The sequence below is a fragment of the Pseudomonas sp. OV226 genome, assembly GCF_003148705.1.
Lineage (GTDB): Bacteria > Pseudomonadota > Gammaproteobacteria > Pseudomonadales > Pseudomonadaceae > Aquipseudomonas.
Genome location: NZ_QGGS01000005.1, coordinates 1 through 108,495, shown reverse-complemented (window position 1 = coordinate 108,495; position 108,495 = coordinate 1). Strand labels below are relative to the sequence as shown.

Genomic DNA, 108,495 nt, shown 5'->3' with positions numbered 1-108,495 from the left:
CGTGTTCCATCAGCGTCACATGCAGCGCCTGGTCGGCCACATGGGCATTGGCCATGTGCGTTACCCGACCGCGGGCAGCTCGACGTCGGCCGAAGCTCAGCCGTTCTACGTCAACTCGCCTTACGGCATCACGTTGGCGCACAACGGCAACCTGACCAACGTTGAACAGCTGGCCAAGGAGATTTACGAATCTGACTTGCGCCACGTCAACACCAACTCCGATTCGGAAGTGCTGCTGAACGTGTTCGCTCACGAACTGGCCCAGCGCGGCAAGTTGCAGCCAACCGAAGAGGACGTGTTCGCCGCCGTCACCGACGTGCACAACCGTTGTGTGGGTGGTTACGCGGTCGTGGCGATGGTGACCGGTTACGGCATCGTCGGTTTCCGTGACCCGCACGGCATCCGCCCGATTGTCTTCGGTCAGCGTCATACCGACGAAGGCGTCGAGTACATGATCGCCTCCGAAAGCGTCTCCCTGGACGTACTCGGTTTCACCCTGATTCGCGACCTTGCACCAGGCGAAGCGGTCTACATCACTGAAGACGGCAAGCTGCACACCCGTCAGTGCGCGACCAACCCGTCCCTGACTCCGTGCATCTTCGAACACGTCTACCTGGCGCGTCCGGATTCGATCATTGACGGCGTTTCTGTCTACAAGGCTCGTCTGCGCATGGGCGAGAAGCTCGCCGAGAAGATCCTGCGCGAGCGTCCTGAGCACGACATCGACGTGGTCATCCCGATCCCGGACACCAGCCGTACCGCGGCCCTGGAGCTGGCGAACCACTTGGGCGTCAAGTTCCGCGAAGGCTTCGTGAAGAACCGCTACATCGGCCGGACCTTCATCATGCCGGGCCAGGCCGCACGGAAAAAGTCCGTACGCCAGAAGCTCAATGCCATTGAATTGGAATTCCGCGGCAAGAACGTCATGTTGGTGGACGACTCGATCGTTCGCGGCACGACCTGCAAGCAGATCATCCAGATGGCTCGCGAAGCCGGCGCCAAAAACGTCTACTTCTGCTCCGCCGCACCGGCCGTTCGCTACCCGAACGTCTACGGCATCGACATGCCGAGCGCCCACGAGTTGATCGCCCACAACCGTTCGACTCAGGACGTTGCCGACCTGATCGGCGCTGACTGGCTGATCTATCAGGATTTGCCTGACTTGATCGAAGCCGTCGGTGGCGGCAAGATCAAGATCGACAAGTTCGATTGCGCGGTGTTCGATGGCCAATACGTCACCGGCGACGTCGACGAGGCTTACCTGAACAAGATTGAGCAGGCACGTAACGATGCCTCCAAGGTCAAGACGCAGGCAGTCAGTGCGATCATCGATCTGTACAACAACTGAGTTTCTACCGGCCCTGAGGGGCCGGTTTTGTATCTACTAAAGACTCTCTATATCAAGCAGCAAGGCAAGGAGTGTGAGCATGAGTCAGGATTGGGATGCCGGTCGGCTGGACAGCGACCTCGAAGGCGTAGCGTTCGATACCCTGGCCGTTCGTGCCGGTCAGCACCGTACGCCGGAAGGCGAACACGGCGATCCGATGTTCTTCACTTCAAGCTACGTATTCCGTACCGCTGCCGACGCGGCTGCGCGGTTTGCCGGTGAAGTGCCGGGCAACGTTTATTCGCGTTACACCAACCCGACGGTGCGTGCGTTCGAAGAGCGCATTGCTGCGCTGGAAAGCGCCGAGCAAGCTGTGGCCACGGCCACCGGCATGGCTGCGATCATGGCGGTGGTGATGAGCCTGTGCAGTGCGGGTGATCATGTGATCGTTTCGCGCAGTGTGTTCGGTTCGACCATCAGCCTGTTTGAAAAGTACTTCAAGCGCTTCGGCATCGAAGTCGATTACGTGCCTCTGGCGGACTTGTCCGGTTGGGATGCGGCAATCAAATCCAACACAAAGTTGCTCTTTGTCGAGTCCCCATCCAACCCGTTGGCCGAGCTGGTGGACATCGCCGCGCTGGCGCAAATCGCACACGCCAAAGGCGCGATGCTGGTGGTCGACAACTGCTTCTGCACCCCGGCGTTGCAGCAGCCGCTGAAGATGGGCGCGGACATCGTCGTGCACTCGGCAACCAAGTTCATCGACGGTCAGGGCCGTTGCATGGGCGGTGTGGTGGCCGGTCGTAGCGAGCAGATGAAAGAAGTGGTCGGTTTCCTGCGTACTGCCGGGCCAACCCTGAGCCCGTTCAACGCCTGGATTTTCCTCAAGGGCCTGGAAACCCTGAACCTGCGGATGAAGGCGCATTGCGCCAACGCCCAGCAACTGGCCGAGTGGCTGGAGCAGCAGGACGGTATCGAGAAAGTCCATTACGCCGGCCTCAAGAGCCACCCGCAGCACGAGTTGGCGTTGCGTCAGCAGAAGGGTTTCGGTGCGGTGGTCAGTTTCGAGGTCAAGGGCGGCAAAGACGGCGCTTGGCGCTTTATCGATGCGACCCGTCTGATTTCGATCACTGCCAACCTCGGTGATACCAAGACCACGATTACCCATCCAAGCACTACCTCTCATGGTCGTCTGGCGCCGCAAGAGCGTGAAGCGGCGGGCATTCGTGACAGCCTGATCCGTATTGCGGTCGGTCTCGAAGACGTGGCTGATCTGCAAGCCGATCTGGCACGCGGGTTGGCAGCCTTGTGATCGAGTTGTCCACGCCGACCTCCGGGTCCAATGGCCGAGTGGCCTTGGTCACCGGTGCCGCGCGCGGTATCGGTCTGGGAATCTCGGCATGGCTGATCAGCGAAGGCTGGCAGGTGGTGCTGAGCGATCTTGATCGGGTGCGTGGTTCGAAAGTGGCGAAAGTGCTCGGCGACAATGCCTGGTTTATCGCCATGGACGTCTCGAACGAAGGGCAGGTGGCACTGGGTGTTGCTGAAGTGCTGGGGCAGTTCGGGCGACTGGATGCGCTGGTCTGCAACGCGGCAGTGGCCGAGCCGCACAACATTACGCTGGAAAGCCTCGATCTGGCTTACTGGAATCGTGTGCTGGCGGTGAACCTCAGTGGGCCGATGTTGTTGGCCAAACACTGTGCGCCGTACCTGCGCGCTCACAGCGGCGCGATCGTCAACCTCGCCTCGACCCGTGCCGGGCAGTCGGAACCGGATACAGAGGCTTATGCAGCGAGCAAGGGCGGTTTATTGGCCCTGACTCACGCATTGGCGATCAGTCTTGGGCCGGAGATCCGCGTCAATGCGGTCAGCCCTGGCTGGATCGACACGCGCGACCCTTCGGTGCGACGTGCCGAGCCGCTGACGGATGCCGATCATGCCCAGCATCCGGCGGGCAGGGTAGGGACGGTCGAAGATGTCGCGGCGATGGTGGCCTGGCTGTTGTCGAAGAATGCCGGCTTTGTCACGGGCCAGGAGTTTGTGGTCGATGGCGGCATGACCAAGAAGATGATTTACAGCGAGTAGTTCCAGCGGACCCATGACAGACAGGGCTTGAGGTTGAAGGCGCTGGTTGTCAGTGCCGCAGGAATTGACACGATTTTGTCTTTTTCAGAAAAACTTCAATCCTGCTATTGACTTAGGTTCGGTACCTGCGTAAATTTCGCGGCCTCGGAGATGCAAACGGGTGATTAGCTCAGCTGGGAGAGCGTCTGCCTTACAAGCAGAATGTCGGCGGTTCGATCCCGTCATCACCCACCACTTCCGAGAGTCTTGCGAAAGCAAGATGGAAGCTGTAAAAAGCCTCCACCGACGCGCAGCGGTAGTTCAGTCGGTTAGAATACCGGCCTGTCACGCCGGGGGTCGCGGGTTCGAGTCCCGTCCGCTGCGCCATATTTTCCGAGTCAGATTTATCTGGTTCGAGATTGAAAAGCTACTGAGTTTTCAATCAGAGGAGTTACTTGGGCGAAAGTCCAAAGCGATACGCAGCGGTAGTTCAGTCGGTTAGAATACCGGCCTGTCACGCCGGGGGTCGCGGGTTCGAGTCCCGTCCGCTGCGCCATATCTGCTTCAAGGCCCACTGAACGCCTTGAAGCTACGAAGAAAGATGCTGGTAAAGCCAGTGACTGCTTCGAGTCGATAGCAAAGACCCTGGTCGAAAGACCGGGGTTTTTTGTGTCTGCGATTTGGCTTTGTCTCCTTCCCGTCATCCTCATGGATCCGCATCTGCCGGCCAAGCGCGAGCGCTCAGTGAGCTCCGATCCCTCTCGAAAATCTCTCCCCCCCTTTTTTTAATCCGCCGCCCCAATGAATCGGCACCTGCGCGGCCGAATTACCTCTCCGTCACTAAACAATTCAAGCATTTACTCGATGCAATTTGCACAAAGGACTTGGTGTGACGCCTCAACACAAATTAGAATTAATCTCATTTAGAATATTTCTTCGCGCAGGGTTTCTTTAGATGAGTGATGTAGCTACGCCGCCGGAGCAAACCTTCCACGACCTGTACCGCGACCACCGTGGCTGGCTCGAAGGCTGGTTGAGACGACGCATGAGTAACGGCAGCGATGCGGCAGATCTGAGTCAGGATACCTTCGTGCGGTTGCTTGCCAGCTCCCAACGCATCGCCGATCTGCAAGAACCTCGCGCCTACCTGGCGACCGTCGGCAAGCGGCTGCTGACCAACTTCTACAAGCGTCGCAGCCTGGAGCAAGCCTATTTGTCTGCTTTGGCATTACTCCCTGAGGACTGCGTGCCGTCCCCTGAGCAGCGCTGGATGCTGTTGGAAACCCTGCAAGCCCTGGATGAATTGCTCGATGGATTGCCGCGGCCGGTAAGGCGGGCGTTTCTCTGGAGCCAGTTGGAAGGCCTGGGTTATCAAGAAATTGCCGAGCGATTGCAAGTCTCGGAGCGCACGATCAAGCGCTACATGGCTCAAGCCTACGAACATTGCCTGTTGGTGGAGCTGTGAACGGTTCGGCACCTTCGGCTCAAGCCCGACAAGTCGTGCGGGCCGCCGCGCAATGGCTGGCCCTTATGGAATCCGGCTGCGCCAATGAGCGGGACCGGGCACAGCTGCAGAGCTGGCGCGACAGCCATTCCAGTCACGAACAGGCCTGGCAGAAAGCGCAACTCTTGCGCCAACGCTTTGCAGAACTGCCATCGGCCCTCGCCATGGCCAGTCTGGACCGGCCGCAAACCAGTCGACGTACAGTGCTCAAGCGCGCCGTCGGGGCGGTAGCTTTGGTGCCGGCCGCGTGGCTGATCAGTCAGCAATTGCCCCTGGATGTCTGGAGTGCCGACCTGCGGACCGTCACTGGGGAAAGCAAAAAAGTTCAGTTGGCTGATGGCAGCTCTCTGCAGTTGAATACCGCCAGCGCCGTCGATATCGACCTGAAGAACCGGCGTCTGAAACTGGTGGAAGGCGAAATCGCACTGAATGTACCCGGGACTTCGCCGCTGACGATCCTCACGCGCTTCGGGCAAGTGGTCGTCGGTCAGAGCGAAGTGTGCGTTCGTCAGGGGCAGGCGGGCTACAAGGTGTCAGTACTTAAAGGCACCGTGCAGTTACAGCCCCTGCGCGGGCCGGTCTTTTCATTGCGCGGCGGCCAGCAAGTCAGCCTTCAAGCGGCGGGTGCCGGCGCTGTGGAGCCATTCGACGTGCTGGCCCCAGGCTGGCGTGACGGTGTGCTGATGGCGCAGAACCAACCCTTGGGGGATTTTTTGCGCGAACTCAGTACCTATCGTCCAGGCGTATTGCGTTGGGAGCCAGAACTGGAATCGCTGCGCATCACTGGCAGTTTTCGCCTGGAAGACACCGATCGCATCCTCGCGCTGCTAGCGGCCAGCCTGCCGCTGGAGGTGCATTCGCGTACGCGTTACTGGGTAACGCTGGTGGCGCGCAAAAATAATGTTTAAAGCGTGTCCCCTTTTTTCGCGCCGCTTGTCATTCAAGGCAAGTGAAACTAAATCAGAGAGATTCTCAATGCCTGTAGTGATGCCTTGTAGTACGCGTCTGGCTCCGTCCCGGTTGCGCCCCTTGTTGCACTTGAGTCTGTTGTTGAGTCTGAGTGCCTGTCCATTGTTTATCACTGCCGGTTGGGCCGAAGACGCGCCGCGCCGCAGCTATCAGGTGCCGGCCGGTAGCCTCGGCGCGGCGTTGACCCGTTTCGCGGGGCTGGCCGGGGTCAATCTGTCGGTGGACCCGGCACTGGTGAGGGGGCGCACCAGCCCTGGTCTTTCCGGCGACTTCGCGGTGGAGGAGGGCTTCACCCAGTTGCTACAGGGTTCCGGTCTGCAACTGCAGCCGGTGGGTGAACAGGCGTACATGCTGACCCCGGCGCCAACGGGCAGCGGCCTGCAACTGGGCGCTACCTCTATTTTCGCTGCTGCGGACACGGCGCACGGTGATCCGTATGCTGGCGGGCAGGTCGCGCGCCTTGGGTCGCAAGGCTTGCTGGGCTCCAAAGACTTCATGGAAACGCCGTTCAGCGAGACCACCTACACCAGTGAAACGGTCAAAAACCTGCAGGCTCGTACCTTGGGTGACCTTATCGCCAGCGATCCCTCGGTTCGCGCCACCAACCCGGCGGGTGGGCGGTATGAGCAGTTCACCATTCGCGGGCTTAGCCTGTTCAATAGTGATGTCTCCTACAACGGTCTCTACGGCGTCTTGCCGACTTACACGATCGATATGGAAATGGCCGACCGCGTCGACATCCTCAAAGGTCCGAGCCAGCTCATCAACGGCATCTCGCCGCGGGGTAGCGTGGGTGGTGGGATCAACGTGGTGCCCAAACGCGCCACCGATGCACCCATTACGTCGTTCACCACCAACTATGCCTCCAACAACCAGGTCGGCGGGGCTGTGGATGTCGGCCGGCGCTTTGGTGAAGGTGACATGTTCGGCGTTCGCTTCAACGGCGTGAAGCAGTCCGGCGACACCGAGTGGGATCATCAGAGTGTCGACCGTGACATGGCCGTGCTGGGCCTGGATTTTCGCGGTGAACGCCTGCGACTTGCGACGGACGTCGGGCATACCGAGCGTGATACCGACGCCCCGCAGGAGCGTGTGCAGGTGGGCGCCAAGGCGCAGGTTCCGCATGCAAGCGAGGTTCGCAGCAACTACGCGCAGCCATGGAGCAAGGCGCGTACCAGGGATACCTTCGGGACGGTGACCGGCGAATTCGATGTCAGCGACTCCGTCATGCTGTATGGCGGTGTGGGCGCGCGCAGGAGTGATCATGATTTTCTCCGACACGCCGTATCGGTCACCAACAACGCAGGTGATTTCAGCGTTCTGCCACGTGACTTCACCCGTGACGAAAATGTCCGGACGGCCAATGCCGGGGTGCGCAACTGGTTCCATACCGGCCCGGTGAGCCATGAAGTGAATCTGGCTGCCAGCTATTTCTACATGGACTTTGAAAATGGCGGCGCCCGTTATGCCGCTGCCCCCAGCAATATCTACAACCCCGTGCAAACACGGACGCCGATCACCCCCACGCGATTCGATCCGAAGGTGTATACCGAGAACCGCTTTAGCAGCATGGCGTTATCCGACACGTTGGGTTTCTTCGATGATCGAGTGCTACTGACCCTCGGCGCCCGCTGGCAGCGAGTGCAGGTTGACGACTGGTCGGATGATGTCAAAGGCGACACGGCCTATGATGAAGAAAAGGTTTCTCCGTCGGGCGGCATCCTGTTCAAGGCAACCGATAAACTGTCGCTGTATGCCAACTACATGGAAGGCTTGAGCCAAGGCAAGATTGCGCCGTCGACCTCGGTCAACGAGGACGAGATCTTCCCGCCGTTCATCAGTCGGCAGGTCGAGGTCGGTGCCAAGTACGACGCGGGTGCGTTCGCTATCACCACTGCAGTGTTCCGGATCAAGCAGCCGGCCTATGAGACCAACGCCATAACGCGAGTGTTCGGCCCGAACGGCAAACGCGAAAACAACGGTGTGGAAGTCAGTGTGTTCGGTGAGCCGCTCAAAGGTTTCCGCCTGCTCGGTGGCGTCATGTACATCGACAGCGAATTGACCAATACCGCCAACGGCACCTTTGACGGCAACCGCGCTCCTGCCACGCCGGAATACAACGTCAGCCTGGGCGCCGAGTGGGATGTACCGAGCGTGCAAGGCCTGACCCTGACCAGCCGCAGTATCTATTCCAGTTCGCAGTATCTGGACCAGTCCAATGACAAGGAAATCGATGCCTGGACGCGCATCGACGTCGGCGCGCGCTACGCCTTCAAGGTCGAAGAAAAGAACATCACCCTGCGTGCCAATGTCGAGAACGTGGCCGACAAGCGCTACTGGAGTTCTGCCGGGGCCTCGGATGACAGCGAGCCGGGATTGACGCTCGCGACCCCACGTACCTACCTCCTTTCAGCGACCGTCGACTTCTGAGTCGATCAACCGCGCGCTGCGCCACAGGGAAGGGCGCCGCCGGGTTGTGTTCATGAATTGATTCCTGCAGAGAAAGAAATGCTCGCCCATCTGATGTGAATGACCCATTGCGATACTTTTCTACAAGTTAGCGCCTGTTGCAGGGTATTAAAAAGTTGTCATTTTTATAATAAAAGCATGGCCGGATAATGGCACTAATGATCGTTTCTCAGGTTTTTATAACTTGGGATTTTGTGTGCGCGAGCGATTTTAATAGCTGACTGGCAAGCTATGTAAGTTTTCAAAAAATGGCGAGCAAGTAGTTGCGTTAATTTGCAAATGAGAATAATTTGCATATCGAAACTTATCGAGGATAAACCGATGTTGAATGATGGCGTATTGCACTCTAACCCTTTGCAAAAAACCAATGCCGACTATCTGGCTCGACAAAGCAAGTTTGAATCCAATGTGCGCAGTTACCCGCGCAAGTTGCCGCTGGCAATTGCCAAGGCGCATGGAGTCTGGGTGACTGACGTCGAGGGTAAAACGTACCTCGACTGCCTGGCCGGCGCCGGCACTTTGGCTTTGGGGCACAATCACCCGGCCGTCATGGCCAGCCTCGACAGCTTCCTTGCCTCGGGCCTGCCGATGCATACCCTGGACCTGACCACGGTAGTCAAGGACGCCTTTTGCGAAACCCTGCTCAGCCTGTTGCCAAACCAGGGCCGCGATTACTGCCTGCAATTTTGCGGGCCGTCCGGGGCGGACGCGGTGGAGGCCGCACTGAAACTGGCCAAGACCCACACCGGGCGCAATAACATCATCAGTTTCTCGGGGGCCTACCATGGCATGACCCATGGCGCCCTGGCCCTGACCGGCAATACCGCACCGAAAAATGCCATTGCCAGCCTGATGCCCGGGGTGCAGTTCATGCCGTACCCTCACGAATACCGTTGCCCGTTGGGCATTGGCGGTGAGCCCGGGGTAGAGGCCTTGACCCACTATTTCACCCAGTTCATCGAAGACGTCGAAAGTGGCGTGTCGTTGCCGGCGGCAGTCATTCTTGAAGCGGTGCAGGGGGAAGGTGGGGTCAACTGTGCTCCAGTGAACTGGCTGCGGGCGATCCGCGAGGTGACGCGCAAGCACGGCATCCTGCTGATCCTCGACGAAGTGCAGACCGGTTTCGCCCGCACCGGCAAGATGTTTGCCTTCGAGCACGCCGAGATCGAGCCGGACCTGATCGTCATGTCCAAAGCGCTCGGTGGCGGTTTGCCTATGGCGGTGCTGGGCATTCGTCGTGAGTTCGACGCCTGGGAGCCAGGTAATCACGCTGGCACCTTCCGCGGCAATCAGATGGCCATGGCTGCCGGGCTGGCCACGTTGCAGGTGTTGCAGCAGCAACACGTCGCCGCTCAGGCCGAGCGCCGTGGCCAGTGGCTCAAGGATCGGCTGATCGAGTTGCAAACGCACTATCCGGCCCTTGGCCAGGTGCGCGGTCGTGGCCTGATGCTGGGCATCGAGATCGTCGACGAGCGCGAGCCGGCTGATCGCCACGGGCATTTCCCGACGGACCCGGCGCTGGCCGTGGCCATCCAGCAGCAGTGCTTCAAGCAAGGTCTGTTACTGGAGCGCGGTGGGCGCAAGGGCAATGTCATCCGCTTGTTGCCGCCATTGATTATCGACGATGAACAATGCCAACAAGTGATACAGCGTTTTGATAACGCTGTGGCCGCTGCGTTATTGCAGTTGCGCCCTTGAATGAATCAATCGACGCTGAATGGTTAATTCCTCGAGTTGCAGTTTGATGATGTTGGCGTAAGTCACTTTTATCGTCATCCAGTTTTTTAAAAGGCTTAGCGAAGTGAAGTCGCTGTGTGGGGATTCGTCGACTTTTAATTAAGTCGATCAGTCACTAATTTTTCGCGACATAACGTATTCAGTGACCTCGCGGGCTACTGTGGAGCACCCATGAATCATCCAAATCGCAATGTGTTACCGAATATGGTCAGTGAGTTGGCGACAACGTGCGCGCTGCTTAACTGTTTGATCAAAGAGTTCGCCTTGCCGGAAAACTGCGTCAGTTATAGCTGGCCGACGCAGATGCAGGGCATCGCCCCGGGCAGTTACCTTGAGGGCCTGAAATGGAAGGGCATTCCCCTGACCATCAAGCTGCCCAATCAGCAGCAGTTTTTTGTGATGGTGGACCGCCGTGATGGGCTGGGCAGCCACCGTTACCTGTCGGACGTTTATGCCCGGCGCGATGAGGGCGAATGGTCGTGCCTTGGATTCGGCGAGTTCGTCGAGCAGTTGCTCGCGGCGTGCGAACACATGACCCGCGCCAGCAACGACGAGTTGCTGGATCAGGTGTTGCAAAGCCAGTTGCTGACCGCGGCCATTGTTGGCCACAACACACCCAAGGACTCGGACCCGCTCAGCAGCTACCTGGCCAGCGAGCAAGGATTGTGGTTTGGTCATCCGAACCACCCGGCACCGAAAGCGCGGCTGTGGCCCGCTCATCTGGCCCAGGAAACCTACGCCCCTGAGTTCCAGGCCCGCACGCCGTTGCACCTGTTCGAGGTGCCGCTGGAAGGGTTGAGTGTCGGGGCCAACGGCTTGAGCAAAGCCCAGGTACTGGCGGGTTTTGCCGATCAGGCGCAAGCACGGCCGGGGTATGCAGTGATGAGCATGCACCCGGTACAGGCGCAGTTGTTCATGCAGGACGGCCGGGTGCAGCGCTTGCTGAAATCCGCGGCCATCGTCGATCTGGGCGCCACTGGCCTGATGGCCAATCCCACTGCATCGATCCGCACTTGGTACATCGAGGGGCATGAGTTCTTTATCAAGGGTTCGCTGAATGTGCGCATCACCAATTGCGTCAGGAAAAACGCCTGGTATGAGCTGGAAAGCGCGCTGATGATCGACCGTGTCTTCCGCAACCTGCAACTGACCCAGCCCGAGACGCTCGGCGGGTTGTCGGTGGTGGGCGAACCGGGCCTGTTGAGCTGGGCACCGCAGCAGTCCAGCGAAGCTGATACACACTGGTTCCGCGAGCAGACCGGCGCGATCCTGCGGGAGAATTTCTGCCTCGACACCGGCACTGACTGCAGCATCATGGCCGGCACACTGTTCGCCCGGGGCCTGCATTTGCGGCCGTTGGTGCATGAGTTCCTGAGTCGCTTCAAGGGTAACGACATCGATGACCAGCAGCTGTTGAGCTGGTTTGACGACTATCAGGCGCTGCTGCTGAGGCCGGTGCTGTCGCTGTTCTTCAACCATGGCATCGTCATGGAGCCGCATTTGCAGAACAGCGTGCTGGTGCATGACAACGGTCGCCCGCAGCGCCTGCTGCTGCGGGATTTTGAAGGGGTGAAACTGACTGAGGAACTGGGTGCTTCCCGGATCGATGCCGACATTCATCCTCGGGTGCGTGAGTCGCTGCTGTATTCCCGCCAGCAGGGTTGGAATCGCATCGTCTACTGCCTGTTCGTCAACAACTTGTCCGAGGCGGTGCTGGCCCTGAGTTGGGAGCGTGCGCACCTGGCGCCGCTGATGTGGCAGCGGGTGGAGCAGCAATTGATCAGTATCCGCGCCGAATTGTCCCGCGCTGCGCCGGAGCTGGATGCGCTGATCGCCGGTCAGCCGATTGCTTGCAAAACCAACTTGAAAGTCCGTCTGGCGGCCAAGGCGGATCGTCAGGCCAGCTACGTCAGTCTGGTGTGCCCGTGGGGTAAGGAGGCCACTCATGGGTAAGCTGCCAGCCGCGGTTTTGGCCGCCATCGGCGAAGCCCGCACGCGACACGAAGACCCGTTGGCGCTGTTCATCTATGACCTGGACGCACTGAAACAGCACGTGACCCAGGTGATGGCGGCACTGCCTGAAGGTGTGGAGCTTTACTACGCGATCAAGGCCAACAGCGACCCGCAAATTCTCACCGCCGTAGCGCCGCTGGTGCACGGTTTCGAAATTTCGTCTGGCGGCGAGATCGATCGACTCCAGGCTTGCCCGGCCATCAAGCCGTTTATCTTTTCCGGCCCCGGCAAACTGGATTCCGATCTGCGTTTGGCCCTGCAACATCAGGTCGAAGCAGTTCACATCGAAAGCCTGAATGAAATCGTCCGCCTGCAACGGCTGGCACGGGAAGCGGGGCGAGTGCAGGACGTGTTGCTGCGCATCAACCCGCAACTGCCGTCACCCCTGTCGAGCAAACTGGCGATGGCTGGCACGGCTACGCCGTTCGGGATTGACGAGTCGGCATTGGCCCAGGCCGTTAGCTGGGTCGACAGCGCCAGCCATCTGCGGCTCAAGGGTTTCCATGTCCATGCGATGTCCCATCAGTCGCAAGTGGAGCGTCACGAACAACTGCTCGACCTGTACCTGGAACGCTGGCCGCAATGGAAGGCGCTGTCCGCCGACCCGGCGACGATTACCCATCTGAATGTGGGCGGTGGCATCGGGGTCAATTACCTCGGCCCGCAGCAGTTCGACTGGCAGCGTTTGTGCGCGCATCTGGGCCGGTCCCTGGCGACGTGTGTCGATGCGCCGATCGTGCGCTTTGAACCCGGCCGTTTCATCAGTGCTTTCTGCGGTTACTACGCCATTGAAGTGCTGGACACCAAAACCAGTCATGGCAAGCACTTCCTGGTTTGTCGCGGCGGCACACATCAGTTTCGCTTGCCAGTGGCACAGGGGCACGATCACCCGGTCATTCATCTGCCCAGGCACCCGGCAACATCGGGTGCGTTGGCGCAGGCGTGGACCGTGGTCGGGCAACTCTGTACGCCCAAGGATGTGCTGAGTCGCGAATGCCCGCTGACCGGCGTCGAAGTCGGCGACATGCTGGTGCTGCCGTTGGCCGGGGCTTACGGCTACAACATTTCCCATGCGGACTTCCTCTGCCATCCGCGACCGCCGCAAGTGTTTGTGCAAGCGGCAGGAGTCGCACCTTGGGATTGACGTTTGCAGTGCCGCGCTGGCTGGTAGTGGTCAATGTGCTGTTGGGCACCTTGACCGTCAGCCTGAACAACAGCTCGCTCAACCCGGCGTTGCCGGCCTTCATGAGTGCCTTCGATATCGGACCGCTGTTGGCCACCTGGATCGTGGCCGCGTTCATGGTGAGCATGGGCATGACCATGCCGCTCACCAGTTTTCTCAGCCAGCGGGTGGGGCGCAAGCGTCTCTACCTGTGGGGTGTGGCGTTATTTGTCTGCGGTTCGCTGATGGGCGCGCTGGCCGACTCCATCGCATTGGTGATCACGGCTCGCGTGGTGCAAGGCATTGCCAGCGGGCTGATGATCCCGTTGTCGTTGGCGATCATTTTCTCGGTGTACGCCAAAGGCGAGCGGGGTCGGGTCACTGGTTTGTGGGGCGCGGCGGTCATGCTGGCGCCGGCGTTGGGGCCGCTATGCGGCAGCCTGATGCTGGAGTGGTTCAGTTGGCGTTCGCTGTTCCTGATGAACGTGCCGATCGGTTTGGTGGCGCTGATCCTCGGCGTGGCGGTGCTGCCGGCTTCTGAACCGTCCGAGCGCCAACCGTTCGACCTCGCGGGTTATCTGCTGATTGCGGCGGGCATTGGCTTGCTGATGATTGCGGTGGGTCGTCTACGTCACGCCGAAGCCCTGACTGACCCGCTCAACCTCGGCATGTTGCTGGTGGCGATCGTGTGCCTGGTCGCGTTCGTACGGCTGGAACTGAACCGGACTTCACCCCTGTTGAACCTGCGCATCTTCGCGCTGCGCGGTTATCGCTTGAGCGTGATTATCGCGGTGGTGCAATCGGTCGGGATGTTCGAGTGCCTCGTATTGCTGCCGCTGCTGGTGCAAGTGGTGATGGGCTACAGCCCGATCTGGACTGGCCTGTCGCTGTTGTGCACAGCGTTGTTTGCCAGCCTGTTCGGGCATATCGGAGGTCGCTGGCTGGATCGGCATGGGCCGCGGGGCGTGGTGTTCTGGGGGTTGCTGCTGACCGGTGCGTCGACGCTGGGCCTGGGCATGCTCGGCGCTGGCGCCTCCATCGGTGTGGTGTTTTTCCTGATGATGGTTCGCGGCGCCGGGATCGGTCTGTCCTACATCCCCGTTACCACCGCCGGGCTCAACGCGTTGCCTGAACCGATGGTGACCCAGGGCGCGGCGATGAACAACATTTCCCGTCGACTGGTGTCGTCATTGGCCATCGTCATCGCGTCGCTCTGGCTGGAGTTTCGTCTGGCCGCCGAGACCGGGGCCGGGATTCAACAGGCGAGCACCTCTGGGGCGGTCAGCGAAGTGTTCATGGCCACCGGCATCCTGGTTCTGTTGGCGCTGCCCTGCGCCTGGCGTTTTCCCGTTCACGCATCCGACGAGCCGGTCGAGGCACTGCCCTCGGCCCTCGAACAACGTTAATTATCTAATCGACAAGGTATGACAATGGCGACCTCTTCTCAGGCAACCCATCAGGCTCAAGATCACGCGCCAGGCGTCTGGCTGGCGAGCGCTGACACACGGCACTACCAACAAGTGGAACAGCGGGTGGTCGGTCAATTGCTGCAAACCCTGCTGTATGAAAACGTGCTGCCTTACCGCCATTCTCCATTGAACGGCAGCCAATGCCGGTTTGTCGTCAGCGGCCTCGATGCACAGCAACAACCGGTGGAATACCACTGCACAGGCTTGCTGAGCGCCAGCTTCGAACTGATCCGCCTTGATTACGCCACCCTTGAACGCGTCAATGCTTCGGGCGAACACAGCCGTGTGCGCCTGCATCAAGCGCTGGCCGAATTGCTGGTCGATCTTCAGGACAGCCCGCACCTGCCACGCTTCACCCATGAACTGGAACAGACGCTGCTCAAGGACCTGCAATCGCGCAGTCAGGGTTATCAGGCGGCCCAGCCATCCCATCAACTGGATGTCGATGCGCTGGAACAGCACTTCATGGACGCCCATAGCTATCACCCTTGCTACAAATCGCGCATCGGTTTCTCGCTCAAGGACAACGCCAGCTATGGGCCGGAATTTGCCGCGCCCGTCGCGATTGTCTGGCTGGCGGTGGCCAAATCCTGTGGGGCGATGAACGTCTCGCGGCACTTGGATTTCGACGAATTCATCCAGCAGGAATTTGGCCTGCAACGCTGGCAGCAACTCGCCGAAAACCTCATCGATCAAGGCAAGTCGCTGGGCGATTACTGGCTGATGCCGGTGCACCCGTGGCAGTGGGAAAACGTCATTGTCCCGGTGTTTTACCCAGAGCTGGTCAGCGGAGAGGTGATCTATCTGGGCACCACCGATGATCGCTACCAGGCTCAGCAGTCGATCCGCACCTTGGCCAATGTCACTGAAAAACAGCGGCCTTACGTCAAGCTCGCGTTGAGCATGACCAACACGTCCAGCACGCGCATTCTGGCCCGGCACACCGTGATGAACGGCCCGATCATCACTGACTGGCTGCACCAGTTGATCCGCAGTGACAGCACGGCGCGCGACCTGGGTTTTGTGATTCTCGGCGAGGTGGTCGGCGTCAGTTTTGACTACGAGCACCTGCCGGCCACGCGCATGTCCCAGGCCTACGGCACGATGGGCACTCTGTGGCGCGAAAGCATCCATCAATACCTGCAGGAAGATGAGCAAGCGGTGCCGTTCAATGGCCTGAGTTCTGTGGACAACCGCTACGGCAGCGGTGAACAGATCCCGTTCATCGATGCCTGGATCACACAATACGGGCTGCATGCCTGGACCCGCCAACTGTTGCAGGTCGCGGTGTCGCCGATCATTCACATGCTCTACGCCGAAGGCATCGGCATGGAGTCCCACGGTCAGAATATCGTCCTGATCGTCAAGCAGGGCTGGCCGCAGCGTATTGCCCTGAAAGATTTCCACGACGGTGTGCGCTATTCACCCGAGCATCTCGGGCGCCCCGAGCTGTGCCCGACCCTGGTACCGCTGCCAGCCAGCCACGCCAAGCTCAACCGCAACTCGTTCATCCTCACCGATGACGTGGATGCGGTACGGGATTTCTCCTGTGATTCGTTCTTCTTCATCTGCCTGGCCGAGATGGCGATCTTCCTGCATCAGCACTATCAACTGGAGGAAGCCCTGTTCTGGCAGATGACCGCCGAAGTGATCTCGGCTTACCAGGCCGAACACCCGCAACACCGTGTGCGTTATGAAACGTTTGATGTGTTCGCGCCGTTCTATGAAGTCGAAGAACTGACCAAGCGTCGCTTGCTGGGCGATGGCGAACGTCGTTTCAAATCAGTGCCGAATCCGCTGCATGCCTTCCGGCCGCAATCATGCTGAGGACCAACCTGCTCAAGCAGAAACTCACGGCGGGTGCGCCGGTGTATGGGTTGATCAGTTCGATTCCGGCACCGGCGGCCATCGAGTTGATTGCCGAAGCCGGTTTCGATTTCGTGATCATCGATATGGAACACGTGCTGATCAATCCCGAAACCGTGGAGAACATGATTCGCACCGCCGAGAGCTACGCGATCACGCCGTTGGTGCGGGTCGCGGACCTCAACCCGAAAACCCTGCTGCGCCTGCTCGATGGGGGTGCCCAGGGCATCGTGTTGCCGATGATCGAAGCCCCCGAGCCTTTGGCCCAGAGCATCCGCGCCTGCAAATACCACCCGCAGGGCACTCGCAGCCTAAATGCCGGGCGCCCCGGCGCGTTTGGTAAACACAGCCTGGCGAACTACATCGAGCTGGCCAACGAGCAAATCATGATCGTGGCGATGATCGAAAGCGCCGAAGGTGTGCGGCGCGCCGCAGAGATTGCCGCCGTTCCCGGCCTCGACATGATTCTCGAAGGCGCTGCCGATTTATCGCAATCGATGGGCCTGCCCTGGCAGATCGACCGGCCCGAGGTGCAGCAAGCGTTGCTCGCCGTTTGGCAAGCAACTCGTGCCGTGGGCGTGCCGTATTGCGCGATTCCACGCCAACCGGGCGACCACGAACGGTGGTTGAGCCGGGGCGTAAAAAGTTTTGTTTTGGGTGACGAGCGTGGCATCGCTTTTCGTGCCCTTCAGGCCAGATTGGCCGCCACTTCAGCAGAAGGAAAATAATCCGATGAACTTCACCACGATGGCCGCCGACAGGGTGATGCAAGATCTGGTCGATTGCTTGCTGGCCGAACATTTTTTCGGGACCGAACCGCTGAACCTGATGGCGCCCTCGTCATCGGTCGATCAGCCGTTCAGCGGATTGAGCGCCGAGCAGCGCATCTGGGAATGGCACAGTGCGCCGCAGGCCTCGATCGTCGTGGCACTGCGCCCCGGCATTACTCAGCAATGGGAAAAAGTGCCGGGTACGCCGGTATTGGCTCGACAGGATGGGCAACTGACAGAACTGTCGCCTGAAGCGTTCATGACCCAAGTGTTGGCCGGGATGACCGATCGCTACGAGGACAATGAAAAGGGCTTTGCGCTGTTCCTTGATGTGTTGCGCACCAGCGTTCGCCAAACTGAAATGTCATTGGCCCATCGGGTCGACAGCCAGCGCTTGCTGGAAAAAAGTAACGCGGATTTTTTCCTGACCATGGAACAGTGGGCTTCGCTGCGTGATCGTCCTTACCATCCACTGGCCAAAGCCAAGCAAGGTTTGGATGACGCGGAATATCAGCAGTATCAAGCGGAGTTCGCCCAGCCAGTGGCGCTGAACTGGGTCGCGATCGACCGCGCGCTGCTGCAATGCGGCGACGGTGTGGTGGACCTGGAGCAGAGCTATCCCGCCCGCTACCTGTTGCCGCCGGCGTTGCAGGCCGACCTGCAAAAAGAACTGCTACAACGGGGTATCGCCCAGAGCCACATCGCACTGCCGGTGCACCCATGGCAGTTCGACCATGTACTGGAGGCGCAACTCGGCGATGCTTTCGCCAAGGGCGACTGCCAGCGACTGAAATTCACCGACGGCGATTTCTTCGCCACCTCATCGTTGCGTTCGATGACCCCCTGCTTCAACAGCGCTGATTACCTGAAGTTACCGATGGCGATCTATTCGCTGGGTGCCTCGCGTTACCTGCCTGCGGTGAAAATGATCAACGGCGGTTTGAGTGAAGCGCTGTTGCGCCGGGCACTGGGCAAGGATCAGACGCTGCAACAGTCCCTGCACCTGTGCGATGAAACCAAGTGGTGGGCGTTCATGCCGCCGCACGCGACACTGTTCGACGAAGCGCCGCGTCATCTGGCGGCCATGGTTCGCAGTTATCCTTCGGCGCTGCTCGAAGAGGCGGACACCCGACTGGTGCCCATGGCGGCCCTCGGCACGCCATTGCCCGGCAACAACCAGCACTTTTTCGATGACTGGATGGGCTACCGTCAACTGCCGGCCAACACCGCGTCGGTGATGACGCTGTTCCGCGAGTTGTGCCACAGCTTCTTCGAGATCAACCTGCGGATGTTCCGCATCGGCATGCTCGGTGAAGTTCACGGGCAGAACGCGGTGCTGGTCTGGAAGGCCGGCTACGCCCAAGGGCTGTTGCTGCGCGATCACGATTCGTTGCGCATTTACGTGCCGTGGCTGGAACGCAATGGCCTGGCCGATCCGGCGTACCGGCTCAAGAAAGGGCACGCCAACACGCTGTATCACGAGCGTCCCGAAGACCTGTTGTTCTGGTTGCAGACACTGGGGATCCAGGTCAACTTCCGGGCGATCATCGATACGCTGGCGCAGGTTTACTCGCTGCCGGCCAGTACCTTGTGGACGGCGATGGGCGAAGTGCTGAACGAGTTGATTGACACTATCGAGTTCGACACTGAAGCCCGGGCGATGATCAAGCAGCAATTGTTCGAAGCCCCTCACTGGCCACAGAAACTGCTGCTCACGCCAATGATCGAGCGGGCGGGCGGTCCCGGCAGCATGCCGTTCGGTAAAGGCCAGGTGGTGAACCCTTTCCACCGGTTGCATCGTGAAGCCTGACCTTCATTGCCATCCCTCCAGGCGCACGCTGCTGCGCCTGTCGTTGGGCGTGCTTGCACTCAGGTTTACCCCATCGGCGTGGGCCCAGGCCGACGCCGCGCCGCTGCGGGTGATCACCCTTTTTCAGGGCGCCACCGACAGCGCCGTGGCGTTGGGCATCACACCGTGCGGCATCGTCGATTCCTGGAGCGAAAAGCCGACCTATCGCTATCTGCGTTCGACGCTGGAGCCGGCGCCCCATGTCGGGCTGGAAACCCAGCCCAGTCTTGAGGACATCGCGCTGCTGAAGCCGGACGTGATCTTCGCCTCGCGCTTTCGCCATGAACGCATCGCACCGTTGCTCAAGCAGATCGCCCCGGTAGTGATGGTGGAGGAAGTGTTCGAGTTCAAAAAGACCCTGGCATTGATGGGCGTCGCCTTGCACCGCCAGCAGCAGGCCGACGAAGTGTTGGCCCGCTGGCAGCTGCGCACGGCACAACTGCGCCAACAACTGCAGAAGAAGTTTGCCGGGCGCTGGCCGCCCACGGTGTCGATTCTGGATGTCCGTGAAGACCATATCCGCAGTTATTTGCCGGCCAGCTTTCCAGGTTCGGTGATCACCGAGCTAGGTTTCGACTGGAGTGAGGCCAGTCGGGCAGCGAGTGGGACATCTATCAAACTCACCAGCAAGGAGAGCCTGGCGGTGGTGAATGCCGACATTTTCTTTGTCTTCATGCGCGCGGAGAAGCCGGCAGTGCAGCGAAACTATGAACACCTGGTGCAGCATCCGCTGTGGCAGCAAATGCGTGCGCCACAACAGGGGCAAGTGTGGCGGGTCGACGGGGTGACCTGGAACCTGTCCGGGGGGATTTTGGGGGCGAACCTGATGCTCGATGACGTTGCGCGGCTGGTCACGGCGGACGCGGCCTCATGAGCAATGGTTTGAAGTTGTGGATTGCCGGTGTCGTGTTGCTGATGAGTGGCGTGCTGAGCCTGGCGGTCGGCGCGACCTGGATTCCGTTGTCGCAGATTGTGGCGGCGTTTGCGCATCCCGATCCGCTGAGCGTCAGTCATGTGCTGGTGACCACTACGCGCCTGTCGCGCACCTTGATGGCAGTGGCCGTGGGCGCGAGCCTGGCAGTGGCGGGGGCCTTGATGCAGGCGTTGACGCGCAATCCGCTGGCGTCTCCCGGGTTGTTCGGGATCAATGCCGGCGCGACGTTTTTTATCATTCTGGGTTCCTCGCTGTTTTCCCTGTCGTCCCCGGATGCCTGGCTGTGGTGCGCGTTCATGGGCGCGGCCGTGGCCGGTTGTCTGGTGTGGCTGATCGGCAACATGGGCCAGGGCAGTCTCAGCCCGCTGCGCATTGTGCTGGCGGGTGCGGCGATGGCGGCTTTGTTCTCTGCCTTCAGCCAGGCGTTGCTGGTGGTCAATCAGGATGGGCTGGACACCGTGCTGTTCTGGCTGGCGGGATCGTTGACGGAGCGCAGCCTGTCGGTCGCCGCGCCATTGCTGCTGTGTGGCGTACTCGGACTGTTCGGCGCGATGTTGCTGGCGGGGCAGGTCAACGTGCTCAACGCAGGCGAGGAGATTGCCACCGGCCTGGGCCAGCGAACCGGTTTGATCCGGCTATTGATGAGCGTGCTGGTGGTCTGCCTGGCGGGCAGTGCCGTGGCATTGGCGGGCAGCATCGGGTTTATCGGTTTGCTGGTGCCGCACATGGTGCGCAAGGGGTTGTCCATCGATCATCGCTGGTTGCTGCCGGGGTGTGCGCTGCTCGGCGCGATTGTTCTATTGCTGGCGGACACCTTGTCGCGGGTGTTGATCCTGCCTCAGGAAGTGCCGGTGGGCGTGATGACGGCGTTGTTCGGCGCACCGTTTTTTATTCTGTTGGCCCGACGTGGAGGTCGTTATGGATAAGGTCCTGACCTGGCGGCGCAGCGGGTTTTCCCGGCGGATCAACGTCATCACGTTGTGGCGGTTACTGGCGGCGTTGATGGTGACGGTGCTGATCATGCTCGGTTCGCTGTCACTGGGCAAAGTCATGCTGTCGCCGCTGGAGGTGCTGCGAATTTTGCTGTCGAGCCAGGACGCCAGCCTGACGTTCATCGTCGAGCAACTGCGCTTTCCACGCATGCTGTTGGCAGCGTTGGTGGGGGCGGCGCTGTCGGTGTCGGGGCTGATTCTGCAGAGCATCATCCGCAACCCGCTGGCGTCCCCTGACCTGCTGGGTATCACCAGTGGCGCCAGTGCGGCGGCGGTGCTGTATTTGTCGTTTTTCTCCGTGGCGCTGGGCCAACAATATCTGCCGCTGGCGGCGATGCTCGGCGCGGGGCTGGCGGCATTGGCGATCTATCTATTGGCCTGGAAACAGGGCGCTTCACCGCTGCGACTGGTGTTGATTGGCGTCGGCGTCTGCGCGATGTTGACGGCGGCGACCACCTTCATTCTGGTCTTCAGCCCGCTGACCACGACCCTGTCGGCTTATGTCTGGCTGACCGGCAGCGTGTACGGCGCCAGTTGGCCGGAACCGCTGGCGCTGGGTCGCTGGTTGTTGGGCATTTGCCCGCTGCTGGTGCTGCTGGCCCGGCAGGTGATGGTGCAACAACTGGACGACAACCTGGCCCAGGGCATTGGCGTTCGCGTGCAGTGGTTGCGCGCCGGTTTGTTGCTGGTGAGCGTGGCCTTGGCTGGGGCAGCGATTGCCTGGGGCGGGGCGATTGCATTTGTCGGGTTGATTGCGCCACACATTGCCAAGCGTCTGGTGGCCCCGGGTTTCGGCGGTCAGGCGGTGATGGCGGCGCTCGTCGGGGCGAACCTAGTGGTGCTGGCCGACCTTGCCGGGCGTGTGCTGTTTTTGCCGCTGGATCTGCCGGCCGGCATTTTTGTCGCCGTGCTGGGCACACCCTTTTTTCTCTATTTGTTGATTAAACAACGTCATTAAGGAATTCAACGTATGACGTCGATTGCAAGTCGCGGCCTGACCCTGAGTTATCAGCGCCAGGTGATTATTGACGCGCTGGACATGCAACTGCCCCAGGGCAAGATTTCGGTACTGATTGGCAGCAACGGCTGCGGCAAAAGCACCTTGCTCAAATCCTTCGCCCGACTGCTGAAACCGCAGCAGGGTTCGGTGATTCTCAACGGTGTGGATATTCAGCAAAAGTCCACGGCTGCCGTGGCCCGGGAGTTGGCCATTTTGCCCCAGACCCCCAGCGCGCCGGAGGGCATCACCGTCCGGCAGTTGGTGGCGCTGGGGCGTTACCCGTATCAGAGCTGGATGCAACAGTGGTCGGCGCAAGACGAAGCCATGGTCAACCGCGCGCTGGCGCAAACCAGTCTGCAGGCCCTGGCGGATCGACCGGTGGACGCGTTGTCCGGCGGGCAACGCCAGCGTGCGTGGATCGCCATGACCCTGGCCCAGGACACCGGCATCGTGCTGCTCGACGAGCCCACCACCTTTCTCGATCTGGCGCACCAGATCGAAGTGCTGGACCTGCTGCGCGACCTCAATCGGCTGGAAAACAAAACCATCATCATGGTGCTGCACGACCTCAATCTGGCCTGTCGTTATGCCGACCATATGGTGGCGGTGCACAACCAGACCGCGTTTGCCCAAGGCCGGCCCGACGAAGTGCTGACCGAGGCGCTGGTCAAAACCGTGTTCGACCTCAATTGCCGGATCATTCCCGATCCGTTCTTCGGGACGCCGCTGTGCATTCCGTTTGGCCGGGAGTTGCCGCAATGAGTCTGGCGCGACATTTCACGGCGCCGGAGTGGGCGGTGTTGTCCGCAGGCTTGCGGCTCAAGGGCGGCGACGAGCGCGACCCGTTGCGCTCGTTGCTGGCCCGGGATTTGTTGCAGGAGGACGTGTGCGAGCAACTGCTGGACGCCCTGGGTCCGGTGATTGGCTCGCCCACCCGGGCGATCACGGCCTCGCTGCTGGGCAAGCGCTTGTCCTTCCTGGCGACCGGCGCCTGCTTGTATGCGATGTCGGTGTATGACAAAGGGTTGTTGCTGACGCTCGACAACACGGTGATTGAATACGGTCACGATGACGGGTTGTGGACGTCTTCGATGCCGCTGCATCACGGCCAGCCGCTGACGTATGGGATCAATGAACGCGATGCCTGGAGGGAAGCCTTGGTGCAGGGACTGTTCGCGGGACTGCTGAAGCCGTTGTGGCACACCTTCAATCGGGTCACCGGTGTTTCCCGACGCATCCTCTGGGAAAACACCGCCGTGCGCGTTTATTCGCTGTATGAAAAACGCATGGCGAAAATCGACGATCCATCGATACGGGCGCGTTATGAAGCGGACTTCCAGTGGCTGCTGACCCAAGCCGATCCCGCACTGTTCGGCCTCGACTACAACCCGCTGAGCCACTTCCGCCGACCACCGACGCTGGTGGACGACGGGCAGCGCAGCATTCGCTTTCGCCGAACCTGCTGCTTTTACTACCTGGCCACCGAGCCCGCTGAATACTGCTCGACCTGCCCATTGCTACGTCCGGGGAAATGCCGATGAGTTACCAGATAAGCCCTCGCCAGCAGCTCGTCAGTCCAGAGTTGATCGACCAGTACCGGGCAATCCCGTCGTCCACGATAGGCCATTTTTCCGACCGCGGCTTTCTGCGGGGAATCAAGCCGCTGTTCAACGATATCCGCATGGTCGGCAATGTGGTCACCGTCAAAGTTTTCCCACCGGACGGCAGCATTTTGCGTGAAGCGTTGCTGCTGAGTGAGCCCGGCGACGTGCTGGTGATCGAATGTGTGGGCGACGCAGAGTGCGGCTGCTGGGGCGAGCTTCGGACCTTGGCCGGCTTGATCAAGGGACTGGCCGGGGTGGTGGTATCGGGCGCGGTTACTGATGTCGGCGCCTTGCGTCTTCATGGGTTGCCGGTGTTTTGTCGCGACGTCAGTGCGTTCACCACTCGGGGTATTGGCGCCGAGGGTGAAGTCAATCAGCCGATCCAGGTGGGCGAGGTTCGGGTGCAGCCAGGGGACTTGGTCATTGGCGACGATGACGGCGTCTACATTCTCGATGCCCGGCGAGCGGCCGAACTGCTGCCCGAATTAATCACCAAGGAAGAAACCGATCAACGCCGCCGCGCGGAGTTCCTGCTCAGACTGGACGCCCGCCTGTCCTAAGGCATCATCGATTTGCTGCGTCGAACAGTCGCGGTTTTTTGATTCGCCGGTCAGTTTTTTGTTTGCCGCAATGGCATTAGTCTATAAACTTAACCTTTCGGTCAGCTTTGCGCTGTCAAACTCAGCCCTTTGAATCGTCAAAAAGGGCTTCCGCTAGACTCGAGATTTCCAGTACATAACCAGAAGGGCGGGCCCATAACCGCCCAGAGGATGATCCATGTCCAATCGTGATATATCCCGGCGCTCGTTCCTTCAGGGCGGGCTGGTAGCGGGTGTGAGCGTGACGCTCACGCCACTGAGCAGCCAGGCGCTGGCAGCCTTGATGGAAAACAGCGTGACCGTGCCCTCCGAGCAATGGCTCGGCAACAACGGCAAGGCACGCACGCGTAACGATGCCTTGTCGAAGGTCTGCGGCAGCAAAGTCTTTGCCCGCGACATCCGCGCCAAGGACATGCCGGGCTGGCCACAGCAACAAGGCCACGCCATGCTGCTGAAAACCATCAAGGCCGACCGCATCTACGCGGGCATGGACCTGTCGTGGCTTGGCGCCGAATTGCAGCCCGACCGCATCGTCACCGCCGCCGACCTGGAGAAAGACGGTATCGCCTTTCCGGAAGATCACGCGCCTGATCCGCTGCTGCCGGAAGGCAAGGTGCCGATGTTCATCGGTCATCCGGTGGCGATCCTGATCTGGAACGACTTCGAGCGTTTTCGCCAGGCCAAGGCCAAACTCAAATTCAATGACAAAGCGATTCGCTACGGCGCCCAAGTGCCGTTCTACGAAGGCGATCCCTACGGCAGCTTCCGCTACGTGCGTGTGGGCGGCAAGACCTCGGCAGACGAAGACGAATTCGCCAGCCTCAAGGACTCGATCCTGTTTCCGATGCTGAAAAACCGTCGCCCGGTGTGGAATTCTCAACCGAACCTGCACGGCAACCTGACCGAGCGCGGGTTGTTCTACGCTGATCGCATGAAACAGCAGATCGACACGCCGCCGGACAACTGGCTGGTGTTCGACGAGCGCTACAAAACCCCATCGATCGAACCCGCCGCGATGGAGCCGGACAACGGCAACGGTTGGTACGACCCGGCGACCAAGACCCTGCATTTCGTTGTCGCCACTCAATGCCCGCTGGAAACCGCGACCGAAACCGCGAAGATGATCGCGCCGTCTCGCTTCGGTCTGGCGCACTTGAACATGCACCCAGGCTACACCGTCGGCTACGGTTCCAAGGACCACAACATTTTCGTCTACTACGCGGCCCTCGCGGCGTTGTACGGCGCGGGTGTGCCGGTGCGCCTGGCCAACGATCGCTATGAGCAGTTCCAGAGCGGCATCAAGCGTCACCCGTTCGATATCCGCTATCAATTGGCGGTGGACAAGACCGATCACAGCTTCAAGATTTTCCGCGCCGAGATGAGCGTCGACGGCGGCGGGCGAGTCAACTACAGCCCATCGGTGGCGGCGGTTGGCGCCACGGCGGCGCAGTCGATCTACTACATGCCGCAGAACGATTTGCAGGTCACGGCCTACCATTCTCGCGCCGTTGAAGCCGGTTCGATGCGTGGCTACGGCACCCTGCAAAGCATGGCGTCCACCGAGATGATGGTCGACGAAATTGCCGATCGCCTCGGCATCGATGCCATCGACCTGCGCAAGAAAAACGCCATGGTCTCGGGCATGAAAAACACCCAGGGCGCGGTGCCGGCGGGTGCCTTGCGCTTGCACGAGATTCTCGACAAGGCCGCCGTTCACGAAGTCTGGAAAAACCGCGACGCGATCAAAAAGCAGCGCGAAGCGCAGGATCCGGATAACTGGTATGGCGTGGGTTTTGCCATCTGCCAGAAAGACTTCGGCACCGGTTCCGAAGCGCCGATGGCCAGTATCGAATTCACCGCGCAAGGGCATATCACCTTGCGCCACATCGGTATCGAAATCGGCACGGGCATGTCCACTTCTCAAGCCTTGGTCGTGGCCGATTTCCTCGGCATCGCGGCGACTGAAGTGAAGACCGGCGAGACCGAATGGAAGGAGTTGCAGCTCATCAGCGGCGGCAACCCGTACATCATGAGTCAGGCCGAGCAGGACAGTTTGCTGCGTAATCCGCGCTGGGTCGGCAAGATTGCCTCGGCGTCGTCGGCGACCAACTCTGCGTACTACTTCAGCCACGCCACCCGTGAAGCGGCACGCGTGCTGTTCAACCACGGTTTGTGGCCGGCGGCGTTGCAGATCTGGAGTCAGGGCCCTTACGGCGGTTCGGCCAACCCTTATGTGGTGCGTCGCGAAGATGCGCATTGGGTTGACGGCAAACTCACCGCCAACGGCATGCAGCCGTTGGGCTTTGAGCAATTGGCCAAGCACGCTCATGAGAAGGGTTTGGTCACTGGCGCGACCGTGCACGGTTTCAACCGCTGGAGCTGGGCCGAGGCCGAGTTCAGCATCGACGGCGTGCGTGAGCGTCTGCCGCTCGACGCCCTGGCTGTCAAGTATGGCGACGGCGCTCCAAGCGTGAAAAAGGCGCAAATGAACAGCGCCGGTTTCCACCTGCTGGATCGCCAGAATGTGCATTACCCGGACACTCAGTTGAACAACGCGGCCGTAACTTACTACAGCCCGGTGGCGACGCTGGTGGAAGTGAAAGTGAACAAGGGCTCGGCCGAAGTGCAGGTGCTCGATCATCACTCGTGGGTCGAGTGCGGTCGGGTGCTGGTGGAAGAACTGGTCAGGGGCCAGATCGAAGGCGGGATCGCCATGGGCATCGGCCATGCGTTGATGGAAGAGATGCCGTTGTACGAAGGCGGACCGGGGGAGGGTGACTGGAACTTCAACCGTTACCGCTTGCCGATGGCGCGCCACGTTGCGGTGTGGAAGCAGACAGCTGAAATCCTGCCGCCGTTGTCGCCGAGCGATCCATCGAAGGGCATTGCCGAAGTGGTGATGATCCCGGTGGTCGGTGCCATCGGTAACGCCGTGGCGCACGCCATCGGTAAACGGGTCCGCGACCTGCCTATCACTTCTGCTCGCATCAAGGAGGCCCTCAATGGCTAACCGTCCGCTTCAACTGACCCTCAACGGTCAATCCGTCGGCCCGGTGGACATCCCTGATGATCTGCCGATGATCGACTACTTGCACGAATACAAGAACCTCACCGGCTCGCGCCTGGGCTGCGGTCAGGGCATCTGCCACGCCTGTGTGGTGATCGTCGACAACCCGGACGGCACCAGCGAAGAAGTGCGCACCTGCATCACCGGCGCGCATTACTTCGAAGGCAAAAAAGTACGCACTATCGAAGGCCATGCGAAACGTGACGAGGAAGGGAACGTCACTGAGCTGAACCCGATCCAGCAGCGTTTCGTCGATGAATTCGCTTTCCAGTGCAGCTACTGCGCCCCCGGTTTTGTGAATGCCGCGACGGTGTTGGTGGAAAAGCTGCAGCGTCAGCCCATCGTCAAAAGCCAACTGGAAAAAGTCATCGAGGACAGCCTCGGTCACCACATCTGCCGCTGCACCGGCTACGTGCGCTACTACAGCGCGACGCGCAACGTGCTGACCGATCTCGGCCTGGTCAAGGAGGGTTAAGCATGAAGCAACTACTTTCCCGCCTGGCGTTGGCGGTTGGTCTGGCTGCGCCGGTATTGCTGGCCCACGCGGAAGATCAGGTCAAGCACGGCGAATACCTCGCCCGCGCTGCCGACTGCATGGCTTGCCACACCGCGCCGGGTGGCGCGCCGTATGCGGGCGGTCTGCCGATTGTCTCGCCGTTCGGTACGATCTACGGCACCAACATCACCCCGAGCAAAGAGCACGGCATCGGCCTTTACAACGATGACGAGTTCTTTGCCGCGTTCACCGAAGGCAAGCGTCGCGACGGCGCGAACCTGTATCCGGCGATGCCGTACACCTCGTATCACTTGATGCCGCGTGAAGATTCCGATGCGATTCATGCGTACCTGAAAACCGTCGAGCCGATTGAGCGTGCAGCCCCGGTCACCAGCCTGAGTTTTCCATTCAACGTGCGCCTCGGTCTGGTGGGCTGGAACATGCTTTACGGCAAGGACGTGAAATTGGCGCCCACCGAAGGCAAAAGTGAAGCCTTCAAGCGTGGCCAGTATCTGGTCGATGTGCTCGGCCACTGCGGCGAATGCCACACCCCGCGCGGTTTGCCAGGGGCGATGCAGCAAGATAAGCGTATGACGGGCGGCCTGCTCAATGGCTATCTGGCGCCAAGCCTGTTGGCCAATGACCTGGCGGCTCGCGGCTGGAATCATCAGGACCTGAGTTCGTTCCTCAAGCACGGCATGAGCGCCCAGGGCACGATGTTCAACGAAATGTTCCCGGTGTTTCACAACAGCACCCAGGGCCTGACAGATCCGGACCTGGCGGCGATGGCGACCTTCCTGCTCGGCGATCAACCACCGGCGGCGAAAGTGCTGACAGACATGCCGTTGGACAAACTCACGGCAAGTGCCCAGCGGGGGCGGCAGGAATACCTCAACGTCTGCGCCGGTTGCCACGCTGTCGGTGGCGAAGGCAAGCCGCACATTGCCGTGGCCATGCGGGGCAACACCACGCTGCGCCTGGAAGATCCGCGCAACCTGGTCCGGGTGATCGACGACGGTATTGGTGAGCAGAAGTTTTCCGGGTTCGAACACATGCAACCGATGCCGGGGTTTGCCGAGAAGCTCAGTCACGAGCAACTCACTGATCTGCTGAACTACCTGCGTCAAGCGTGGGGTGGTCAGGCTGGTGATCTGGCGGTCAATGATGTGCAGACGTTGCGCGCCGATGCGCCGCCGCTCGAGCACAAGGCGCACTGACATGCAGCATCTCGACCTGCAAGTGGTGCGCCGGGCGCTGGAGTGGTCGACGACCGGAAAGCGCCTTTGGCTCTGTACGGTGCTTGCCACCTACGGCTCGGCGCCTCGTGCGCCGGGTTCGCTGCTGGCGGTGAACACCGACGGGCAATGGATCGGTTCGCTGTCGGGCGGTTGTGTCGAGGAGGATTTTCTCGAGCGAGTCGCCGAAGGGGCGTTCCTTGAAGCGGTCAGCGTCGTCCGTTATGGCGAGGGCGACGATCCGCGCTCCCGGGTGAGTTTGCCCTGTGGCGGTGTGCTCGACGTGCTGGTGGAGAAGCTTGAGCCCGATTGCGAGGTTCAGGCACACCTGCGGGAGCTGGAGTCGGCGCTGCTGGGGCAGCGTCGACTGATCCGCGAGATCGATCTGGCCAATGGTGCGCGCAGTCTGTTCGATGATCGCGAGCAGGGTGTGCGAATCGAGCGTGAGATCGATCGGGTGCGCGTGCGCATTGGTGCGGCACAGCGATTGTTGCTGGCGGGGTACTCCTCGGTCGCTCAGGCCTGCGCGGAGTTTGCCGTCGGGTTGGGTTTCGAAGTCATTCTCTGTGATCCGCGCGACGAGGTGCTGGAAGGCGTGGTGCTGGAAAACGTCGAGATTCGTCGCCAACTGCCCTCGGTATTCATCGCTGACGGCGGCTGCCACAGCGACACCGCGGTGGTGGCGTTGACCCACGATCCGCGCATCGATGACCTGGCAATGATGGAAGCGGTGCGCACCGAGGCGTTTTACATCGGTGTGATGGGGTCTATGCAAACCTCGCAAAAGCGCTTCGAGCGATTGCGTCGGATTGGTGGTTTGGGGGAATTGGAGCTGTCGCGGATTCATGCACCCATCGGCCTGAACCTGGGCAGCAAAACCCCCGCTGAAATCGCCCTCGCCGTACTCGCCGACATCCTGCGGATTCGCAGCGGGATAGCGCGGGATCTACTCTGACCCCCCGGTTCTTCTTGTAGGAGTGAGCCTGCTCGCGATAGCGGTGTGTCAGCTATGAATCTCTGACAGGAAAACCGCTATCGCGAGCAGGCTCGCTTCGACAAAGTATTGCAGTGTTGCTTAGTACCCGAATTTGTCCCGCAGCCCGTAGTACCAGGCGCCTAACGCCGCAAACGGTGTGCGCAGCAATTGTCCGCCGGGGAACGGATAGTGCGGCAGATCAGCAAACGCATCGAAACGCTCGGCCTGACCGCGCAACGCTTCGGCCAACACCTTGCCTGCCAGGTGCGTGTACGTCACGCCATGACCGCTACAGCCTTGGGAATAGTAAATGTTGTCCCCCAGTCGTCCGACCTGCGGAAGACGCGACAGGGTCAGCAGGAAGTTGCCCGTCCAGGCGTAGTCGATTTTCACGTCCTTGAGCTGCGGGAACGCCTTGAGCATCTTCGGCCGAATGATCGCCTCGATGTTCGCCGGATCGCGCGCGCCATACACCACGCCGCCGCCGAAGATCAGCCGCTTGTCGCTCGTGAGGCGGTAATAGTCGAGCAGGTAATTGCAGTCCTCGACACAGTAATCCTGTGGCAGGAGGTTTTTCGCCAATTCGTCACCCAACGGTTCGGTGGTGATGACCTGGGTTCCACAAGGCATCGACTTGGCCGCCAGTTCCGGCACCAGATTACCGAGATAAGCGTTGCCGGCGACGATGATGAACTTGGCCCTGACCTTGCCCTGTGGCGTATGCACCACCGGATTGGCGCCGCGCTCGATGCGCACCGCTGGCGACTGCTCATAGACCGTGCCGCCCAGCGACTCAACAGCCGCTGCCTCGCCCAGCACCAGGTTGAGCGGGTGAATGTGCCCGCCACTCATGTCGAGCATGCCGCCGACATACTGATCGCAGTTCACGACCTCACGGATGCGGCGTTGATCCATCAGCTCAAGCTGCGTGTGACCAAAACGTTCCCACAGACGCTTCTGCGATTCCAGATGACCCATCTGCTTGGCGGTGATGGCCGCGAACACGCCGCCGTCCTTCAAGTCGCACTGGATATTATATTTGGCGACCCGATCACGAATAATCCGACCGCCCTCGAACGCCATCTGTCCCAGCAGTTGAGCCTGCTTGGGGCCGACGCTGCGCTCGATCACGTCGATGTCACGGCTATAGCTGTTGACGATCTGGCCGCCGTTACGGCCCGACGCACCAAAACCCACCTTGGCCGCTTCCAGGACCGTGACTTTAAAACCGCTCTCCAACAGAAACAGGGCAGAGGACAGGCCGGTGTAGCCGGCGCCAATTACGCAGACATCGGTCTCTACTTCGCCCTGCAAGGCCGGACGCGGCGGGACCGCATTGGCCGATGCGGCGTAATAGGACTCTGGGTAGGGAATGTTCGCCATCCTGCTGCCTCTGTTTAATATATTTTACGAGTGCATTGATCCTACCCGAGTTAAAAATCGACCGCCAGCCACCGGAAATTCTGCTTCACGGCAGCAAAATTAAATATTTTGCATATTCATAGGGTTAGCTCGAAAAAAGGTGTTGACACCCCTCCGGAATTCCGTAGAATGCCGCCTCACAGCAGGCACGTAGCTCAGTTGGTTAGAGCACCACCTTGACATGGTGGGGGTCGTTGGTTCGAGTCCAATCGCGCCTACCAAACAAAATCCGCTCTGCTGGGCGGTCTAGAGGGGCTCACCGAAAGGTGGGCCCTTTTTTGTTGTCTGTGTTTGGGCAAGCTGTGGGAATATTTTGGGCAAACGACCACCGCGCTACACCTTCAGGTCGGCTTTGACCTTCATATAAGCCACCGCATCATCGCCGTGCCCTGCCTGGTAGTGCTCGGTCATCTTTACGTCAGCGTGCCCCATCAAGCCCTGAATGTATTCCTGCTCGAAACCCTGCTGTACGTACAGCCTGGCGCCGAGTGCGCGTATCTCGTGAAAGGTGGGGCGCTCACCGGCCGGCACGTTCTCGTAGGCCTTCGAATCGTCCTGCGGCTGGGCGAAGACTTGGTCAGCCATTCCTTTTTGAAACGCTCCAGGCGGCCGCTGAACTTCGGTGCGGCGTCACCGGTGAGCATCGCCAGCAACGCCCCGTCGTCAGTCAGTAGCGGAAGCAGCTTGGCGTTGGCAGCGTTGGCTACCTATTTCCGCGCAAGCAAGTCCGCTGCTGGAGAGCGATTGCAAATGCCAGTTCGGCCTTTGTTGCTCACCCTTCTGCTCTAATCGCTGAAGGCGAGGTGCAGGCCGGCGACGGGTCGGGTGGCGCAGGTGGCAGACGGGCGCGCAATGATCGAAGAGTCTTGGACTGGACGATACCCACGCGACAGGAGGCTGGTCGATCTGCCGCTGCTGGAATGCGGGTAGGCACATCTCCCAAAACAGCAGTGCCGGACCAGCGCTTGGAATTGTGCGCATTCTAATTTCATTCGACGAGTGGGTTGTTGATAAGGGGCTTTCAGCGGCGCAAGTTATTCGTGATTCGGGCGTAAGATAGTAGTGCTACCTCACCAAAAGGAGCCGCATATGATCGCCGACGAAATGAAAAGGCAGGCATTTGAAGGCAGGGCTGTTTGGGATCAGTACTTCTGCGCTGCGTTGATTGCCGAAAGCAACCTGACGGCCCCGGTCGTAGGAGGGGCTACTCATGAGGACAGGCAGAACCTGTTGATTGAAAGGGCTAAGGCTCTCGCCGACAAGATGATGGACAACAGAAAATAACTTGAGCCCAGCCTTTGCGCTGGGCTCCTTGTTTCTGGCTATCTCAACGACAGGCGATGGGTATTCTGAGTCAGGCGACCAGGTCTACCTTTCCGCTCGCCAGGCGATAGATGCCGCCCACTATTTTCAACGTACCTTTGCTGAGGGCATCAGTCAGAATGGGTGAGGCGTTTTTGAGTTTGTTGACCGAGTCTTTGACATTTTGGGCTACAGCGTTGGCAGGAAGACTCCCTGATTCTTTTAGCACTTTCTCGATAGAAGCCTTGAGTGCATCAGTCAGTTTTGGGATGTGGCCGGGGAAAACGGTTTGATCTTTTACTGCTTTTATACCTGCATTGATAGCGCCGCAGTCTTCATGCCCGAGCACGAGAATCAGCGGTGAGCCGAGCACCGCGATTGCGTACTCAAGGCTTGCCAGGCCTTCATCAGTAACGAAGTTACCGGCGACACGTATGGAGAAAAGATCTCCGCGTGCAGTGTCGAAAGCGTACTCGGGGGCGATGCGAGAGTCAGAGCAACTGAGCACCGACACGAACGGGTTCTGGCCTGAGACCAAGGCTTCTCGTTCGGCTTTGAAGTCATGCGTCTTGGAAGTGCCCGAAACATACCGTTCGTTTCCCTCCATAAGCCTTTGAAGGGCCATGTCGGGGTTGATTGCGTTTTGCGGTTTTGGGGGTGGCGCCGTTTTCTCCGCAGCGTGGAGGAGTTGGCCAGGCAAGGCGCCAGCCAACAACAGTGCTCCTGCGCTAAGTCCGGCAAGCTGAAGGAACTTACGGCGGCCACTCGTTTTTTGAAGCGAATTTGAATCACATGATTCACACATGGCTTGTGTACTCAGGTGAATTGGGAGGAAGGGCTTGCTGTCAAAAGCGAGCAGAAACCTTCAGCTCTTGATGGGTGGAGTCTAGACGGTCTGTGACGTTATGTTTCTGGCGTCATATTCAGGCCTGCGGGTATGGCGGGTGATGGTTTGTTTCAGCTGGAACCTTCCAAGGGTCCATAAAAAAATTGTGGATATTTAATGGGTTACGATATTTTTTAACCAACTAGTGACCTAAAATATATTGTTACAAGTAAGCCGTTGGGATATTATTCGCCCCGCGTTCACCACCACGGTTTATGCATTTTTAAGTCCCAAGCTTCCATCAGCTGCTTGGGATTTTTTTTGCCTGAGATTTGTCTCGCACCTTCGAACTGCTGTTGCGCCTATCCCCGGCAGCAACGCTATTTGACGATCCATTGACTCAATCCCTGATAAAGCGCCCTGCGCTCAAATCGGGCAAGTCCCGGTTTTTTGGGCTACTACTGACTGGCCAAACTCAAACTCGGTCTGACGGGGGTATATCAATGCTGGCTCATTGGTCACTTGCAGCAATTCACCTGCTGGCTTTTGCGCTGGGCTTCTGGGCGGTTTTGACCCGAGGGACGGCGTTCAGTCGCTTGGCGGCCGGGACGGGGGAGGTGCGTCGCGTACTGATGGCCGATAACCTATGGGGGATCAGCGCAGTCATCCTCTTGGTCAGCGGTGGAATGCGGGCCTTTGGCGGATACGAGAAAGGCACCGATTATTACCTGCACCAGCCACTGTTTCATCTCAAGATGACGCTCTTCGTGCTTATCCTGCTGCTAGAAGTCGCACCCATGGTGACGCTGATCAAATGGCGAATTGCGCTTGGCCGTGGTGCGGCGATCGATGCCGGGCGCGCAAAACTGCTTGCCCGTTTCAGTCACATCGAAGCGCTGCTGGTGTTGCTGATGGTCATTGCTGCGACGGGTATGGCGCGCGGGGTGACGTTTGGTTAAGCGGGTGCGATCAGGTCCTTCCTCGGGTTTATTCAGAAATGTCTGACAGCCATGGCATGTGACATGCCGGTAGTATCGACGTCTTGCCGGGAGGGGAGAGGGTGAGCAATTAAACGGCGGGCACTACAGCGCCCGAATCTTTAGCCAGCCGATGTTCAGGGCGAACGGGCTGGCTACTGACTGCAACAGGATTCAGGGAGTTTGTGGCTTGTCTGGCGCGGTGAGGCCAGCCTGAATGCGCTGATAGATTTCTTCACGATGCACTGCAACGTCTTTCGGAGCGTTGATGCCAATCCTGACTTGCTGGCCGCTCACGCCCAGGATGGTGATCGTAATGTCGTCACCGATGTTTATGCTTTCACCGACTTTGCGGGTGAGTATCAGCATGGTCTTCTCCTTGATTGCTTGGTAGGGCACCTGATTCGAACAGTGCAGAGGTCGGTGTTATGTATAGATTAGTGCGAAGTCTCACGGTTTGGGTGCCTCTTTCTGACGCGCAGATGCTGCATTAATTCCCAAGGCGTAACTATACAGAGGCTGCCATCATCATTCTCGTTGTTTTGAGTCCATTTTGCGGCACTCGAGAAGTATTCATGGGTGTTAAAATCGCCGCTTTCGGCATTCAGAGGGAACCGTTGTGCGCAAAATGGTCTTGGTATTCGCTGTACTGGCGTTGGCTGGGTGCGGTGAGGGTAAGGGGGTTGACGCTCAAAAGCCTAAGCCGGCAGTCGTTTCCGCTCCAGTAACGGCTACCGGGCCGCAATGGGATCTCGAGGTGCGAGGCGAAACAACCCAGGCTGTCAGCGATCTGAGCGGCTGGTTGATCGAGCATAGCTTCGTTTCCAACGTCATCATGGAAAATGGCAAGACGCGCATTCTGATGGGGCCATTCAGCTCGAAAGCCGAGGCCGAGGCCAAGCAGTCAGAGGTGGCGGCGGCGCTGGTTCGGGCCAAGAAGCAGAACATCGAATTGCTGGTGCTTGAGCATCCTTTGGCTCAGTGACAGTGGCAGATAGAAATAAAAAAGGCCTCGGGTATTACACCGAGGCCTTTTGTTTTTCAGCCGCTATCAACCGCAGGCTTTCATGTCCACCGGCCCGACAAACTCATTGCCGCGACCCATGACGCACGCCACGCTTTGGTTGCGCTGACGTTCCCAGGCTTCCACCGGATAGGTCTTGTTCCAGGCTTCGTACAGTTGACGATCCTGTTTCGACAGGCTCAAGCCGTATTGCTTGCTCATGTAAAAATAAGTCCGGGCGATCATGCCGCGAATGGATGGGCGGGGCATGACCTTCTTTGCCTTGAAGTCGACTTGGGTCAAGCACGAGCCATATTGACCGGTCTGCACCGGCAACCAACCAAAACTGAAGTTATTGCGATCGCCATTCACTTCGCCAATGCTCGGCACCAGGTTGTGCAAATCGGCTTCGGCCTTCTGGTAAGCCGGATCGTAACGGGTGCAGTTCTTGCGTCCGCCTTCCTGCCAGCACTGGCGCTGATGGCCGATCTGCCACGCAGGGACAATGTGCTCCCACTCGATGCGAGCCGCGCGTTTGGCATTTTTGCGTGGCACATAACCACAGGCCGCCAGGTTCACCTTGTTGCCGGTGTATTTGCAACCGCAATAAAACTCGGTGGATTGCGGTGCGTACAGCTTCCAGGCGACTTTTTTGGCTTCATTGAAAGTGCGTGGGGCGGCGGCCTGGGCGCCGAAGGTGATGAACAAAAACAGCAAAGCAAACCAGCGGACGCTCATTGACTCAATCTTCCTTCGGCACAACCCAGAAAATCTGCACGCCGCCATCGTCGCGATAGGCGAGGGTGACGTTGTCGTTCTCGTCGATTTCTTCGAGCAATTGCTCCCACTCATCCACGGGTTCATCCGGCAGGCGGAAGATCAGTGCGGCTTTGGCTTTTTGAGCGGTGGGGGAATTGATGATTTTCTGAACGCGCATGCCCATGCGTTCATAGGTGCCAGGAGAGGTGGAGGTGGTAGCCACGGGATTATCCTTATTAAGCTGTACGTGCATACAGTATTTAACTGTAAGCATTTTCGCAACTGCTTAAAATTCAAGAAAATCCTCTGACAGTGGTTTTTTCCATTTGGTGTAGGAAGAGGGAAATTTTTTTGTCGGCGTTTTGCGGAGGGCGTTAACCACTCGTCAACGCTGACGAGTGGTGAATAAAGTGCCCGACCAGAACCGGTCGGGCGAGGGCGAATTAATATTCCCAGAACATCCGTTGCAGCTCTTTGCTGTCGTTGGTCTTGGTCAGTGCAACCATGGCCAGGATGCGGGCTTTTTGCGGGTTCAAATCGTGCGCGACAACCCAGTCGTATTTGTCGTCAGGCTGTTCGGCGTTACGCAGGACGAAACCGCCAGCGTTCACGTGAGACGAACGAATGATTTGAACGCCGTCCTTGCGCAGGGCTTGCAGGGCTGGAACCACGCGAGAGGAAACCGAACCATTGCCAGTACCGGCATGGATGATTGCTTTGGCGCCGGACTGTGCCAGTGCCTTGTAGGCCGTGTCGCTGACGTTGCCGTAGGAATAGGCGATTTCTACGTCAGGCAGGCTCTTGATGGTTTTGATGTCGAATTCCGAATCCATGGTGTGACGCTTGGCCGGCAGGCGGAACCAGTAGGACTTGCCTTCAACCACCATGCCCAACGGACCCCAGGCACTTTTAAACGCTTCCGTCTTGATGTTGATCATCTTGCTGACGTCGCGACCCGACTGGATCTCGTCGTTCATGGTCACCAGGACGCCTTTGCCGCGCGCTTCTTTGCTGCTGGCGACGGCGACGGCGTTATACAGGTTCAACATGCCGTCGGCCGACATCGCAGTGCCTGGACGCATGGAGCCGACGACGATGATCGGCTTGTCGGTTTTTTCCACCAGGTTCAGGAAGTAAGCAGTTTCTTCCAGGGTATCGGTGCCGTGGGTGATCACGATGCCATCGACGTCTTTGCTGTCGGCCAGTTCGGCCACGCGACGGCCCAACTGAAGCAGGTTGTCATTGGTGATGCTTTCCGAGGCGATCTGCATGACTTGCTCGCCACGAACATTAGCCAATTGGCTCAGTTCCGGAACACCGGCAATCAACTGTTCGATGCCAACTTTTGCCGCCTGGTAAGTTGCGCTGTTCGCGGCGCTCGCGCCTGCGCCGGCAATGGTGCCGCCAGTGGCCAGGATGACCACGTTCGCCAGCTTCTGTTTGGTTTCGACTTCTTTTGCTTGAAGGGCAGCAGGCAGGAGGAGCAAGAGGGCCAAAGCGCCCGGAATAAAAGTATTGAAAGCAGATTTCATTATTTTCTCTCTAGTAGTGAGACGGTGCTGATGCAAGTTCATCTAGATGCGCCCCTGGCAGATCTGAACGCCGGGGGTATGGGTGAAGAGCAGGATCTGTACCAGTCAAACGTCGATAAAAAAAAATATCTAACCTTATGATTTATATAGGTAATTGTTTTTAGTCTGATGCATGTTAAACGTCATGTTGTCCGGGTTTCCGAATGTGGTGTGCGTTTGCGTTCGGCTCTCCGAAAATGCCTACGACTTTTGCTGGCAAATTCGCCTTGCCAGATCTGCAATCAGTGCTAAAGAAAACCTCGCGCAGGTCGATGCCCCTGAAAGGTTATTTTTCTTACAGGAGTTAACGTGTCCTTCTCTATCGGTTTTCCAAATGCAGGCGCGATCACCATCGGTGGCAAATCCCCGTCAACGATCGAAGTGACGGCAGATGCCTCGACAGCGGTTCTGGATAAGGAAGAGGGCCGCGACAACCAGGTTCGAACCGGTGGCGGAACGCAGGGCGCCGAAGCCAAGTCCGAAGGCGGCAGCACCCAAAGTATTGCGGTGCAAACGCTGCTCAAGCGTATGCAGGAACTGCAACAGCAACTGCGCGAACAACAGCAGCAATTGGCCGCCGCTCAGGCAGCGACTTATCCGACGCCGGAAGCCAAGGCCACAGCGGTCATGTCGATCCAGGGACAGATCGCCGACACCACCGGAGCGCTGTCACAAGTGACGGGTAATCTGGTGAAAGAGCTGGCCAAGGACTCCAGTACGGGTGGCCTGATCAGCACCACTGCGTAACGTGGAGGGGGAGGTTTTGTTTGCGAAGACGCCAAACAGCTCGTTGACAAATCCTGGCAGGATTCGCATAGTTCGGTCTACGCAAACGTTTGCGCGACCCTGTTCGCAGTCTGACTCCTGACGATTGGGGTCCAGGCGTTACTCCAGCGCAAGCACTGCTCACAATAATCATAAGATCGGAGTGAACCCATGAAGCTGCCATTCGCTGGACGTCTTCTTGCTGTCGCTATGCTGGCTGTCGCATCCGCTGCACTGCCTGTCTCATCGGCATTCGCCGAGTCTCCTGAAAAACCCAAAGTCGCGCTGGTCATGAAGTCCCTGGCCAACGAATTCTTCCTGACCATGGAAGATGGCGCCAAGGCCTACCAGAAAGACCATTCCGGCGAATTCGAGTTGATCTCCAACGGCATCAAAGACGAAACGGATACCGCTGGCCAGACACGCATCGTCGAGCAAATGATCCTGGCCAAAGTCAATGCACTGGTCATCGCTCCGGCGGATTCCAAAGCCATGGTTCCTGTGATCAAGAAAGCCATCGACGCCGGAATCACCGTGATCAACATCGACAACCAGCTGGATCCTGCCGTCGTCAAAAGCAAGAACATGACGGTGCCGTTCGTGGGGCCGGATAACCGCAAAGGCGCGCGTCTGGTCGGCGAGTACCTGGCCAAGCAACTGAAGGCCGGTGACGAAGTCGGCATCATCGAAGGCGTGTCCACCACCACCAACGCCCAGGCCCGTACCGCTGGTTTCAAAGATGCGATGGAAGCGGCGCAGATCAAAGTCGTTTCATTGCAGTCTGGCGACTGGGAGATCGACAAGGGCAACAAGGTTGCCGCCTCGATCCTCAGCGAGTACCCGGATGTCAAAGCCCTGCTGGCCGGTAACGACAGCATGGCCGTCGGTGCCGTTTCCGCCGTGCGTGCAGCGGGCAAGGCCGGCAAGGTGCAAGTGGTCGGTTACGACAACATCAACGCCATCAAGCCGATGCTCAAGGACGGTCGCGTTCTGGCGACCGCCGACCAGTTTGCAGCCAGGCAAGCGGTGTTCGGTATCGAGACTGCGCTGAAGATCATCAAGGGCGAGAAGGTCGACAGCGGCACCAACGGCGTGATTGAAACCCCGGTAGAACTGGTTACCAAGTAGGCCTTCTGGCGACACAACGGTGCTCGCCCGTCGGGGCGGGCACATGGAGAGTTTTATGTCCGTTTGCGCCCCGAACGCTGTCCTCTCGGTCAGCGGTATCGGCAAGACCTACGCTCAACCTGTCCTGACCGGCATTGACCTGACGCTGATACGCGGCGAAGTGCTGGCGCTGACCGGCGAGAATGGCGCGGGTAAAAGCACGCTGTCGAAGATCATTGGTGGGCTGGTGACGCCGACCACTGGCCAGATGCAGTTTCAGGGGCAGGATTACCGCCCCGGCAGTCGGACCCAGGCCGAAGACCTGGGCATCCGCATGGTCATGCAAGAACTCAATCTGTTGCCGACACTGTCGGTGGCGGAAAACCTGTTTCTCGATAATTTGCCCAGTACCGGTGGCTGGATCAGTCGCAAGCAACTGCGCAAGGCGGCGATCGAGGCCATGGCTCAGGTCGGCCTCGATGCGATCGATCCGGACACTCTGGTCGGCGACCTCGGTATTGGTCACCAGCAAATGGTCGAGATTGCCCGCAACCTGATTGGCGACTGCCATGTACTGATCCTCGACGAGCCGACGGCCATGCTGACGGCGCGCGAAGTCGAGATGCTGTTCGAGCAAATCACCCGCCTTCAATCGCGAGGCGTGTCGATCATCTATATCTCTCACCGCCTCGAAGAGTTGGCGCGGGTCGCCCAGCGCATTGCGGTTTTGCGCGACGGCAACCTGGTCTGCGTCGAGCCGATGGCCAATTACAACAGCGAGCAATTGGTCACCCTGATGGTCGGTCGCGAGCTCGGCGAACACATGGACATGGGGCCACGCAAGATCGGCGCTCCCGCGTTGACGGTGAAGGGCCTGACCCGCTCCGATAAGGTTCGCGATGTGTCCTTCGAAGTTCGCGCTGGCGAAATCTACGGTATCTCCGGATTGATCGGGGCAGGGCGCACCGAGTTGCTGCGTCTGATCTTCGGTGCCGATACCGCCGACAGTGGCACGATCGCGTTGGGGTCACCGGCCGAAGTGGTGAGTATCCGTTCGCCGGCCGATGCGGTGAGTCACGGCATCGCTCTGATCACCGAAGACCGCAAGGGCGAAGGCTTGCTGCTGACCCAGTCGATCAGCGCCAACATTGCCATGGGCAACATGCCGGTGATTTCCAGTGCTGGTTTCGTCAACAACGCAGACGAGATGTCTTTGGCCCAGCGTCAGATCGACGCCATGCGTATTCGCAGCTCGAGCCCGACGCAACTTGTCTCCGAGCTGTCCGGTGGCAACCAGCAAAAGGTCGTGATCGGCCGTTGGCTGGAGCGTGACTGCTCGGTGATGTTGTTCGATGAGCCAACCCGTGGCATCGATGTCGGCGCCAAGTTCGACATATACAGTTTGCTTGGCGAGTTGACTCGACAGGGCAAGGCGCTGGTGGTGGTGTCCAGCGACCTGCGCGAGCTGATGCTGATTTGCGACCGGATCGGCGTGCTGTCGGCGGGGCGCCTGATCGACACGTTCGAGCGTGACCGCTGGACTCAGGATGACTTGCTTGCCGCCGCTTTTGCCGGCTACCAAAAACGTGATGCGCTGCTCAATGAAGCGGCGCCTAGGGACCTTCCATGAAAACTGCATCTTCTGCCAGCAAACGTAGTGGCAATTTCTACGGTCTGGGCACCTATCTGGGCCTGGCCGGTGCCTTGCTGGCGATGATTGCGCTGTTCTCGGTATTGAGCAGCCACTTTCTGTCTTATGACACTTTCAGCACGCTGGCCAACCAGATTCCCGATTTGATGGTGCTGGCGGTCGGCATGACTTTCGTGTTGATTATCGGTGGCATCGACCTGTCGGTCGGCTCGGTGTTGGCGCTGGCGGCTTCAACCGTCAGTGTGGCGATTCTCGGCTGGGGCTGGAGCGTTTTGCCGGCGGCACTGCTTGGAATGGCGGCGGCAGCATTGGCCGGGACCATCACCGGTTCGATCACCGTGGCCTGGCGGATACCTTCGTTCATTGTGTCTTTGGGTGTGCTGGAAATGGCCCGGGGCGTGGCCTATCAGATGACCGGTTCACGCACGGCCTACATCGGAGATGCCTTCGCCTGGCTGTCCAACCCGATTGCCTTCGGCATCTCGCCGTCGTTCATCATCGCCTTGCTGATTATCTTCGTTGCCCAAGCCGTGTTGACCCGTACGGTGTTCGGTCGCTACCTGATCGGCATTGGCACCAATGAAGAAGCGGTGCGTCTGGCCGGGATCAATCCAAAACCTTACAAGGTGCTGGTGTTCAGCCTGATGGGGCTATTGGCCGGTATTGCTGCGCTGTTTCAGATTTCCCGGCTGGAAGCGGCAGATCCGAATGCCGGCTCCGGGTTGGAGTTACAGGTGATCGCTGCCGTTGTTATCGGCGGCACCAGTTTGATGGGAGGACGTGGCTCTGTGATCAGCACGTTCTTCGGGGTCCTGATCATTTCCGTATTGGCGGCCGGTCTGGCGCAGATCGGTGCGACCGAGCCTACCAAGCGCATCATCACCGGCGCAGTCATTGTTGTGGCGGTGGTGCTGGATACTTATCGCAGTCAACGCGCAAGCCGGCGGACCTGAATCATGGCAACGATCAAGGATGTAGCCGCACTGGCGGGCATTTCCTACACCACGGTGTCCCATGTGGTGAACAAGACCCGACCGGTCAGCGAAAAAGTGCGGGTCAAGGTCGAGGCGGCAATCAAAACCCTGGATTACGTGCCGAGTGCCGTCGCCCGCTCGCTGAAAGCCAAGACCACCGCCACCATCGGTTTGTTGGTTCCTAACAGCCTCAACCCGTACTTCGCCGAGTTGGCGCGAGGCATCGAAGACTACTGCGAGCGCAAAGGGTATTGCGTCATCTTGTGCAACTCCGATGACAACCCGGACAAGCAACGCAGCTACCTGCGTGTGTTGCTGGAAAAGCGTATTGACGGTTTGATCGTGGCGTCGGCGGGTGGCGATGCGGGGTTGGCGCAAGGCCTGGCCGGCGTGCGTACGCCGATGGTCATCGTCGACCGCGGGCTGGAGGGGGTGAATGTCGACCTGGTACGCATCGACCACGAATACGGCGCCTATCTGGCCACGCGACATTTGCTGGAACTGGGGCATCGGGACATCGCCACCATCGGCGGCCCTTTGGGCACCAGTGTGGCGCAAATGCGTCTGGCCGGTTATTGCCGTGCCTTGCACGAGGCGGGCGTCGAAGTGAATCCCGAGCGCATGCTGGAAAGCGATTTCACCAGCACCGGGGGATACAGCGCGGCCGCGATTTTGCTGGAACGCAATGCTCCCAGTGCGATCTTCGCCGGCAACGACATGATCGGCATCGGTGTGTTGCGAGCGGCTGCCGAGCGCAACATTCGCGTACCCACTGAATTGTCGGTAATCGGCTTCGACGATATCCAGATGAGCCGTTACGTTTACCCGGCGTTGACCACGGTGGGGCAGTCGATCCTGCAGCTCGGTGAGATGGCGGCGGAAGTGCTTTTGCGCAGGATCGCCACCCCGGATATGGCCACTGATCAACGAATTGTGACGCCGAGTATTGTCTTGAGAGAGTCGACTGCGCCGCTTGCCGGTGTGTTCGTCCAGTACCGTTGAAATAGAAAAGCCGCTAAACCAAAAGCACCGCCGATACAGAATTGATGAGTAGCAATGTATGCCAGCAAAAGTAGTGGTGATAGGCAGCCTGAACATGGACCTGGTAACCCGGGCGCCAAGGTTGCCGCGTGGCGGTGAAACGCTGATCGGCGAGTCGTTTGCCACGGTTTCCGGTGGCAAGGGGGCCAATCAGGCCGTCGCTGCGGCCCGATTGGGTGCCGAGGTGTCGATGGTCGGTTGCGTGGGCAACGATGCGTATGGCGCAGAACTGCGCGAGGCGCTGCTGGCCGAGCGTATCGATTGTGATGCAGTCAGTACCGTCGATGACTCCAGCGGCGTGGCGTTGATCGTAGTCGATGACAACAGTCAAAACGCTATTGTCATTGTCGCGGGTGCCAACGGATCGCTGACGCCGCAAGTCATCGACCGTTTTGACGCCGTGTTGCAGGCGGCGGATGTGATTATTTGTCAGCTGGAAGTACCGGATGCAACGGTGGGCCATGCCCTCAAGCGGGGGCGTGAGCTGGGCAAGACCGTCATTCTCAACCCTGCGCCCGCCAGCCGCCCATTGCCGGCTGACTGGTTTGCCGCCATCGATTACCTGATCCCCAACGAAAGCGAAGCTTGCGTCCTGAGTGGTATGCCGGTGGATTCCCTGGCGTCGGCTGAAGCCGCTGCGACCCGATTGGTTGCCATGGGGGCCGGTAAGGTGATTATCACTTTGGGCGCCCAGGGCTCGTTGTTCGCCGATGGCTCGCGCCTGGAGCATTTTCCCGCACCGAAGGTGAAGGCAGTCGATACCACGGCCGCCGGGGACACCTTTGTCGGTGGTTTTGCCGCCGCATTGGCCGCTGGAAGCAGCGAAGCCGAAGCGATCCGGTTCGGTCAGGTCGCAGCGGCGTTGTCGGTCACCCGGGCTGGCGCACAACCTTCGATTCCCACGTTGTCTGACGTACAGGCGTTCAAAGCACCATGAAAAAAACACCGCTGCTCAATATCGCGCTGTCTCGGTTGATCGCCTCCCTGGGGCACGGCGACATGGTCGTCATCGGCGATGCCGGTCTGCCGGTGCCATCAGGCGTCGAACTGATTGATCTGGCGCTGACTCAAGGGATTCCGGATTTCATCAGTACCTTGAAGGTTGTGCTGAGCGAAATGCAGGTCGAAAGCCATGTTCTGGCCCAAGAGATCCTGAGCAAGCAGCCGCCAGCATTGAGTGTGCTGGACGAACTGAATGCCGAAGGTCAGCTGGGTTCGCGCGAGTTGCTCAGTCATGACCAGTTCAAGGTCCTCAGCCGACAGGCACGGGCGATTGTTCGTACAGGAGAATGTGCGCCGTACTGCAACATCGTGTTGGTGTCGGGAGTGACATTCTAACGCTGCCTACATTCGTTTCCCCCAAGCACAAGGAGTGCGACATGAACCGCTATGCTGAGAAACTGCACCATCTGCTCCGGAGTCTGCTGCTTTTGTCCCTGATTACTGCAACGAGCGCCCAGGCGGCGGACAAGATCGACTTGATCATCGACACCGATCCGGGCGCCGACGATGTGGTCGCTTTGCTGTTCGCCCTGGCATCACCCGAAGAACTGAACATTCGTGCGCTGACCACCGTGGCCGGCAATGTGCGACTGGACAAGACATCGCGTAACGCGCGACTGGCTCGTGAATGGGCGGGGCGCGAAGATGTGCCGGTGTATGCAGGAGCGCCGAGGCCCCTGATACGTGCCCCGATCTATGCCGAGGACATTCATGGCAAGGAAGGGCTGTCGGGTATCACCGTTCATGAGCCGAAGAAAGGCCTGGCTGATGGCAATGCAGTCAATTACCTGATTGATACCTTGAGGGCTGCCAAGCCCCACAGCATCACCATCGCGATGCTCGGTCCACAGACCAATCTGGCCCTGGCGCTGATCCAGGAACCTGGAATCGTTCAGGGCATCAAGGAGGTGGTGGTCATGGGTGGTGCGCATTTCAACGGTGGCAACATTACTCCGGTGGCCGAGTTCAACTTGTTCGCCGACCCACAGGCCGCCGAAGTCGTATTGAAAAGTGGCGTGAAGCTGACCTATCTACCGCTGGACGTGACCCATAAAATCCTCACCAGCGAATCGCGCCTGAAGCAAATTGCCGCGCTGAACAACAATGCCAGCAAGCTGGTGGGCGATATTCTCAACGAATACATCAAAGGCGATATGGAGCACTACGGCATTGCGGGTGGCCCAGTGCACGACGCGACCGTCATCGCCTACCTGCTCAAGCCCGAACTGTTTAGCGGTCGCTCAGTCAACGTGGTTGTTGATAGTCGCGACGGCCCGACCTTTGGCCAAACCATTGTCGACTGGTATGACGGACTGAAAGCGCCGAAGAATGCTTTTTGGGTCGAAAGTGGCGACGCTCAGGGTTTCTTCGACTTGCTGACTCAGCGCCTGGCTCGTCTGAAGTAAAACCCCCCGCCCGCAGGTGCCAGCCTGTGGGTTTTACGCCCGTCCTGCCTCTGCCGCGGCCTTTTGGTCCGCCAGGTGTTTTTCGAAAATCTGTTCGATGAAAGACTGTGCGGCCTCAGTCCCCAAGTCCCTGACGAGCAGGTCGATGCCGATAATGGCGAGTTCTTCCGTACTGCTTGGGCTGTAAGAGCTGTGCCCGTCTTGCCACTTGGCTTTGATGTCGGCGTCGATGCTTACGGTGGTCATGATGGCACTCGTTAAGTCGGGAAAGTCTGAATGTCGAGTTAACCATTTTTGCGCGGTGTTTGGCACTCCGACTTAGGCATGAGGGGAGGGCTATGCGACACTTGGTTTTTGGCGAATTTTCAAGGACCGCGCTGTGCAGATCGATTTGAACACTCCTGACGGTTTGACCCTTGAGGCGGTGCGCCAGTTATTGGCATCCGCCAGTGACGACGAACACACTCAGTTGCGGGTTACCAAGGGCGGTATCGCCTACATTTCTTCAGGCGTCGTAGGCGGCACTGATATCGACGGGCTGAGATTTCGGCTGGAGACGTGGGCTAAAGGCTCGGGATATGTAGGCTTGGTCGCAGCCAGTGACGAGGTCTGGGTCATGCAGATCTTCAATGCGCTGAAAGACAACTGGCCGAACCCACCGTATGACTACATCGACGTTTATTAAGCGCTATTAATATTCAGTCACGATTGAGTGCTAAAGGGCAGGGCAATGCTCAGGCAAACTCAGCGCTCGTCCGAAATGGGGGCGGGGTGATGGCATTCACCTTGAAACCAATCGCCAGAACGGCGGTCGCACGATCTCAGCTTAACTATTGAAAAAGGAGGCTTCATGCCTTGGAAGCTCGCGTCATTGGGTGCCTTGTTGGCCGCTACTCTGCTGGCAGGTTGCAGCAGCACGTCGCCTGAGTCGGCAACGGACCCTGTAACGACGACTGACACGGGTCATAGCCGCTGTGAAGCAAAGGCTGCCGAATTCACCCTTGGCAAACCAGCCTCACCGCAACTGCTGGAGCAGGCGCGCACTCGCGCAGGCGCACAGAACGCACGATTCCTGTCGCCTAACGACATGGTGACCCTGGAGTACCGCTCCGATCGTTTGAACCTGAACACCGATGCCAATCGGGTAGTCACTCGCGTCAACTGCGGCTGATCGCACCAGGCTTTTGTTTCGCCCATAAAAAACCCCGCCACATGGACGGGGTTTTTTTAGTGCGGCTGAAAATTACTCAGCGCGGACTTGTGCAGCTTGCATACCCTTTTGGCCTTTCTCAGCCACGAAGGAAACGGTTTGGCCTTCTTTCAGGCTTTTGAAACCGTCGCTTTCGATAGCTTTGAAGTGTACGAACAGGTCGTCACCGCCACCTTGAGGAGTGATGAAGCCGAAGCCTTTTTCATCGTTGAACCATTTAACGGTGCCGGTTTGGCGATTAGACATGGTGTATCTCCAAGAAACATATATTTTCAGTAGTGCTGTGCTGCTCAGGCCAACTGGGCACACCCGAGTATCATAGTCGAAATGTTCGCTTTGGGAGCCCCCCGGACGTGCTGTTTGCCTTCATGATGCATGTTTTTCGTAGCGTCGAATGGCTGGAAGCCCCGGTTTAAGCGGCTTTTCGCTTAAAAAAACGGATGTAAAAAAAGCCATAAAAGCTGCGTAAATAATGTAAATCAAGCGTTTTTGGGCCATTTCAGGCCCTTGGGTTGCTCAAAAAGAGCTCTGCAAAACCTTATTTCTGGACTCTGCACACCGAGATTTCTTTCAGGGCGCGCTGGCCCAGTTCCTGGCTAGGCGGTGTTTTTTTGTCCATCAACTGCGCGATTTCTTGCGTGGTGAATTTCTTCTCCAGAACGTCGGCACCGCATGCGCAGTGCTTCTTTGCTTCGGCCGGGTTTACGCTTTGGCTGGCCGCTTTAGTGCAATCTCCCATGTACTGGTCTTTCACGCCGGCTGGCCAGGCGGCGTGTGCACTCAGTGGCAGTAGCAAGGCCAGCGGGGCGGCGAAGGCTAAAAGACGGATAACGCGCATGTCAGGAACTCCTTGGGGTGGATAGTCTGTAGCGATTCTCAGCCTATTTGAGGTGGCCCGTACATCTCAAGTTCACTTTGCGCCCTGGAAAGTGTGGAAATCTTCATTGTCCGAACGCGTACGCATCGACGACCGTTCATCTGTGCTAGCATGCCACGCTCGGGCGTTTGCAAGCTCCGGATGACCTTCAGTCCCGGTGGCGGCAATTGCGCGAATAACCCTGATTTGAATCCCAGTCACTCTGGTTCGGTTTTCCGGTTGGCCGCAAGGCTCCTGCCGCTGTAAGGCAGGCGTTCGTCATTGAATGGCCTGGATCGGATCTTGTACTGGCTCATCCCAACCCACGTGACCTTTGGTAGGGGTCACCACTAGGAGAGGAGGCGCCATGCCAACTATTACTCTTCCCGACGGCAGTCAACGTTCATTCGATCACCCGGTTTCCGTAGCCGAGGTCGCCGCATCCATTGGTGCAGGTCTGGCCAAGGCCACCGTGGCCGGCAAGGTCAATGGCAAGCTGGTCGACGCCAGCGACATCATCGACAGCGATTCCACGCTGCAAATCATTACGCCAAAGGATGAAGAGGGGCTGGAGATCATTCGCCACTCTTGCGCCCACCTGGTTGGCCACGCGGTCAAGCAGTTGTACCCGACCGCCAAAATGGTGATCGGGCCGGTCATTGACGAAGGCTTCTATTACGACATCGCCTTCGAGCGTCCTTTTACTCCGGACGACCTGGCCGCCATCGAACAGCGCATGCAACAGCTGATCGAAAAAGATTACGACGTGATCAAGAAAGTCACTCCGCGCGCCGAAGTGATCGAAGTGTTCAAGGCCCGTGGTGAAGACTACAAACTGCGCCTGGTCGAGGACATGCCGAACGAACAGGCCATGGGTCTGTACTATCACGAAGAATACGTCGACATGTGCCGCGGTCCGCACGTGCCGAACACGCGCTTCCTGAAGTCCTTCAAGCTGACCAAGCTGTCCGGCGCCTACTGGCGTGGCGATGCCAAGAACGAGCAATTGCAGCGCGTTTACGGCACCGCGTGGGCAGACAAGAAGCAACTGGCGGCTTACATCCAGCGCATCGAAGAAGCTGAAAAGCGTGATCACCGCAAGATCGGCAAGCGCCTGGGCCTGTTCCACACCCAGGAAGAGTCGCCGGGCATGGTGTTCTGGCACCCGAACGGCTGGACTCTGTACCAGGTCCTCGAGCAGTACATGCGCAAGGTTCAGCGCGACAACGGCTACCTGGAGATCAAGACTCCTCAGGTCGTTGACCGCAGCCTGTGGGAGAAATCCGGGCATTGGGCCAACTACGCCGACAACATGTTCACCACCCAGTCGGAAAACCGCGACTACGCCATCAAGCCGATGAATTGCCCTTGCCACGTGCAAGTGTTCAATCAAGGCCTGAAAAGCTACCGCGAGTTGCCGATGCGCCTGGCCGAATTCGGTGCCTGCCACCGTAACGAGCCATCGGGTGCGCTGCACGGCATCATGCGTGTGCGTGCGTTCACTCAGGATGACGCCCACATCTTCTGCACTGAAGAGCAGATGCAGGCTGAATCCGCAGCGTTCATCAAGCTGACCATGGACGTTTACGCCGATTTCGGCTTTAAAGACGTCGAGATGAAGCTGTCCACTCGTCCGGAAAAACGCGTTGGTTCCGACGAATTGTGGGATCGCGCCGAAGCTGCATTGGCTGCAGCCCTTGATAGCGCTGGCCTGCCGTACGACTTGCAGCCGGGCGAAGGTGCGTTCTACGGTCCGAAGATCGAGTTCTCGCTGAAAGATTGCCTCGGTCGCGTCTGGCAGTGTGGTACCCTTCAGCTCGATTTTAACCTGCCTGTCCGTCTGGGAGCCGAATACGTCTCCGAAGACAACAGTCGCAAGCACCCGGTAATGTTGCACCGGGCGATCCTGGGTTCCTTCGAACGTTTCGTCGGAATTCTGATCGAGCACTACGAAGGGGCATTCCCCGCGTGGCTGGCGCCGACCCAGGCAGTGATCATGAATATCACTGATAAACAGGCTGATTTCGCCGCCGAAGTTGAAAAAACTCTCAACGAAAGCGGGTTTCGTGCCAAGTCTGACTTGAGAAATGAAAAGATCGGCTTTAAAATCCGCGAGCATACTTTGCTCAAGGTTCCCTATCTCTTGGTTATCGGAGATCGGGAAGTCGAGATGCAGACTGTCGCTGTGCGTACTCGTGAAGGTGCTGACCTGGGCTCGATGCCCGTCGCCCAGTTCGCTGAGTTTCTCGCGCAAGCGGTTTCCCGGCGTGGTCGCCCAGATTCGGAGTAATTATTATTAAGCGTGAAATGAGACAAGATAAACGAGCTGCACCGAAAGCCCCGATCAACGAGAATATCTCGGCACGCGAGGTTCGGTTAATTGGGGCTGAAGGTGAGCAGCTTGGGATTGTGTCAATTGAAGACGCGCTTCTTAAGGCTGAAGAGGCCAAGCTGGATTTGGTGGAGATTTCCGCCGATGCAGTACCCCCTGTTTGCAAGCTGATGGACTACGGCAAGTCGATCTTCGAGAAGAAGAAGCAGATTGCTGCGGCCAAGAAAAACCAGAAGCAGATTCAGGTTAAAGAAATCAAGTTTCGTCCAGGGACGGAGGAAGGGGATTACCAGGTAAAACTGCGCAACCTGGTACGTTTCCTGAGTGATGGGGACAGGGCCAAGGTATCCTTGCGATTCCGCGGCCGTGAGATGGCCCACCAGGAGCTGGGGATGGAACTCCTCAAGCGAGTTGAAGGTGACTTGCTCGAGTACGGTTCGGTCGAACAGCATCCTAAGATGGAAGGACGCCAGCTGATCATGGTCATCGCCCCGAAAAAGAAGAAGTAATCAACAGGGCACGGCAGGCCTTCTGATTATGTTTATCAACTGAATGCGGAGTATCCGAACATGCCAAAAATGAAGACCAAAAGTGGTGCTGCTAAGCGGTTTCTGAAAACTGCTAACGGTATCAAGCACAAGCACGCTTTCAAGAGCCACATCCTGACTAAAATGTCGACCAAGCGTAAGCGTCAACTGCGCGGTAGCAGCTTGCTGCATCCGTCTGACGTGGCAAAAGTCGAGCGCATGCTGCGCCTTCGTTAATTTTAGTCAAGAATAGAGGAAGTAACTCATGGCTCGTGTAAAGCGTGGCGTCATTGCCCGTAAACGTCACAAAAAAATTCTGAAACTTGCTAAAGGCTACTACGGCGCTCGCTCGCGCGTATTCCGTGTTGCCAAGCAAGCGGTAATCAAGGCAGGCCAATACGCCTACCGTGACCGTCGTCAGAAAAAACGTCAGTTCCGCGCTCTGTGGATCGCTCGTATCAACGCTGGTGCACGTATCAACGGTCTGTCCTACAGCCGTTTCATCGCCGGCCTGAAAAAAGCGTCCATCGAGATCGACCGTAAGGTTCTGGCTGATCTGGCAGTGAACGAAAAAGCGGCGTTTGCTGCGATTGTCGAGAAAGCTAAAGCCACCTTGGCTTAAGTACCCCCGACAGTCACCCGGCCTCACCTCTGTGGGGCCAGGTGTTAAACGTCATAAATAGGGGAAGAGCCTTCAAGCTCTTCCCCTATTTTGTATCTGGAGTCTGTACATGGAAAACCTGGACGCGCTCGTCTCTCAAGCACTAGAGGCTGTGCAAAGCGCTGAAGATATCAATGCCCTGGAGCAAATCCGGGTTCACTACCTTGGCAAAAAGGGTGAATTGACTCAGGTGATGAAGACCCTGGGGAATTTGCCGGCAGAAGAGCGTCCGCAAGTCGGTGCGCTGATCAACGTTGCCAAGGAGCGTGTCACAGAGGTTCTCAATGCGCGCAAGGCACTGTTTGAAGAGGCTGATCTAGCCGCCAAACTGTCCGCCGAGTCGATTGACGTGACCCTGCCTGGCCGCGGCCAGACCTCCGGTGGTCTGCATCCGGTTACCCGCACTCTGGAACGTATCGAACAGTTCTTCACCCATATAGGCTACGGCATCGCCGAAGGCCCTGAGGTCGAAGACGATTATCACAACTTCGAAGCACTCAACATCCCAGGCCATCACCCGGCCCGGTCGATGCATGACACCTTCTATTTCAATGCAAACATGTTGCTGCGCACCCATACCTCACCGGTACAGGTCCGCACCATGGAATCAAAACAGCCGCCGATCCGCATCGTCTGCCCAGGCCGTGTGTACCGTAGCGACTCGGATATCACCCACTCGCCGATGTTCCACCAGGTCGAAGGCCTGCTGGTCGATCGCGATATCAACTTCGCCGACCTGAAAGGGACTATCGAAGAATTCCTGCGCGTGTTCTTCGAAAAAGAACTGGCCGTACGTTTCCGCCCATCCTACTTCCCGTTCACCGAGCCATCCGCAGAAGTCGACATGGAATGCGTGATGTGCAGCGGTAAAGGCTGCCGTGTCTGCAAGCAGACGGGCTGGCTGGAAGTGATGGGCTGCGGCATGGTTCACCCGAACGTGTTGCGTATGTCCGGGATCGACCCGGAAGAGTTTTCGGGCTTTGCCTTCGGCATGGGCGTTGAGCGTCTAGCCATGCTGCGTTACGGCGTGAACGACTTGCGTCTGTTCTTCGACAACGACTTGCGGTTCCTCGCGCAATTTCGCTAGTCGTAACGAATTCTTAGGAGAGCAGGATGAAATTCAGTGAACAATGGCTGCGTGGCTGGGTAAGCCCGCAGGTAAGTCGTGACGAGCTGGTTGCTCGTTTGTCGATGGCCGGTCTTGAGGTCGATAGCGTTACTCCGGCCGCCGGCGTATTCAGCGGCGTGATAGTGGGCGAGGTGCTGAGCACCGAACAGCACCCGGACGCCGACAAGCTGCGCGTTTGCCAGGTCAGCAATGGCACGGAGACTTTTCAGGTCGTATGCGGTGCGCCAAACGTGCGCCCGGGCCTGAAGATCCCGTTCGCCACCATCGGTGCCGAGCTGCCAGGCGACTTCAAGATCAAGAAAGCCAAGCTGCGTGGCGTTGAGTCCAACGGCATGCTGTGTTCGCAAGCCGAACTGCAAGTGGGCGAAGGCAACGATGGCCTGATGGAGCTGCCGGCCGATGCGCCGGTGGGCCAGGACATTCGTGAGTACCTGAACCTGGAAGATGCCAGCATCGAGGTCGACCTGACCCCGAACCGCGGTGACTGCCTGTCCCTGGCCGGTCTGGCCCGTGAAGTTGGCGCACTGTACGCCGCCCAGGTCACTCGCCCGGTTGTTGCTTCCGTTCCAGCCGTGCACGACGAAGTGCGTTCGGTTGAAGTGCTGGCTCCGGCGGCGTGCCCGCGTTATCTGGGGCGTGTGATCCGTAACGTCGATCTGTCCAAGCCTACACCGCTGTGGATGGTCGAGCGTCTGCGTCGTGCTGACGTGCGCAGTATCGACGCAGCTGTCGATATCACCAACTACGTGATGCTGGAGCTGGGTCAACCGCTGCACGCCTTCGACCTCGCCGAAATCAATGGCGGCATCCGCGTGCGGATGGCCGAAGAGGGCGAGAAGCTGGTACTGCTCGACGGTCAGGAAGTTACCCTGCGTAGCGATACGCTGGTGATTGCCGACCACACCCGCGCTCTGGCAATTGCTGGCGTTATGGGCGGAGAGCACAGCGGCGTCAACACCGCGACTACGCGCGATATTTTCCTGGAAAGCGCATTCTTCGATCAGATTGCAGTCGCTGGCAAGGCTCGTTCCTACGGCCTGCACACTGACGCTTCGCACCGCTACGAGCGTGGCGTGGACTGGCAATTGGCCCGTGAAGCCATGGAGCGCGCTACTGGCCTGCTGCTGGAAATCACCGGTGGCGAAGCCGGCCCGATCATCGAAACCGTCAGCGAGCAACATCTGCCGAAGATCGCTCCGGTTACCTTGCGCGCGCAACGCATTACTCAAATGCTGGGCATGGAAATGGATTCGGCCGAAGTTGAGCGTCTGCTCAACGCTTTGGGCTTGTCCGTTTCGGCCGATGGGGCAGGGCAATGGCGCGTTGAAGTGCCAAGCCATCGCTTCGATATCAGCCTGGAAGTCGATTTGATCGAAGAGCTGGCCCGCCTGTACGGCTACAACCGTCTGCCGGTTCGTTACCCGCAAGCTCGCCTGGCGCCGCAAGCCAAAGCGGAAGCGCGTAGCGATTTGCCTGAACTGCGTCGTCTGCTGGTGGCGCGTGGTTATCAGGAAGCGATTACTTACAGCTTCATCGATCCGAAACAATTCGAACTGTTTAATCCGGGTGTGGAGCCGCTGCTGCTGGCCAACCCGATTTCCAACGACATGGCTGCCATGCGCTCGTCCTTGTGGCCGGGTCTGGTCAAGGCGCTTCAGCACAACCTGAACCGTCAACAGGATCGCGTCCGTCTGTTCGAAAGCGGCCTGCGTTTCGTCGGTCAACTCGAAGGCCTGAAGCAAGAGCCAATGCTGGCCGGTGTGGTCTGCGGTAGCCGTCTGCCGGAAGGCTGGGCACAGGGTCGCGATGTCGTGGACTTCTTCGACGTCAAGGCTGACGTGGAAGCGGTGCTGGGCTTTGCTGGCGCTCTGGACTCGTTCACTTTCGTGCCGGGCAAACACCCGGCGCTGCACCCGGGTCAAACCGCGCGCATCGAACGTGAAGGCCGTCTGGTAGGTTTTGTCGGCGCCATCCACCCTGAATTGTCGAAAACCCTCGGTCTCGACCGTCCGGTCTTTGTTTTCGAGCTGGTTCTGGCGGAAGTGGCGTTGGGCAAAATGCCTAAATTCCAGGAGTTATCGCGCTTTCCTGAAGTGCGTCGTGACCTTGCGCTGATCGCCGAAAAAGACGTTGCAGCCAGCGCTGTTCTGGACGTAATCCGTGAAAATGCAGGCGAATGGCTGACAGACCTCAGGCTATTTGACGTGTATCAGGGTAAAGGCATTGATCCTGATAGAAAAAGCCTTGCAGTTGGCTTGACCTGGCAGCATCCATCGCGCACTCTTAATGACGATGAGGTGAATAACACTACGCAAAACATCCTCACCTCGCTCGAACAAAGGTTGAACGCCACGTTAAGGAAGTGACGTATGGGGGCTCTGACGAAAGCTGAGATGGCGGAACGTCTGTATGAAGAGCTGGGCCTGAATAAACGGGAGGCCAAGGAATTGGTCGAACTGTTTTTTGAAGAAATCAGGCACGCTCTTGAAGACAACGAACAAGTCAAATTGTCCGGTTTCGGAAATTTCGACCTTCGAGACAAACGCCAGCGGCCTGGCCGCAATCCGAAAACGGGTGAAGAAATCCCGATCACGGCTCGCCGTGTGGTCACCTTTCGTCCAGGGCAGAAGTTGAAGGCCCGAGTTGAGGCTTATGCTGGAACCAAGTCATAACGACGAGCTACCCGTCATCCCAGGCAAACGCTACTTCACCATCGGTGAAGTTAGCGAGCTGTGTGCCGTAAAACCGCACGTGCTGCGCTATTGGGAGCAGGAGTTTCCTCAACTCAACCCCGTCAAACGCCGCGGGAATCGCCGGTATTATCAGCGACAAGACGTGCTGATGATCCGGCAGATCCGCGCGCTCCTTTACGATCAAGGTTTCACCATCGGCGGCGCGCGTTTGCGCTTGTCCGGCGATGAAGCCAAAGACGACACCACCCAATACAAGCAGATGATTCGACAGATGATTGCCGAGTTGGAAGACGTGTTGGTAGTACTCAAGAAATAATTTTCTGAGTTTGAATACTTCCAGTTTTCAAACGCTTGCGATATATTCTTGAGCGTCCCTCGAGAAGAGGGACGAGTTTCACGCCTAGTCGGGGCGTAGCGCAGTCCGGTAGCGCACTAGCATGGGGTGCTAGGGGTCGAGTGTTCGAATCACTCCGTCCCGACCATATTTTCTTAGTAAAATCAGACTCTTGAGCCGATCAGATGGATCGGCTTTTTTGTGTCTGCGCAAAACCCGCGCAAAACTGGCGCAAAACTACCCGGTGATTTCGCTGATATTCAGGTCCGGAATTGCTTCGGACCAGACGATTTCCTCGTGGTCTCGCTGGTAGTTTCTGGTCATGCCCTCGCTCGCATGGCCAGCAATTTTCTGACCGTCCTTTCCGGCTTTCTTGTACAGGTGCAGCGACAGCGCTCGCACTTCGTGGAAGCCCGGCATCTCTTCTTCCTTCCATCCCGCGTAGCAGTTCGCCGCCTCCCTGGCCTCCTTAAATGTTCGCGTCAAATATCTCTCCTCAACCTTCGTCCAGTGATCCTTGGTCTGCGCCTGTTTCTGTTTCCGGCGCTCGGGCTTCCGGTGCACCAGGTAGGGCGATACGACATCGTCGCGGCATCGGCTGATGACCGCCTGCAACTCCGGCGTTATCAGAAATCGTATCCATGCCGCGTCACTGGCCTTGGCCGTCTTCTTCTGCACCACGTACAGGTAACCCTCCCGACTGCCATCAAAACGCATATCGAGGATGTCTGTCCGGCGCTGGGCGGTGATCAATGCCAGGTCGATTGCGTTCTGCAGCCAAGCCGGCGACTTCTCCCGGATGGCTTTCAGTCCTTCAACCGTGTGGCGTTTGCGCTGCTTCTTCTCGATCCGGTTGATGGTGCTGGCCGCCGGGTTGTCCGGGCACAGTCCTTTGGACGCTGCGTGATTGAAGATGTCGATCAGCAGCGCCCGGCACTGGTTCGCCGTGCGCGGGGTGAGCGCGTCCAGCATCTCCGCGACCATGCGAATGGTTATCTGATCGACGGCCTTGCCCTCGAACTGCTTGCGAAAGCGCCGGAAGTGCACGGCGTAAAGACCCAGCGTACCTTTGGCGAGCTCGCGTGGTGGCAAAACGTCGCGTTCGTAGGTGTTGAGGAAGCCGGCAAATGATTCTGATGAGCTGCCCATCACGGCGCCGATCAGGTCAGCGCCGCGCATGAATTCCAGATTCAGTTGCTTCGCTGCATCGATTGCTTTGATGCGATCGGTTCCGAACTGAAACCACTTCCCGTCGGTTGGCCGCCGGTAGCGATAAGTCGAGCGCCGCGAATCGAAATACAGGTTCTGCGGCAGGCTCTTGTTCGCCTTGTTGCGCGGCCGTGGGACCATTATGCAGCTCCTTTCAATACCATCGCGACTAGGTCGTTGCCGTTCGACCGGTTGAACGCGGTCCAGTCAACGTACCAAAGTTTCCCGATCTGCTCGCCGGGCACCATGCCGTTACGGATATGGTTGCGGATTGCCTGCGGGCACTGCGGCGTTCCATTCTCGCCCCAGCGCCGGCGCTGGAACTCACTGATTTTGATCAGCTCTCGTTTCATTAGGTTCTCCATGCCGCGCGTGGCGGCAGAAGGTGGTTATTCGGTTCGAAAGACTTCTGCGCGCACAGCCCGCCAGTCTTGTTTGGTGGTTACAGGCTCGCGGCCAAACCATTGCTCTGCCTCTTTTGCCAGATCCTCCCTGGCTTCACTCCAGCCTCCACCAAGGCGAAGGGCGAACACTCGAATCTGGTCGCCGAGCGATTTACACCGACCTATTTTTGTTGCCGAGCAGATGAACATACGAATTCCTCCCCGCCGTTCACCGGCAGGCTGTGAGTTGTAAGGTTTTGGTGGGCAGTGGGATGAATTCGACGGGAGCGATGACGCTGGGCATCAGGGATTAGCTGATATACGAGGAGGGCCCACTCGAATAAGGTTCAGAAGTTCGCCCTGCCAGCTGTTTCAGAGAAATGCTGAGTGGCCGCAGCTGGTCAGGGTGGGCATCAATTCAGATAGGAGGGAGCGGACAAGCGACAAAGGTCAGCTAACGTTCAATTGTCCACCTCGCCAGTTGCTGCCCAATCAGCTCGTCCCTGAAGCAATTGGTGGGGCGGACTCTATTCACTATGGTCCTTTGTAGCAGTACACGTAGGCGAACCAGGCGAGGGCGATCATGGCGTCACCTTCATGTCGACTTCGTCATGAATCCACTCGATATCAAGCAGGTCGTCATCATCGATCTGCGCCCCGCGCAAGTCGTCGCTGGCCACCAACTCGGCAACCTCATCGTCATCCATGTCCTCAATCACCTTTCGAAAATTCACGACCGCCTTGCCGGTCAGTACGACTGTTCTTTTCATTGGGCAATACCTGTCATTTGCCGCTATAGCGGCTGACTTTGAAGGGGGAGGGGGTTGGAAGTATTCCCATACCAGGTGAGGCAATAAGCCACTATGCGAGAATGGATCCATGTTGATAAAATTTGACCGCTTGCTCAACTCCGGCTCTTTACCAGGCACGGATTGCTAGGCTGGAGCTGGGCGAGCTCTACTTTCATCTACCCCTTGAGGTAGATGCGCTTCATGCGGCCACCTGCTGCTGGTCCTGGCTTAGCGCTGCCTGGACGGCCTCGACGATCCGGCGTAGGTATGTGAAATCGTGGTTTTCTTCGACCGCCTTACCATCGAGCGGGTAATGCCATTCCTCTCCGAACAAGTCAGTCAGTAGCGCGCTTTGATGCCAGCATTCGTTTGGGCTCTCGATGCTGCGCAAAACATCGATGTCATGCCAAAGCTCCCGGGCTTCATCCTTGCTCAGGTCGCCCAATTCCCAGTCATGGCGCCCGGTCTGTTGTCGACGGCGCTGGACGATGCACTTCTTGGCCAGGGCGTGCAGCGCGTCGCCGCTGAAGACGGTGGAACTGATCCCGCGATCCAAGCAGTTCAGGATGTAGTCCCAGCCGCAGTTGGTGACGAACTCTGCGACGGTGCGCGGCCCCATACCGCCCCAATAAGCGTTCCAGCTCTTGTCCCAGCAGTTGATCGTGATCTTGCCCTGGGCTGTCTGGTAGTGCGGATCGCCTTCAGTGGGGCAGTCTCGGCGACCGAAGTCTTCGAGGAACACGGTGATCGGGTCGAGCCGTGGCGCGCCGGTGATTACCAGCTTCGTGACGGTCGACCGCTCAATCTGCAGCGGCACGGCCGGTTTGTTTTCTGTGGGCATGGGGCGTCCTATGCCGGGGCATGCCCGGGCGATGGAGGGTGGTGGCTTAGTGAGCAATTTGCTTTACTGAAAATTTCGACGGCTTAGGTCTTCTTTTAGGTTCTGGGGTTTCAATGAGCGAGAAAAAAATGCGGCGCGTGTACCACTTTATTAAGAGTGGTCATGGGTTGGACAACATCCAAAAGAAGCGACTGAAAATATCCACGATTCTCGGGTTAAATGATCCTTTTGAAATGGTTAGTCATGATGTAAGAAATCCATCGGTTCGCGAGTTATCTAGGTTTGGAAAAGAGTCATTCAGTAAGGAGTTTGGTATTCTTTGCTTCAGTAAGTCGAGTTATAGTCCAGTTCAATGGGCGCATTATGCAGAAAGAAATACTGGCTTATGTCTTGGGTTTGATATCCGCGAAGATTTATTGATGGATGTTAAATACCTTGATGGGCGTCTTAAGGGTGTGAGCTTTCCCACAGATCCGAGGTTTGCAGAGAAGTGGGTGAAGGAAATTTTATCTACTAAATACTCAGCGTGGAGTTACGAGGATGAAACTAGATGCTTTGCACGGCTGGAAGTTGAGGAGGGCGGTCGTTATTTTAAAGAATTTGATGAGGGGCTGATCCTCAAGGAAATTCAAGTTGGCTTTCATAGCAAGATCACTAGGGCGCAAATTGCATCTGCAGTTGGTGATGACTATGGATACGTTGAATCATTTAAGGTTCGACCCGCCTTCGGAAGTTTTCAAATGGTTCGAAATAAGGATGAATCACTTTGGACGTAGTGCTGCGGCCTAGGCAAAGGCTGTTCCTCAGGCGGCGGCTTTGAGCGCCTCGATGACCCGTTGGCCGGCCAGAGGTGGTACTGCGTTCCCTGCCATATGCATGGTCAGCCGGTGATTGTCTGGGCGCTTTGTATCCGATGGGAACGACATGGCTGCAAGCGCCTCGTTGGCGGAGAGCATCCGCATTTCATTCCCGCGTACCAAGGCCCACCGATCCAGTGTGGTGATGGTTCCAATTGGACGCGACAGGCAGCGGCCAGTCAGGCCAGAGCCGGACCCGTAATAGGGCATTATGAAACGATCACCGAAGCGCTCTCGGCCATTTTTCACGCGGATCAGGGTCGATTCGGCCCGGCCCGGCTTCACAACCAGGCTCCACTTGCCCGATTCAAAATCAATGAAGGATGAGGCTGGCACATGCCGGTGCTGGTGCAGCTGAAGGTTCAGCGGTGCTTTGCTTCGGGTGCAGACCAGAAAAAGGCGCACGCGGTGCTGCGGCACGCCGAGATCTGCGCAATCGACCACATGTGGCGCGAGCATGTAACCGAGCGCTGCCATTGCCTGCGACCATGCGGGGTACAAGGCCCAAGCCGTGAACTCTTCCACATTCTCGACCAGCACTACTTCTGGCCGGTGGAACTCGGCAGCCGACACAACCGCCCAAGCTGTGGACCGCGATGCGTCATGCTGAGCATTACCGGACTTCTTGCCTCGCGCCTTCGAATGTCCTTGGCAGCAAGGCGAGGCCAGCATGATGTCGTGCGCGGGCACCTTCGACCAATCCGCCTGGTGCAGGTCCTGGCAAATGTGAATAGCGCCCGGGTGGTTGGCGCTGTGCCATTCAACCGCGACTGGCCAGTGATTGGCGGCCCAGAGTACGTCGATGCCGGCATTGCGGGCACCGGTTGACCATCCGCCGAGACCGGCGAACAAATCGATTGCTGTAGGCATTGGAGATCCTCGCCGGCTGGCGTGATTCGTTGAAGTGGGGTATTTGTGTTCGGCCCGGCATGGAGCCGGAGGTGGGGTGAGAAATGAGTTGGGAATTCGTTTCGTGCTGGATTGAACATCACCCAGGGCTCGCGTCTTGGGTTCAAGCGTTTGGTTCAATTGGCGCTATTATCGCAGCAGGATACTTTCCGATTGCACACGAAAAGGTGCGAGAAAAACGAGACCGTCGAAATATTCTCCGAACTTTAAGTTACTTGGCTGACCCACTTGAGAAAATTATGCAGCAGCTAAGTCAGGCTCTTCTGGAAACTGATTACCAAAACAGATGGTTGGCAAGTGATGGGTCGCGACAGTTAAGTGTCTTGGGAAAAGCGCTCACCGAGATACCAGCAAGTATGGTTGTGGCTTTTGAGGTCACACTACTCACTGATCTTAAGTTTGCTTGTGAGTGTGCAATTGAGGCTGATCAATACCTCAAGGTGTCGAACCCTGGGGCAATCAGGCAGCTGCCTGAAAATATCGATCACTACAACGCTTGCAGAAATTGCATTGAGAGGCTTCAGCTTGTAAAAAATACGCTTTCGGGTTTGATAGAAGCGAACCAATAACGGTTTTGCCAGAATATAAAAGCGGAGCGTGAAAAATGCCAGTATGGTTCAGGGACAACGAAGATCACTACCGTATTTATGAACATGCAACCCAGGTCCAAGAGCAGGAAGGTAACTACGTCGTGAAAGATGCGTTCGGCAACTTGCTCGGCTCCCATCCACGCGATGAGGTCAAAGAGTTTTCGACAGTTGAACCACTACCGCGAATTACTGACTGACGGCTCTTCGATTTCGTCTTTGGGCTCGCTGGGGTGCTTAGCCAGGTATTGCAGGCCTGCATCCCGCAACTGTCGCAACACCTTTTCGCTGGGTTCATAAGGTGTCGTGACACAGCGAAGCATTCGAGCAGCTGTTTCGAAGTCCGCAGCGATCACATTGCGCAGCAGGTTCTGATACACCTCCTGCTGGTTGTTGAAACCGTGTTCTTTCATCAGGCGCTTGATGTCAGGCTTGAACACCCCGGCGACGTCAACAGTGAACCTCTCGATTCCCAGCGCGGCTTTCTTGGCCGCGTCCTTCTCGCGCTTCTTGCGCTGCTTGATGGCTTCCGCTGTCGGCTCCTGGTGTTCCTTGGCCATGGCCTGCCTCTTCAATTCCGTGGGCCGGTAGATCCAGCCATGTCTGTCGTCGGCGCTGGCGCACCTGGTTGCTGAGCCGTCTCATTGCGACGCCGGGAAGTCTAGCGAGTGTTCGGCAATCAGCTTTCGACAGAGCGTTTCGCTGATGCCGATGTGCTTGCTCGCCTTGTAGCGCGACATTCCGGCGGCCTTGCACTCCATGAGCCGGCCGGCGAGCTCGAGTCTCTCCTCGTCGCTGATGATCCGGCCGCGCTTGTTCTTCGGCGCATCAGCGGTTCGGTAGCCGTACGCTGGCTTCGGCACCTGCTCGACGCCTGGGCTGTCCTTGCCAATGCCGGTCGGAATCAATTGAGCCTGACCACCAGATGCAAAGAAGGCAGCTTTCGCCGCCTCGAGTCCGCTTTGCCGCTTGGCGGCTTCTTCGATTGCTGGATCCATATCAGGCACCGTTCAGGTGATGGTGTGGGGCAAAAGGGATGTCGTCGTCGAAGCTGTCGTAGTTCGGCCCGTTGGTTCCTTGCTGATTCTGCGCAGGGCGGGCTGCAGCTTGCTGTCGGGCTTGTTGCGGACGGCCCTGCGGTGCCGGTTGATTGGATGCCTGCGGCGGGGAGCCAGCGAACTTGATCACGATTACTTTGCCCGTCAGCTTGTTGCCGGGTGTGCCATCGGCCCGGTTGAATTCCTCGATGTGCACATCATCAATGGTGAAGTGCATCATTTGACCCTTGAGCAGATAGGGGGCCAAGGCCTCGGCCTGCTTGCCGAAGATGACAGCCTCCACCCACTGGGTGGGTTTCTTGCCGTCGATCTTTCGGCCGTAGTCGCACGCGAGTGTCAGAGCGACAACAGGCGTTGGGTTCTGGCCGCTGGTGTAGCGCAGCTCAGCGTCACGGCCAATGCGGCCGACGTCGGTAAGTGTTGGCATGGGGGTTCCTTAAGCGGCAATGCCGAGCACGCGGTTCATGCGCTCGTCGAGGATTTCGTAGAAGGTTTTGACCCGTTCGCTCATCTTGCGAATCATCACCTCGTCGCGGTAGGCGCGTTTCACGAACAGCTTCATGCCCGGCCAGTAGCTGACAAAGTCGATCCATTCGCGATCCGAAACCCACAAACCACCCTGGCACTGTGCGACGTGTTCCTTTGGAATCTCGCCGGAGAGGATCACCTCGACCTGAAATTTCGGCAGTTTGGTTTTGATCTCGCAAAGCCCGTCCTCGCCAATAAGCGAGTCAGGCGAGTAGCCGATTCCATGGTTTAGGATGATCCCAACCTGGTTGGTGATGACGTCCACCTGCGACTGGTACAGGCCGCGGGCCACGCCCTCATATTCATGGCCGCGCTCTGTATGCCGGTTGCCTTGGAACGGATCCGCTGCTTCGCCGGTGATGCGCTCACCGATCAGCGTATTCATGTAGGTGAATGCGCCGGCGCCGAAACCTGCTTCACCTTTTCCGTTGACCAAGAGGCTATCCAGCTCCGAGCAGGTCACGATGCCCAGGCGCAGATCCAGCCATTCTTGGGTGCCTTGCTCCACGTTACTGATGATTTGCATCGTCTTTCCCCTCGGTGATTTTGGTGTTTTGGGCTGCCGATTTCGTGAGCATCGCCAGCACCTGGTCGAACACGGATTTTTCGACAGCGGTCGGCGAGCCGTGAATTCCTGCAAACGCTGACTTCGCTTTGTCGCTGCACTTTTCCAGCAGCATCGCGATTTGTGCGGCCTGAGCGGATGTCACACGCGGCGTTACCTGCGCGGCCGGGCCATTGCCGTCATCGTCTTCGCCGGTAGTGGTGATGTTCAGCAGCAGGCCTGCGGTGTACCGCTTGCCGTAGCTGACGCTGGAGGCGACTGCCTGGACGCCGTTTTTGCTGCCCGATGCGTCAACGGGCAGAACGATCGATGTCACTTCTCGGTGTCCCGCGCGGTGGCTCAACACGCCTTCGACCTCAATGCCGCGCTCGTTTCTCGGGGTACGGAATGTGATGGCAAAGCCGTACTTGGCCATCACCGGCTTGATCATTTCGTTGACGTCTTCCCAGAGCGCGTAGGTGCTCTGGATGCGGCCGCTCTTGTCCTTGATGCCGCCCCGTTCACCGATGACCGGCATCTCTTCCTGCAATTGGGCCAGAGCATCGTCGTACTGCTGTTTGGCCTGCTGCGCCTGGAAGCGTTCGTGCATCGCCATCAGGCGTTCCATCTTGTCGATGTCCGCGTCTGGTGACATGGCCACCTGCTGAATGATCGACATGATCGTCGCGGATTCGGTTTGTAAGGCCGGCAAGCGCTCGACCTTCTCTGTCACTGCAAGATTGCTCATGGCGACCTCAGTACTTGATGGACATTGCAGGGATGAGGTTGCTCGCGACGAGCTTTACAGCCAGGCGAGCGCAGTCCTCGGTCATGCCGTGTTGCATGAATGCTTCTTTGGCAGCTTTGTAGATCGCGCCCTTGTGAGCCTTGTCAGCTTCACGCAGCTTTTCTTGGCGCAGGATCTCGTCCGCTGCTGCGTCAGCCCGGGCTTTTTCATCCAGACGGGCCTGCTCAACGGCTTGTTTCTGGTTTTCCACGGCAGCCAAGCGATCACGTTCAGCCTTCTGATCTGCCTCGATCTTCTCGCGCTTCGCCTGCTCGGCGCGGCGTTCAGCATCTGCGGCCTGTAGCTTCAGATCGTTTTCGCGCTTCTCGGCGGCTGCCTGTTCGTCACGGACACGCTGAGCTTCGGCATCACGCTCACGCTGGGCCTTTTCCTCCGCTTCCCGTGTGGCGCGCTCGGCGGCTTCACGGGCAATGCGATCCTCGTTGTCCTGCTTGTCGCGGGCTTCCTTCTCTGCTCGCAGTCGGGCCAGTTCGAGTTGCTCGGCTTCGTATTGCTGGCGGGCGGTGAGGGCGGCGCGCAGTACTCCGAGGGCTTTATCCTTGGCACGGGCTGCCTCGGCCTCGAACTCTTCCCAGATATCGCCTAGGGCGATTGCTTCAAGCTGAACGAATCGGTCTGCCAGGTCTTCTGCGGTGATACCGTCCAAGTCCATTGACTGAAACCGGATCCGCTCGATCGCTGCGTTGTGCTGGTCGACCCGAGCATCCTCGGCGGCCTGCCATTCGTTCAACGGCCGACGGACTTCTTCCTGCCAAGCTTCCAATGTGTCCCGAACACGTTTGCGCTCAGCGTCGATTTTTTTCGGCACTTCCTTCAAGTCGGCGACCAGCTTCTTGCCTACATCATCGAGGGCCGTCTTGGAACGGGCGACTGCGTAAGCCAGCGAAGCGATCGCTTCGCGGCCCTTGCGAGTGCTGATGTCCGGCGTGAAGCCGTCGATCTTGGAGCGGATCACCTGGAGCCAAGGCTCAAGGCCTTTTTCTGTGCTGTAGACGGCCAGGGCGGTTTCTTGTGGCGGCACGACGGCCAGTTCGGTATTTGCGGACACGACAGAATCCTTGCCGCGATGTACGCAGCGTTTGAAGGCGAAAAATGAGGGGGGTTACTGAGTAACGCGGTCAGCTAAAGCGCTGAGCAGCATCAGGAAGAGGAGGGCGGAGACGGCGATCGCACAGCCGCGAAAAAGAACGGTACGTTTAGCGCGCTGGTATCTGGTCATTTCGGCGTATCCGGAATACGAAACCAGTGAGTAATCCTTGTGTGGCAAGTATCGCCGTCGATGTACTCCCACGGCTTTTGGTCGCGGTCCTTTCGAATTGCCATAAATGGAGAATAGCTCGTCTTTCCTACCCGGCAGACAAGGACTGCCTTGTTCGGAGCTGGCAGGCTGTCCTCTACCCTGATCCACTCACTCATGCCCGAACCTCGTACGCCAAAGTCCATTCACCGCACAGGCAGGCGCGCCGACTCCAAGCCTTCGGGTTTTCGATATGAGCTCGCTCAGCTGCTTGCATGGCCTCCCACATTGTCGGCCCCTTGAACACCATCAGCAGGCGGTCGCTCGGCACGGCCAAATGCTCAGGTAGCTCGTCTAGCTGTTCGTCAATCAAGCTTTTCACGATTGGCATGGTCATGCGAACTCCTTATGCTGCCTGCAATGCTTCAGTAGGCGCTGGCAGTAGTGGCTGAATTCTTCGAGGGTGATCAGCTGGTCGGTCATCAGGTTGGTGATGATCTGCTGCACCAGGATGCTGTTGCCGGGTGGGCTGTCTGGATGCTCAAGGCTGTCCAACGCTTCGTCGATCAATATGTGCGGACTCACAGGTCGCTCTCCACATCGTCCTCGTCTTCTTCGCGCTGGGCCGCTGTCGCATCGGCGGCATGTGGTCGTAGCAGATCAGCGGCTATCTCCTCCAGCCGTTCGATCAGCCGATCACTGCCAAGTAGGTACTTGGCATGGGTTCGACAGTCGCTGCCACTGCCGACGGCTGAGCTGATGACGAGCCTGGCAAGAGAGTCGCGATCATCCAGCCCGTCGATCTGGCGCTGGGTCAGGTACAGCTGCAAGTGAGTGGCGTATTCCGCCGTGGTCACCTTCTGCATCGCTCCAAACCGACGCTTCCACGCTACATCCGAGCCGCACACCAGCTGCTCGGCGGCGCTTTCCAGCCATTCGCGCTGCTCATCTGGCTCACTCTCCGCCGGAGGCAACTGCGCGTCGTAGTTGAACTGACAAGTCTTCAGTTCTGCGTTCATGGTCGCCTCCAGATGGCGGTGTTGATCCAACAAAACTCGGCTGCACTCATCCTTTCCGCTGGTTGCCGTTGGGCGCGGAGGGGAGTGCATGCGGGTGGTGTCGGGGGAGGGGCGTGCTGCGAATTCAGCGTTGGTTTTGGCTTATGGGTTTGATGTAACTCACCAGTGAATCATTGAGCCGGCTGACGGTCATATCGCCGACCTTTGCTTTTAGGATGTTCAGATGAAGCGTGCAGTAATAATGTTCATGGCCATTTCAGGCTCTCTCCTGCTGGGAGGCTGCGGGCCTCACTGGGATGACGGAGAAAGGTACGGTCGTGATCGGGGTTATGATCATGGTCGTGGATACGACCGAGGGTATGACGATGACCGAGGGCACTACCGCAGATATGATCGTCGCGACAATGATCAAGGGTATGAGCGCAATCACGATCGCGATCGTGACGATAGAGACGACTAACCCGCTCTGATCCCACTACATCTTCACCAAGACTAATCTGTGAAATCCCCAGGCCCGCTACTGGCGACGGCCTGGGTTTGCAGCATCAGCAATGTGCGATGTCGTTCGGTTGGGCCTACCGATCCCCGGTTGATGCGCGGTCACATCTTCGGCCCTGCTGTCCGCTGCCTGTATGAGTGTTGGGTGCAGCCTTCAGGCTTGCCGCGCCACGCGAGTGGATCGTTTACTGGTGCATGACTGCCAATCCCCCATTCCGGGTTGTTTGATAAATGCAGGTGGCCGGTATAAGCCGGGGTTTCGTCCGCATCGGTAGGCGCTATAAGCCGTGAGTGATGGACAAATCGCTGATGATGCAGACCGACCCGTCTTCTGGGTCAGTGGTGTCGGAGTAATCGATCTGGTTGTACACGCCGCCGTGGAAGGCGAGAGTTTTGGTGTCCCAGGTGTTGTCGAGATGCATGATTGCGGAGGTGGATTTGACGCCGTTACAGCTCGCCGATACGGAAACGGCGCCGCTCGAATTGGCGTGAATGTTGATTTTGAAAAGTGCGCCGAGCGGCACGCTCTCTAGTACTGTGGAGTTCACCGGATCGTCTTGCAGGTAGCTCGACCGGAAACCCATGATGATTTTGCCTTTGTTCCAGAACACCTTTACAGGTGGTCGCTCCGAATCCTTCACATGAATCTGAGCGATCACAACCTTCTGCAGCGAGTTGACCTTCGTCAGTCGCATTTCCTGGCGATTCCAGTGATCAGCAGCGCTGGAGAACAACCAATAACCTGGCTCCTTCCATTCGCAACGGGTCCGTTTCGTGCTCTTGCTCGATGCTCCGAGTGTCGGCGCCGTCATCTGCAGCGAACCATCGGGAAGCATCGAGACAACGTCTGGACACTCGAGTAGTGCCCGCCAGCCGATAAGCTCAAGCGCAATCGGGTTGGTATCGGAGATCGGAAGCGGGGTAGCGATGGTGAAGTTGCTGATGTCTACAGTCATAGTTTGTGCCTCATTCCATTGATGTCGTCTTCTGCTCAGTTGAGCCTTTCGTTTGATGCAGGCCTACATCCCAAAGCCCACTCATTGAATGGGCAGAGGTGATGCGGTCAGCCTTCACGGCTCATCTGCTCATGGTTTGCGTGTTCTTCGCTGCAGAACGGCAAGCGATCGTTTCGAACCACTTTGCGGTTCCGCGCCTGGTCGTATGCCTGGTAGATGATGTTTCGATAGGTGACGAAGTCTGCGGGCTTGCCGCAGCGGGTGCATTTGGTTGGCTCTATTGCTGGTTGATCCATGACAGTTGCTCCGGTTGTTTTCCCAATGCACCCGCGTAACCAGGTGCATCAGTGAAAAATTCCGTTTCTCCACCACGCGCATCGCCGGATTCATATCTCTGGCCGTCGCCGCACATTTCGTGTTCGGTGCTGGTACGGCTGGCTTGCGTGGTTTCGCGTACTCACATCTGGTGAGCACGGCCAGTTCCAGAGCTGGCGTGGCATCAACTATTTGTTGCTCGCGCTTACCGGTTGAAACCCGGGGTAGTCGATGGCGAGGATCCTGAGCTGTTAAAGAGCGGCGGGTGTTGACCCTTCGCTGCCGGTCCCTTTTTGGGTACTCGGTGGCGATGGATGTAAATTAACCGCCGGTTTACGCGTAGTCAATACCGCCGGTTAATTTATTTTCTATGGTTGTGGCGTATGCTTTGGCCTTCGCTGTATATATATCCAGTATTAGGGGGCGAAATGGCGAAGGCGAAAAAACAAGAAAAGCAGGTAGTGCGGCTGGAGATGAGCGGGATTGAAAGGTTGGGGCTTCGCGTTTCGTCGATGATCAACCACCCCGTAGCGCAGATTCAGCGCTGGGTGACGATCCATCGCCTGGACACCGATGGGGATCGGGAGTGGGAGGAGGTGATGGGACTGCTCAACGAAACAGATGGCATAGACATAACGTTCAACGACGATGAGTCGGTAACGCTGAAGTGGGAGGCGAGCACTGAAGAGGATCGACCAGTAGAGGTGATAGAGCCAGTAGAGGAGTCGGCGCCTTTCTGACGGGCAAAGAAAAGCCCGCGAGTGGCGGGCTTTTTAGAGGCGGATTACAGCGAGTCGTTCTTTTGTTTTTTCAACTCCGCAGTGCATTCTGGGCTGTTGTTAAAGGTGTACTCCACTACGAAGTAGCCCTTATCCCTGGAAAGCGCTCGTGCATCAATTGAAATGCTGTTGATGTCGTTCTTGATTCCGGGCCCCCTCCATTCTGCAGCTAAAGTTCGATCCTGTTTGTAAAGGCCGGTCATCCAATCATTTGAGTCCTTCCAAATGCTGCTTGGCATCAAGAAGTCATAGGTCTTCGGCTTTCCATAAATTGAGGTCAAGGCATCCTTCATGGTGCCGTAGGCTGCTTGTAACTGGTGCCCGAAGTCATTCGTTTGGATGGTTTTGCTTATCCCCCGAACCACGCAAAGGCCGACTGTCGGGGATATGACCAAGCCATATTGCTCAAAAGCATCGTTAGGCTTAGGAGCCCTATCGAGCAAGTAAAGGTTTTCAGATTCTTTAGCGAGCCGTGGAGCTTCTCCTGTCATTTTTTCAATGGCATCTCCACTTATACCCGCCTCAAATCCAAACGGGCCAGATCCAGGTGGAAGAAGATTAGATTTGGCTAGTAGCTGGGGTGGGGCAGTCGAGGTGGTCGGAACTGCGCTCAACGCGGATGACGGTAGTGCAGATACACGAATAGGATTTAAGCCATATTTTGCCACTAGGTACTGCTGCTCTAGCATCGCGAGGGTCTGCTCACTAGTCGCTACAGTGGAGAGCTTCAATGCTTGGATCAGCCCGCCGCTGTATTGGGCGGCCTCAGCTTTTGCAGAGGCAATGCCTGCCTTCGCTTGCGTTATTTCGACTGATAGTTTACTGGCGAGATCCTCATCCACCTTGGAGGTAACTGTGGCTATAGTTACGCTACTTTGTGATTGGACGGCTAAAATTCGTTGCTCTAACAGCGCTTGATTGGTTTTAAGAATCTCAACCCGAGTTGAAATCAAATCTTTTATCAGCCCTCCGCTATAGACGGCCGCTGACCGAGTGCCAGCATCTATATCCTGTTTTGTCTGCGCAAGCTCCGTTTCTAAGCTGGCAACATATGCCTTTTGCTCTGGAGTGAGGTCTTTTTCCATACACCCTTGGAGAATGATGGCAGCTACAAAACAAAAAATGTATCCGTGCTTGCGCAATTTGAATCCCCCCATACTTGAGTCCGCACTTTACCATTCGTGGCGTACGGCCACCATTGGGTAGTTCAGATCCTCGGGATCTTCCTCTTCTTCAGGCTCACACCTGGCTATCAGTTCTGCGATGGTCTCGGCTATGAAGTCTGCATTCTCAGTGAGGACTGCAAGGTGCCCCTCAATACGGTCGGACACTTCCGTAGAACCACGCTGATCGATCCAAATGCCGATCTCCTCAACGGCACAGCCTAGGGCCATGATGTTCTGGTTCAGGCGGTAGAGCAGGGCGGAGTGGGGTAAGGTGGTCTGGCATGGCTGTTCCTCCAGTTCTTGAGGAAAGCGTAGTAGCGGGAATGGCTGACAACAAAAAGCCCGCGCATGGCGGGCTTCCTGTTTGGGGTCAACTCCTGTTGTCAGTTCAATCTGCCCTCAATCCTGTGAGCGTTGCGTGAAAATTGCGTCGCTGAATTGATAGGCCGATAAGTGGCAGCGCCGGGGGAAATCACGCGGTAAATGGAGTCGTGAACCGAAAGTGGGGAAATTAGGCCAAAAAATGGCCCGCGTGCGGGCGGGCCTAATGGGATTCTGCAAAGGAGTAGGGATAATCTGCGCCCCGCCTAGTGAGCTCTACGTGAAAAGCATGTCGCAGAAACGAAAAAGCCCAGCGCGACGGCTGGGCTCTGATGAGATGGGCCAAATCCTTTTGGCTGACCGCATTGTGCTTGGCAGGAGTGACAATGGCGTGACAGGGCAGATACGAAAGGCCCGGCGCTGGGCCGGGCTTTAACAATCGCTTGGATACGACTTACTTGTCCCATCCAGTTTTGAAGTCGAGTGCGCGCATCATACTGAAGACATCACAGCACTGTGCACCTAGTGATTTACACACATCAGGGACCTTCCTATTTTGCCTTTGCGCTGAAGGCTTAGATGTTTCAAGAGAGACTACGCATCTATCAACAGGGCTGGATAATGCGTAGGAAATTAGAAATGGATCTCGCCCAATATATGCGAGTTCATTTTCATTGAGATCTACGGCATACCCGTTATAAGTGACGTGCGCAACAGTCCTCGGGTCAACGTCTTCTTGAAGCACTAGATTATTTTTAACCTCCGGTTTTTTAAGCCAACCAGTTAAAATATCTTCTTTACCTGCCAGAATCTCTTCATAGATTTCGATAGGCATCTTTATGCGACCATTTTGGCTCTGATGCAAAAGCCATGACCACAGCTCTGGCACCATCGTTTGCGGATAATAAACACCGTGGGACGTAATTAACGTGTTTGCATCCAGCAGGTAAAGCTTCCTATCAAGCGCCATTATAATGTGCCAACCAAGTTATAGACATTGGCGGGCTTTACGCCCAGTACTCTTCCTGCCTTTGTCGCCGTTAATGCGCCTTCGCGCATCGTTCGTTGGACAAGATTTACGATTGCCCCACCGAGCTTATGACGCCGAACAACGTAATAGCTTGGACCGCCAGATCCGTCTCGACCGTCTTTTTCTGCCGCTTTCTGAGCGGCCCATATTTCTCGGAATTTCTGAGAAAGGATAGTCCACGTTTCTTGCTGAATTACCCCAGAAGTTAGCAGTCTGTAAGCGACCAAGGAACCGCTGACATTTATGCTTCTCGCGAACCCGGAAATTTTCTGAGTGAGAATATCTATGCTTTCTGCATGCCAATTCTGATTGTTCAAATCAGCTGGCGGAAGTAATAAAAGACTGGCGATGTCGTTGCAATACCGCTCGATTTTTTGTTCTGCGCGGATCCCACTTAAACCAGTGACCCCAACCAATATATGCGCATACTCATGAAGGAGCGTAAAAGATCTGGCGGTTGGCGCGTCTTGATCGTTGATAACAATGAATGGGGCTATTTTGTCAGATAATGCAAAACCCCTGAAAGCTTCGACAGGTATGTTTGTATGGTGGCTGCCTAGATTTCCAATGAGCAGAACAAACGTTCCCATTTCCTCAATTAGCTTTCTAAGATAAGCAAACGCCTCCTCAGATTTTCCATAACGCCGAAACTGATTGATGTCAAAACCGATCAATTTACCTAGATAATCAGAAACAGAAGCAGGCTCCAAATCAACTTTCACGCTGCCGACATAATCCCGAGGGAAGGCTTCCTCAACATCTTGAAGGACATTTTTGATCAGATCTTGCCGCACATAAATATCGCGCACTAGCGCATCAAGAGGCCCCTTGCTTTCGATGCGGAGCTCTTCAGGGAGTGTGCGGAAATCTTCGCCTCGCTCTGCTTGAGCTGGAGGGGATGGCAGATAGAAAACAAGAAGCGGGCGACGATACACCCCGGCCATTTTTGCGATAAGCGTTCGGGAAGCCTCCTTTTCGCCTTCCTCGTAACGCCGGAGCATTTCTGACCCAGGAACCTTGCTCCCACCAATAGCTAGAGCTTTGGCGGCCTTTTCTCTGCTAAGGCCGGCAGTCTCTCGTGCCCATACAAGCACTTCTGGGTTAATTCCCGGCATACATCACCGCTTCAGCTCCGTCTTCATTTGCGAAATCATCCATTATCACAGTAGCGGGTTTTGCGGGATACTGAACTTCTCTACCGTCTATCGCAAGTGCATGGGTCATGCTCTGAGTGGCTAATCAGCCTTGCTCCGCACAATTCTTCCCGCCTCCCGCCACATCAGTCCTGCATTCAGACTGCCATAACGATTCTCAGTGCTACCGCAGCCTCAAGTAACTTATTCGCCTGGTTCGAGACAGTCGTCGCCAAGACATCATTTCCCGCGTCTTTCAGCATTGCTGCCAAATCGAGCAGCTTGCCTACCTCGATCTCAACGACGCGAACGGATTCGGTTATCTGGTATTGAAGTGAGTGCGCCATGCTATCAACCCTTGCTCCAGAACCAAGACGGTCTTCAATGAAGAACCCTGCGACTTTCACCAATCCTGATCCGATCCAGCGCCCGGTTTAGAGCATCCAAGGCATCGAGGAGGGCTTTCGCCTCGGCCTCTCGGCAATCTCCCCAGAGACGTTCAGCCATTTTGTTCAAGGCTTGGATAGAGCGCTCTATCTCGCCGGCGGTCACCGCAGCCTGACTTTCCGGCTTTTTCTTCGGCATTTTCAGAACTTCTGCATATTCGGGCACAACCCAACTACACCAGGTGAGCATTCCAGACCAGCAGCACCCGTGCCTGGATGAAGGTTTCATCGGCCCTAATCGTCTGCGGGGGATGCCTATCGTTATCGGAAAGCATCTTGATCTGATCATCACCGATCCACTGAAGACGCTTGATGTACAGGTGTCCTTCCCAAGAGAACATGTATATCCCGTCGCCTACGAACTCGCGGACGCTGACATCTACCAGGAGCGGGTCGCGGTGCTTTATCGTCGGCGCCATCGATTGCCCCCAGCCTGTCACCATCTTCAGGTGGAAGTGCTCTTTGAACTCAACGCCCATTTCACGCAAATGCTGGGGGCTGACGCGCACGTCCTGAAACATCTCGGGGTAGTCGTGCGGGATCTGGCCACCACCCATCGCGGCGCGGACGTCGTAATGCGCGATCCACACCTCATCCCCCATGGCGCCTGGGCGGTAGTAATCCAATTCGATGACTCCGCCGCCATCGTCGGCTTCTGCCGCTGCAAGCAACCTCTTCCTTGCAGCCTCAGGTAGCGATTTCCCCTGCTTCTCTAGCATTTGACGAACGATGTCCGAAGCTGTCGCGCCTGGCGTTGAAGCGGTGGTGCGCTCAGCGCTGCTGGTAAGTCCGCTGATCTCCTTCGCCAATCTCTTGCTGAACTTCTCAACTGGTACATCCAGCAGGCGAGACAGCACCGCCGCGAACTTTACGTTCAGCGGGTTCGTGCCGTTCAGGTACATAGCGACAGCGGCAGCAGAAATATCAGCTGCTTCTGCAAGGCTCGCTTGAGTGAGGCCAAGGGCGTTTTTTTTCGATACGAAAAGCGCCTTCGCTGCGTCGCACTCAGCTTTCAGCTCTGGGGACAGTTCTTTCTTTTTGCTCATCCGTGAAATTTAACCGTTGGTTAATTTAATTGCGGCAACCGGCGGTGTTGCTAGAAACCTAACCGGCGGTTAATATCGTTCTCGAAAACACCATTCGAGATTTTCAGAATGAAGCAGATCCCACTAACAGAGCTGGTTGATACGAAAGGGCAGGCCTTTGCGGCTAAGTCTCTTGGGGTCAGCCCTGCTGCAATCAGTAAGGCCATTTCCGCCGAGCGAAACATTTCAGTTACCTGCAATGAAGACGGGACCTTTGAGGCTCATGAGCTCAAGTCTTTCCCGGCGCAGGCTTCGGCGAAGAGATCTGCAGCCTAAATCACTTTCGTCCGCCTGGATGCGAGGGAGACGGTTGCACGCTCAAAACCGCGCAGCTCATCACCGCCGAGCCGATCACGTAAGGGGCCGGCAACCCGCTCAAACGCAGGCCACAGCCTGAGTTGAGAAGACAAGGGAAGGGTGGAAGCCAAGGCGACCACCAAGCAGCAAAGGGCCGCTATCTCGCCTTGTAATTCGGAATGATTGGTCATGGATGCGTCCCTGATCAGAGCAGATTTTCAATGTACCCAGACTACGAACGAGACAGCCCCATGGAAACGTCCAGTCCAAGACACAGCGCACAAACCCGTGACCAGGTGCTGGTCGCGCACGCGGCGAACCAAATAGCTCGCACCAGCCTGAGCCAAGACGATTTTGCCCAGGCGCTGAGCCGCGAGTTGCACTTGGCTTGTCCGGGAAAGGCCGCAGCCAAAGAGGTACCGGACTTCAGCGCGCTGACCGATCAGAACGATGTCGGTGAATTTGTGAAGGCAACCGGCCGTTGGTTGAAGCGTGTTCAGCGCTGGCTCTCCGGCGATCAAGACATGCCGTCCTGGCTCGAGGAAGCGTGGGTCAACGCGCTTGAGCCTGAGTTCCGCGATCACTGCATCAACGAGCTGGCCGGTCGCCATGGACTGATAGGCGCCCGCCAGATGACCAGCGTCCAATGCGCAAACAAAAGCTTCGGCGCTCTGATCCGCGCTCTTGGCGATGTGATCGATACCGGCAGCGAAGTGTTCGACGACCAGGTGATGTGCGAAGAGGACTTGCCGCACCTCCCGGCATTCGCCAAGCAGTGCCGCCAAGTTGAGGCACGGGCAGGGGAGTTGGGTCGCAAGGCTGAGGCCCTGCTTGTGAAGCATCGCCCAAATTTGAAATCCATCGCCTGAATCCCGGGCACAAAAAAGCCGGGATTGCGCCCCGGCTAATTCATTACAACTTGATGAGGCCGATTATGCAGAGCCAACTCCATTCAAGCAATACCTCTCCCAATGTCGCGACACGTTTTGCTAATTCCGAAAACGTGTCGCGTACCACGATGTCTTCCCGCGAGATCTCCAATGTCACCGGTAAACGGCACGACAACGTGAAGCGCGACATCGTGGCAATGCTCAAAGACCTGAAAGTAGATGCACTCAATTTTGAGGACATCTACCTTGATGGTCGCAACCGCGAGCAAATCCAGTACATGCTCGACCGCGAGCACACCGACTGCCTGCTAACCGGCTACAGCGCCCCGATGCGCATGAAGGTGATTCGTCGGTGGCGCGAACTGGAACAGCAGCAGGGCGCCCGCGAGCAGGTCCTGCTGAATGGCACCAAAGTCGTCGGCGAGATCGCCATCATTGAGTGCTTCACGCGCCTGCTGAAGCCCGCGCCATCTTGCCAGATGGCCATGCTGACGAAGATTGCCCAGAACAACGGCCTCGACCCGAAGTTTCTCCCAGGCTACGCCGTCGACGCGGCGCCTGATGCGGCCGGCGGCTCCTCGATGCCCACCAAGTCGGCCACGGCCTTGCTGAAAGACAACAGCATCCGTATTGCGCCGGCGGCATTCAACCGCGCACTGGCTGCCAAGGGCTTCCTCAAGCAGCTCCAGCGCAAAAACTCCAAGCAGGAAATGGTCGACTTCTGGTCTGTGACTGAGCAAGGCCTCCGTTTTGGCAAGAATTTGACCAATCCTCAATCCCCCCGCGAGACGCAGCCTCACTGGTACGTCGATCGCTTCCTCGAACTGGCCGACCTGATCGGCAAAGGCTGCAAGTAATGGCCAGAATCCGCACTATCAAACCCGAGTTCTGGTCCAGCGAACAGGTGATGGAGAGTCGCCCGTTGGCTCGCCTTCTGTTTATTGGCCTGTGGAATTTCTGTGACGACGGCGGCAATCACCCTCTGTCTCCACGAACCATCAAGGCTCTTGTCTTCCCTGGTGACGACATCACCACCGAGGCGGTAAGCGAACTGCTGGGCGAACTGGAAGGTTCAGGCCTGACTCGTAGCTACACCTCAGACGGCAAGCAGTACCTGCATGTGAATGGCTGGAAACACCAGAAGATCGAGAAGAAGAACTTCAAATATCCGCCGGTTCCGGAACTGGTTGTCGAGGAGTCGTCGAATGGTAGCGGAGCAGTCGTCGAGGAGTCGTCGACCGATCTACCACCAGTCGACCCCGTAAGGGATGTAGATGTAGAAGGGAATGGAGAAGATCAACACCACTCTCACAGCGCGGGTGAAGAACCTCAGCCTGAACTTGATATCGATGCAGCCCCGGAACCTGTCGACCCAAAGTCCCCTGTGGAAATGACTCTGGACTGGATGCCCGGCGAGAACCTCCTGAAAACCTACTGCGTCCACTTCGGCGTCTCGACTGACGTATTCACCAAGGAGGCTATCGCCCCGTTCACCGCTCACCATGAAACGACCGGCATTCTGCAAACCCAATCCAAATGGGTTTCCCTGCTGGTGAAGTGGGTGAAGGACGACAAGAACCGGGCGAGCAATGTCCGCCAGTTCCCGAAACGTGAAACCCAATCCCGTCACACCGGCTTCGCTGAGCGCGATTACACCGCCGGCCTGACACGGCGGGAGGACGGCAGCTATGCGATCTGAAAAAGTAATCGCCATGCCGAGTGGCGTGCCAGCTCCGCAAACGACCACTGGCGTATGCGATGACCACGGCCAGTTCCCGCAAACCGTGAACGTGATTTTCGGCAAGGTGTTCAAAACCGGTTGCCCGGATTGCATGCGCATTGCGAAGGAAGAAGAGGCTGAGCGGGCCAAGACTCACGAGCGTTACGAGCTGTCCGTCAAGCTCGGTTCCGCGCTTATTCCGAAGCGCTTCACTGGCAAGACGCTCAACGGCTACATCACCGAGTCTCCCGAGCAGAAAGAGGCGTTTCGGATCTGTCGCAAGTACGTGGACAAGTTCCCGGAAATCTCCGAGTCGGGCCGATGCCTGCTGATGCTGGGCAAGCCCGGCACTGGCAAAACCCACCTAGGCGTCGCAATAGCGAATGAGCTCATGCGCAAGACAGCCGCTACGGCCGTGTACCGCACGATTGGCTCAATCCTGCATGACATCAGGTCCACATACGGCGCAGGCACGGAACGCACTGAGGGGATGATCCTTTCCGGTCTGATCACTCCGTCTCTGCTCGTTTTGGACGAGATCGGTGTGAGCAAGGAAACCCCGAGCGACTTCGAGCTGACCACGATCTTCACCATCATCAACGGCCGGTACGAGCAGATGCGCCCCACGGTGATCATCTCAAACCTCGACGGAAAATCGCTGCCATCTGCCATGGGGGAGCGGTGTGTGGATCGCCTGCGGGAGGGTGGGGTGATCGTCATTCCGTTCGAGTGGGAATCTCAGCGCGGCAAGGAGGGCTTCTGATGAGCTTTCACACCCAAATCAAAGTGGTTTGTACTCTGGCGGGCTTCTCCGTCGGCGTGTTCTGCGTCCTGATCACCATGGCGGTGACCCAATGACTGACAAGATAAGCGTCAACTGCCAGGCCAAACTCACCGAGGCCATCACCAGCCTGACCGCCATGTACCGCGATAAGAAGTTCGTCGTTGTGTCCCTGCGCCCGGGCAAGGATCGCACGCTCGATCAGAACTCGCTGTGGTTTGGGATGTACAAGCGCATCGCCGAGATGACCCCGATCGGCGATGCAGCCGATGCTCGTCGCTACTGCAAGCTGCACTTCGGCGTGCAGATCCTGCTGAACGAGGACTCAGGGTTTCAGGCAGCGTGGTACCGGGTCATGCGCCATCTGCCCTACGAGGAGAAGCTGGTCATGATGGGTGAATGCAAGCTGTTCGGCCCCGACGGCTTCCCCGTTACCAGTCTGTTCAACCGCGCCCAGGGCATCCAGTACACCGACCGTATCGCCGCGTTTTTCACCGGGCAGGGCGTTGTCTTCACCGATCTGCTAAGCAAGGAGGCTGCATGAGTCTTCCATCAAGCAAACCGAAGCCGAAGAAGTGCGCAAACCCTGCTTGTGGTGAGGACTTCACGCCGACCTTCAATACCGCGCAGAAGGTTTGCAGCTTTACCTGCGGTTTGGCCATCAAGCATGTGAATCAGGAGAGGGCGCGCAAGTCGCTGGCTCAGATCGAGCGCAAGGAGATCAAGGTTCGTAAGGAGAGGCTGAAGAGTCGAGCGGAACATCTGCGCGAAGCCCAGGCCGCGGTGAACGAGTACGTGCGCATGCGTGACGCTCACCTGCCTTGCATCAGCTGCGACTCGTGCCCCAGCGACCACGACTTGATTACCGGCAGCCGGTGGGACGCCGGGCACTACCGATCGGTTGGCGCCTGCCCAGAGCTGCGCTTCGAACTTCTGAACATCCACCGCCAATGCGTGAAGTGCAATCGGAACCTGTCCGGCAACGCCGTGGAGTACCGCATTCGCTTGGTGCTGCGTATCGGTGCCGAGAAGGTCGCTTGGATTGAAGGGCCTCATGAAGCGCGCAAGTATACCGTCGAAGAGATCAAGGCCATTAAGGCTGAATACCGGGCAAAGACAAGAGAGCTGAAGGGGAGAGCAGCATGACTTATCGCAATGTGGTATCCGCAGTTGTTCGGGCGCTTGCCGCCGAGACCATCAACTCCGCCGGTGGCTGTGACTTTGAGCCCAAGGTGCAGTGCGCGAAGCAGAAGGGCGAGATCGTCGGCAAGGAGGCTGCATTCCTCACCGACTGCTGGGTGTTCGGTCGGTTGCACAAGTCTCTGTCGGCGGCGCACTGGCGGGCGCTTGTGGCGAAGTACTCCACCCACGCTGAGCGCAAGCATGGGGCGATCCTTGAGCTGATCAAGACGGCGCAGTCTCCAGCGCCGCAACGCTTCCGTGAGTGCGCGGTGCTGACCTGGGCAATTCCTCAAGTGGCCGGAGCCGAGGGCAAGCGTTCCGCCGCGGTCCTGCCTGCGGCGTGGTACGACATCACCAATTGGGACAACGACGGCAAGCCGGAGTCGACCCGGTATCGGTGGCGATCGAACATCCGTAAAGCACTGGATGACCAGGTGAACGAGGCGCTCACAGCAACTCAGGAACTACTCGACACAGAGGGACTGATCGAAAGTTGCGCGGCGTAGCAAATAGCCATTGCAATGAGTGAGAAAGTGAGAGAGTATTTGACCATCCTGTCGATCTTGCGCGTTGAGGTTGCACAGTAAAGCCCGGCATAAAGTCGGGCTTTTTCATGGGAGGCAAAGGAAGATGCGAACTCTCTTACTTCTCGGAATGTTTCTCTCGCCATTAGCGTTTGCTGACTCTTTCGAGCCCTCGCATAACTGCAACCAGCCAGATATTCCTTACGAGTTTGCAGATCAGTATCAGCGCGACCAGTTCAACGCGGAGGTGGAGGAGTACAAATCCTGCATCACTGACTTCGTAGAGGAGCAGCAGGACGCCATTCGAAAGCACAAGTCGGCAGCCGATAATGCTATTGAAGAGTGGAACTCGTTCGCTAGGTCGACATGAAATCGCATAACGATTCATGAAGCCGGATTAACCGCCAGGCTTTTTTCGTTTCCGCAATTCGTCCAACACCTATTCCAAGCCTCAGCATCTGCTGGGGCTTTTTCGTTTTCGGCTCCACCACGCCCATCGCTCTGAGCTGGGAGTGCTGCTGGGGCCGATTCAAATCCGCAGGTCATTGCCTGCCGTACTCCCAACTCCCTGACGGGGAGGAACCGAGATGCCAAACATGCCTGACAAACCAGACACCTGGCTCATCGTCATGGCCTGGCTCAGCCAGCACTCCCCGATGTTCTATGCGGCAGCGCTGTCGTGCTGGATCGCATTCTTGCGCGTCATCTACGGTGGCGGAGGAAGACGACAGGCTCTGTTGGAATCCTGCCTGTGCGGTGCGATCACGGCCGGGGCATTCCCGCTGCTCGAATACTTCAACCTGCCATCGAGTCTTGCAGCTGCTGTCGGCGCTGTTATTGGCACCTTGGGCGTAAAGAAGGTTGCCGCCTTGGCCGACCGATTCACCGACTTCAAATTGCCCAAGCGGCAGGAGTGACCCATGCACCTGATCGACAACTGGAAACAAGCGCTGAGTATGACCAGCGTTCAGGCGGGTGGCGTTATCGCTGCCCTGGGCATCGCCGAACAGCTTATGCCGCAACTGCAAGCCGTACTGCCACCGGTGGCCTATGGCGTGCTTGGCCTGCTGGTGATGATTGCCCGGGTGATCCTGCAACCGAAGCTGAGCAAGTGAGCGCCGTAACCCGGCTGCATCACGCTCTGCCGCTACCGCCTGATGTGGGCGCAGCGATCAAGGCCGACAAGGCTGCAGGCCTTCCATAAATTACCAATCTGGCGCTAGGTTGACACCATAAGTGTCAGTTGTGGCGGGGCGAGAAAGTGCTTCATTCAGGTTGCGGCAATGGACTTCTGCCTGTACAGCCTGTGAGAAGTTTCGATTCAGCGCTTCCCCTGTGTGGATGTCGACGATTCGATAGTAGAAACCATTCGAAACACCGTAGGCAGGTCGCTTTTGCACGATGAAGACTTCCCCCATGATCTGGCCCCCTATTGGCTAATCCATACACCTTAATCCCTGATGGTTATTTATCAAGGAAGGTGGATGAATGGCGATTTTGGGAAATTGGACAAAGCGATCGGCGCGACACCTTTCGCGAATCAGTAAATCGTGTCGCGACATTGGAGAAGGGCATGAGCAACGTCACTCGCCTGCATCACGCATTGCCACTGAGTCCTGCGATCAACACCGCTGTCATTGACCTGGATAGCTCCATTGCCAAAGCAATTGACGTCGCCAAGGCTGCCGGCCTGCCTCAGGGCTTGGTCATATCCATCTTGCACGGGCACGCCCAGATGCAGACAAACATCATGGTGAGTTGAATGGCCGCAGAGATTCACGACCTGGCTGACCATCGACCACACCTGACGGTTTCGGCTAATGACGGCGTACATGTTATTTCTCTGGCGCTGGTGCACGAAGTTGTATCGGGCGACAAGCCCTCAAGCATCCTGACCGAGCCAGTGGTTCGCCGAATCATTGAAGAATGGATAGAGCGAGTGACCGCATGAGCATGAAGATCGTTGAGTTCAAGCGTGAGGGTTGGCGCGACGCTGCCAAAACCCTTCGCAAGATTGCTGATGATCTCGATGCGGGTGTGCATCCGGATTGCACTGTTGGAGCGTTGACCATCATCGGCCCGAAAGGCGAGGTGACGGTATTCGGGTTGGGGCCTAAGTGCGACGACTTGCAGTGCTTGGGTGCAATGCGTCTGGGTGAGCAGAAGCTTATTGATGTGCTAATAGGGCAGGAGTAAGCCGTCCCTTCTCAAAACAGTGCATAGCTGAACGCTGTCCGCGGGATACGCTCCGTCGCCGTCCTCGCTTCATAGTATGTTTGTCCTACCCCTTCGAGCTTCGCCTCGATCATCTCTCTAACATCAGCTTCTTGGTCGGAAGGGAAAATGCCAAGTGCCCAAATTGATCTCAAATCTAGCTCTGACTTTCGAATTTTGGCAACTTTGGCTAGGTCGGCAACCATGTTTGTAAGGCAATTTCCAAGCTGAGTGTGTTGCTTTATTTCCAGCGCGACAAAACGCTCTCGCACCCAATGCTTCTTCCTGATGATGAAGTCTGGCTTGAAAAAGTACCGTAGTTCTTCTCTGCGATAGTCAAATTCCACTGCGCACTCCCGCTCCCATACAGGTTCGGAAATATGCTCGGCTAGAAAACGAGCGAATTCGACTTGAAACCAAATTTCCCAGCCTGTGATTTCCTGCTCGTCGATGACCCTTAACGCTGACCGAATGTTGCGGCGCTTAAAAAAATCCTTGAGAAGTCCGTGCATGTACTCGAAGTCAGCTTGGGGTTTTTTAATGCTCATTCCTTAAATTCTCTCTGGCACCACTCCACACGGCGCGTACTGATACCGGCAACCCGCCACTATTTCAAGCTTCAGAGTGATCCCATGACAACCAAGCAACCTGACTGGGAGCGCATTGAACAGCTCTTCCGGGCTGGTCTGCTCTCGGTACGTGAGATCGCCTCAGCATGTGGCGTGTCTCATACAGCAATTAACAAGCGCTCGAAGGCGGAAGGTTGGGAGCGAGACCTTAAGGCCAAGATCAAGGCAAAGGCTGATTCACTGGTTTCCAAACGAGAGGTTTCCAGCAAGGTTTCCACGGAGACGCTGGCAACTGAGCGTGGAATCGTAGAGGCGAATGCTGAGGTCATTGCAGACATTCGCATGGCCCACCGAACAGACATTGGCCGCTCTCGGCGCCTGGCCAACAAGCTGCTGGATGAGCTGGAATCGCTCACCGATGAGCAGGGGACAATCAAGTCTCTGATCAAGCAGTTCAAGGAAGGCGATCAGGAAGACGGCGAGGCAATGGCTGACATGTTGGCACTGGCCAACAAGATCGGCGCACTCCCATCGCGGACCAAGACCATGAAGGAGTTGGCCGAGACACTCAAAACGCTGGTTGCTTTGGAGCGCCAAGCTTACGACCTGGATACGAAAGCTGGCGGCGATGACGCCGACGAGCTATCGAAACTGATGGACGATCTATCGAAGGAAGCCTGACATGAAGCCCGAGCACTTGAAGCTGCTCCGGGACAAGCGTTGGCGCCTGAACAATCTCTACTTCATCACGGACAAGCAGGGCAAAAAGGTCCGCTTCCGGATGACGGACGAGCAGATCGAATACTTCGACGGGATGCACACGCGGAACATCATCCTGAAGGCTCGCCAGCTCGGCTTTACCACCGAGTGCTGCATCATCCAATTGGACGCGGCTCTGTTCGAGTCTGCGAAGTGCGCACTGATTGCTCACACCCTGAACGACGCCAAGCGCCTGTTCCGGGAGAAGGTGAAGTTCGCCTACGACAACCTGCCCAAAGAAATTCGTGCAGCCAACCCGGCGAGCAACGACGCCGCCGGCGAACTGGTGTTCAGTAAGGGCGGCTCGATCTACGTTTCCACGTCCTTCCGGGGCGGCACGCTGCGCTACCTGCATGTGTCCGAGTTCGGGAAGATCTGCGCCAAATTTCCACACAAGGCCCGTGAGATTGTCACCGGCGCCTTTGAGGCCGTAGCCACCGACTGCTTCGTCACGATCGAGTCAACGGCGGAAGGCCGGGCTGGCTACTTTTTCGATTACTCGCAGAGTGCTGAGCGCCAGTTGCTGGCCGGCGTGCCGCTGGGCCTGCTGGACTGGAAGTTTTTCTTCTTCTCCTGGTGGAAGAACAAGGCCTACTGGCTTGACCCGACTGACGTGGTTATTCCGCAGCGCCTGACCGATTACTTCAACGAGTTGCACGCCAAGCACGGGATCGTCACGAACGACGGCCAGCGCGCCTGGTACGCGGCCAAGGAGAAGACGCTCGGCGACGACATGAAGCGGGAATACCCGTCCATTCCTGTCGAAGCCTTCCAGCAGTCGGTTGAGGGCGCCTACTACGCGCAGCAACTGACCAAGCTTTACGCCCAGCAACGCATCGGCGCGATACCGAACAACAGCCATCTGCCGGTGATGACCTTTTGGGACATCGGTGTCGGTGACTCCACGGCCATCTGGTTCGTACGCCAGGTCGGCACCGAATACCACGTCATCGATTACTACGAGAACTCAGGCGAAGGCCTGCGGCATTACATGAAGGTGCTCAAGGACAAGGGCTACACCTATTCCGAGCATTGGGGCCCGCACGACATCGACAACCGAGAGTTTGGCAGCGATGCCAAGACCCGACGAGAACTGGCCCAAGAGGGCTATGAGATCGACGGGCAGAAGTACTGCATGACGTTCCAGGTGGTTCCAAGGATCGGCATCAACGACGGAATCGAGGCAGTACGGGAGATACTTCCTTTCTGCGTGTTCGACGAATCGAAGTGCGAGCAGGGCATCAACTGCATCGAGAACTACCGGAAGGAATGGGACGACAAACGCGGCTGTTGGAAAGACAAGCCGCTTCATGACTGGACCTCTCACGGCTCAGACGGATTCAGGTACTTCGCTGTCGCGAAGAGCGCCAGGAAGCCGGCAACCAAAATCAAAATGGGGTTTGCACGCTGATGAGCGACGTCACTTTCACCCGTCCTGAGTACAAGGCGGCACAAAACCGCTGGCGCTTGGTGCGCGACGTCTGCAAAGGCTCGGAAACCATCAAAGCTGCTGGCGACTACTACTTGCCGCGACCGAATGCGTCCGACATCAGTCAGGACAACAAGGATCGCTACGACGCGTACAAGAAACGTGCGGTGTTCTACAACGCCACAGGCCGAACGAAGCACAGTCTGGTGGGGGCGGTGTTCCGTACCTGGCCAACGCTGACCGTTCCCGGCGCTCTCGACTACGTGTCGAAGGACATCGACGGGCAGGGCGTGAGCATTTACCAGCAGTCGCAATCGGTCATCGGGCATTTGCTTGAGGTCGGTCGTCACGGGTTGCTGGTGGATTACGCCGCTGTGAAGTCTGGCACCGTCAGCAAGGCGGATGAACAAGCCGGCCGCGCCCGGGCCAGCGTTGCCAGCTACTCGGCGGAGTCGATCATCAACTGGAAGACGCGCAAGGTCGGCAGTCAGCATCTGCTGAGTCTGGTCGTGCTGCGCGAAACGGTGGACGTTGATACAGATGACGGTTTCGGCAGTGAGCAGGTTGTGCAATATCGAGTGCTGCGGCTTGATGCGGCCGGGGTCTACACGCAGGAAGTTTGGGAAGAGGGCAGCAGCGCGACTTTGATGGTCACTGCTCCTTTCTCTCCACTGAATGGCGCGGGCCAGCAATGGAAGGTGATCCCGTTCCAGTTCCTGGGTAGCGAGAATAACGACACCAGCATCGACGATTCGCCGCTTTACGACATGGCCGAAATCAACATCGGTCATTACCGCAACAGCGCGGACTACGAAGAGGCTGCCTACCTGGTGGGTCAGCCTCAGCCTTGGATGTCCGGGCTCAGCGATCAATGGCGCGACCATCTGGAAGCTGACGGCATCTTCCTTGGATCGCGTGCACCTTGGCTGCTCCCGCAAGGTGGCGCCTGCGGGATGATGCAGGCTCAGCCGAACGCCGTGGCCAAAGAAGCCATGGACAGCAAGAAAGAGGACATGGTGTCGCTCGGAGCGCGGCTGATCGAGCGGGGCAGTGCGGTGAAGACCGCGACCCAGGCCGACAATGACAGCGCAGCGGAACACAGCGTCCTTTCGCTGGTGGTCAGCAACGTCAGCGAAGCCTACAGCCAGTGTCTGGTCTGGATGGCTGAGTTCGTGAACGCTCCAGGCGAAGTGGTCTACAAGCTGAACCAGGACTTCAGCCAGATCTCCTTGGACGCAACGATCCTCACTAGCCTGTTCAATGCGGTGCAGGGCGGTAAGTTACCGTCGTCTGACTTCTGGCAGTACCTGCGCGATCGCGGGGTTATCAATCCCGAGAAGACCGACGATCAGATTCGCGATGAACTGGAAACCGAGAACCCCGGGCCGAACCTGGATGATGCTGAGGTAAATTCAAATGGCGGCCAACCAGGCAATCCTTGATGCCACGATTCGGCACGCGGTCTTCCTCGAGCAACTCAAGTCGGGGGAGGTTGCCAAGTTCGGACCTTTCCTCAAGGAGATTGATCGCTCGATCCGTGAGCGACTCACCCGTATCGACCTGACGGATTACACCGTTGCTCGGCTGGAGCGGTTGCTGAGTGAGGTGGATAGCCTGCTGCTGGGCATCTTTGACCGGTACAGCGAGAAGCTGAACCTCGACCTGATCGACATCGCCAACTATGAGGCCGAGTTCGAGGCTACCAGCCTGACCCGCGGGGCGCCGGTGGGCGTCTCGTTTGATGCAGCGGTGCCCGGTGTTACGGCAATCAGGGCGGCCATCCTCACGAACCCGCTCAGCGTGCGTGGTGCAGACGGCGGAAAGCTGCTCAAGACTTTCATTGATGGCTTTACCACCACCGAACGACAGCGCCTCACAGGCGTGATCCGGCAAGGCTTCTTCGAAGGCCAAACCAACTTCCAGATCATCAAGAACATCCGCGGGACCAAGGCGCTCCAGTACAACGACGGGATCCTGGCCACGACCAACCGGAACGCCGGCGCGGTAGTGCGAACTGCCGTGCAACACGTCGCCACCCAGGCGCGCATGGAGACGCTGAAAGAGAACTCCGACGTTGTGCAGGCGGTGGAATGGGTTAGCACGCTGGACACGAAAACGACCAGTCAGTGCCGGACGCTTGATAAGCGCCGGTTCAAATTGACCGAGGGGCCACGACCGCCGATCCACATCAACTGTCGCTCGACGGTGGTGGCGGTGACCCGTTTCAGTGCGCTCTTTGCCGAGGGCGCCACGCGAGCATCCATCGGTGATGGCGGCGCTCAGCAGGTAAGGGCAGACCTCAGCTACTACGACTGGCTCAAGCAACAGCCGGCAGCGTTTCAGGACAAGGCCATTGGCCCGGTCCGCGCCAAGCTGTTTCGCGAAGGCGGCCTAAGTATCGAGCGGTTCTCCGAGCTGCAGCTTGATCGCAACTTTTCACCTCTGACCCTTATACAGATGAAGGCTCTTGAGCCTCTGGCGTTCGAGAGGGCGGGTATTAACTAATGTCAGGGCAAGGGCGGTGATCTCGTCGGGCGCCTGCTGACGGGCGGAGTGCTACTGGTCCAGCCTGGATTGTACGCATCGAACGCATCTGATAGCTTCCTGATATCACTTAGGGAGCTATTCCATGAAATGGCATGTTATCGCCACGTCACTTCTGATCGCCACTGCTGCCGCAACTGCCAGCGCCCAAGGCTACATCTACGGTCAGCCGAACACGAACTACAACAACATTGGTAATTCGGTGTACGGGTCAGATGGCACCACCTATACCCAAGTAGGGAATACCACCATAGGCTCTGACGGCTCAACCGCCACGCGCATCGGGAATACCACATTCAACTCCAACGGTGGGACCAGTACGCAGATCGGAAATACGATGATCAACTCTGACGGTTCGTCTGCGACCAGAGTCGGAAACACTATTATTGGTTCCGACGGAACCACTTGTACCCAGATAGGTAACTCAACTATCTGCAACTAGCTTTATCGATCAACAGAGCCCTGGCATCCGCCGGGGCTTTTTTATGCACGCGATTCACTCAGGCCTCGTCTATGACGGGGCTTTTTCATATCTGCGGGCAGGGCCTGCAAATCGTCTCTGGGAGACAAACAAATGGGCTTGAAGTATCAGCTGGACACTCTGGACGGCCTCGATGACTCCGTTAAATCGCTCTACACCGAGAAGGAAGGAAAGTTTGTCCTCGGTATTGAAGGCCTGCCACAGCCGGAAGACGTATCCGGCCTGAAATCCAAGGTCCAGGAGCTGCTGGACGAGAAGAAGGCCGCCGACAAGGCGCGCAAGGACGCCGAGGACCAGGCGCGACTGGAGCGTGAAGAAAACGCCCGCAAGTCCGGCAACGTCGAAGAGCTCGAAAAGTCCTGGTCCGAGAAGTACAACCGCCGCGAAGCTGAGCTGAACGGCATGCTGGAACAGGAGCGTGGAACGCTGAGCACTCAGATCCGGGATCTGACCGTCGGCCGTACCGCTACTGACATTGCGTCTGCCCTGGCAATCCCAGGCAGTGCAAAAGCCCTGTTGCCGCACATAGAGCGCCGTCTGAGCGTCGAGCAGCGCGATGGGAAGCCTGTCGTGGTCGTGCTCGACCAGCAGGGCAAGCTCTCGGCGGCAACGCTGGATGAGCTGAAAGCAGAATTCGCAAACGACGTGGCCTTCGCGCCACTGATCGCGGGTAGCAAAGCATCAGGCGGCGGGGCCGGCGGTGCAGGTGGTGGGGGCGGGGCCCCGAAAGGAAATATCGGCGGTACCAAAGCAGAGCGTACGGCGGCGATCGCCTCCCGGTTCTCTGATCTCCCTCTCAAGTAAAGGAATAATCCATGTCCCTGTCCCAAATGCAGGTTTTCAACGAGTACGTCATGCCGGCGACTCTGGAAACCCTCGATCAAATGCTTGAAGCATTCAACGCCGCGAGCAATGGCGCTATCGTGTTGTCGCCTGATGGCTTCACCGGCGACTTCCTGCAGCAGTCGTTCTTCCAGAACCTTGGCGCTGCTCAACGGCGCGTGAACCGCTACGCTGCGCAAGCCGCGGTGACTCCGGTCGACCTGACCGAGCTGCAAAACACCACTGTCAAAGTGGCTGGCGGTTTCGGCCCGGTACGTTACGAGCCGTCGCAAATGACCTGGCTGCAACGCCCAACCGTTCAGGGTATCGAAGTCGCCTCGAAGGCCTTCGCCGAGATCCTGCTGAAGGATCAGCTGAACACCGCAATCGCTGCGCTGGTTGCCGCGATCACCGCCCAAGCCGCTGCAACCAACGACGTGTCGGCCACCCTTGGCATCACCCAGTCGGCCCTGAACAACTCGCACGCCAAATTCGGCGATGCCAGTCAGAGCCTGGTTGCCCAAGTGATGCAGGGCAGCACCTGGCACAAGCTGGTAGGTCAAGGCCTGGCCAACGCCAACAACCTGTTCGAGGCTGGCAACGTGCGCGTGGTCGACATCCTCGGCAAGACCTCCATCGTGACGGATGCCCCTGCGCTGATGCAGACCGGCACCCCGAACAAGGAAATCATCCTCAGCCTCGCGGCTGGTGCGGCATTGGTCCACGACAGCCGAGACATCATCTCGAACGTCCAGACCACCAACGGCCAAACCCGCATCGAAACCACCATTCAGGTCGACTACTCCTTCGGCATGGGCCTGAAGGGTTACACCTGGGATGTGGCTAACGGCGGCAAGTCGCCTACCAGTGCGGCGCTGGCTACCGGCACCAACTGGGACAAGACCGCCACCAGCATCAAGGACACCGCCGGTGTGGCCTTGATCGGTGACGCTGCCAAGTAACCATCAACAACTGAGCCGGGGCCTTGTGCCCTGGCCCAGCGGAGTGACAGTGATGACTGATAACAACATCTGGTATCTGCCGGGTCCGTTCCACCGCTATGAGGATGACGTGAAGGCCATTGCCAAGAAGGCGGGCCTGATCATCGTCGATGCCAACGTGACGGACAGTCGTGACGGCGCAACTGAGACCGCACCCGTAGTGACGCTGAAGGAAGTGGCGGCGCCTCTGGTGGTGGCTGTAGCGGGCGACGACAAAGTCGTGCTGGAAGAGCTGATTGGCAAGCTCCAGATCGAAAGCGATACGATCCGTGCTGTCATTGATGGGCTCGACGCCGGCGAGATTGAAAAACCGGAAGCCGGTGAGCTCGCGATCCGACTGTTTCAGGCGCTCGACGGCATCCGCCTACAGATGGTAGATCTGGCCGATGCGCGTGATGACCTCGCGGCAGAAAATGAAAGGCTGCGTAACGAGCTCGCAGAGTTGAGGGCGGGCGAAGGGCAGGAAGTAGACGCTCTGAAGGCTTCGCTCGATAAGGCTGGCGTGAGCTACCGCGCGAACGCCTCAAAAGAATCCTTGGAAAGGCTCGTCGCTGACCTGCCCAAGGCGTGATACTGCGGCTGCCGATCATTCGGTGGCCAATCATTCAAAGCTCATTCCTGCGAGTTGATCAATGACACTCATCATCGAGGACGGCACCAGCAAGCCTGACGCCGAAAGCTACGCAAGCGCCGCGGACCTGGTCATTTACGCCGGCAAGTTTGGCGTGGTCATTCCTGTGGATGTACCTGCACAGGAAGCACTGTTGCGCCGGGCCGCCTTGGCGATGGATGGCATGACTTGGAAAGGGCGCAAGACCAGCAGTGATCAAGCATTGGCCTGGCCTCGACGGGGCGTTGAACTTGATTGCGAAATCAAGCCTGACAACTACCTTCCGGCGCGCATCGAATACGGCCAGATGGCCTTGGCCTCAGAGATTCATGCTGACGACATCGACCCGCCAGAGAAGCGCAAAGGCGCGGTGACGCTGGAGCGTGTCGAAGGCGCGGTAACGCGTGAGTACGCCACGATCCTGAACACCAGCGGAAAACTGTTGCCGGCGGCGCCTGATCGACCAAGCGCCACGCAGTTCGCTGACTACCTTCAAAAGCGCGGGTTGTTTGCCGTGAGGGCTTAGTGGTAGCGTTTTACTTCCATCTAAAGGAAGAGAGTCATGTCTGTTAAAGCTAAAACTGCATCCGAGCTGCAGGCTTGGGATATTTACTTTGTAGCGGCTCTTGAGCATGCGAAAGAGAACGCAACTGGCGGGAATACTGATTCTTATCGGAACAGCCTAATAAAGGCTGCTGGAGAAATCGCCGATAAAATGCTTGAGGCTCGACGCCTCAGGAATTTCAACTGAATAGAGCCCAGCCGCAGTGCTGGGCTTTTCACATCTGGAGCCACAATGGCCTTCTACGACGAAATGGCCACGCTGGCTCTGGATATGATCACCGAGTTCGGCCAGCCCGTGATCATCCGTGCAACTACCGTCGGCGAGTACGACCCCGAAGCCGGTTCCGCGCCACCCGACACCGTGATCGATCAGACCGCCCAAGGCATGCTGATCGACTTCACCGGCCAAGAATTCCAGAACAACAGCCTCATCAAGCAGGGCGACAAGAAGCTCAAGATCGCCGCGCAGGGGTTGGCGTGGGTGCCGGGCTTACTGAACAAAGTAATCGTTCAAGGTCGTACCTGGTCAATTGTCCCTCCGCTGAAGGAGATCAACCCGGCCGGCACGCCGATTCTGTATGAATTGCAGGTGCGGTCATGAGCAAATACTCAGGCCTTAACGGCAGCTTTGCTGAAAACATCCGCCAGTTCGCCGAGCAAGCCAAATCAGGGCTTGATGCCACCTTCCGCGAGATCGTAATCGAGATCGGCAGCAGTGTTATCCGCATGTCACCGGTGGGCAACCCTGAGATTTGGGCGGCCAACGTTGCGCATCGCCAAACTAACACCGCGGCGGCTGATGCTTATGACGCACACGTCGAAGTGCGCAACGTCATCAAGTCGCTAACGCCCAGTAATTTCACGAAGGGCGGCAACCTAAAGCGCAGCGTGAAGTACGCTAAGCCACTGACTAAGACCGAACGCGATCAGAACTTCAACGTGAACGGCTTGGTCGCGGGCAAGGACTACGTGGGCGGGCGGTTCCGCGGGAACTGGCAGTTCTCGATTGATACCCCTGCCGACGGTGTGGTCGATCAGATCGACCCGTCGGGCAACGTCTCGGTGGCGGTGCTGAGGGCTCAGGTGCAGTCGCTGACCATCGGCCAGACGGCGTATCTGGTGAACAACCTGCCGTACGCTGTGCCACTTGAGTACGGTCATTCGAAACAAGCACCCGGTGGCATGGTCCGCATCACGCTGGCGCGGTTTCAGCAGATCGTCGATGAAGCCATCAGGAATAATCAGGTATGAGCCACAAGATCATCCGGTCCTTGCTTGAGGGACGATTGAAGACGTGGGCGGCAGCGCGTAGTCCCGTATTGCGCATTGCTTATCAAAACGTCGACTTCGCTCCAGCGGCCAACGAGACTTACCTTCGAGCATTCTTGCTACCAGCGGGCACGAACAGCAACGACCTTGCTGGAGCTCATCGGCTGTACACGGGGTTGTTTCAGATCACGATCGTGACACCCTCGGGCGGTGGAACTGGGGCAGCAGAGGGGCTGGCCGACGAACTGGCCGCGCTTTATCCGCTCAATGATCAGCTCGTCAAGACGGGCTTCGCTGTACAGGTGGCGACTCCTGTAAATCCAGGACCTGAGCAGCAAGAAAACACGGCCTTCGCGTTGCCGGTCTCATTCCAGTACCGAGCCGACACCACAACCTAATCCGCCTATTGGGCAAACCCAGAACCCGCCGTTAAGCGGGTTTTGTCATTTCTGCACAGAGGAAAACCCCATGGGCTACAAGCTCCCCAATGGTGCGACGTTTGAACACGCCGCCACCTACGCTGCCGCTCTGCCTTTCTCGGCCATCTCCAACGCCTCCGAAGCCATCTGCACCGTTGTTGGTGCCACGCTGGTCGTCGGTGACATCCTGCTCGTCACCTCTGGCTGGACCGCGCTAAACAACAAAGTTGTCCGCGTCAAGGCTGCGACCGCGACCGCAATCACCCTGGAAGCGATCGACACCACCAGCACCACGATCTACCCGGTCGGTTCGGGCGTAGGCAGCTTGAAAAAAGTGCTCACCTGGGTACAGATCCCGCAGATCACCGATGTAGCGTTCTCCGGCGGCGATCAGAACTATGCGGACATCGTCTTTCTTGAGGATCAGCAAGGCCGTCAGCTTCCGACAGACAAAGCCGCCGCCAGCCTGGTCCTGACCGTTGCCGACGACCCGACTCTACCCTATGTACCCATCGTGAGCGCTGCTGACATCGGCCAGACCTGCCAAGCCGCGCGCCTAAACCTGCCTGGCACCGACAAGCTGTACTACGGCGCCTACACCTCGTTCTCGCTGCAGCCGGCGGTTGCTCGAAGCAACATCCTGACCCGCACCGTCTCCCTGGCTCTGCAAGCCTCACCAACTCGATACCTGACGTAAGGAATCTTCATGGCAAAGTTTTCCATTGCGCCAAAACCGACGTTCACCGTCGAGGTGGCCATCCCTCAGGTGGGCGGAGCCCCAGAAATGGTGCCGTTCACGTTCAAGTACCGAGATCGCACAGCGTTGGCTGAACTGTTCGATGCCTGGAAGGCAAAAGCTGAAGCCATCGGCGAACGGTTCAAAGGCAAAGAGCCGACGCTGACGGAAGTTACCGAGGCAGAAGTTCAACAAGGGGTGGACCAGATCAAAGATCTGGTTGTTGCATGGGAGTTCGACGATGAGGTTAACGACGAATCGATCACTGCCCTCGTGAAGAGCTGCGTCGGTGTTTCTGATGCCGTCGTGAAGGCCTACAGCGAAGCCTACGGGAAAGCCCGCCTGGGAAACTGACCGACGTCGCGCGTGCGCTGTACGAGCCGACCGCTGACGCCGGGGTCCTTTCAGTGTTTGGCCTTACTTCGAAGGATGTCGATGACTCCTTCGAGGTATGGCCTGACAACTGGAAGTCGTTCCTTGTCATGGATTCGATGGGAACTCAGTGGCGTACAGGTGCGTGCGGCGCGACCGGACTCGATTACGGGGTCCTCCCGAACGTAATGCGGCTCATCGGCATACCCGCGAAGGATCGCCCGGGCGTGTTTCAGGACATTCGTGTCATGGAGTCGGAAGCCATCGCGGTAATGGCCGACGCCAACGACAACAGCCCGTAATCACGGGCACTTATTCAGGGTGAGTCGATGAACATTGCAGAGCTCGGGCTAAAGGTCGACTCGTCCGAAGCGGCCCAGGCTGCGACCGATCTCGACAAGATGGCGAAGTCCGGCGAACGCGCAGAACAATCCGCCGTCGGCCTGATGAAAGAAATGGAGGCGCTGGAGAAGTCACTGTCGAAAGGCGCGACCACCACTCAGGAACTGGCAAAGCAACGCGAAAGCCTGTCGAAGCTCACTGAGACTGGCGCTTATGGTGAAGCCGAGTTTTCCAAGGTCACTGCGCAACTCGACAAACAGCAAGCGGCGCTGGCCAAGTCGACTCTGGACGAACAGAAAGCCCTGAACAGTCTGCTTGGCGCAATTGATCCGGCCAAAGCTGCGATATCGAAGCTGGATACCCAGGTGGAGCAGTTGGGGAAACACCTCGATGCAGGCCGTATCAATCAGGATCAGTACAACTCTGCGCTGAGCAAGATCGACAAGGATTACGCCAAGCTCGAAAAAACTGCCACCGGGTTCGACAAGCTTCGTCTCGGCACTCGTCAGGCACAAGAGAACGTTGTTCAGCTCGGTAACGCCCTGTCATCCGGTGACTGGGGAAGCGGGGTGCGAGCAGTGGCTCAGTTGGGCGCCGGCGCCGGGGCCTCTGCTTCCAGTCTGCTGGCCATCCTTGGTCCTATCGCCCTGGTCACCGCCGCCATCGGTGGGTTGACCTTTGCCTATTACAAGGGCAGTGAAGAGCAGGACGCGTACAACAAGTCATTGGTGGTGACTGGTAATGCTGCTGGCGTGAGCGCTGGGCAGCTAGGAGAAATGGCACGTCAAGTTAGCGCCACTGTAGGCACAACAGGCCAAGCCGCTGAAGTGCTCGCACTGCTGGCTGGAAACGGCAAGATTGCCGGCGAGAGCTTTGCTGATATCACCCAGGCCGCCGTTTCCATGCAGGAAGCGACCGGTAAGGCCGTTAGTGAAACGGTCGCTGAGTTTTCGAAGCTTGCCGATGACCCGGTCAAAGCTTCGGCTGCGCTGAATGAGCAGTACCACTACCTGACTGCGTCGGTTTACTCGCAGATCGCTGCGTTGGAAGAACAGGGGAACCATGCCGGCGCCGTAAAGCTCGCGACAGAGCAATACGCTGACGCCATCAACGAGCGTACTCCGCGAATCCTTGAAAATCTGAGCATCTGGGAAAAGGCCTACAACCAAGTCGCCAAAGCCGCGGACAACCTGGAAAATATTGGCCGTAGCGATATTGGCGCCGATATTGAGCAGGCTCAGCGTGATCTTTCACGGGCTCAGGCGGGCGACGTTGGTCTGTTCCAAAACAAGCAGGAGATGATCGAGTTCTACAGCAATCGCCTCAACATGCTTGAGGATCAGAAGGCTGCTGAAGCTGATATCGCAAAGTACCAAGGCGACCAGGATAAGGCCCAGCTTGCATCCCAGCAAGCAATGGTCAAGATCGATGCGCTCACTAAGTCGTCCTGGACGAATGAGCAAAAGCGCGCGGATGCACTGAAGGAATATCGCCATCAGCTCGACGATATCCGGAAAACCGATCCAAATGACAAGCGCCTTGATCAAACGGTTGTCGACAAGAACATCTCGAACATCAATGACAAGTTCAAGGACCCGAAAGGGGCTGCGGGCAGCGTTGATCTGACCAGTTTCAATAACGCCAAAAATGCGTTGGCCGAAACTCTTGCCTACTACAAAAATGCGGACAAGGAACTCGAAGCTTCTCAGCGTGCCGGGGTGATCTCGCAGACCAGTTACACCGAACAGCGGGTCAGCCTGATGAAGCAACAAGCCGGAGAGGTTGCTCAGGGGTACCAGTCGGAAATCGACGCACTTGAGGATGCCAAGACCAAAAAGGGCGCCACTGCAGCGCAGATCATTCAGATCGATCAGAAGATCGCGGACGCCCGCAGCTCCATGGTCAAGGCGCAGCAGGAAAGCGATAGCGAACTGTCGATCATCGCGACCAACGAAGAAGGCCGGCTTCGCAAGCAAACACTGGCGGTCAACACCTACACCAGCGCTTTACAGCAGCAAGTCGAGACGCTTCGACAGCAAGGGTTGCGCGCAGCCGCCGGACTCGGCCAGGGTGATCGGCAGCGTGCGCTGACCGACCAACAAAACAGCATCGACGACAAGGCCAACGCCCAGCGCATCGATCTGGCCAACCAGTACGGTGACGGCTCGCGTGGCATGAGCCTCGACGAGTACAACGCCAAACTGAAAGCCGTCGCACAGAGTCAGCAGGATCTGCGCAATGTGGTGGTCGCCAACTATGACGACATGACCTCAGCGCAAGGTAGCTGGACTGCCGGCGCCTCGTCGGCCTGGGAGAACTACCTAGAGTCGACGCGTGACGTGGCGGGACAGACGAAAAGCCTGTTCACCAATGCCTTCAGTGCTGCGGAAGATGCCTTTGCTCAGTTTGTTACGACCGGAAAGGCATCGTTCTCGGACTTCGCCAAGTCGATCCTTGCTGACATGGCGCGTATCGCAGCACGGCAGGCCAGTTCGGCGGCGCTGAACGGTCTGTTCGGCTTGGCTACCTCTGCGGCCAGTTCGTACTTCGGTGGCAGCTCATCCACCTCTTTGGGCGCGTCTCAGTCTGGTTACTCCGCTCAGTACTTCCCACAAGCCAAGGGTGGCGCCTGGTCCGGCGGCGTGCAGATGTTCGCCAATGGTGGTGCCTTCACCAACAACATCGTCACCAAGCCAACAGCTTTTGGAATGGCCAACGGGCAGATGGGCGTAATGGGTGAGAAGACGGAAGAGGCGATTGTGCCGCTGGCTCGCGACTCGCAGGGGCGTCTTGGTGTGCGTGGCGGAGGCGGAAACTCCAGCGCGGTCAACGTCAGCGTAACGGTGGACGCCTCTGAGGGTGGCGGTGCCACGCCTGATCCGGCGCGTCTGGCCGAAGCTATCAAGGTCGTCTGCCGTCAGGAAATCGCAATTGCACGCCGTAACGGCGGGCAACTCGCTTAAGGAGGCATCATGCTGGCATTCACATGGCGAGCAACCTATGACGCCTCCCGGGTGATCACGCCGACGGTCAAGGTCGTCACGTTCGGTGATGGGTATGAGCAACGGCAGGGGACCGGCATCAACCGGCAGAGGCGCAAGTACTCGCTGACGTTCAAGCGGATCGACACCGAGATTGATGCCATTGACGCGTTCCTGATCGCCAGGGGCGCAATCGAAGCCTTCAACTACACGCACCCCGGTCACCCGATCGGGGTTTTTGTTTGTCGCGAATGGACACGAACTGACATCGCTCGCCGCGTTGACAGCATTTCCGCAACCTTCGAGGAGGTGTTCGAATGACCGCTCTTCAAGGTCAGCTTTCGCTGGCAACAGGCCTGTCCATCTGGGAAGGCTTCGAACTGATCCTGCCCGATCAGACCATTCGTTTTCACGCCGGCACCAATGAGACGTTGGGGTCGGTTGTTTGGAAAGGGGTCCTCTACACGCCATGGCCACTCAAGGGCTCTGAATTCTCAACGCCAAGCCAGGGCTCGCCGGCCCGGCCGAAGCTTCAGGTCGGCAACTTTGGCGGCACGATCTCTGCGCTCTGCCGGCAGTACGAAGACCTGCTGGGTGCCAAGCTCAAGCGCCGTCGCACGCTGGTCAAGTACCTGGACGCGGTGAATTTCACCACCGGCAACCCGACGGCCAATCCCGCCGAGGAATACCCGGTAGAAACCTGGATCATCACGCGCAAGGCATCGGAGAACTCGGCGTCTATCGAGTTCGATCTGGGGTCGCCGCTCGATCTAACCGGCGTCAAGCTTCCTCGGCGCCAAGTGATCGCCGGGACTTGCCTCTGGGCGTATCGCTCCGGTGAGTGCGGTTACGCCGGCGGGCCCGTGGCGGATTACCTGAATAACCCAACTAGCGATCCAGCAAGGGATCAATGCAGCCGCACCATGAAGGGCTGCAAGTTGCGCTTCGGTGAGTTCGCAGAGCTTCCGTTCGGCGGCTTCCCGGGTATTGCCAATGTGCCGAGGCTTTGATCATGAGCGAACTGTTCAAGAAATGCCGGTCTGACGCTGAGGCTCACGCCCGCGCCGAGTATCCGCGCGAGTCCTGCGGCTTGGTCGTCAGCGTTCGCGGAAAACCGCAGTACGTGCCGTGCCGCAACCAGTCGGACGAGACCGATCACTTCATCCTGCACCCCGAGGATTATGCGGCTGCCGAAGACCTGGGCGACATCGTCGTGATCGTCCATTCGCATCCGGACGTCGGCCCCGAGCCGAGCCTGCATGATCTTGCCAGCCACGCGGTAAGCCGAACCACCTGGTGGATCGTTGGCTTGGTCAATGGCGTGGCCACTTGGCATGAGATGCCAGCGAGCGGCGAACTGGCACTGGAAGGACGCGTCTTCGTCCATGGTGTCATCGACTGCTACACGCTGGTTCGCGATTACTATCGCCAGGTGCTTGGCATCACTCTGATGGATTTCCACCGCAAGGATGATTGGTGGAACAACGGCGAGAACCTGTACGTCGACAATTTCACCAAGGCCGGCTTCGTTCAAGTCGATACGCCGGAGCAGGGTGATCTGATCGTCATGGCCATCGGCAGCCCGACACCGTGTCATGGCGCGATCTGGCTGGACGGCGACGTGCTGCTGCATCACCTCTATGGGCGGCTGAGTTGCAAAGAGGTTTACGGTCGCGCGTACCGCGAGTGCACTACGCACATCCTGCGCTACAAGCGTGCACCCTCCTGACCGGGTTAGGTAATTAAAATGAATGCTCTACTTCAAGAAGAAATCTCTCAAACCACTGAACTACTTTTGCGTGAGACTCGGCATCATGTTCACGATGGTAGACGGTTATCAGATATTGCGGCGCGTTTCCACGGAGTGAAAATGCCCGATAGTCCCATGCCGAACGTAGATTTGTTGCCTGGGCCAAGCCTGGAATCTCTGCGTCTCGCTCTGCGAGCCAGGACTGCCAGCGCTCATGGATAGCCAGGATATTTGACTCGTCTATTGCTGAGACATGATCTCTAAATGTGAACTCAACATACGAGTGATAAAGATCATCGAATGCGGACAGACACCCTAGGGACATAAAGAGCCCGCCCGGTGCGTTGAGGGCTTCTAATACATACCGAAGGCCATTTTCTGTGGTGGCCTCATGTATCTCGTCTATGCGATGCGGTTCTGCAATGAGATCAATGCCGCCGTTGTTGCGATCGCCATCGGGGCTGATGCCTTCGGCGCGAAAAGGCCACTCCTGAAAGCCATCCTCGGTTTCAGCCTTCTTCATCTGCGGGTAATTTTGGTGAGCCGGCATAGATTGCTACCTTTCCGTTTTCCGCGCCGAAATTGGCGCTTCCCTAGTCCTTGGGCTTGCAGGCAAAGGACTGGGAAATCCGTTGCGTAAGGGCTGGAGGCTACTACGGAGGATGGCGGGGCGCTACGGACGATTCATAAAGGCGAATGCTCACCCCGTGTTGCGATTCGTAGCTGGGCTAAATCCCTCGTCGGGATGACATAAGTCTTCGCAAGAATATCGCCCACTCGTTGGAATTTTTCAGACTTGGCGAGAATGAATACTGTGATAATCCCCAGGAGCACTTCTATGTGCCTGGTGATACCGCGAATGAGTGACTGAACAAAAGTTGGAGGACCGCCGGCACCATTGATCACGCATATTTGAAAGACGAATTTTCCCGGCGTTTTACCCCCCCAGACCCATTCAAAAATCAAAAAATAGAACAGATACGAGGACGCTTGAAAAAACGGTCCGAAGTAAAGGCCTACTTCGTTCAGTCCATGAAGGGCGAGAATTAACGCAGCCATGTCGAGGATGTACGCACCCACTCGCCGCATTAGAAGACCTGTTCTTGACACTTCCATATACCGCTCCAATGCCTACTATCGAAGGTTAATCAGTCTGGCTTCCCAACCCCATTCTTTGAGTTTTTAGGGGGGGGTGGGCTCGACGTGTAGAGGCATAATGCTACTGTCTGCAAGCAGTGTGGCGTTACTGGGGATTCGTACAGGCGGAAAAGCCCTGCTACATTCGCCAAAACTCAACGAGGGAACGACATGAAACTGTTTTTAGGTGCTTTGGCGTTGATCGCGCTGGCGGGGTGTGTGTCGCCAAGCGATTTGCGGAATAACACCCCAACGGTGAGTGCGACCACCAAGAAAGACCCGAAGCAATACGCCTTGTGTGTGTTTCCTCAGTGGCAGGACGCGAGATCTGACGCAATGATGTCCGAAACTGAATACGGTTATCGTCTTGTAGTCGGAACGATGCAATTGACCGATGAGCTATTGGAGATCAAGAAAGCGCCATCAGGCAGTTCTGCAGTTTATTACCAGAGGTTGGCCTGGATGCCCGGCGTAGGCCGAACAGCAATTGAAGATGCGGTGCGTAATTGCCTGTAAATTTATTGATTCTTGCCAAAGCCCAGCCGCCACGCTGGGCTTTTTCGTTTAGAGGGATTTGTCTAACGCAACCGCCCTGTTAGAGTCGGCAAAACACATGGAGGCTCAGCAATGTGGAAAGCTATTACAGCCCTGGTATTTTTCGCGCTGGCGGGGTGTTCTACGAGCCCGGTGACCGAGCAGACTGCGAACCCTATCCCATCGGAAAGGGTATATGCCCCTGAATATGTAAAATCGGGCGATCTACCAGGTAAAGCAGAGGTAGTGTTTTTGCGTGACACCGGCATCTTTGGATCTGGATGTACCCATGATGTATACGTCAACAATACAAAGGTATTCGCGATCAGAAGCGGAGAGTTCATTCAGTTAAGCCTCGAGCCAGGGCCATACTTCTTTCGTTTAGAAACTGGAAGCGGAATGTGCCCAGACATTTCTACCTCGCAAGATGCAGATCTGAAAGCAGGGTCAAAAGTTGCCTACCGGATACTTCTCCCGTCTGATGGAAGTCTGAGGCTTACCAGAATCAGGTAACAATCAATTAATCAAAAAACCGCCCATAGAGGCGGTTTTTTATTGCCTGGAGAAAGGTATGAGCGTTGCAGTCAACCGTCAGCTGATGACTATCGTAAAGCTGTCCGGAAGCTTGGCAAAAGCCTTTTGGCGCCAAAAGAGCTATCTACTTGAAAGTGGAACGACCAATGAGGTGATGAGCGCTCTGAAGCACACCGTTGAAGGTTTTGAGTCCGAGATCACTCGACTTTCTCGATTGGGCGTGCGCTTCGCCATTTTCCGTAATCGGCAAAACGTTGGGACGGACGAGTTCGGTTTAACGGGAACTGCTGAGGTCCGTATTGTCCCGATTATTTCTGGCAGCAAACGCGGAGGACTGTTTCAAACTATCGCGGGCGTTGCTCTGATGGTTGCGTCGATCTGGCTCGGACCTGTCGCATTCTCCATTGGCTTATCTTTGACGATTGGCGGTGTTTCGCAATTGCTCACGCCAGTTCCTAAGACCGCCACCCAACAAGAACAAGCCACCACCGAAAACAAACCCAGCTACCTGTTCAACGGCGCGTTCAACTCGACCCAGCAAGGCCTGCCGGTTCCCATCGTCTATGGGCAAATGCTGGTGGGTTCGAGTGTCGTCGGTGTAGGTACCTGGGCGGAGGCGATCCCGGCATGAGCGAGCTTATTGAAGGTCGCAAGGGCGGGAAGAGCGGCGGTGGTGGCGGAGGGTCCGCAAGAACGCCTGTCGAGGCGCCGAACAGCCTGCGATCGCGTCAGCATGTCCGCACCCTGCACGCGATCAGTGAGGGCGAAATTAACGGTATCCCTTATGGCGCCATGGGGATTTTTTTCGACGATGTGCCGCTGCAAAACCCTGACGGAAGCTTCAACTTTTCCGATGTTATTCTTGATTACCGTTACGGGACGCAGTGGCAGCCCTACATGCCCATGACCGGGCTTGAGGCGGAACAGACAATTGGGCTTGAACTCAAGGCGGGAGTTTCGGCCGAACGCGCCATCACTGACACCGATGTAGACGCGGTCCGGGTGACGGTCAGCACCCCACAGCTGTCCACTCAAAACACCCAAAACGGGGACATGACCGGAGCAAGAGCCGATTTCCGCATTGAAGGGAAGGTTGGTAGTGGCGCCTGGTTTGCGCTGTGTGGCGACCTGGCGATTGATGGCAAGACCATGAGCCGCACGCAGTTTTCGTATTACATACGTCTGCCGGCTTCCGGCGGCTCACCGCGTTACGTGCGGGTTACCCGGCTCACTGCGGACTCTGTTAGCTCATCGATCCAAAACCGTACCTTCTTCGACAGCTTGACGCTGCTGTGGGATGAAAAACTGCGTTACCCCAACACCGCCATGGTCGGCATCTCGATTGATGCACAGCAGTTCTCCAGCATCCCGCGCATGGCGTTCATGGTTCAGGGGATTAAGGTTCTGGTGCCGGTCAACTACGACCCGGCCACCCGGATCTACAGCGGATCGTGGGATGGCACGTTCAAGCGCGCGTGGACGGATAACCCGGCCTGGATCTGGTACGACATGCTGACCAATACCCGTTACGGGCTGGGAGGCTTGCTCGATTCGTCCCTGATTGATAAATACGCGCTTTACAGCATCTCGCAATACTGCGACGTGCTGGTTCCAAATGGTTACGGCACCGGCGGCTATGAACCTCGTTTTACCTGCAACATGGCCCTGACCACCCAGCAAGACGCATGGAAGCTGGTCAATGATATGGCCTCCGTGTTTCGGGCGATCTGTTTCTGGGCGGGCGGTGCGCTGACGGCTGTGCAGGATGCGCCGCGCACCAGTCGGTATTTGTTCAATAACGCGAATATCGTCGGGGGCGACTTCGGCTATCAATCAGTGGCGTCAGATCAGCGCTTCAACATGGCGGCTGTCACCTGGAACGATCCTTTTCAGCAATACAAGCAGTCGGTCGAGATTGTCGAGCGGCCTGAACTGATTGCCAAATGGGGTCGTATCCAGCAGACCGACGTTGTCGCCGTTGGCTGCAGGTCGCGCGGCCAGGCACGTCGACTGGGTCGCTGGATTCTTTTCGCCGAAAGCGAGGCGGTAACGTTCGCCGTCGGCGCTGACGGGGCAATCCCTTTGCCCGGCGATATCATCGACATCGCCGATGCCAACCGCGCCGGCGCGCGCAATGGCGGCCGATTGCTGGCTGGCAGTACAACCACAGCCTTGCTCCTTGACGCCCCGCTAGGGTTCGGCGGGGGCGGCGTGATCAGCGTCATTCTGGCCGACGGCAGCTATGCCAGCCGGAGCGTCTCTGTTTCGACGGGCGCCACTTCCGTGGTCGTCTCGCCGGCATTACCTTCTGCACCACTGGCGTCGGCTCCCTGGGTCTTTGCCGGTGCCGCACTGGACACGCAGAAGTTCCGCGTCGTCGGCATTACGGAGGGTGACGACGGGACATATGCCATCAGCGCTGTCGCCTACGATGCCGACAAGTTCAACGAGGTGGACTTCGGGATTCCTGATGTCGATGCCCCAACGAGCATCGTCAACTTGGCAGCACCGGATGCCGTCGGCCAACTGACCTTCCTTGAGTCGCTGTATGACACTGGGACAGGGCTTGCAGCTGCCAGGCTGTCGGTCAGCTGGACTCCTTCAGCAAGGGCTATGCGTTACCTGGTCGAAGTCCTTAAACCGGGTGGGAACTGGGAGTTCGTTGGCGAAATATCGACGCCAAACATTGATTTCGAGTCTGCGTCCGCTGGTGCATGGTCGGTTCAGGTCACGCCCAGGTCCGTGCTTGGACTGTCCGGCCCTTCGTCACGGCAAAGCTATACGGCTCAGGCACTTCTGGCTCCGCCGGGGGCGCTGTCCGGCCTCCGGTTGGATGTCATCAATAGTGTCGCAACTCTGGCGTGGGACCCAGTCCCTGAGCTGGATGTGAAGCTGGGCGGTAGCGTTAATATCCGCCAGTCCCGCAACACGTCGGCGAATTGGGATACAGCACTGCCGCTCACCGAGGTAGCGGGGCGCTCAACATCCGCGGTCGTTTCGCTGTTGCCCGGCAAGTATTTGGCGCGCGCGGTTGACTCCTCCGGGGTCGGCGGGCCGATCACTGAAGTCTGGTCTGATGCGCAAGTCCCTCTGCCGGACAACGTTGTCCTGACGGTCACGGAGTCGCCTGCATTCTCTGGCGTTGCGGTTAATGCCGCAGTCGCTGGAGGCGTGCTGAAAATGGCCGCGCTCGGGCTGTTCGATGACATTCCCGATCTTGATGCATGGCTCGGGGAGATCGACAAGTACGGCGGCTCTAGCCTGTCGATGACCTACAGCTTCGCGGCGCCTTCCGATCTGGGTTACGTCTACGACTGCCGCCTGACGGCGAACGTTGAAGCCGTGCTGTACGACGACGGCAGCTACATCGACACGATTGTTGATTTCGACTCGATGATCAGCATCGACGGCGACCCACCGGTCGGCGCCTCGCTGTCTCTGTGGGTTCGAACCTCCGACGTGTTGCCGGCTGCCTGGTCTGCGTGGAAACCGTTTGTTGTCGGTGACTACCGCGCTCGTGTCTTCGACTTCCAGCTTCGTGGGGAGGTCCTGCTGGCGACGAACTGGATCGACGTCTCGACCCTTGAGGTGACGATTGATATGCCAGACCGGATCGAGAGCGGGAACGACATCCCGGTTCCAGCCTTGGGCCTGCCAGTCGTGTACTCGCCACCGTTCAAAGCCAGCCCAGCCGTCAGCCTGACAGCGCAAGGCCTCTCGCCTGGCGATTATCTCGACGTCTCTGCCAAGACCGTCTTCGGCTTCACGGTCTTCATCCGCAATTCCAGTGGGGTAGCCCAGTCGGGCCGCTCGATTGACTACATCTCAAAGGGATACTGACCTATGTCGCAGCATGACTTTACTGTGGATAACGGGGCGGGCGTTGCTGTCCGCGCCGATATCAATCTGGCGCTGAAGGCCTTGGCATCGCAGAGCAGCGGCGCTTCTGCGCCGAGCCCTACTTTCCCGGCGCAGGTATGGGCGGACACTGGGACCGGTCGACTCAAGCAGCGTAACGCGGCTAACTCGGCATGGGTCGACAAAGGCCCAATTGACGGGCCGATGGCGCCACTGGATTCTCCTGTGTTCACCACACTTGTACAGGTGCCGAACGCCGCAAGCGCGAATCAGGCAGTCGCTTTTGGCCAAGTGTCTGGGGTAGTTGGGCAGGCTCGAAATGCAAGGCTTTACCAAAGCACCGCATCATCGATTGCGACCTTTACTGCAGACGAAGTGGTTGTGGAGACTGTACTTGGCGGCTTGCGATACTGCCTGCCGAACGTCAACAAAACGATCAACCTGGGCACGGTCGGCGCTGGCGGCATGGATACCGGAGCGGCGCCTGTTTCTGGATTTGTTGGGCTCTACGCGATTTACAACCCTAGCACCGCCGCGTCGGCCCTGCTGGCAGTCAATGCAAGCGCCTTGGTGGGCCAGGTGTACGGGGGTGCCAACATGCCGGCTGGGTACACAGCCTCGGCGTTGATTGCGGTGCTGCCAACGAACGCCAGCAGCCAGTTTCTGCCTGTGCTGTTGCGCGACCGAAGGGTCAGCTTTGCGCCAAGAACAGCAATTTCTACAAACACCATGGCGGGGTCACCAACCGCGCTATCTGTCTCGGGTTCAATTCCGGCAAACGCGGTATCAGTCGGCGGCAGTTTTGGCCTGACCAGCACTGTCGCGAGCAACCTGAGCACAACTCTGTCTGAAGATGCTGTCAATGCATTGGCCGGCTCGCAGTTCGCGTTAAATGGCGTGACGCTAGTTAACACATTTGAACTGGATGTCACCGGCGCCCAGTTTATTTATTACCAGTGCGCAAGCTCGGCCGGCACCCCGACCTACGGCATCAACACCACTTCTTACAGGTTCTGATATGACCACTTTATTTGTGCAGTTTGAAGATGATGAAGAGCTGAAGATTGTTTCTGTGTTCGGCAACCAGCAGGACGCTGATGTGTACCCTAACCAAGGAGTCGTTGCCGATAATGATCCTCGGTATATGGCATTCATTAATCCGCCGCCAGTGATCGTCACAAATCCATTGGACAAGTTGAAAGCATTCTTGCTGGCAAATCCTGATGTTGCCGCCATCCTGGAATAGAGCTTGTTGCAAGAAAAGCACCCGCCATAGAGCGGGTTTATTTTTGCCTGGAAAAAAATGAAAGTTACCGAAAATGATCGCGACATCCTCGCACGCACGCTATGGGGTGAGGCTCGCGGGGAATCGCTGGCCGGCCAGATCGCCGTGGCCTGGACCATCCGCAACCGGGTGTTCGATGGAAAGACCAAGTCATGGTGGGGTGAGGGGTACGCCAGCGTCTGCCTGAAACCTACGATTACGGCGCTCGGAGCGATTTAGTCGGCCTGGAAATCCTTATAGAGGAAAGGTTTACGCCGGAGTTCTGCGAGGCTTTGATTGAGATAACCGACGTAATCCCAATGCCTAGCGAACGTTGGCGGCACATAGATGGGGTATTTTTGCCTAGCGATTCCAGTAGCTGATAAATTCCGACAGGATGCCTGCGCCGTTTGTATTCAAGCGCGGGACATCCTGTACACTTAGCTCAAAAAGGAGTGAGAATGAATCGAGATTTTTCAAACCGTCATGTTGCTGCGCTTGACGGGTTAAGGGGATGCGCTGCCTTAGCGGTTACATTTTTCCATGGGATTCTTCATTACAATGTTGGCCTTGTTGGAAGTGTTTTGTATGCGCCCGTAATAACTATTTCGAATTGGTCTGATGCACTAAACAAGGCTCTACTTGCCGTATTCAATGGCGACAGTGCAGTGCTGCTTTTTTTCGTCCTTAGCGGATACGTTCTTAGTGGATCAATTGATCGCAATCTGAATAAAGTGGGGAATGCTTGGGTTGTTTCCGCAGACTTTTTCATTAAGCGGTGCACCAGAATCTACCCGGCAATGATTGGTTGCATGCTTTTATACTGGGTTATTTTTTTGATGGTAGGTGGCAAGATCGAGTACCCAGCAGTTAACTTTGAGGTTTTCTGGAAGAGCGCATCACTTTACGAACCTACTATCCATGGACCGTCCTGGAGCTTGCAGGTTGAGATGTTTGCGGCACCGTTTGTGTTGTTGTTTGTGCTGTTGCGGCGGAAATTTGGCTTTTTTGCTCTTATTCTCGCTGCCTGCTACGCGACTTTCGCGATTGACTATCCGGTTTTGGTCGGCTACTTGAATAATCTATGGCCGTACCTCCTCGCCTTTGCTATCGGTGTTGGTGTCGCTTCTCCTCAAATATCCGAGATAAAATTTGAAGTTAAGCCGTGGCACCTTGCGGTGGCAATTTTCGCATTCGTTTTTGCTAGACACTGCGTCCCTAGAGCTGGTGTGTCGGGATTAGTCGCTCAATCCATACTTGGTGGCATGGTTGTGTACACGGCAGCCTCTGTTAGGCGGGGGTTGATTCACCGCTTTTTGGTGTCTGCTCCAGTTCTATTTATGGGGAGAATTAGTTATAGTTTTTATCTGATCAATGTTCCTATTCTTTATCTGGTTTGGGGGGTTATGTCGAAAGTATATCCCCTGCAAGTTGTTGCATATCCACTTATTGCTGGGCTTGGGTCGGCATTCATCTCAACAGCTATTACTATTCCGATTTCCGCTTTTTCAGAAAAGTATATCGAACGACTTGGCATAAGCCTAGGGAAGCTATTAACGTTTTGGAGTATTCCAGCGCGCCAGTCTGCCTAATGTAAAAAATAATATTAAACCGCCTCCGGGCGGTTTTTTATTTCTGGAGAAAAGTAATGCCCATAACCGCGCAGCAACTGCTGCAGATCCTCCCGAACGCCGGCCAAAGAGCCGGCGTTTTTGTTCCTGTCCTAAACACGGCGATGCAGCGGTACCAGATTGTCGGGTCCAAGAGGTTGGCCGCCTTCATTGCCCAGATCGGGCACGAGTCCGGCCAGTTGCTCTACGTCCGGGAGATTTGGGGTCCGACCCCAGCCCAAGCCAAGTATGAGGGGCGGGCGGACCTTGGCAATTCCGTAAAGGGTGACGGTTCCAGATACCGGGGGCGAGGCCTGATTCAGATCACCGGCCGGGCCAACTATGCCGCCTGCGGCGAAGCGCTGGGTCTGGACTTGATCAATCAGCCTGAGTTGCTGGAGCAGCCGCAGTATGCCTGCCTGTCGGCGGCGTGGTTCTGGGCAACGAAGGGACTGAACACCTTGGCCGATCAGGACCAGTTCAACAGCATCACCCGGCGCATCAACGGCGGCTTGAACGGCCTTCAGGATCGACTTGAGATATGGGCTCGCGCCCGGGCGGTGCTGGCATGATTCCGCTTTCATGGCGTATCGGCGGCGCATTGGTACTGATCGTAACGTTGATGGGCGGTAGTGCGGCGCTGGCGTGGCAGATTCAGGACTCGCGCTTGGGTAAGCAGCTTGCCGAGCAGGCCGGATTGCACAAGGACGACCTGACCACCATCAGCAACGCGGCCGCCGCTCAGGTGCGTGCCGATCAAGACAAGCGCCTGGCGCTCGAGCAGCGGCTGGCGGCCAGCGATCAAACCCATCACAAGGAACTGACAGATGCTCAAACTGATCAGGCGCGCCTGCGCGATCGCCTTGCCACTTCTGATTTGCGGCTGTCAGTCTTTCTCGATGCCACAGATCCGGCCAGTGGCTGTTCAGTGCCAACCGGTACCGAAGCCGGCGGCATGGTTCATGGAGGCGCGCGCGCCAGACTTGACCCAGCGCATGCTCAACGAATTATCGGCATCACCGACAGCGGCGACCAAGGACTCATCGCCCTGAGAGCCTGCCAGGCCTATGCGAGAGAGGTTTCGACGCCGAAGTAGCCTCTTATGCGCTGACCTTAGCGCCAGCCTTGAGCTTGTAACGTCGGCGCAGCTCG

At 57.6% G+C, this 108,495-nt stretch carries 127 protein-coding genes, 5 tRNA genes and 1 pseudogene (1 of these 133 only partly in view); 96 read left to right on the top strand and 37 right to left on the bottom strand.

Features of this window, described 5'->3' with window-relative positions:
* From purF to C7534_RS11645, 26 genes are all read left to right on the top strand, one after another.
* Window positions 1-1,348: the 3' portion of an amidophosphoribosyltransferase gene (gene purF / locus C7534_RS11770; RefSeq protein WP_046026886.1), read on the top strand. 158 nt of this gene lie to the left of the window's left edge; only the last 1,348 of its 1,506 coding nucleotides appear in the window; its start codon lies off the left edge, out of view; the stop codon is at window positions 1,346-1,348.
* A gap of 79 nt (window positions 1,349-1,427) precedes the next feature.
* Window positions 1,428-2,639 (top strand): O-succinylhomoserine sulfhydrylase, encoded by a 1,212-nt coding sequence (locus C7534_RS11765; RefSeq protein ID WP_109785874.1) that lies wholly within the window; start codon window positions 1,428-1,430, stop codon window positions 2,637-2,639.
* Window positions 2,636-3,412 (top strand): SDR family oxidoreductase, encoded by a 777-nt coding sequence (locus C7534_RS11760; RefSeq protein WP_077430531.1) that lies wholly within the window; start codon window positions 2,636-2,638, stop codon window positions 3,410-3,412. Before C7534_RS11765 ends, C7534_RS11760 begins: the two co-directional genes overlap by 4 nt.
* Before the next feature lie 158 nt (window positions 3,413-3,570).
* Window positions 3,571-3,646 (top strand) — tRNA-Val (locus C7534_RS11755).
* A gap of 55 nt (window positions 3,647-3,701) precedes the next feature.
* Window positions 3,702-3,778: transfer RNA gene (locus C7534_RS11750), tRNA-Asp, on the top strand.
* A gap of 92 nt (window positions 3,779-3,870) precedes the next feature.
* Window positions 3,871-3,947, top strand: a tRNA-Asp gene (locus tag C7534_RS11745).
* A gap of 399 nt (window positions 3,948-4,346) precedes the next feature.
* Window positions 4,347-4,856, top strand: a complete 510-nt coding sequence (locus tag C7534_RS11740) for a sigma-70 family RNA polymerase sigma factor (protein ID WP_109785873.1) — start codon at window positions 4,347-4,349, stop codon at window positions 4,854-4,856.
* The gene (locus tag C7534_RS11735) at window positions 4,853-5,803 is read left to right on the top strand and encodes a FecR domain-containing protein (RefSeq protein WP_077430530.1); all 951 of its coding nucleotides are present in this window, start codon (window positions 4,853-4,855) and stop codon (window positions 5,801-5,803) included. The genes C7534_RS11740 and C7534_RS11735 overlap by 4 nt, the downstream gene beginning before the upstream one ends.
* A 67-nt stretch (window positions 5,804-5,870) precedes the next feature.
* Window positions 5,871-8,294 carry a TonB-dependent receptor gene (locus C7534_RS11730; RefSeq protein ID WP_077430529.1) on the top strand — a complete coding sequence of 808 codons (2,424 nt, stop codon included), beginning with the start codon at window positions 5,871-5,873 and terminating at the stop codon, window positions 8,292-8,294.
* Window positions 8,295-8,654: 360 nt separating this feature from the next.
* On the top strand, window positions 8,655-10,031 hold the full coding sequence (locus C7534_RS11725) for a diaminobutyrate--2-oxoglutarate transaminase (protein WP_109785872.1): 1,377 nt from the start codon (window positions 8,655-8,657) through the stop codon (window positions 10,029-10,031).
* Window positions 10,032-10,241: 210 nt separating this feature from the next.
* Window positions 10,242-12,023, top strand: a complete 1,782-nt coding sequence (locus C7534_RS11720; RefSeq protein WP_109785871.1) for an IucA/IucC family protein — start codon at window positions 10,242-10,244, stop codon at window positions 12,021-12,023.
* The gene (locus C7534_RS11715; protein WP_109785870.1) at window positions 12,016-13,227 is read left to right on the top strand and encodes a type III PLP-dependent enzyme; all 1,212 of its coding nucleotides are present in this window, start codon (window positions 12,016-12,018) and stop codon (window positions 13,225-13,227) included. Before C7534_RS11720 ends, C7534_RS11715 begins: the two co-directional genes overlap by 8 nt.
* A complete protein-coding gene (locus C7534_RS11710) occupies window positions 13,224-14,651 on the top strand; it encodes a DHA2 family efflux MFS transporter permease subunit (protein WP_109785992.1) in 1,428 nt (475 codons plus the stop codon). Before C7534_RS11715 ends, C7534_RS11710 begins: the two co-directional genes overlap by 4 nt.
* 18 nt (window positions 14,652-14,669) lie before the next feature.
* On the top strand, window positions 14,670-16,541 hold the full coding sequence (locus C7534_RS11705) for an IucA/IucC family protein (RefSeq protein WP_109785869.1): 1,872 nt from the start codon (window positions 14,670-14,672) through the stop codon (window positions 16,539-16,541).
* Entirely contained in the window at window positions 16,535-17,308 is a 774-nt protein-coding gene (locus tag C7534_RS11700) for an HpcH/HpaI aldolase family protein (protein WP_177412237.1), read from the top strand. The genes C7534_RS11705 and C7534_RS11700 overlap by 7 nt, the downstream gene beginning before the upstream one ends.
* 4 nt (window positions 17,309-17,312) lie before the next feature.
* Window positions 17,313-19,160 (top strand): IucA/IucC family protein, encoded by a 1,848-nt coding sequence (locus tag C7534_RS11695; RefSeq protein ID WP_109785867.1) that lies wholly within the window; start codon window positions 17,313-17,315, stop codon window positions 19,158-19,160.
* Window positions 19,150-20,073 carry an ABC transporter substrate-binding protein gene (locus tag C7534_RS11690; RefSeq protein WP_109785866.1) on the top strand — a complete coding sequence of 308 codons (924 nt, stop codon included), beginning with the start codon at window positions 19,150-19,152 and terminating at the stop codon, window positions 20,071-20,073. Before C7534_RS11695 ends, C7534_RS11690 begins: the two co-directional genes overlap by 11 nt.
* Window positions 20,070-21,059, top strand: a complete 990-nt coding sequence (locus C7534_RS11685; protein WP_109785865.1) for a FecCD family ABC transporter permease — start codon at window positions 20,070-20,072, stop codon at window positions 21,057-21,059. Before C7534_RS11690 ends, C7534_RS11685 begins: the two co-directional genes overlap by 4 nt.
* On the top strand, window positions 21,052-22,083 hold the full coding sequence (locus tag C7534_RS11680; RefSeq protein WP_046026872.1) for a FecCD family ABC transporter permease: 1,032 nt from the start codon (window positions 21,052-21,054) through the stop codon (window positions 22,081-22,083). The genes C7534_RS11685 and C7534_RS11680 overlap by 8 nt, the downstream gene beginning before the upstream one ends.
* 12 nt (window positions 22,084-22,095) lie before the next feature.
* Window positions 22,096-22,887 carry an ABC transporter ATP-binding protein gene (locus C7534_RS11675; RefSeq protein WP_046026871.1) on the top strand — a complete coding sequence of 264 codons (792 nt, stop codon included), beginning with the start codon at window positions 22,096-22,098 and terminating at the stop codon, window positions 22,885-22,887.
* The gene (locus C7534_RS11670; protein ID WP_109785864.1) at window positions 22,884-23,666 is read left to right on the top strand and encodes an IucA/IucC family C-terminal-domain containing protein; all 783 of its coding nucleotides are present in this window, start codon (window positions 22,884-22,886) and stop codon (window positions 23,664-23,666) included. The genes C7534_RS11675 and C7534_RS11670 overlap by 4 nt, the downstream gene beginning before the upstream one ends.
* On the top strand, window positions 23,657-24,289 hold the full coding sequence (locus tag C7534_RS11665; protein ID WP_109785863.1) for an RraA family protein: 633 nt from the start codon (window positions 23,657-23,659) through the stop codon (window positions 24,287-24,289). The genes C7534_RS11670 and C7534_RS11665 overlap by 10 nt, the downstream gene beginning before the upstream one ends.
* A 217-nt stretch (window positions 24,290-24,506) precedes the next feature.
* Complete coding sequence (locus C7534_RS11660) at window positions 24,507-27,338, top strand: xanthine dehydrogenase family protein molybdopterin-binding subunit (protein ID WP_109785862.1); 2,832 nt, start codon at window positions 24,507-24,509, stop codon at window positions 27,336-27,338.
* Complete coding sequence (locus C7534_RS11655) at window positions 27,331-27,870, top strand: (2Fe-2S)-binding protein (RefSeq protein ID WP_109785861.1); 540 nt, start codon at window positions 27,331-27,333, stop codon at window positions 27,868-27,870. Before C7534_RS11660 ends, C7534_RS11655 begins: the two co-directional genes overlap by 8 nt.
* 2 nt (window positions 27,871-27,872) lie before the next feature.
* The gene (locus C7534_RS11650) at window positions 27,873-29,108 is read left to right on the top strand and encodes a c-type cytochrome (protein WP_109785860.1); all 1,236 of its coding nucleotides are present in this window, start codon (window positions 27,873-27,875) and stop codon (window positions 29,106-29,108) included.
* A 1-nt stretch (window position 29,109) separates the two neighbouring features.
* Window positions 29,110-30,081, top strand: a complete 972-nt coding sequence (locus C7534_RS11645; RefSeq protein WP_109785859.1) for an XdhC family protein — start codon at window positions 29,110-29,112, stop codon at window positions 30,079-30,081.
* Window positions 30,082-30,201: 120 nt separating this feature from the next.
* Here C7534_RS11645 and C7534_RS11640 read toward each other — a convergent pair whose 3' ends face one another.
* Complete coding sequence (locus C7534_RS11640; RefSeq protein ID WP_109785858.1) at window positions 30,202-31,485, bottom strand: NAD(P)/FAD-dependent oxidoreductase; 1,284 nt, start codon at window positions 31,483-31,485, stop codon at window positions 30,202-30,204.
* A gap of 183 nt (window positions 31,486-31,668) precedes the next feature.
* Here C7534_RS11640 and C7534_RS11635 point away from each other — a divergent pair.
* A tRNA-Val gene (locus C7534_RS11635) sits at window positions 31,669-31,745 on the top strand.
* A gap of 112 nt (window positions 31,746-31,857) precedes the next feature.
* On the opposite strand, the gene C7534_RS11630 is transcribed toward C7534_RS11635, so the two are convergent.
* A complete protein-coding gene (locus tag C7534_RS11630) occupies window positions 31,858-32,109 on the bottom strand; it encodes a tyrosine-type recombinase/integrase (protein ID WP_109785857.1) in 252 nt (83 codons plus the stop codon).
* A gap of 504 nt (window positions 32,110-32,613) precedes the next feature.
* Between C7534_RS11630 and C7534_RS11625 the strand changes: the two genes are divergently transcribed.
* The gene (locus C7534_RS11625; protein WP_046028257.1) at window positions 32,614-32,808 is read left to right on the top strand and encodes a hypothetical protein; all 195 of its coding nucleotides are present in this window, start codon (window positions 32,614-32,616) and stop codon (window positions 32,806-32,808) included.
* A gap of 70 nt (window positions 32,809-32,878) precedes the next feature.
* Here the strand turns inward: C7534_RS11625 and C7534_RS11620 are convergent, their stop codons facing one another.
* The gene (locus C7534_RS11620; RefSeq protein WP_109785856.1) at window positions 32,879-33,631 is read right to left on the bottom strand and encodes a carbonic anhydrase; all 753 of its coding nucleotides are present in this window, start codon (window positions 33,629-33,631) and stop codon (window positions 32,879-32,881) included.
* Window positions 33,632-34,155: 524 nt separating this feature from the next.
* On the opposite strand from C7534_RS11620, the gene C7534_RS11615 reads away from it, so the two are divergent.
* Window positions 34,156-34,611 carry a DUF2214 family protein gene (locus C7534_RS11615; RefSeq protein ID WP_109785855.1) on the top strand — a complete coding sequence of 152 codons (456 nt, stop codon included), beginning with the start codon at window positions 34,156-34,158 and terminating at the stop codon, window positions 34,609-34,611.
* A 192-nt stretch (window positions 34,612-34,803) separates the two neighbouring features.
* On the opposite strand, the gene csrA is transcribed toward C7534_RS11615, so the two are convergent.
* The gene (csrA, locus tag C7534_RS11610; RefSeq protein ID WP_007938114.1) at window positions 34,804-34,998 is read right to left on the bottom strand and encodes a carbon storage regulator CsrA; all 195 of its coding nucleotides are present in this window, start codon (window positions 34,996-34,998) and stop codon (window positions 34,804-34,806) included.
* A gap of 250 nt (window positions 34,999-35,248) precedes the next feature.
* On the opposite strand from csrA, the gene C7534_RS11605 reads away from it, so the two are divergent.
* Window positions 35,249-35,614 (top strand): sporulation protein, encoded by a 366-nt coding sequence (locus tag C7534_RS11605; RefSeq protein ID WP_046028252.1) that lies wholly within the window; start codon window positions 35,249-35,251, stop codon window positions 35,612-35,614.
* A 66-nt stretch (window positions 35,615-35,680) separates the two neighbouring features.
* On the opposite strand, the gene C7534_RS11600 is transcribed toward C7534_RS11605, so the two are convergent.
* The 3 genes from C7534_RS11600 to C7534_RS11590 all read right to left on the bottom strand — a co-directional run bounded on the left by C7534_RS11600 (window position 35,681) and on the right by C7534_RS11590 (window position 37,923).
* Window positions 35,681-36,370 (bottom strand): endonuclease, encoded by a 690-nt coding sequence (locus C7534_RS11600; RefSeq protein ID WP_046028251.1) that lies wholly within the window; start codon window positions 36,368-36,370, stop codon window positions 35,681-35,683.
* 4 nt (window positions 36,371-36,374) lie between these two features.
* A complete protein-coding gene (locus C7534_RS11595; protein ID WP_046028250.1) occupies window positions 36,375-36,665 on the bottom strand; it encodes a DUF1654 domain-containing protein in 291 nt (96 codons plus the stop codon).
* A gap of 169 nt (window positions 36,666-36,834) precedes the next feature.
* On the bottom strand, window positions 36,835-37,923 hold the full coding sequence (locus tag C7534_RS11590) for an asparaginase (protein ID WP_046028247.1): 1,089 nt from the start codon (window positions 37,921-37,923) through the stop codon (window positions 36,835-36,837).
* A 348-nt stretch (window positions 37,924-38,271) separates the two neighbouring features.
* Between C7534_RS11590 and C7534_RS11585 the strand changes: the two genes are divergently transcribed.
* The 8 genes from C7534_RS11585 to C7534_RS11550 all read left to right on the top strand — a co-directional run bounded on the left by C7534_RS11585 (window position 38,272) and on the right by C7534_RS11550 (window position 45,908).
* Window positions 38,272-38,709: a hypothetical protein gene (locus C7534_RS11585; protein ID WP_109785854.1), complete on the top strand. Its 438-nt coding sequence runs from the start codon at window positions 38,272-38,274 to the stop codon at window positions 38,707-38,709.
* 189 nt (window positions 38,710-38,898) lie between these two features.
* Window positions 38,899-39,855 carry a sugar ABC transporter substrate-binding protein gene (locus C7534_RS11580; protein ID WP_109785853.1) on the top strand — a complete coding sequence of 319 codons (957 nt, stop codon included), beginning with the start codon at window positions 38,899-38,901 and terminating at the stop codon, window positions 39,853-39,855.
* Window positions 39,856-39,910: 55 nt separating this feature from the next.
* A complete protein-coding gene (locus C7534_RS11575; protein ID WP_109785852.1) occupies window positions 39,911-41,464 on the top strand; it encodes a sugar ABC transporter ATP-binding protein in 1,554 nt (517 codons plus the stop codon).
* Complete coding sequence (locus tag C7534_RS11570) at window positions 41,461-42,438, top strand: ABC transporter permease (protein ID WP_046028242.1); 978 nt, start codon at window positions 41,461-41,463, stop codon at window positions 42,436-42,438. The genes C7534_RS11575 and C7534_RS11570 overlap by 4 nt, the downstream gene beginning before the upstream one ends.
* A gap of 3 nt (window positions 42,439-42,441) precedes the next feature.
* On the top strand, window positions 42,442-43,461 hold the full coding sequence (locus C7534_RS11565; RefSeq protein WP_109785851.1) for a LacI family DNA-binding transcriptional regulator: 1,020 nt from the start codon (window positions 42,442-42,444) through the stop codon (window positions 43,459-43,461).
* A gap of 58 nt (window positions 43,462-43,519) precedes the next feature.
* The gene (rbsK, locus tag C7534_RS11560; protein WP_109785850.1) at window positions 43,520-44,437 is read left to right on the top strand and encodes a ribokinase; all 918 of its coding nucleotides are present in this window, start codon (window positions 43,520-43,522) and stop codon (window positions 44,435-44,437) included.
* Entirely contained in the window at window positions 44,434-44,838 is a 405-nt protein-coding gene (gene rbsD, locus C7534_RS11555) for a D-ribose pyranase (protein WP_109785849.1), read from the top strand. The genes rbsK and rbsD overlap by 4 nt, the downstream gene beginning before the upstream one ends.
* A gap of 41 nt (window positions 44,839-44,879) precedes the next feature.
* Window positions 44,880-45,908 carry a nucleoside hydrolase gene (locus tag C7534_RS11550; protein ID WP_046028235.1) on the top strand — a complete coding sequence of 343 codons (1,029 nt, stop codon included), beginning with the start codon at window positions 44,880-44,882 and terminating at the stop codon, window positions 45,906-45,908.
* Window positions 45,909-45,941: 33 nt separating this feature from the next.
* On the opposite strand, the gene C7534_RS11545 is transcribed toward C7534_RS11550, so the two are convergent.
* Window positions 45,942-46,154, bottom strand: a complete 213-nt coding sequence (locus C7534_RS11545) for a hypothetical protein (protein WP_046028234.1) — start codon at window positions 46,152-46,154, stop codon at window positions 45,942-45,944.
* 133 nt (window positions 46,155-46,287) lie between these two features.
* On the opposite strand from C7534_RS11545, the gene C7534_RS11540 reads away from it, so the two are divergent.
* The gene (locus C7534_RS11540) at window positions 46,288-46,593 is read left to right on the top strand and encodes a hypothetical protein (protein ID WP_019649602.1); all 306 of its coding nucleotides are present in this window, start codon (window positions 46,288-46,290) and stop codon (window positions 46,591-46,593) included.
* A 165-nt stretch (window positions 46,594-46,758) separates the two neighbouring features.
* Window positions 46,759-47,079, top strand: coding sequence for an I78 family peptidase inhibitor (locus C7534_RS11535; protein WP_109785848.1), 321 nt, complete (start codon window positions 46,759-46,761; stop codon window positions 47,077-47,079).
* 72 nt (window positions 47,080-47,151) lie between these two features.
* On the opposite strand, the gene C7534_RS11530 is transcribed toward C7534_RS11535, so the two are convergent.
* Together C7534_RS11530 and C7534_RS11525 are read right to left on the bottom strand one after the other, a co-directional pair.
* Window positions 47,152-47,364 (bottom strand): cold-shock protein, encoded by a 213-nt coding sequence (locus C7534_RS11530; RefSeq protein ID WP_007905882.1) that lies wholly within the window; start codon window positions 47,362-47,364, stop codon window positions 47,152-47,154.
* 292 nt (window positions 47,365-47,656) lie between these two features.
* On the bottom strand, window positions 47,657-47,956 hold the full coding sequence (locus tag C7534_RS11525) for a hypothetical protein (protein ID WP_109785847.1): 300 nt from the start codon (window positions 47,954-47,956) through the stop codon (window positions 47,657-47,659).
* Between the two features lie 385 nt (window positions 47,957-48,341).
* Here C7534_RS11525 and thrS point away from each other — a divergent pair, with 385 nt between their 5' ends.
* The 9 genes from thrS to C7534_RS11480 all read left to right on the top strand — a co-directional run bounded on the left by thrS (window position 48,342) and on the right by C7534_RS11480 (window position 55,798).
* A complete protein-coding gene (thrS, locus tag C7534_RS11520; protein WP_010455934.1) occupies window positions 48,342-50,264 on the top strand; it encodes a threonine--tRNA ligase in 1,923 nt (640 codons plus the stop codon).
* Window positions 50,264-50,815 carry a translation initiation factor IF-3 gene (infC, locus tag C7534_RS11515; protein WP_172435341.1) on the top strand — a complete coding sequence of 184 codons (552 nt, stop codon included), beginning with the start codon at window positions 50,264-50,266 and terminating at the stop codon, window positions 50,813-50,815. Before thrS ends, infC begins: the two co-directional genes overlap by 1 nt.
* A gap of 60 nt (window positions 50,816-50,875) precedes the next feature.
* Entirely contained in the window at window positions 50,876-51,070 is a 195-nt protein-coding gene (gene rpmI / locus C7534_RS11510) for a 50S ribosomal protein L35 (RefSeq protein WP_002553160.1), read from the top strand.
* Between the two features lie 28 nt (window positions 51,071-51,098).
* On the top strand, window positions 51,099-51,455 hold the full coding sequence (rplT, locus tag C7534_RS11505) for a 50S ribosomal protein L20 (RefSeq protein ID WP_007905879.1): 357 nt from the start codon (window positions 51,099-51,101) through the stop codon (window positions 51,453-51,455).
* A 109-nt stretch (window positions 51,456-51,564) separates the two neighbouring features.
* The gene (gene pheS, locus C7534_RS11500) at window positions 51,565-52,581 is read left to right on the top strand and encodes a phenylalanine--tRNA ligase subunit alpha (RefSeq protein WP_007905876.1); all 1,017 of its coding nucleotides are present in this window, start codon (window positions 51,565-51,567) and stop codon (window positions 52,579-52,581) included.
* 26 nt (window positions 52,582-52,607) lie between these two features.
* Window positions 52,608-54,989 (top strand): phenylalanine--tRNA ligase subunit beta, encoded by a 2,382-nt coding sequence (pheT, locus tag C7534_RS11495; RefSeq protein ID WP_109785846.1) that lies wholly within the window; start codon window positions 52,608-52,610, stop codon window positions 54,987-54,989.
* A gap of 3 nt (window positions 54,990-54,992) precedes the next feature.
* On the top strand, window positions 54,993-55,295 hold the full coding sequence (ihfA, locus tag C7534_RS11490; RefSeq protein WP_002553164.1) for an integration host factor subunit alpha: 303 nt from the start codon (window positions 54,993-54,995) through the stop codon (window positions 55,293-55,295).
* Window positions 55,276-55,632 (top strand): MerR family transcriptional regulator, encoded by a 357-nt coding sequence (locus C7534_RS11485; protein ID WP_003179985.1) that lies wholly within the window; start codon window positions 55,276-55,278, stop codon window positions 55,630-55,632. Before ihfA ends, C7534_RS11485 begins: the two co-directional genes overlap by 20 nt.
* An 89-nt stretch (window positions 55,633-55,721) precedes the next feature.
* A tRNA-Pro gene (locus C7534_RS11480) sits at window positions 55,722-55,798 on the top strand.
* A gap of 89 nt (window positions 55,799-55,887) precedes the next feature.
* Here the strand turns inward: C7534_RS11480 and C7534_RS11475 are convergent.
* The 5 genes from C7534_RS11475 to C7534_RS11455 all read right to left on the bottom strand — a co-directional run bounded on the left by C7534_RS11475 (window position 55,888) and on the right by C7534_RS11455 (window position 58,874).
* Window positions 55,888-57,000, bottom strand: coding sequence for a phage integrase Arm DNA-binding domain-containing protein (locus C7534_RS11475; RefSeq protein ID WP_109785845.1), 1,113 nt, complete (start codon window positions 56,998-57,000; stop codon window positions 55,888-55,890).
* Window positions 57,000-57,212, bottom strand: a complete 213-nt coding sequence (locus tag C7534_RS11470; RefSeq protein ID WP_109785844.1) for a hypothetical protein — start codon at window positions 57,210-57,212, stop codon at window positions 57,000-57,002. The genes C7534_RS11475 and C7534_RS11470 overlap by 1 nt, the downstream gene beginning before the upstream one ends.
* A 36-nt stretch (window positions 57,213-57,248) precedes the next feature.
* The gene (locus C7534_RS11465) at window positions 57,249-57,452 is read right to left on the bottom strand and encodes a hypothetical protein (protein WP_109785843.1); all 204 of its coding nucleotides are present in this window, start codon (window positions 57,450-57,452) and stop codon (window positions 57,249-57,251) included.
* A 371-nt stretch (window positions 57,453-57,823) separates the two neighbouring features.
* Window positions 57,824-58,012, bottom strand: a complete 189-nt coding sequence (locus C7534_RS11460; RefSeq protein ID WP_109785842.1) for a hypothetical protein — start codon at window positions 58,010-58,012, stop codon at window positions 57,824-57,826.
* Window positions 58,013-58,232: 220 nt separating this feature from the next.
* A complete protein-coding gene (locus tag C7534_RS11455; RefSeq protein ID WP_109785841.1) occupies window positions 58,233-58,874 on the bottom strand; it encodes a hypothetical protein in 642 nt (213 codons plus the stop codon).
* A 113-nt stretch (window positions 58,875-58,987) separates the two neighbouring features.
* Between C7534_RS11455 and C7534_RS11450 the strand changes: the two genes are divergently transcribed.
* Entirely contained in the window at window positions 58,988-59,650 is a 663-nt protein-coding gene (locus C7534_RS11450) for a DUF2971 domain-containing protein (RefSeq protein WP_109785840.1), read from the top strand.
* 27 nt (window positions 59,651-59,677) lie between these two features.
* Here C7534_RS11450 and C7534_RS11445 read toward each other — a convergent pair whose 3' ends face one another.
* On the bottom strand, window positions 59,678-60,601 hold the full coding sequence (locus C7534_RS11445; RefSeq protein WP_109785839.1) for a DNA cytosine methyltransferase: 924 nt from the start codon (window positions 60,599-60,601) through the stop codon (window positions 59,678-59,680).
* An 83-nt stretch (window positions 60,602-60,684) separates the two neighbouring features.
* On the opposite strand from C7534_RS11445, the gene C7534_RS32315 reads away from it, so the two are divergent.
* Window positions 60,685-61,209: a hypothetical protein gene (locus C7534_RS32315; RefSeq protein ID WP_146206169.1), complete on the top strand. Its 525-nt coding sequence runs from the start codon at window positions 60,685-60,687 to the stop codon at window positions 61,207-61,209.
* 197 nt (window positions 61,210-61,406) lie between these two features.
* On the opposite strand, the gene C7534_RS11430 is transcribed toward C7534_RS32315, so the two are convergent.
* The 10 genes from C7534_RS11430 to C7534_RS11385 form a co-directional block, all read right to left on the bottom strand.
* Window positions 61,407-61,787 (bottom strand): hypothetical protein, encoded by a 381-nt coding sequence (locus C7534_RS11430; RefSeq protein ID WP_109785836.1) that lies wholly within the window; start codon window positions 61,785-61,787, stop codon window positions 61,407-61,409.
* An 81-nt stretch (window positions 61,788-61,868) separates the two neighbouring features.
* Window positions 61,869-62,225 carry a hypothetical protein gene (locus C7534_RS11425; RefSeq protein WP_109785835.1) on the bottom strand — a complete coding sequence of 119 codons (357 nt, stop codon included), beginning with the start codon at window positions 62,223-62,225 and terminating at the stop codon, window positions 61,869-61,871.
* A gap of 1 nt (window position 62,226) precedes the next feature.
* Window positions 62,227-62,712: a single-stranded DNA-binding protein gene (locus C7534_RS11420; protein WP_109785834.1), complete on the bottom strand. Its 486-nt coding sequence runs from the start codon at window positions 62,710-62,712 to the stop codon at window positions 62,227-62,229.
* Between the two features lie 9 nt (window positions 62,713-62,721).
* A complete protein-coding gene (locus C7534_RS11415; RefSeq protein WP_109785833.1) occupies window positions 62,722-63,339 on the bottom strand; it encodes a lambda exonuclease family protein in 618 nt (205 codons plus the stop codon).
* Window positions 63,323-64,105, bottom strand: a complete 783-nt coding sequence (locus tag C7534_RS11410; RefSeq protein WP_109785832.1) for an ERF family protein — start codon at window positions 64,103-64,105, stop codon at window positions 63,323-63,325. Before C7534_RS11410 ends, C7534_RS11415 begins: the two co-directional genes overlap by 17 nt.
* Window positions 64,106-64,112: 7 nt before the next feature.
* Window positions 64,113-65,213, bottom strand: coding sequence for a hypothetical protein (locus C7534_RS11405; protein WP_109785831.1), 1,101 nt, complete (start codon window positions 65,211-65,213; stop codon window positions 64,113-64,115).
* A gap of 167 nt (window positions 65,214-65,380) precedes the next feature.
* A complete protein-coding gene (locus C7534_RS33290) occupies window positions 65,381-65,581 on the bottom strand; it encodes a DUF551 domain-containing protein (protein WP_109785830.1) in 201 nt (66 codons plus the stop codon).
* Window positions 65,578-65,799, bottom strand: coding sequence for a hypothetical protein (locus C7534_RS11395; protein ID WP_109785829.1), 222 nt, complete (start codon window positions 65,797-65,799; stop codon window positions 65,578-65,580). The genes C7534_RS33290 and C7534_RS11395 overlap by 4 nt, the downstream gene beginning before the upstream one ends.
* Entirely contained in the window at window positions 65,796-65,987 is a 192-nt protein-coding gene (locus C7534_RS11390; protein ID WP_109785828.1) for a hypothetical protein, read from the bottom strand. Before C7534_RS11390 ends, C7534_RS11395 begins: the two co-directional genes overlap by 4 nt.
* Window positions 65,984-66,421, bottom strand: a complete 438-nt coding sequence (locus C7534_RS11385; RefSeq protein ID WP_109785827.1) for a hypothetical protein — start codon at window positions 66,419-66,421, stop codon at window positions 65,984-65,986. Before C7534_RS11385 ends, C7534_RS11390 begins: the two co-directional genes overlap by 4 nt.
* A gap of 296 nt (window positions 66,422-66,717) precedes the next feature.
* Here C7534_RS11385 and C7534_RS11380 point away from each other — a divergent pair, with 296 nt between their 5' ends.
* Window positions 66,718-66,891, top strand: a complete 174-nt coding sequence (locus tag C7534_RS11380; RefSeq protein ID WP_158283921.1) for a hypothetical protein — start codon at window positions 66,718-66,720, stop codon at window positions 66,889-66,891.
* A 306-nt stretch (window positions 66,892-67,197) separates the two neighbouring features.
* Here C7534_RS11380 and C7534_RS11375 read toward each other — a convergent pair whose 3' ends face one another.
* Together C7534_RS11375 and C7534_RS11370 are read right to left on the bottom strand one after the other, a co-directional pair.
* Window positions 67,198-67,875: a polysaccharide lyase family 7 protein gene (locus C7534_RS11375; protein ID WP_109785825.1), complete on the bottom strand. Its 678-nt coding sequence runs from the start codon at window positions 67,873-67,875 to the stop codon at window positions 67,198-67,200.
* Between the two features lie 107 nt (window positions 67,876-67,982).
* On the bottom strand, window positions 67,983-68,171 hold the full coding sequence (locus tag C7534_RS11370) for a hypothetical protein (RefSeq protein ID WP_109785824.1): 189 nt from the start codon (window positions 68,169-68,171) through the stop codon (window positions 67,983-67,985).
* A 447-nt stretch (window positions 68,172-68,618) separates the two neighbouring features.
* On the opposite strand from C7534_RS11370, the gene C7534_RS11365 reads away from it, so the two are divergent.
* On the top strand, window positions 68,619-68,930 hold the full coding sequence (locus tag C7534_RS11365) for a DUF1654 domain-containing protein (protein WP_109785991.1): 312 nt from the start codon (window positions 68,619-68,621) through the stop codon (window positions 68,928-68,930).
* Window positions 68,931-68,974: 44 nt separating this feature from the next.
* On the opposite strand, the gene C7534_RS11360 is transcribed toward C7534_RS11365, so the two are convergent.
* The 6 genes from C7534_RS11360 to C7534_RS11325 all read right to left on the bottom strand — a co-directional run bounded on the left by C7534_RS11360 (window position 68,975) and on the right by C7534_RS11325 (window position 74,111).
* Window positions 68,975-70,126 carry a hypothetical protein gene (locus C7534_RS11360; protein ID WP_256594765.1) on the bottom strand — a complete coding sequence of 384 codons (1,152 nt, stop codon included), beginning with the start codon at window positions 70,124-70,126 and terminating at the stop codon, window positions 68,975-68,977.
* Window positions 70,127-70,910: 784 nt separating this feature from the next.
* Complete coding sequence (locus tag C7534_RS11345; protein ID WP_109785821.1) at window positions 70,911-71,426, bottom strand: DUF4411 family protein; 516 nt, start codon at window positions 71,424-71,426, stop codon at window positions 70,911-70,913.
* Window positions 71,426-72,601, bottom strand: coding sequence for an XRE family transcriptional regulator (locus tag C7534_RS11340; protein WP_109785820.1), 1,176 nt, complete (start codon window positions 72,599-72,601; stop codon window positions 71,426-71,428). The genes C7534_RS11345 and C7534_RS11340 overlap by 1 nt, the downstream gene beginning before the upstream one ends.
* A 176-nt stretch (window positions 72,602-72,777) precedes the next feature.
* On the bottom strand, window positions 72,778-72,966 hold the full coding sequence (locus tag C7534_RS11335; protein ID WP_109785819.1) for a UPF0146 family protein: 189 nt from the start codon (window positions 72,964-72,966) through the stop codon (window positions 72,778-72,780).
* 34 nt (window positions 72,967-73,000) lie between these two features.
* Entirely contained in the window at window positions 73,001-73,204 is a 204-nt protein-coding gene (locus tag C7534_RS11330; RefSeq protein ID WP_109785818.1) for a hypothetical protein, read from the bottom strand.
* Window positions 73,205-73,238: 34 nt separating this feature from the next.
* On the bottom strand, window positions 73,239-74,111 hold the full coding sequence (locus C7534_RS11325) for a S24 family peptidase (RefSeq protein ID WP_109785817.1): 873 nt from the start codon (window positions 74,109-74,111) through the stop codon (window positions 73,239-73,241).
* 108 nt (window positions 74,112-74,219) lie between these two features.
* On the opposite strand from C7534_RS11325, the gene C7534_RS11320 reads away from it, so the two are divergent.
* The 14 genes from C7534_RS11320 to C7534_RS11255 all read left to right on the top strand — a co-directional run bounded on the left by C7534_RS11320 (window position 74,220) and on the right by C7534_RS11255 (window position 81,740).
* On the top strand, window positions 74,220-74,426 hold the full coding sequence (locus C7534_RS11320) for a Cro/CI family transcriptional regulator (RefSeq protein ID WP_109785816.1): 207 nt from the start codon (window positions 74,220-74,222) through the stop codon (window positions 74,424-74,426).
* Window positions 74,427-74,698: 272 nt separating this feature from the next.
* Window positions 74,699-75,316, top strand: coding sequence for a hypothetical protein (locus C7534_RS11315; RefSeq protein WP_109785815.1), 618 nt, complete (start codon window positions 74,699-74,701; stop codon window positions 75,314-75,316).
* Between the two features lie 149 nt (window positions 75,317-75,465).
* The gene (locus C7534_RS11310; RefSeq protein ID WP_109785989.1) at window positions 75,466-76,194 is read left to right on the top strand and encodes a Rha family transcriptional regulator; all 729 of its coding nucleotides are present in this window, start codon (window positions 75,466-75,468) and stop codon (window positions 76,192-76,194) included.
* A complete protein-coding gene (locus C7534_RS11305) occupies window positions 76,194-77,036 on the top strand; it encodes a DnaT-like ssDNA-binding domain-containing protein (protein WP_109785814.1) in 843 nt (280 codons plus the stop codon). Before C7534_RS11310 ends, C7534_RS11305 begins: the two co-directional genes overlap by 1 nt.
* Window positions 77,026-77,820, top strand: coding sequence for an ATP-binding protein (locus C7534_RS11300; RefSeq protein ID WP_109785813.1), 795 nt, complete (start codon window positions 77,026-77,028; stop codon window positions 77,818-77,820). The genes C7534_RS11305 and C7534_RS11300 overlap by 11 nt, the downstream gene beginning before the upstream one ends.
* A gap of 91 nt (window positions 77,821-77,911) precedes the next feature.
* The gene (locus C7534_RS11295) at window positions 77,912-78,382 is read left to right on the top strand and encodes a hypothetical protein (protein WP_109785812.1); all 471 of its coding nucleotides are present in this window, start codon (window positions 77,912-77,914) and stop codon (window positions 78,380-78,382) included.
* On the top strand, window positions 78,379-78,984 hold the full coding sequence (locus C7534_RS11290; RefSeq protein WP_109785811.1) for a recombination protein NinG: 606 nt from the start codon (window positions 78,379-78,381) through the stop codon (window positions 78,982-78,984). The genes C7534_RS11295 and C7534_RS11290 overlap by 4 nt, the downstream gene beginning before the upstream one ends.
* Complete coding sequence (locus C7534_RS11285; protein ID WP_109785810.1) at window positions 78,981-79,526, top strand: hypothetical protein; 546 nt, start codon at window positions 78,981-78,983, stop codon at window positions 79,524-79,526. Before C7534_RS11290 ends, C7534_RS11285 begins: the two co-directional genes overlap by 4 nt.
* A 124-nt stretch (window positions 79,527-79,650) precedes the next feature.
* Complete coding sequence (locus C7534_RS11280; RefSeq protein ID WP_109785809.1) at window positions 79,651-79,914, top strand: hypothetical protein; 264 nt, start codon at window positions 79,651-79,653, stop codon at window positions 79,912-79,914.
* A 217-nt stretch (window positions 79,915-80,131) separates the two neighbouring features.
* Window positions 80,132-80,461: a phage holin, lambda family gene (locus tag C7534_RS11275; RefSeq protein WP_109785808.1), complete on the top strand. Its 330-nt coding sequence runs from the start codon at window positions 80,132-80,134 to the stop codon at window positions 80,459-80,461.
* A 3-nt stretch (window positions 80,462-80,464) separates the two neighbouring features.
* Entirely contained in the window at window positions 80,465-80,659 is a 195-nt protein-coding gene (locus C7534_RS11270; protein WP_109785807.1) for a DUF7940 domain-containing protein, read from the top strand.
* Window positions 80,660-81,117: 458 nt separating this feature from the next.
* Window positions 81,118-81,306, top strand: a complete 189-nt coding sequence (locus tag C7534_RS11265) for a hypothetical protein (protein WP_109785806.1) — start codon at window positions 81,118-81,120, stop codon at window positions 81,304-81,306.
* Window positions 81,307-81,495 (top strand): hypothetical protein, encoded by a 189-nt coding sequence (locus tag C7534_RS11260; protein ID WP_109785805.1) that lies wholly within the window; start codon window positions 81,307-81,309, stop codon window positions 81,493-81,495.
* Window positions 81,492-81,740 (top strand): hypothetical protein, encoded by a 249-nt coding sequence (locus tag C7534_RS11255; protein WP_109785804.1) that lies wholly within the window; start codon window positions 81,492-81,494, stop codon window positions 81,738-81,740. The genes C7534_RS11260 and C7534_RS11255 overlap by 4 nt, the downstream gene beginning before the upstream one ends.
* Window positions 81,741-81,751: 11 nt before the next feature.
* On the opposite strand, the gene C7534_RS11250 is transcribed toward C7534_RS11255, so the two are convergent.
* On the bottom strand, window positions 81,752-82,306 hold the full coding sequence (locus tag C7534_RS11250; protein WP_109785803.1) for a hypothetical protein: 555 nt from the start codon (window positions 82,304-82,306) through the stop codon (window positions 81,752-81,754).
* 84 nt (window positions 82,307-82,390) lie between these two features.
* Here C7534_RS11250 and C7534_RS11245 point away from each other — a divergent pair, with 84 nt between their 5' ends.
* The 20 genes from C7534_RS11245 (at window position 82,391) to C7534_RS11150 (ending at window position 98,385) form a co-directional block, all read left to right on the top strand.
* On the top strand, window positions 82,391-83,008 hold the full coding sequence (locus C7534_RS11245) for a hypothetical protein (protein ID WP_109785802.1): 618 nt from the start codon (window positions 82,391-82,393) through the stop codon (window positions 83,006-83,008).
* A gap of 1 nt (window position 83,009) precedes the next feature.
* Entirely contained in the window at window positions 83,010-84,497 is a 1,488-nt protein-coding gene (locus C7534_RS11240; RefSeq protein ID WP_109785801.1) for a terminase, read from the top strand.
* Window positions 84,497-85,957: a DUF4055 domain-containing protein gene (locus C7534_RS11235; protein WP_109785800.1), complete on the top strand. Its 1,461-nt coding sequence runs from the start codon at window positions 84,497-84,499 to the stop codon at window positions 85,955-85,957. Before C7534_RS11240 ends, C7534_RS11235 begins: the two co-directional genes overlap by 1 nt.
* The gene (locus C7534_RS11230; RefSeq protein WP_109785799.1) at window positions 85,932-87,020 is read left to right on the top strand and encodes a minor capsid protein; all 1,089 of its coding nucleotides are present in this window, start codon (window positions 85,932-85,934) and stop codon (window positions 87,018-87,020) included. The genes C7534_RS11235 and C7534_RS11230 overlap by 26 nt, the downstream gene beginning before the upstream one ends.
* 124 nt (window positions 87,021-87,144) lie before the next feature.
* Window positions 87,145-87,501 carry a hypothetical protein gene (locus tag C7534_RS11225; protein WP_218278077.1) on the top strand — a complete coding sequence of 119 codons (357 nt, stop codon included), beginning with the start codon at window positions 87,145-87,147 and terminating at the stop codon, window positions 87,499-87,501.
* Between the two features lie 132 nt (window positions 87,502-87,633).
* Entirely contained in the window at window positions 87,634-88,344 is a 711-nt protein-coding gene (locus C7534_RS11220) for a hypothetical protein (RefSeq protein ID WP_109785798.1), read from the top strand.
* An 11-nt stretch (window positions 88,345-88,355) separates the two neighbouring features.
* Complete coding sequence (locus C7534_RS11215) at window positions 88,356-89,324, top strand: major capsid protein (RefSeq protein ID WP_109785797.1); 969 nt, start codon at window positions 88,356-88,358, stop codon at window positions 89,322-89,324.
* Window positions 89,325-89,376: 52 nt separating this feature from the next.
* Window positions 89,377-89,934, top strand: a complete 558-nt coding sequence (locus C7534_RS11210) for a hypothetical protein (protein WP_109785796.1) — start codon at window positions 89,377-89,379, stop codon at window positions 89,932-89,934.
* A gap of 61 nt (window positions 89,935-89,995) precedes the next feature.
* Window positions 89,996-90,499, top strand: a complete 504-nt coding sequence (locus C7534_RS11205; RefSeq protein WP_109785795.1) for a DnaT-like ssDNA-binding protein — start codon at window positions 89,996-89,998, stop codon at window positions 90,497-90,499.
* A gap of 36 nt (window positions 90,500-90,535) precedes the next feature.
* On the top strand, window positions 90,536-90,724 hold the full coding sequence (locus C7534_RS11200) for a hypothetical protein (protein ID WP_109785794.1): 189 nt from the start codon (window positions 90,536-90,538) through the stop codon (window positions 90,722-90,724).
* Between the two features lie 45 nt (window positions 90,725-90,769).
* Window positions 90,770-91,138, top strand: coding sequence for a hypothetical protein (locus C7534_RS11195; RefSeq protein ID WP_109785793.1), 369 nt, complete (start codon window positions 90,770-90,772; stop codon window positions 91,136-91,138).
* A complete protein-coding gene (locus tag C7534_RS11190; protein WP_109785792.1) occupies window positions 91,135-91,788 on the top strand; it encodes a hypothetical protein in 654 nt (217 codons plus the stop codon). The genes C7534_RS11195 and C7534_RS11190 overlap by 4 nt, the downstream gene beginning before the upstream one ends.
* Window positions 91,785-92,204: a phage tail terminator-like protein gene (locus C7534_RS11185; RefSeq protein WP_109785791.1), complete on the top strand. Its 420-nt coding sequence runs from the start codon at window positions 91,785-91,787 to the stop codon at window positions 92,202-92,204. Before C7534_RS11190 ends, C7534_RS11185 begins: the two co-directional genes overlap by 4 nt.
* 70 nt (window positions 92,205-92,274) lie before the next feature.
* A complete protein-coding gene (locus C7534_RS11180) occupies window positions 92,275-92,922 on the top strand; it encodes a phage tail protein (RefSeq protein ID WP_109785790.1) in 648 nt (215 codons plus the stop codon).
* Window positions 92,923-92,931: 9 nt separating this feature from the next.
* Entirely contained in the window at window positions 92,932-93,315 is a 384-nt protein-coding gene (locus C7534_RS11175) for a phage tail assembly chaperone (RefSeq protein WP_109785789.1), read from the top strand.
* A 53-nt stretch (window positions 93,316-93,368) separates the two neighbouring features.
* Window positions 93,369-93,635 (top strand): DUF1799 domain-containing protein, encoded by a 267-nt coding sequence (locus C7534_RS11170; protein WP_256594764.1) that lies wholly within the window; start codon window positions 93,369-93,371, stop codon window positions 93,633-93,635.
* Window positions 93,636-93,662: 27 nt separating this feature from the next.
* Window positions 93,663-96,638 carry a phage tail tape measure protein gene (locus tag C7534_RS11165; RefSeq protein ID WP_109785787.1) on the top strand — a complete coding sequence of 992 codons (2,976 nt, stop codon included), beginning with the start codon at window positions 93,663-93,665 and terminating at the stop codon, window positions 96,636-96,638.
* Window positions 96,639-96,647: 9 nt separating this feature from the next.
* Window positions 96,648-96,977: a phage tail protein gene (locus C7534_RS11160; RefSeq protein WP_109785786.1), complete on the top strand. Its 330-nt coding sequence runs from the start codon at window positions 96,648-96,650 to the stop codon at window positions 96,975-96,977.
* Entirely contained in the window at window positions 96,974-97,666 is a 693-nt protein-coding gene (locus tag C7534_RS11155; protein WP_109785785.1) for a phage minor tail protein L, read from the top strand. The genes C7534_RS11160 and C7534_RS11155 overlap by 4 nt, the downstream gene beginning before the upstream one ends.
* Before the next feature lie 2 nt (window positions 97,667-97,668).
* Window positions 97,669-98,385, top strand: a complete 717-nt coding sequence (locus tag C7534_RS11150) for a C40 family peptidase (RefSeq protein ID WP_109785784.1) — start codon at window positions 97,669-97,671, stop codon at window positions 98,383-98,385.
* Between the two features lie 13 nt (window positions 98,386-98,398).
* Here the strand turns inward: C7534_RS11150 and C7534_RS11145 are convergent, their stop codons facing one another.
* Window positions 98,399-98,956, bottom strand: coding sequence for a hypothetical protein (locus C7534_RS11145; protein WP_109785783.1), 558 nt, complete (start codon window positions 98,954-98,956; stop codon window positions 98,399-98,401).
* A gap of 134 nt (window positions 98,957-99,090) precedes the next feature.
* Window positions 99,091-99,522: an RDD family protein gene (locus C7534_RS11140; RefSeq protein ID WP_109785782.1), complete on the bottom strand. Its 432-nt coding sequence runs from the start codon at window positions 99,520-99,522 to the stop codon at window positions 99,091-99,093.
* Window positions 99,523-99,714: 192 nt separating this feature from the next.
* On the opposite strand from C7534_RS11140, the gene C7534_RS11135 reads away from it, so the two are divergent.
* The 9 genes and pseudogenes from C7534_RS11135 to C7534_RS11085 all read left to right on the top strand — a co-directional run bounded on the left by C7534_RS11135 (window position 99,715) and on the right by C7534_RS11085 (window position 108,439).
* Window positions 99,715-100,059: a hypothetical protein gene (locus tag C7534_RS11135; protein WP_109785781.1), complete on the top strand. Its 345-nt coding sequence runs from the start codon at window positions 99,715-99,717 to the stop codon at window positions 100,057-100,059.
* 589 nt (window positions 100,060-100,648) lie between these two features.
* Window positions 100,649-101,242 (top strand): tail assembly protein, encoded by a 594-nt coding sequence (locus tag C7534_RS11125; RefSeq protein ID WP_109785779.1) that lies wholly within the window; start codon window positions 100,649-100,651, stop codon window positions 101,240-101,242.
* Window positions 101,239-104,451 carry a host specificity protein J gene (locus tag C7534_RS11120; RefSeq protein ID WP_109785778.1) on the top strand — a complete coding sequence of 1,071 codons (3,213 nt, stop codon included), beginning with the start codon at window positions 101,239-101,241 and terminating at the stop codon, window positions 104,449-104,451. The genes C7534_RS11125 and C7534_RS11120 overlap by 4 nt, the downstream gene beginning before the upstream one ends.
* A 3-nt stretch (window positions 104,452-104,454) precedes the next feature.
* A complete protein-coding gene (locus tag C7534_RS11115) occupies window positions 104,455-105,486 on the top strand; it encodes a hypothetical protein (RefSeq protein WP_218278076.1) in 1,032 nt (343 codons plus the stop codon).
* A 1-nt stretch (window position 105,487) separates the two neighbouring features.
* Window positions 105,488-105,715, top strand: a complete 228-nt coding sequence (locus C7534_RS11110) for a hypothetical protein (protein ID WP_109785777.1) — start codon at window positions 105,488-105,490, stop codon at window positions 105,713-105,715.
* A 57-nt stretch (window positions 105,716-105,772) separates the two neighbouring features.
* Window positions 105,773-105,946: pseudogene (locus tag C7534_RS11105) on the top strand (cell wall hydrolase); the annotation flags it as partial.
* A 248-nt stretch (window positions 105,947-106,194) separates the two neighbouring features.
* Window positions 106,195-107,325 (top strand): acyltransferase family protein, encoded by a 1,131-nt coding sequence (locus C7534_RS11100; RefSeq protein WP_109785776.1) that lies wholly within the window; start codon window positions 106,195-106,197, stop codon window positions 107,323-107,325.
* Window positions 107,326-107,381: 56 nt separating this feature from the next.
* Window positions 107,382-107,915: a glycoside hydrolase family 19 protein gene (locus tag C7534_RS11090; RefSeq protein WP_109785775.1), complete on the top strand. Its 534-nt coding sequence runs from the start codon at window positions 107,382-107,384 to the stop codon at window positions 107,913-107,915.
* Window positions 107,912-108,439: a lysis system i-spanin subunit Rz gene (locus C7534_RS11085; RefSeq protein WP_109785986.1), complete on the top strand. Its 528-nt coding sequence runs from the start codon at window positions 107,912-107,914 to the stop codon at window positions 108,437-108,439. Before C7534_RS11090 ends, C7534_RS11085 begins: the two co-directional genes overlap by 4 nt.
* Window positions 108,440-108,495: the final 56 nt, after the last annotated feature.

Excerpts from the sequence above, each read along its gene's own strand:
- C7534_RS11765 (WP_109785874.1), top strand. The coding sequence starts at position 1,428 with ATGAGTCAGGATTGGGATGCCGGTCGGCTGGACAGCGACCTCGAAGGC.
- C7534_RS11740 (WP_109785873.1), top strand. The coding sequence starts at position 4,347 with ATGAGTGATGTAGCTACGCCGCCGGAGCAAACCTTCCACGACCTGTAC.
- C7534_RS11730 (WP_077430529.1), top strand. The coding sequence starts at position 5,871 with ATGCCTGTAGTGATGCCTTGTAGTACGCGTCTGGCTCCGTCCCGGTTG.
- C7534_RS11725 (WP_109785872.1), top strand. The coding sequence starts at position 8,655 with ATGTTGAATGATGGCGTATTGCACTCTAACCCTTTGCAAAAAACCAAT.
- C7534_RS11720 (WP_109785871.1), top strand. The coding sequence starts at position 10,242 with ATGAATCATCCAAATCGCAATGTGTTACCGAATATGGTCAGTGAGTTG.
- C7534_RS11715 (WP_109785870.1), top strand. The coding sequence starts at position 12,016 with ATGGGTAAGCTGCCAGCCGCGGTTTTGGCCGCCATCGGCGAAGCCCGC.
- C7534_RS11705 (WP_109785869.1), top strand. The coding sequence starts at position 14,670 with ATGACAATGGCGACCTCTTCTCAGGCAACCCATCAGGCTCAAGATCAC.
- C7534_RS11700 (WP_177412237.1), top strand. The coding sequence starts at position 16,535 with ATGCTGAGGACCAACCTGCTCAAGCAGAAACTCACGGCGGGTGCGCCG.
- C7534_RS11695 (WP_109785867.1), top strand. The coding sequence starts at position 17,313 with ATGAACTTCACCACGATGGCCGCCGACAGGGTGATGCAAGATCTGGTC.
- C7534_RS11685 (WP_109785865.1), top strand. The coding sequence starts at position 20,070 with ATGAGCAATGGTTTGAAGTTGTGGATTGCCGGTGTCGTGTTGCTGATG.
- C7534_RS11680 (WP_046026872.1), top strand. The coding sequence starts at position 21,052 with ATGGATAAGGTCCTGACCTGGCGGCGCAGCGGGTTTTCCCGGCGGATC.
- C7534_RS11675 (WP_046026871.1), top strand. The coding sequence starts at position 22,096 with ATGACGTCGATTGCAAGTCGCGGCCTGACCCTGAGTTATCAGCGCCAG.
- C7534_RS11670 (WP_109785864.1), top strand. The coding sequence starts at position 22,884 with ATGAGTCTGGCGCGACATTTCACGGCGCCGGAGTGGGCGGTGTTGTCC.
- C7534_RS11665 (WP_109785863.1), top strand. The coding sequence starts at position 23,657 with ATGCCGATGAGTTACCAGATAAGCCCTCGCCAGCAGCTCGTCAGTCCA.
- C7534_RS11660 (WP_109785862.1), top strand. The coding sequence starts at position 24,507 with ATGTCCAATCGTGATATATCCCGGCGCTCGTTCCTTCAGGGCGGGCTG.
- C7534_RS11655 (WP_109785861.1), top strand. The coding sequence starts at position 27,331 with ATGGCTAACCGTCCGCTTCAACTGACCCTCAACGGTCAATCCGTCGGC.
- C7534_RS11650 (WP_109785860.1), top strand. The coding sequence starts at position 27,873 with ATGAAGCAACTACTTTCCCGCCTGGCGTTGGCGGTTGGTCTGGCTGCG.
- C7534_RS11645 (WP_109785859.1), top strand. The coding sequence starts at position 29,110 with ATGCAGCATCTCGACCTGCAAGTGGTGCGCCGGGCGCTGGAGTGGTCG.
- C7534_RS11640 (WP_109785858.1), bottom strand. The coding sequence starts at position 31,485 with ATGGCGAACATTCCCTACCCAGAGTCCTATTACGCCGCATCGGCCAAT.
- C7534_RS11630 (WP_109785857.1), bottom strand. The coding sequence starts at position 32,109 with ATGGCTGACCAAGTCTTCGCCCAGCCGCAGGACGATTCGAAGGCCTAC.
- C7534_RS11625 (WP_046028257.1), top strand. The coding sequence starts at position 32,614 with ATGATCGCCGACGAAATGAAAAGGCAGGCATTTGAAGGCAGGGCTGTT.
- C7534_RS11620 (WP_109785856.1), bottom strand. The coding sequence starts at position 33,631 with ATGTGTGAATCATGTGATTCAAATTCGCTTCAAAAAACGAGTGGCCGC.
- C7534_RS11615 (WP_109785855.1), top strand. The coding sequence starts at position 34,156 with ATGCTGGCTCATTGGTCACTTGCAGCAATTCACCTGCTGGCTTTTGCG.
- csrA (WP_007938114.1), bottom strand. The coding sequence starts at position 34,998 with ATGCTGATACTCACCCGCAAAGTCGGTGAAAGCATAAACATCGGTGAC.
- C7534_RS11600 (WP_046028251.1), bottom strand. The coding sequence starts at position 36,370 with ATGAGCGTCCGCTGGTTTGCTTTGCTGTTTTTGTTCATCACCTTCGGC.
- C7534_RS11595 (WP_046028250.1), bottom strand. The coding sequence starts at position 36,665 with ATGCTTACAGTTAAATACTGTATGCACGTACAGCTTAATAAGGATAAT.
- C7534_RS11590 (WP_046028247.1), bottom strand. The coding sequence starts at position 37,923 with ATGAAATCTGCTTTCAATACTTTTATTCCGGGCGCTTTGGCCCTCTTG.
- C7534_RS11580 (WP_109785853.1), top strand. The coding sequence starts at position 38,899 with ATGAAGCTGCCATTCGCTGGACGTCTTCTTGCTGTCGCTATGCTGGCT.
- C7534_RS11575 (WP_109785852.1), top strand. The coding sequence starts at position 39,911 with ATGTCCGTTTGCGCCCCGAACGCTGTCCTCTCGGTCAGCGGTATCGGC.
- C7534_RS11570 (WP_046028242.1), top strand. The coding sequence starts at position 41,461 with ATGAAAACTGCATCTTCTGCCAGCAAACGTAGTGGCAATTTCTACGGT.
- C7534_RS11565 (WP_109785851.1), top strand. The coding sequence starts at position 42,442 with ATGGCAACGATCAAGGATGTAGCCGCACTGGCGGGCATTTCCTACACC.
- rbsK (WP_109785850.1), top strand. The coding sequence starts at position 43,520 with ATGCCAGCAAAAGTAGTGGTGATAGGCAGCCTGAACATGGACCTGGTA.
- rbsD (WP_109785849.1), top strand. The coding sequence starts at position 44,434 with ATGAAAAAAACACCGCTGCTCAATATCGCGCTGTCTCGGTTGATCGCC.
- C7534_RS11550 (WP_046028235.1), top strand. The coding sequence starts at position 44,880 with ATGAACCGCTATGCTGAGAAACTGCACCATCTGCTCCGGAGTCTGCTG.
- C7534_RS11545 (WP_046028234.1), bottom strand. The coding sequence starts at position 46,154 with ATGACCACCGTAAGCATCGACGCCGACATCAAAGCCAAGTGGCAAGAC.
- C7534_RS11535 (WP_109785848.1), top strand. The coding sequence starts at position 46,759 with ATGCCTTGGAAGCTCGCGTCATTGGGTGCCTTGTTGGCCGCTACTCTG.
- C7534_RS11530 (WP_007905882.1), bottom strand. The coding sequence starts at position 47,364 with ATGTCTAATCGCCAAACCGGCACCGTTAAATGGTTCAACGATGAAAAA.
- C7534_RS11525 (WP_109785847.1), bottom strand. The coding sequence starts at position 47,956 with ATGCGCGTTATCCGTCTTTTAGCCTTCGCCGCCCCGCTGGCCTTGCTA.
- thrS (WP_010455934.1), top strand. The coding sequence starts at position 48,342 with ATGCCAACTATTACTCTTCCCGACGGCAGTCAACGTTCATTCGATCAC.
- rpmI (WP_002553160.1), top strand. The coding sequence starts at position 50,876 with ATGCCAAAAATGAAGACCAAAAGTGGTGCTGCTAAGCGGTTTCTGAAA.
- rplT (WP_007905879.1), top strand. The coding sequence starts at position 51,099 with ATGGCTCGTGTAAAGCGTGGCGTCATTGCCCGTAAACGTCACAAAAAA.
- pheS (WP_007905876.1), top strand. The coding sequence starts at position 51,565 with ATGGAAAACCTGGACGCGCTCGTCTCTCAAGCACTAGAGGCTGTGCAA.
- pheT (WP_109785846.1), top strand. The coding sequence starts at position 52,608 with ATGAAATTCAGTGAACAATGGCTGCGTGGCTGGGTAAGCCCGCAGGTA.
- ihfA (WP_002553164.1), top strand. The coding sequence starts at position 54,993 with ATGGGGGCTCTGACGAAAGCTGAGATGGCGGAACGTCTGTATGAAGAG.
- C7534_RS11485 (WP_003179985.1), top strand. The coding sequence starts at position 55,276 with ATGCTGGAACCAAGTCATAACGACGAGCTACCCGTCATCCCAGGCAAA.
- C7534_RS11475 (WP_109785845.1), bottom strand. The coding sequence starts at position 57,000 with ATGGTCCCACGGCCGCGCAACAAGGCGAACAAGAGCCTGCCGCAGAAC.
- C7534_RS11470 (WP_109785844.1), bottom strand. The coding sequence starts at position 57,212 with ATGAAACGAGAGCTGATCAAAATCAGTGAGTTCCAGCGCCGGCGCTGG.
- C7534_RS11465 (WP_109785843.1), bottom strand. The coding sequence starts at position 57,452 with ATGTTCATCTGCTCGGCAACAAAAATAGGTCGGTGTAAATCGCTCGGC.
- C7534_RS11460 (WP_109785842.1), bottom strand. The coding sequence starts at position 58,012 with ATGAAAAGAACAGTCGTACTGACCGGCAAGGCGGTCGTGAATTTTCGA.
- C7534_RS11455 (WP_109785841.1), bottom strand. The coding sequence starts at position 58,874 with ATGCCCACAGAAAACAAACCGGCCGTGCCGCTGCAGATTGAGCGGTCG.
- C7534_RS11450 (WP_109785840.1), top strand. The coding sequence starts at position 58,988 with ATGAGCGAGAAAAAAATGCGGCGCGTGTACCACTTTATTAAGAGTGGT.
- C7534_RS11445 (WP_109785839.1), bottom strand. The coding sequence starts at position 60,601 with ATGCCTACAGCAATCGATTTGTTCGCCGGTCTCGGCGGATGGTCAACC.
- C7534_RS32315 (WP_146206169.1), top strand. The coding sequence starts at position 60,685 with ATGAGTTGGGAATTCGTTTCGTGCTGGATTGAACATCACCCAGGGCTC.
- C7534_RS11430 (WP_109785836.1), bottom strand. The coding sequence starts at position 61,787 with ATGGCCAAGGAACACCAGGAGCCGACAGCGGAAGCCATCAAGCAGCGC.
- C7534_RS11425 (WP_109785835.1), bottom strand. The coding sequence starts at position 62,225 with ATGGATCCAGCAATCGAAGAAGCCGCCAAGCGGCAAAGCGGACTCGAG.
- C7534_RS11420 (WP_109785834.1), bottom strand. The coding sequence starts at position 62,712 with ATGCCAACACTTACCGACGTCGGCCGCATTGGCCGTGACGCTGAGCTG.
- C7534_RS11415 (WP_109785833.1), bottom strand. The coding sequence starts at position 63,339 with ATGCAAATCATCAGTAACGTGGAGCAAGGCACCCAAGAATGGCTGGAT.
- C7534_RS11410 (WP_109785832.1), bottom strand. The coding sequence starts at position 64,105 with ATGAGCAATCTTGCAGTGACAGAGAAGGTCGAGCGCTTGCCGGCCTTA.
- C7534_RS33290 (WP_109785830.1), bottom strand. The coding sequence starts at position 65,581 with ATGAGTGAGTGGATCAGGGTAGAGGACAGCCTGCCAGCTCCGAACAAG.
- C7534_RS11395 (WP_109785829.1), bottom strand. The coding sequence starts at position 65,799 with ATGACCATGCCAATCGTGAAAAGCTTGATTGACGAACAGCTAGACGAG.
- C7534_RS11385 (WP_109785827.1), bottom strand. The coding sequence starts at position 66,421 with ATGAACGCAGAACTGAAGACTTGTCAGTTCAACTACGACGCGCAGTTG.
- C7534_RS11380 (WP_158283921.1), top strand. The coding sequence starts at position 66,718 with ATGACGGAGAAAGGTACGGTCGTGATCGGGGTTATGATCATGGTCGTG.
- C7534_RS11375 (WP_109785825.1), bottom strand. The coding sequence starts at position 67,875 with ATGACTGTAGACATCAGCAACTTCACCATCGCTACCCCGCTTCCGATC.
- C7534_RS11370 (WP_109785824.1), bottom strand. The coding sequence starts at position 68,171 with ATGGATCAACCAGCAATAGAGCCAACCAAATGCACCCGCTGCGGCAAG.
- C7534_RS11365 (WP_109785991.1), top strand. The coding sequence starts at position 68,619 with ATGGCGAAGGCGAAAAAACAAGAAAAGCAGGTAGTGCGGCTGGAGATG.
- C7534_RS11360 (WP_256594765.1), bottom strand. The coding sequence starts at position 70,126 with ATGGGGGGATTCAAATTGCGCAAGCACGGATACATTTTTTGTTTTGTA.
- C7534_RS11345 (WP_109785821.1), bottom strand. The coding sequence starts at position 71,426 with ATGGCGCTTGATAGGAAGCTTTACCTGCTGGATGCAAACACGTTAATT.
- C7534_RS11340 (WP_109785820.1), bottom strand. The coding sequence starts at position 72,601 with ATGCCGGGAATTAACCCAGAAGTGCTTGTATGGGCACGAGAGACTGCC.
- C7534_RS11335 (WP_109785819.1), bottom strand. The coding sequence starts at position 72,966 with ATGGCGCACTCACTTCAATACCAGATAACCGAATCCGTTCGCGTCGTT.
- C7534_RS11330 (WP_109785818.1), bottom strand. The coding sequence starts at position 73,204 with ATGCCGAAGAAAAAGCCGGAAAGTCAGGCTGCGGTGACCGCCGGCGAG.
- C7534_RS11325 (WP_109785817.1), bottom strand. The coding sequence starts at position 74,111 with ATGAGCAAAAAGAAAGAACTGTCCCCAGAGCTGAAAGCTGAGTGCGAC.
- C7534_RS11320 (WP_109785816.1), top strand. The coding sequence starts at position 74,220 with ATGAAGCAGATCCCACTAACAGAGCTGGTTGATACGAAAGGGCAGGCC.
- C7534_RS11315 (WP_109785815.1), top strand. The coding sequence starts at position 74,699 with ATGGAAACGTCCAGTCCAAGACACAGCGCACAAACCCGTGACCAGGTG.
- C7534_RS11310 (WP_109785989.1), top strand. The coding sequence starts at position 75,466 with ATGTCTTCCCGCGAGATCTCCAATGTCACCGGTAAACGGCACGACAAC.
- C7534_RS11305 (WP_109785814.1), top strand. The coding sequence starts at position 76,194 with ATGGCCAGAATCCGCACTATCAAACCCGAGTTCTGGTCCAGCGAACAG.
- C7534_RS11300 (WP_109785813.1), top strand. The coding sequence starts at position 77,026 with ATGCGATCTGAAAAAGTAATCGCCATGCCGAGTGGCGTGCCAGCTCCG.
- C7534_RS11295 (WP_109785812.1), top strand. The coding sequence starts at position 77,912 with ATGACTGACAAGATAAGCGTCAACTGCCAGGCCAAACTCACCGAGGCC.
- C7534_RS11290 (WP_109785811.1), top strand. The coding sequence starts at position 78,379 with ATGAGTCTTCCATCAAGCAAACCGAAGCCGAAGAAGTGCGCAAACCCT.
- C7534_RS11285 (WP_109785810.1), top strand. The coding sequence starts at position 78,981 with ATGACTTATCGCAATGTGGTATCCGCAGTTGTTCGGGCGCTTGCCGCC.
- C7534_RS11280 (WP_109785809.1), top strand. The coding sequence starts at position 79,651 with ATGCGAACTCTCTTACTTCTCGGAATGTTTCTCTCGCCATTAGCGTTT.
- C7534_RS11275 (WP_109785808.1), top strand. The coding sequence starts at position 80,132 with ATGCCAAACATGCCTGACAAACCAGACACCTGGCTCATCGTCATGGCC.
- C7534_RS11270 (WP_109785807.1), top strand. The coding sequence starts at position 80,465 with ATGCACCTGATCGACAACTGGAAACAAGCGCTGAGTATGACCAGCGTT.
- C7534_RS11265 (WP_109785806.1), top strand. The coding sequence starts at position 81,118 with ATGAGCAACGTCACTCGCCTGCATCACGCATTGCCACTGAGTCCTGCG.
- C7534_RS11260 (WP_109785805.1), top strand. The coding sequence starts at position 81,307 with ATGGCCGCAGAGATTCACGACCTGGCTGACCATCGACCACACCTGACG.
- C7534_RS11255 (WP_109785804.1), top strand. The coding sequence starts at position 81,492 with ATGAGCATGAAGATCGTTGAGTTCAAGCGTGAGGGTTGGCGCGACGCT.
- C7534_RS11250 (WP_109785803.1), bottom strand. The coding sequence starts at position 82,306 with ATGAGCATTAAAAAACCCCAAGCTGACTTCGAGTACATGCACGGACTT.
- C7534_RS11245 (WP_109785802.1), top strand. The coding sequence starts at position 82,391 with ATGACAACCAAGCAACCTGACTGGGAGCGCATTGAACAGCTCTTCCGG.
- C7534_RS11240 (WP_109785801.1), top strand. The coding sequence starts at position 83,010 with ATGAAGCCCGAGCACTTGAAGCTGCTCCGGGACAAGCGTTGGCGCCTG.
- C7534_RS11235 (WP_109785800.1), top strand. The coding sequence starts at position 84,497 with ATGAGCGACGTCACTTTCACCCGTCCTGAGTACAAGGCGGCACAAAAC.
- C7534_RS11230 (WP_109785799.1), top strand. The coding sequence starts at position 85,932 with ATGGCGGCCAACCAGGCAATCCTTGATGCCACGATTCGGCACGCGGTC.
- C7534_RS11225 (WP_218278077.1), top strand. The coding sequence starts at position 87,145 with ATGAAATGGCATGTTATCGCCACGTCACTTCTGATCGCCACTGCTGCC.
- C7534_RS11220 (WP_109785798.1), top strand. The coding sequence starts at position 87,634 with ATGGGCTTGAAGTATCAGCTGGACACTCTGGACGGCCTCGATGACTCC.
- C7534_RS11215 (WP_109785797.1), top strand. The coding sequence starts at position 88,356 with ATGTCCCTGTCCCAAATGCAGGTTTTCAACGAGTACGTCATGCCGGCG.
- C7534_RS11210 (WP_109785796.1), top strand. The coding sequence starts at position 89,377 with ATGACTGATAACAACATCTGGTATCTGCCGGGTCCGTTCCACCGCTAT.
- C7534_RS11205 (WP_109785795.1), top strand. The coding sequence starts at position 89,996 with ATGACACTCATCATCGAGGACGGCACCAGCAAGCCTGACGCCGAAAGC.
- C7534_RS11200 (WP_109785794.1), top strand. The coding sequence starts at position 90,536 with ATGTCTGTTAAAGCTAAAACTGCATCCGAGCTGCAGGCTTGGGATATT.
- C7534_RS11195 (WP_109785793.1), top strand. The coding sequence starts at position 90,770 with ATGGCCTTCTACGACGAAATGGCCACGCTGGCTCTGGATATGATCACC.
- C7534_RS11190 (WP_109785792.1), top strand. The coding sequence starts at position 91,135 with ATGAGCAAATACTCAGGCCTTAACGGCAGCTTTGCTGAAAACATCCGC.
- C7534_RS11185 (WP_109785791.1), top strand. The coding sequence starts at position 91,785 with ATGAGCCACAAGATCATCCGGTCCTTGCTTGAGGGACGATTGAAGACG.
- C7534_RS11180 (WP_109785790.1), top strand. The coding sequence starts at position 92,275 with ATGGGCTACAAGCTCCCCAATGGTGCGACGTTTGAACACGCCGCCACC.
- C7534_RS11175 (WP_109785789.1), top strand. The coding sequence starts at position 92,932 with ATGGCAAAGTTTTCCATTGCGCCAAAACCGACGTTCACCGTCGAGGTG.
- C7534_RS11165 (WP_109785787.1), top strand. The coding sequence starts at position 93,663 with ATGAACATTGCAGAGCTCGGGCTAAAGGTCGACTCGTCCGAAGCGGCC.
- C7534_RS11160 (WP_109785786.1), top strand. The coding sequence starts at position 96,648 with ATGCTGGCATTCACATGGCGAGCAACCTATGACGCCTCCCGGGTGATC.
- C7534_RS11155 (WP_109785785.1), top strand. The coding sequence starts at position 96,974 with ATGACCGCTCTTCAAGGTCAGCTTTCGCTGGCAACAGGCCTGTCCATC.
- C7534_RS11150 (WP_109785784.1), top strand. The coding sequence starts at position 97,669 with ATGAGCGAACTGTTCAAGAAATGCCGGTCTGACGCTGAGGCTCACGCC.
- C7534_RS11145 (WP_109785783.1), bottom strand. The coding sequence starts at position 98,956 with ATGCCGGCTCACCAAAATTACCCGCAGATGAAGAAGGCTGAAACCGAG.
- C7534_RS11140 (WP_109785782.1), bottom strand. The coding sequence starts at position 99,522 with ATGGAAGTGTCAAGAACAGGTCTTCTAATGCGGCGAGTGGGTGCGTAC.
- C7534_RS11135 (WP_109785781.1), top strand. The coding sequence starts at position 99,715 with ATGAAACTGTTTTTAGGTGCTTTGGCGTTGATCGCGCTGGCGGGGTGT.
- C7534_RS11125 (WP_109785779.1), top strand. The coding sequence starts at position 100,649 with ATGAGCGTTGCAGTCAACCGTCAGCTGATGACTATCGTAAAGCTGTCC.
- C7534_RS11120 (WP_109785778.1), top strand. The coding sequence starts at position 101,239 with ATGAGCGAGCTTATTGAAGGTCGCAAGGGCGGGAAGAGCGGCGGTGGT.
- C7534_RS11115 (WP_218278076.1), top strand. The coding sequence starts at position 104,455 with ATGTCGCAGCATGACTTTACTGTGGATAACGGGGCGGGCGTTGCTGTC.
- C7534_RS11110 (WP_109785777.1), top strand. The coding sequence starts at position 105,488 with ATGACCACTTTATTTGTGCAGTTTGAAGATGATGAAGAGCTGAAGATT.
- C7534_RS11100 (WP_109785776.1), top strand. The coding sequence starts at position 106,195 with ATGAATCGAGATTTTTCAAACCGTCATGTTGCTGCGCTTGACGGGTTA.
- C7534_RS11090 (WP_109785775.1), top strand. The coding sequence starts at position 107,382 with ATGCCCATAACCGCGCAGCAACTGCTGCAGATCCTCCCGAACGCCGGC.
- C7534_RS11085 (WP_109785986.1), top strand. The coding sequence starts at position 107,912 with ATGATTCCGCTTTCATGGCGTATCGGCGGCGCATTGGTACTGATCGTA.